Annotated in this window: 97 protein-coding genes, 1 tRNA gene and 2 pseudogenes (1 of these 100 only partly in view); 51 read left to right on the forward strand and 49 right to left on the reverse strand. The window is 52.3% G+C overall.

All coding sequences use genetic code 11. The features are described 5' to 3' along the window. On the reverse strand, window positions 1-18 hold the 5' end (the start) of the coding sequence (locus tag NNN64_RS00255; protein WP_271440076.1) for a YkgJ family cysteine cluster protein. The gene continues 237 nt to the left of window position 1, outside the view; 18 of the gene's 255 nt are visible here — the first part of the coding sequence; it begins with the start codon at window positions 16-18; its stop codon lies off the left edge, out of view. 235 nt (window positions 19-253) lie between these two features. Between NNN64_RS00255 and yeiP the strand changes: the two genes are divergently transcribed. After that, complete coding sequence (gene yeiP / locus NNN64_RS00260) at window positions 254-826, forward strand: elongation factor P-like protein YeiP (RefSeq protein ID WP_271440077.1); 573 nt, start codon at window positions 254-256, stop codon at window positions 824-826. 55 nt (window positions 827-881) lie between these two features. Here yeiP and torD read toward each other — a convergent pair whose 3' ends face one another. From torD to torC, 3 genes are read right to left on the reverse strand one after another with little or no spacing between them, the layout of a single operon-like run. Next, window positions 882-1,514 (reverse strand): molecular chaperone TorD, encoded by a 633-nt coding sequence (gene torD / locus NNN64_RS00265; RefSeq protein WP_271440078.1) that lies wholly within the window; start codon window positions 1,512-1,514, stop codon window positions 882-884. After that, window positions 1,504-4,002, reverse strand: coding sequence for a trimethylamine-N-oxide reductase TorA (gene torA, locus NNN64_RS00270; protein WP_271440079.1), 2,499 nt, complete (start codon window positions 4,000-4,002; stop codon window positions 1,504-1,506). Before torA ends, torD begins: the two co-directional genes overlap by 11 nt. 12 nt (window positions 4,003-4,014) lie before the next feature. Next, on the reverse strand, window positions 4,015-5,145 hold the full coding sequence (gene torC / locus NNN64_RS00275; protein WP_271440080.1) for a pentaheme c-type cytochrome TorC: 1,131 nt from the start codon (window positions 5,143-5,145) through the stop codon (window positions 4,015-4,017). A gap of 167 nt (window positions 5,146-5,312) precedes the next feature. Between torC and pdxR the strand changes: the two genes are divergently transcribed. Beyond that, on the forward strand, window positions 5,313-6,794 hold the full coding sequence (pdxR, locus tag NNN64_RS00280) for a MocR-like pyridoxine biosynthesis transcription factor PdxR (RefSeq protein ID WP_271440081.1): 1,482 nt from the start codon (window positions 5,313-5,315) through the stop codon (window positions 6,792-6,794). A gap of 71 nt (window positions 6,795-6,865) precedes the next feature. Here the strand turns inward: pdxR and uxuA are convergent, their stop codons facing one another. After that, window positions 6,866-8,056 (reverse strand): mannonate dehydratase, encoded by a 1,191-nt coding sequence (gene uxuA, locus NNN64_RS00285; protein ID WP_271440082.1) that lies wholly within the window; start codon window positions 8,054-8,056, stop codon window positions 6,866-6,868. A gap of 202 nt (window positions 8,057-8,258) precedes the next feature. Here uxuA and NNN64_RS00290 point away from each other — a divergent pair, with 202 nt between their 5' ends. The 9 genes from NNN64_RS00290 (at window position 8,259) to yejF (ending at window position 19,930) form a co-directional block, all read left to right on the forward strand. Then, on the forward strand, window positions 8,259-9,725 hold the full coding sequence (locus NNN64_RS00290; protein ID WP_271440083.1) for a mannitol dehydrogenase family protein: 1,467 nt from the start codon (window positions 8,259-8,261) through the stop codon (window positions 9,723-9,725). Between the two features lie 119 nt (window positions 9,726-9,844). Then, window positions 9,845-10,831 (forward strand): CobW family GTP-binding protein, encoded by a 987-nt coding sequence (locus NNN64_RS00295; RefSeq protein ID WP_271440084.1) that lies wholly within the window; start codon window positions 9,845-9,847, stop codon window positions 10,829-10,831. Between the two features lie 34 nt (window positions 10,832-10,865). After that, window positions 10,866-11,579 carry a phosphatase PAP2 family protein gene (locus NNN64_RS00300; RefSeq protein ID WP_271440085.1) on the forward strand — a complete coding sequence of 238 codons (714 nt, stop codon included), beginning with the start codon at window positions 10,866-10,868 and terminating at the stop codon, window positions 11,577-11,579. A 413-nt stretch (window positions 11,580-11,992) separates the two neighbouring features. Continuing rightward, a complete protein-coding gene (mepS, locus tag NNN64_RS00305; protein WP_121584825.1) occupies window positions 11,993-12,562 on the forward strand; it encodes a bifunctional murein DD-endopeptidase/murein LD-carboxypeptidase in 570 nt (189 codons plus the stop codon). 182 nt (window positions 12,563-12,744) lie between these two features. Then, on the forward strand, window positions 12,745-14,304 hold the full coding sequence (locus NNN64_RS00310) for a cyclic di-GMP phosphodiesterase (protein ID WP_271440086.1): 1,560 nt from the start codon (window positions 12,745-12,747) through the stop codon (window positions 14,302-14,304). A 100-nt stretch (window positions 14,305-14,404) separates the two neighbouring features. Beyond that, window positions 14,405-16,219 (forward strand): extracellular solute-binding protein, encoded by a 1,815-nt coding sequence (locus NNN64_RS00315; RefSeq protein WP_271440087.1) that lies wholly within the window; start codon window positions 14,405-14,407, stop codon window positions 16,217-16,219. Then, window positions 16,220-17,314: a microcin C ABC transporter permease YejB gene (locus tag NNN64_RS00320; RefSeq protein WP_040230596.1), complete on the forward strand. Its 1,095-nt coding sequence runs from the start codon at window positions 16,220-16,222 to the stop codon at window positions 17,312-17,314. Continuing rightward, window positions 17,314-18,339 (forward strand): ABC transporter permease, encoded by a 1,026-nt coding sequence (locus tag NNN64_RS00325; RefSeq protein ID WP_271440088.1) that lies wholly within the window; start codon window positions 17,314-17,316, stop codon window positions 18,337-18,339. The genes NNN64_RS00320 and NNN64_RS00325 overlap by 1 nt, the downstream gene beginning before the upstream one ends. 1 nt (window position 18,340) lies before the next feature. After that, window positions 18,341-19,930: a microcin C ABC transporter ATP-binding protein YejF gene (gene yejF, locus NNN64_RS00330; protein WP_271440089.1), complete on the forward strand. Its 1,590-nt coding sequence runs from the start codon at window positions 18,341-18,343 to the stop codon at window positions 19,928-19,930. 3 nt (window positions 19,931-19,933) lie between these two features. Here the strand turns inward: yejF and NNN64_RS00335 are convergent, their stop codons facing one another. From NNN64_RS00335 to rsuA, 3 genes are all read right to left on the reverse strand, one after another. Beyond that, window positions 19,934-20,278, reverse strand: a complete 345-nt coding sequence (locus tag NNN64_RS00335) for a YejG family protein (RefSeq protein WP_137384093.1) — start codon at window positions 20,276-20,278, stop codon at window positions 19,934-19,936. A gap of 333 nt (window positions 20,279-20,611) precedes the next feature. After that, the gene (locus tag NNN64_RS00340) at window positions 20,612-21,802 is read right to left on the reverse strand and encodes a Bcr/CflA family multidrug efflux MFS transporter (RefSeq protein WP_271440090.1); all 1,191 of its coding nucleotides are present in this window, start codon (window positions 21,800-21,802) and stop codon (window positions 20,612-20,614) included. Window positions 21,803-21,817: 15 nt separating this feature from the next. After that, the gene (rsuA, locus tag NNN64_RS00345) at window positions 21,818-22,525 is read right to left on the reverse strand and encodes a 16S rRNA pseudouridine(516) synthase RsuA (protein WP_137384095.1); all 708 of its coding nucleotides are present in this window, start codon (window positions 22,523-22,525) and stop codon (window positions 21,818-21,820) included. A gap of 151 nt (window positions 22,526-22,676) precedes the next feature. Here rsuA and NNN64_RS00350 point away from each other — a divergent pair, with 151 nt between their 5' ends. Together NNN64_RS00350 and rplY are read left to right on the forward strand one after the other, a co-directional pair. Continuing rightward, on the forward strand, window positions 22,677-24,437 hold the full coding sequence (locus NNN64_RS00350; RefSeq protein ID WP_271440091.1) for a DEAD/DEAH box helicase: 1,761 nt from the start codon (window positions 22,677-22,679) through the stop codon (window positions 24,435-24,437). 124 nt (window positions 24,438-24,561) lie between these two features. Then, window positions 24,562-24,846, forward strand: coding sequence for a 50S ribosomal protein L25 (gene rplY, locus NNN64_RS00355; protein ID WP_137384097.1), 285 nt, complete (start codon window positions 24,562-24,564; stop codon window positions 24,844-24,846). A gap of 121 nt (window positions 24,847-24,967) precedes the next feature. Here the strand turns inward: rplY and yejK are convergent, their stop codons facing one another. After that, window positions 24,968-25,975, reverse strand: a complete 1,008-nt coding sequence (yejK, locus tag NNN64_RS00360) for a nucleoid-associated protein YejK (RefSeq protein WP_271440092.1) — start codon at window positions 25,973-25,975, stop codon at window positions 24,968-24,970. Between the two features lie 134 nt (window positions 25,976-26,109). On the opposite strand from yejK, the gene NNN64_RS00365 reads away from it, so the two are divergent. From NNN64_RS00365 to narP, 4 genes are all read left to right on the forward strand, one after another. Next, window positions 26,110-26,337, forward strand: coding sequence for a YejL family protein (locus NNN64_RS00365; protein WP_003027506.1), 228 nt, complete (start codon window positions 26,110-26,112; stop codon window positions 26,335-26,337). Window positions 26,338-26,368: 31 nt separating this feature from the next. Then, window positions 26,369-28,129, forward strand: a complete 1,761-nt coding sequence (gene yejM, locus NNN64_RS00370) for an LPS biosynthesis-modulating metalloenzyme YejM (protein ID WP_271440093.1) — start codon at window positions 26,369-26,371, stop codon at window positions 28,127-28,129. Window positions 28,130-28,204: 75 nt separating this feature from the next. Beyond that, window positions 28,205-28,281 (forward strand) — tRNA-Pro (locus tag NNN64_RS00375). Between the two features lie 890 nt (window positions 28,282-29,171). Next, window positions 29,172-29,819 carry a nitrate/nitrite response regulator protein NarP gene (gene narP, locus NNN64_RS00380; RefSeq protein ID WP_271440094.1) on the forward strand — a complete coding sequence of 216 codons (648 nt, stop codon included), beginning with the start codon at window positions 29,172-29,174 and terminating at the stop codon, window positions 29,817-29,819. 95 nt (window positions 29,820-29,914) lie between these two features. Here the strand turns inward: narP and NNN64_RS00385 are convergent, their stop codons facing one another. The 15 genes from NNN64_RS00385 to napF all read right to left on the reverse strand — a co-directional run bounded on the left by NNN64_RS00385 (window position 29,915) and on the right by napF (window position 42,373). Next, the gene (locus NNN64_RS00385; RefSeq protein ID WP_271440095.1) at window positions 29,915-30,964 is read right to left on the reverse strand and encodes a cytochrome c-type biogenesis protein CcmH; all 1,050 of its coding nucleotides are present in this window, start codon (window positions 30,962-30,964) and stop codon (window positions 29,915-29,917) included. Continuing rightward, a complete protein-coding gene (gene dsbE, locus NNN64_RS00390; RefSeq protein ID WP_202038241.1) occupies window positions 30,961-31,518 on the reverse strand; it encodes a thiol:disulfide interchange protein DsbE in 558 nt (185 codons plus the stop codon). The genes NNN64_RS00385 and dsbE overlap by 4 nt, the downstream gene beginning before the upstream one ends. Continuing rightward, entirely contained in the window at window positions 31,515-33,470 is a 1,956-nt protein-coding gene (locus NNN64_RS00395) for a heme lyase CcmF/NrfE family subunit (protein ID WP_271440096.1), read from the reverse strand. The genes dsbE and NNN64_RS00395 overlap by 4 nt, the downstream gene beginning before the upstream one ends. Further along, window positions 33,467-33,946, reverse strand: a complete 480-nt coding sequence (gene ccmE, locus NNN64_RS00400; RefSeq protein WP_005129319.1) for a cytochrome c maturation protein CcmE — start codon at window positions 33,944-33,946, stop codon at window positions 33,467-33,469. The genes NNN64_RS00395 and ccmE overlap by 4 nt, the downstream gene beginning before the upstream one ends. Next, on the reverse strand, window positions 33,943-34,155 hold the full coding sequence (gene ccmD, locus NNN64_RS00405) for a heme exporter protein CcmD (protein WP_020996676.1): 213 nt from the start codon (window positions 34,153-34,155) through the stop codon (window positions 33,943-33,945). The genes ccmE and ccmD overlap by 4 nt, the downstream gene beginning before the upstream one ends. Then, complete coding sequence (locus NNN64_RS00410) at window positions 34,152-34,889, reverse strand: heme ABC transporter permease (protein ID WP_271440097.1); 738 nt, start codon at window positions 34,887-34,889, stop codon at window positions 34,152-34,154. The genes ccmD and NNN64_RS00410 overlap by 4 nt, the downstream gene beginning before the upstream one ends. 88 nt (window positions 34,890-34,977) lie before the next feature. Then, entirely contained in the window at window positions 34,978-35,637 is a 660-nt protein-coding gene (gene ccmB / locus NNN64_RS00415) for a heme exporter protein CcmB (protein ID WP_005129323.1), read from the reverse strand. Next, the gene (ccmA, locus tag NNN64_RS00420; protein ID WP_271440147.1) at window positions 35,634-36,251 is read right to left on the reverse strand and encodes a cytochrome c biogenesis heme-transporting ATPase CcmA; all 618 of its coding nucleotides are present in this window, start codon (window positions 36,249-36,251) and stop codon (window positions 35,634-35,636) included. Before ccmA ends, ccmB begins: the two co-directional genes overlap by 4 nt. Before the next feature lie 13 nt (window positions 36,252-36,264). Then, window positions 36,265-36,867, reverse strand: a complete 603-nt coding sequence (gene napC / locus NNN64_RS00425) for a cytochrome c-type protein NapC (RefSeq protein WP_271440098.1) — start codon at window positions 36,865-36,867, stop codon at window positions 36,265-36,267. A gap of 156 nt (window positions 36,868-37,023) precedes the next feature. Next, a complete protein-coding gene (napB, locus tag NNN64_RS00430; protein ID WP_048212558.1) occupies window positions 37,024-37,473 on the reverse strand; it encodes a nitrate reductase cytochrome c-type subunit in 450 nt (149 codons plus the stop codon). 132 nt (window positions 37,474-37,605) lie between these two features. After that, window positions 37,606-38,457, reverse strand: a complete 852-nt coding sequence (gene napH, locus NNN64_RS00435; protein WP_271440099.1) for a quinol dehydrogenase ferredoxin subunit NapH — start codon at window positions 38,455-38,457, stop codon at window positions 37,606-37,608. After that, window positions 38,444-39,139: a ferredoxin-type protein NapG gene (napG, locus tag NNN64_RS00440; protein ID WP_271440100.1), complete on the reverse strand. Its 696-nt coding sequence runs from the start codon at window positions 39,137-39,139 to the stop codon at window positions 38,444-38,446. The genes napH and napG overlap by 14 nt, the downstream gene beginning before the upstream one ends. A 6-nt stretch (window positions 39,140-39,145) precedes the next feature. Continuing rightward, complete coding sequence (gene napA / locus NNN64_RS00445; protein WP_271440101.1) at window positions 39,146-41,632, reverse strand: nitrate reductase catalytic subunit NapA; 2,487 nt, start codon at window positions 41,630-41,632, stop codon at window positions 39,146-39,148. Then, window positions 41,629-41,892, reverse strand: a complete 264-nt coding sequence (gene napD, locus NNN64_RS00450; protein ID WP_048211123.1) for a chaperone NapD — start codon at window positions 41,890-41,892, stop codon at window positions 41,629-41,631. The genes napA and napD overlap by 4 nt, the downstream gene beginning before the upstream one ends. Beyond that, the gene (gene napF / locus NNN64_RS00455; protein WP_202038234.1) at window positions 41,882-42,373 is read right to left on the reverse strand and encodes a ferredoxin-type protein NapF; all 492 of its coding nucleotides are present in this window, start codon (window positions 42,371-42,373) and stop codon (window positions 41,882-41,884) included. The genes napD and napF overlap by 11 nt, the downstream gene beginning before the upstream one ends. Before the next feature lie 413 nt (window positions 42,374-42,786). Here napF and eco point away from each other — a divergent pair, with 413 nt between their 5' ends. Then, the gene (gene eco, locus NNN64_RS00460) at window positions 42,787-43,284 is read left to right on the forward strand and encodes a serine protease inhibitor ecotin (protein WP_271440148.1); all 498 of its coding nucleotides are present in this window, start codon (window positions 42,787-42,789) and stop codon (window positions 43,282-43,284) included. A 97-nt stretch (window positions 43,285-43,381) separates the two neighbouring features. On the opposite strand, the gene mqo is transcribed toward eco, so the two are convergent. After that, on the reverse strand, window positions 43,382-45,043 hold the full coding sequence (mqo, locus tag NNN64_RS00465) for a malate dehydrogenase (quinone) (RefSeq protein WP_271440102.1): 1,662 nt from the start codon (window positions 45,041-45,043) through the stop codon (window positions 43,382-43,384). Between the two features lie 278 nt (window positions 45,044-45,321). Between mqo and NNN64_RS00470 the strand changes: the two genes are divergently transcribed. Next, window positions 45,322-46,569, forward strand: coding sequence for a SulP family inorganic anion transporter (locus NNN64_RS00470; protein ID WP_271440103.1), 1,248 nt, complete (start codon window positions 45,322-45,324; stop codon window positions 46,567-46,569). Here NNN64_RS00470 and mgtE read toward each other — a convergent pair. From mgtE to NNN64_RS00500, 6 genes are all read right to left on the reverse strand, one after another. Then, window positions 46,532-47,968 (reverse strand): magnesium transporter, encoded by a 1,437-nt coding sequence (gene mgtE / locus NNN64_RS00475; protein ID WP_137384114.1) that lies wholly within the window; start codon window positions 47,966-47,968, stop codon window positions 46,532-46,534. The two genes, NNN64_RS00470 and mgtE, sit on opposite strands and share 38 nt — an antisense overlap. A 105-nt stretch (window positions 47,969-48,073) precedes the next feature. Continuing rightward, a complete protein-coding gene (locus NNN64_RS00480) occupies window positions 48,074-49,717 on the reverse strand; it encodes a multidrug ABC transporter permease/ATP-binding protein (protein ID WP_271440104.1) in 1,644 nt (547 codons plus the stop codon). A gap of 75 nt (window positions 49,718-49,792) precedes the next feature. Further along, entirely contained in the window at window positions 49,793-50,443 is a 651-nt protein-coding gene (gene alkB, locus NNN64_RS00485) for a DNA oxidative demethylase AlkB (RefSeq protein WP_442870695.1), read from the reverse strand. Then, window positions 50,443-51,507: a bifunctional DNA-binding transcriptional regulator/O6-methylguanine-DNA methyltransferase Ada gene (ada, locus tag NNN64_RS00490; protein ID WP_271440105.1), complete on the reverse strand. Its 1,065-nt coding sequence runs from the start codon at window positions 51,505-51,507 to the stop codon at window positions 50,443-50,445. Before ada ends, alkB begins: the two co-directional genes overlap by 1 nt. A 79-nt stretch (window positions 51,508-51,586) precedes the next feature. Next, window positions 51,587-52,642 carry an FAD:protein FMN transferase ApbE gene (gene apbE / locus NNN64_RS00495; RefSeq protein WP_271440106.1) on the reverse strand — a complete coding sequence of 352 codons (1,056 nt, stop codon included), beginning with the start codon at window positions 52,640-52,642 and terminating at the stop codon, window positions 51,587-51,589. Window positions 52,643-52,757: 115 nt separating this feature from the next. Then, window positions 52,758-53,858 (reverse strand): porin OmpC, encoded by a 1,101-nt coding sequence (locus NNN64_RS00500; protein ID WP_271440107.1) that lies wholly within the window; start codon window positions 53,856-53,858, stop codon window positions 52,758-52,760. Between the two features lie 741 nt (window positions 53,859-54,599). Between NNN64_RS00500 and rcsD the strand changes: the two genes are divergently transcribed. Together rcsD and rcsB are read left to right on the forward strand one after the other, a co-directional pair. Continuing rightward, window positions 54,600-57,269, forward strand: a complete 2,670-nt coding sequence (rcsD, locus tag NNN64_RS00505; protein WP_271440108.1) for a phosphotransferase RcsD — start codon at window positions 54,600-54,602, stop codon at window positions 57,267-57,269. Window positions 57,270-57,285: 16 nt separating this feature from the next. Next, window positions 57,286-57,936 (forward strand): response regulator transcription factor RcsB, encoded by a 651-nt coding sequence (gene rcsB, locus NNN64_RS00510; RefSeq protein ID WP_003027592.1) that lies wholly within the window; start codon window positions 57,286-57,288, stop codon window positions 57,934-57,936. A 112-nt stretch (window positions 57,937-58,048) separates the two neighbouring features. Here the strand turns inward: rcsB and rcsC are convergent, their stop codons facing one another. Continuing rightward, window positions 58,049-60,895 carry a two-component system sensor histidine kinase RcsC gene (gene rcsC / locus NNN64_RS00515; protein WP_271440109.1) on the reverse strand — a complete coding sequence of 949 codons (2,847 nt, stop codon included), beginning with the start codon at window positions 60,893-60,895 and terminating at the stop codon, window positions 58,049-58,051. Between the two features lie 168 nt (window positions 60,896-61,063). Between rcsC and atoS the strand changes: the two genes are divergently transcribed. The 6 genes from atoS (at window position 61,064) to NNN64_RS00545 (ending at window position 68,326) form a co-directional block, all read left to right on the forward strand. Then, a complete protein-coding gene (gene atoS / locus NNN64_RS00520; RefSeq protein WP_271440110.1) occupies window positions 61,064-62,902 on the forward strand; it encodes a two-component system sensor histidine kinase AtoS in 1,839 nt (612 codons plus the stop codon). Continuing rightward, entirely contained in the window at window positions 62,899-64,284 is a 1,386-nt protein-coding gene (atoC, locus tag NNN64_RS00525; RefSeq protein ID WP_271440111.1) for an acetoacetate metabolism transcriptional regulator AtoC, read from the forward strand. Before atoS ends, atoC begins: the two co-directional genes overlap by 4 nt. 195 nt (window positions 64,285-64,479) lie before the next feature. Further along, entirely contained in the window at window positions 64,480-65,139 is a 660-nt protein-coding gene (gene atoD / locus NNN64_RS00530; protein WP_271440112.1) for an acetate CoA-transferase subunit alpha, read from the forward strand. Window positions 65,140-65,141: 2 nt separating this feature from the next. Further along, window positions 65,142-65,792 carry a 3-oxoacid CoA-transferase subunit B gene (locus tag NNN64_RS00535; RefSeq protein WP_048211108.1) on the forward strand — a complete coding sequence of 217 codons (651 nt, stop codon included), beginning with the start codon at window positions 65,142-65,144 and terminating at the stop codon, window positions 65,790-65,792. Beyond that, complete coding sequence (locus NNN64_RS00540) at window positions 65,789-67,111, forward strand: TIGR00366 family protein (RefSeq protein WP_271440113.1); 1,323 nt, start codon at window positions 65,789-65,791, stop codon at window positions 67,109-67,111. Before NNN64_RS00535 ends, NNN64_RS00540 begins: the two co-directional genes overlap by 4 nt. A 30-nt stretch (window positions 67,112-67,141) precedes the next feature. Continuing rightward, window positions 67,142-68,326 (forward strand): acetyl-CoA C-acetyltransferase, encoded by a 1,185-nt coding sequence (locus tag NNN64_RS00545; protein ID WP_271440114.1) that lies wholly within the window; start codon window positions 67,142-67,144, stop codon window positions 68,324-68,326. Window positions 68,327-68,369: 43 nt separating this feature from the next. Here the strand turns inward: NNN64_RS00545 and gyrA are convergent, their stop codons facing one another. Continuing rightward, window positions 68,370-71,006: a DNA topoisomerase (ATP-hydrolyzing) subunit A gene (gene gyrA, locus NNN64_RS00550; protein ID WP_271440115.1), complete on the reverse strand. Its 2,637-nt coding sequence runs from the start codon at window positions 71,004-71,006 to the stop codon at window positions 68,370-68,372. A 158-nt stretch (window positions 71,007-71,164) separates the two neighbouring features. On the opposite strand from gyrA, the gene ubiG reads away from it, so the two are divergent. From ubiG to yfaE, 8 genes are all read left to right on the forward strand, one after another. Beyond that, entirely contained in the window at window positions 71,165-71,893 is a 729-nt protein-coding gene (gene ubiG / locus NNN64_RS00555; protein ID WP_271440116.1) for a bifunctional 2-polyprenyl-6-hydroxyphenol methylase/3-demethylubiquinol 3-O-methyltransferase UbiG, read from the forward strand. A gap of 613 nt (window positions 71,894-72,506) precedes the next feature. Beyond that, the gene (locus NNN64_RS00560; protein ID WP_271440117.1) at window positions 72,507-73,214 is read left to right on the forward strand and encodes a fimbria/pilus periplasmic chaperone; all 708 of its coding nucleotides are present in this window, start codon (window positions 72,507-72,509) and stop codon (window positions 73,212-73,214) included. A gap of 25 nt (window positions 73,215-73,239) precedes the next feature. Next, window positions 73,240-73,734, forward strand: a complete 495-nt coding sequence (locus tag NNN64_RS00565) for a CS1 type fimbrial major subunit (protein ID WP_271440118.1) — start codon at window positions 73,240-73,242, stop codon at window positions 73,732-73,734. Window positions 73,735-73,813: 79 nt separating this feature from the next. Continuing rightward, window positions 73,814-76,507, forward strand: coding sequence for a TcfC E-set like domain-containing protein (locus tag NNN64_RS00570; protein ID WP_271440119.1), 2,694 nt, complete (start codon window positions 73,814-73,816; stop codon window positions 76,505-76,507). Beyond that, window positions 76,504-77,610: a CfaE/CblD family pilus tip adhesin gene (locus NNN64_RS00575; protein ID WP_271440120.1), complete on the forward strand. Its 1,107-nt coding sequence runs from the start codon at window positions 76,504-76,506 to the stop codon at window positions 77,608-77,610. Before NNN64_RS00570 ends, NNN64_RS00575 begins: the two co-directional genes overlap by 4 nt. A gap of 403 nt (window positions 77,611-78,013) precedes the next feature. Then, complete coding sequence (gene nrdA / locus NNN64_RS00580) at window positions 78,014-80,299, forward strand: class 1a ribonucleoside-diphosphate reductase subunit alpha (protein WP_271440121.1); 2,286 nt, start codon at window positions 78,014-78,016, stop codon at window positions 80,297-80,299. Between the two features lie 110 nt (window positions 80,300-80,409). Then, the gene (gene nrdB / locus NNN64_RS00585) at window positions 80,410-81,540 is read left to right on the forward strand and encodes a class Ia ribonucleoside-diphosphate reductase subunit beta (RefSeq protein ID WP_271440122.1); all 1,131 of its coding nucleotides are present in this window, start codon (window positions 80,410-80,412) and stop codon (window positions 81,538-81,540) included. Beyond that, entirely contained in the window at window positions 81,540-81,794 is a 255-nt protein-coding gene (gene yfaE / locus NNN64_RS00590) for a ferredoxin-like diferric-tyrosyl radical cofactor maintenance protein YfaE (RefSeq protein ID WP_135321220.1), read from the forward strand. Before nrdB ends, yfaE begins: the two co-directional genes overlap by 1 nt. Window positions 81,795-81,797: 3 nt before the next feature. Here the strand turns inward: yfaE and NNN64_RS00595 are convergent, their stop codons facing one another. Further along, a complete protein-coding gene (locus NNN64_RS00595) occupies window positions 81,798-82,988 on the reverse strand; it encodes an MFS transporter (RefSeq protein ID WP_333908958.1) in 1,191 nt (396 codons plus the stop codon). A gap of 217 nt (window positions 82,989-83,205) precedes the next feature. Between NNN64_RS00595 and NNN64_RS00600 the strand changes: the two genes are divergently transcribed. Next, entirely contained in the window at window positions 83,206-84,084 is an 879-nt protein-coding gene (locus tag NNN64_RS00600) for a LysR family transcriptional regulator (RefSeq protein WP_271440124.1), read from the forward strand. Between the two features lie 62 nt (window positions 84,085-84,146). Here the strand turns inward: NNN64_RS00600 and glpQ are convergent, their stop codons facing one another. Then, window positions 84,147-85,214, reverse strand: coding sequence for a glycerophosphodiester phosphodiesterase (glpQ, locus tag NNN64_RS00605; RefSeq protein WP_271440125.1), 1,068 nt, complete (start codon window positions 85,212-85,214; stop codon window positions 84,147-84,149). Between the two features lie 3 nt (window positions 85,215-85,217). Beyond that, window positions 85,218-86,576: a glycerol-3-phosphate transporter gene (gene glpT / locus NNN64_RS00610; protein ID WP_137384134.1), complete on the reverse strand. Its 1,359-nt coding sequence runs from the start codon at window positions 86,574-86,576 to the stop codon at window positions 85,218-85,220. Between the two features lie 272 nt (window positions 86,577-86,848). Between glpT and glpA the strand changes: the two genes are divergently transcribed. The 5 genes and pseudogenes from glpA to NNN64_RS00630 form a co-directional block, all read left to right on the forward strand. After that, window positions 86,849-88,477 carry an anaerobic glycerol-3-phosphate dehydrogenase subunit A gene (gene glpA / locus NNN64_RS00615; protein WP_048211097.1) on the forward strand — a complete coding sequence of 543 codons (1,629 nt, stop codon included), beginning with the start codon at window positions 86,849-86,851 and terminating at the stop codon, window positions 88,475-88,477. Continuing rightward, on the forward strand, window positions 88,467-89,726 hold the full coding sequence (gene glpB, locus NNN64_RS00620) for a glycerol-3-phosphate dehydrogenase subunit GlpB (RefSeq protein ID WP_271440126.1): 1,260 nt from the start codon (window positions 88,467-88,469) through the stop codon (window positions 89,724-89,726). The genes glpA and glpB overlap by 11 nt, the downstream gene beginning before the upstream one ends. Continuing rightward, the gene (gene glpC / locus NNN64_RS00625; protein WP_271440127.1) at window positions 89,723-90,913 is read left to right on the forward strand and encodes an anaerobic glycerol-3-phosphate dehydrogenase subunit GlpC; all 1,191 of its coding nucleotides are present in this window, start codon (window positions 89,723-89,725) and stop codon (window positions 90,911-90,913) included. The genes glpB and glpC overlap by 4 nt, the downstream gene beginning before the upstream one ends. Window positions 90,914-91,149: 236 nt before the next feature. Beyond that, window positions 91,150-91,203, forward strand: coding sequence for a hypothetical protein (locus tag NNN64_RS23260; RefSeq protein ID WP_411961637.1), 54 nt, complete (start codon window positions 91,150-91,152; stop codon window positions 91,201-91,203). Further along, window positions 91,194-91,568: pseudogene (locus tag NNN64_RS00630) on the forward strand (ISNCY family transposase); the annotation flags it as partial. The gene NNN64_RS23260 and the pseudogene NNN64_RS00630, both read left to right, overlap by 10 nt. Window positions 91,569-91,606: 38 nt before the next feature. Here the strand turns inward: NNN64_RS00630 and NNN64_RS00635 are convergent. Both NNN64_RS00635 and NNN64_RS00640 read right to left on the reverse strand, forming a co-directional pair. Further along, on the reverse strand, window positions 91,607-92,803 hold the full coding sequence (locus tag NNN64_RS00635) for a nicotinamide mononucleotide deamidase-related protein YfaY (protein ID WP_271440128.1): 1,197 nt from the start codon (window positions 92,801-92,803) through the stop codon (window positions 91,607-91,609). Between the two features lie 79 nt (window positions 92,804-92,882). Beyond that, the gene (locus NNN64_RS00640) at window positions 92,883-93,425 is read right to left on the reverse strand and encodes a YfaZ family protein (protein ID WP_048211092.1); all 543 of its coding nucleotides are present in this window, start codon (window positions 93,423-93,425) and stop codon (window positions 92,883-92,885) included. Window positions 93,426-93,742: 317 nt separating this feature from the next. Between NNN64_RS00640 and nudI the strand changes: the two genes are divergently transcribed. The 8 genes and pseudogenes from nudI to arnF all read left to right on the forward strand — a co-directional run bounded on the left by nudI (window position 93,743) and on the right by arnF (window position 101,836). Continuing rightward, window positions 93,743-94,168: a nucleoside triphosphatase NudI gene (gene nudI / locus NNN64_RS00645; protein ID WP_271440129.1), complete on the forward strand. Its 426-nt coding sequence runs from the start codon at window positions 93,743-93,745 to the stop codon at window positions 94,166-94,168. A 295-nt stretch (window positions 94,169-94,463) separates the two neighbouring features. Then, window positions 94,464-95,602, forward strand: a pseudogene (gene arnB, locus NNN64_RS00650) (UDP-4-amino-4-deoxy-L-arabinose aminotransferase). Between the two features lie 2 nt (window positions 95,603-95,604). Further along, on the forward strand, window positions 95,605-96,588 hold the full coding sequence (gene arnC / locus NNN64_RS00655) for an undecaprenyl-phosphate 4-deoxy-4-formamido-L-arabinose transferase (protein WP_005129419.1): 984 nt from the start codon (window positions 95,605-95,607) through the stop codon (window positions 96,586-96,588). After that, complete coding sequence (gene arnA / locus NNN64_RS00660; protein ID WP_271440130.1) at window positions 96,585-98,567, forward strand: bifunctional UDP-4-amino-4-deoxy-L-arabinose formyltransferase/UDP-glucuronic acid oxidase ArnA; 1,983 nt, start codon at window positions 96,585-96,587, stop codon at window positions 98,565-98,567. The genes arnC and arnA overlap by 4 nt, the downstream gene beginning before the upstream one ends. Then, complete coding sequence (gene arnD / locus NNN64_RS00665; RefSeq protein ID WP_271440131.1) at window positions 98,564-99,466, forward strand: 4-deoxy-4-formamido-L-arabinose-phosphoundecaprenol deformylase; 903 nt, start codon at window positions 98,564-98,566, stop codon at window positions 99,464-99,466. Before arnA ends, arnD begins: the two co-directional genes overlap by 4 nt. Beyond that, the gene (gene arnT, locus NNN64_RS00670) at window positions 99,463-101,118 is read left to right on the forward strand and encodes a lipid IV(A) 4-amino-4-deoxy-L-arabinosyltransferase (protein WP_271440149.1); all 1,656 of its coding nucleotides are present in this window, start codon (window positions 99,463-99,465) and stop codon (window positions 101,116-101,118) included. Before arnD ends, arnT begins: the two co-directional genes overlap by 4 nt. Next, window positions 101,115-101,450 (forward strand): 4-amino-4-deoxy-L-arabinose-phosphoundecaprenol flippase subunit ArnE, encoded by a 336-nt coding sequence (gene arnE, locus NNN64_RS00675; RefSeq protein ID WP_048211085.1) that lies wholly within the window; start codon window positions 101,115-101,117, stop codon window positions 101,448-101,450. Before arnT ends, arnE begins: the two co-directional genes overlap by 4 nt. Beyond that, window positions 101,450-101,836, forward strand: a complete 387-nt coding sequence (arnF, locus tag NNN64_RS00680; RefSeq protein ID WP_271440132.1) for a 4-amino-4-deoxy-L-arabinose-phosphoundecaprenol flippase subunit ArnF — start codon at window positions 101,450-101,452, stop codon at window positions 101,834-101,836. Before arnE ends, arnF begins: the two co-directional genes overlap by 1 nt. A 2-nt stretch (window positions 101,837-101,838) precedes the next feature. Here the strand turns inward: arnF and pmrD are convergent, their stop codons facing one another. From pmrD to NNN64_RS00725, 9 genes are all read right to left on the reverse strand, one after another. Beyond that, window positions 101,839-102,102 (reverse strand): signal transduction protein PmrD, encoded by a 264-nt coding sequence (pmrD, locus tag NNN64_RS00685; RefSeq protein ID WP_271440133.1) that lies wholly within the window; start codon window positions 102,100-102,102, stop codon window positions 101,839-101,841. A gap of 106 nt (window positions 102,103-102,208) precedes the next feature. Beyond that, window positions 102,209-103,639, reverse strand: a complete 1,431-nt coding sequence (gene menE / locus NNN64_RS00690; protein WP_271440134.1) for an o-succinylbenzoate--CoA ligase — start codon at window positions 103,637-103,639, stop codon at window positions 102,209-102,211. After that, complete coding sequence (gene menC, locus NNN64_RS00695; RefSeq protein ID WP_271440135.1) at window positions 103,636-104,598, reverse strand: o-succinylbenzoate synthase; 963 nt, start codon at window positions 104,596-104,598, stop codon at window positions 103,636-103,638. The genes menE and menC overlap by 4 nt, the downstream gene beginning before the upstream one ends. After that, window positions 104,598-105,455, reverse strand: coding sequence for a 1,4-dihydroxy-2-naphthoyl-CoA synthase (gene menB, locus NNN64_RS00700; RefSeq protein ID WP_137384147.1), 858 nt, complete (start codon window positions 105,453-105,455; stop codon window positions 104,598-104,600). Before menB ends, menC begins: the two co-directional genes overlap by 1 nt. Window positions 105,456-105,469: 14 nt before the next feature. Continuing rightward, a complete protein-coding gene (gene menH, locus NNN64_RS00705) occupies window positions 105,470-106,228 on the reverse strand; it encodes a 2-succinyl-6-hydroxy-2,4-cyclohexadiene-1-carboxylate synthase (RefSeq protein WP_271440136.1) in 759 nt (252 codons plus the stop codon). Further along, a complete protein-coding gene (gene menD / locus NNN64_RS00710; protein WP_271440137.1) occupies window positions 106,225-107,895 on the reverse strand; it encodes a 2-succinyl-5-enolpyruvyl-6-hydroxy-3-cyclohexene-1-carboxylic-acid synthase in 1,671 nt (556 codons plus the stop codon). The genes menH and menD overlap by 4 nt, the downstream gene beginning before the upstream one ends. An 87-nt stretch (window positions 107,896-107,982) precedes the next feature. Further along, window positions 107,983-109,281: an isochorismate synthase MenF gene (gene menF, locus NNN64_RS00715; protein ID WP_271440138.1), complete on the reverse strand. Its 1,299-nt coding sequence runs from the start codon at window positions 109,279-109,281 to the stop codon at window positions 107,983-107,985. A 94-nt stretch (window positions 109,282-109,375) separates the two neighbouring features. Next, on the reverse strand, window positions 109,376-109,681 hold the full coding sequence (elaB, locus tag NNN64_RS00720) for a stress response protein ElaB (RefSeq protein WP_137384151.1): 306 nt from the start codon (window positions 109,679-109,681) through the stop codon (window positions 109,376-109,378). 53 nt (window positions 109,682-109,734) lie between these two features. After that, complete coding sequence (locus NNN64_RS00725) at window positions 109,735-110,196, reverse strand: GNAT family N-acetyltransferase (protein ID WP_271440139.1); 462 nt, start codon at window positions 110,194-110,196, stop codon at window positions 109,735-109,737. A 67-nt stretch (window positions 110,197-110,263) separates the two neighbouring features. On the opposite strand from NNN64_RS00725, the gene rbn reads away from it, so the two are divergent. Both rbn and NNN64_RS00735 read left to right on the forward strand, forming a co-directional pair. Next, entirely contained in the window at window positions 110,264-111,181 is a 918-nt protein-coding gene (gene rbn / locus NNN64_RS00730; protein WP_271440140.1) for a ribonuclease BN, read from the forward strand. Between the two features lie 64 nt (window positions 111,182-111,245). Next, the gene (locus tag NNN64_RS00735; protein ID WP_271440141.1) at window positions 111,246-112,250 is read left to right on the forward strand and encodes a chemotaxis protein; all 1,005 of its coding nucleotides are present in this window, start codon (window positions 111,246-111,248) and stop codon (window positions 112,248-112,250) included. A 58-nt stretch (window positions 112,251-112,308) separates the two neighbouring features. Here NNN64_RS00735 and nuoN read toward each other — a convergent pair whose 3' ends face one another. Continuing rightward, window positions 112,309-113,766, reverse strand: coding sequence for an NADH-quinone oxidoreductase subunit NuoN (gene nuoN, locus NNN64_RS00740; RefSeq protein WP_003027689.1), 1,458 nt, complete (start codon window positions 113,764-113,766; stop codon window positions 112,309-112,311). Window positions 113,767-113,772: 6 nt separating this feature from the next. After that, window positions 113,773-115,302: an NADH-quinone oxidoreductase subunit M gene (gene nuoM / locus NNN64_RS00745; RefSeq protein ID WP_005129465.1), complete on the reverse strand. Its 1,530-nt coding sequence runs from the start codon at window positions 115,300-115,302 to the stop codon at window positions 113,773-113,775. Window positions 115,303-115,343 lie beyond the last annotated feature (41 nt).

Below are 115,343 nucleotides of genomic sequence, written 5' to 3' on the forward strand. Positions count from 1 at the left end.
ATCCGGACGGCATTCCATACAGTATTCTCTTTAGGGTAAACCATCGGATTGTTCAGGTAGCGAACAGTATACACAAATTCATTCGGCGTACCTCAAGATGGCATGCACACAGCCAACAACGAGGTAACCAGAAGGACGGAGTGTATACCACCTTTTTTGCACCAGCAAAAGTGTGAATTCCGCTTGCCTGAATGCCCCGGCGCGAGTAGTTTGACGCGATATTTTAGACACTCCTCACTACAGGATTTTTTCGATGCCAAGAGCGAACGAAATTAAAAAAGGTATGGTACTGAATTACAACGGCAAGCTGCTGATTGTAAAAGATATCGATATTCAATCACCGTCCGCACGTGGTGCAGCTACGCTGTACAAAATGCGTTTTTCTGATGTCCGTACTGGTCTGAAAGTTGAAGAGCGCTTCAAAGGCGACGATATCGTGGATACCGTCACCCTGAGCCGCCGCGGGGTTGATTTCTCCTACGTCGATGGCAACGAATATGTCTTTATGGATAAAGAAGACTATACCCCGTATACCTTTACCAAAGACCAGATTGAAGAAGAGCTGCTGTTCATCCCGGAAGGCGGGATGCCGGACATGCAGGTACTGACCTGGGACGGCCAATTACTGGCGCTTGAACTGCCGCAGACCGTAGATCTGGAAATCGTTGAAACCGCACCGGGTATTAAAGGTGCTTCAGCGAGTGCGCGCAACAAGCCAGCAACCCTGAGCACCGGCCTGGTGATCCAGGTTCCTGAGTATCTGAGTGCAGGTGAGAAAATCCGTATTCATATCGAAGAACGCCGCTATATGGGTCGCGCAGACTAATACCTCTGCCGCCCATTGACGATCAGGGACAGCACAGGCTGTCCCTTTGTCATTTTCAGCGTTGGCTACTGAGATAAAAATCATCCATCAACAGTGATTCCAGATACTGCTCATCTTCCCGTATAAAACCCACAATTACGCTAACCGCCCGCGCATAAAACCCTTCCTCATCACGCTGCTGGCAGCTATCACGAAACAAGGGAACCCAACACATAATGTGATGGTGTAAAAAGTAATATTGTGCAGATAGCGTTTCCTCTTTGGTCACCATCCTCGCCATCAATGCCAGCTGTATAGCGATATGATCGGAAGGCTCATTTTCCTGCGCAGCCAGTCCGTGTTCAACCAACAGTACATTCATTTGTCGACGTTCTTCAGCCGCCGTTGTATGGGGATAATGTCCCGCATACGGGGAAACACCACCAGGCGGTGCCAGCAGAAATAACGTTGCAAAATCTGCGGCCAGCTCCAGTTGTCGGCTTTCACGACGCAGAACCTGCGTCAGGCTACGTTCCAGTTTTTTAACATCCAGCGAAAGCCCGGGGATACCCGCCAGCGACGCAAGCCACTGTCGGGTATCCTCGCTTTCAAGACGAGCGAGTTGTTTCTGGTCCAGCTCACGAAACAGCAATTGTGAAAACCACTGATAGACCGCAGCGCGTTGCTGACAAATAAGGTTATGCTGCATTTCCCCCCTCCTCTTTCACTATCTCCGGCCCACCAAATCCCGTGACCGGTGGAACGTGTTGCTGATAGCGCTCAACATCCACCAGCACAGTATGCGCTGAAGGCCCTTGCGCCAGTTGAGACGTACCAATATCTGCGCTCAGGACATTTGGATCGCCATAGGTACATAGCGTCCCGGCTTTCCCACCTTCCAGTGGGGAATACCATGCCCCTTCATGAATGCGGATCACGCCGGGGGTAAAATCAGGGCTAATCACCACCCCCGCCAGCACCTGACCGCGCGCATTAAAGACCCGTGCAATATCCCCGGCTTTTAAACCCCGCGCGGCAGCATCTTGCTCGCTGATGTAAAGCGGTTCTCTTCCCGCTACCGCATACGTGCTGCGAAACGCATCACTTGAGCACAACTGGGAGTGCAGGCGTTTATCCGGGTGACAGGATTGCAGGTGCAGTGGATATTTGTCTTTCCTGCCCTGATGACTACGTTCAAACGGCTCCATCCACACCGGATGCCCAGGGCAATCGTCATACTGAAAACCGGCGATCGTTTTGCTGTAAATTTCAATCAGACCTGATGGTGTACCCAGAGGATTAAGATCGGGCTGATCGCGAAATTCGCCATGACGAACCCACGGTTGTCCCGCAGGATATTCAACATACCCTTCACCTTTCCAGAACGTGTCAAAGTCTGGCAACGTGACACCGAGCGAGGCACCCATTTTGACGCCTTCGTCATAGAGCGCTTGTACCCACTGCATTTCATCGCGGTTTTCCCGGTATACCGTCTCCTTGTCAAAACGTTTACAGAGTCCGGCAAACACGTCGAAATCATGCCGCGCTTCATATTGCGGTTTGACGACCTGATGCAGCGCCATCAGTCCCTTATTCGAGTGAGTGCCAAACTGCTCAATATCATTGCGTTCAAAGCGTGTAGTAACAGGCAGGACAATATCGGCAAAACGACAGGATGCGGTCCATTGGTGATCTAACACCACCACGGTCTCCAGTTTCTTCCACGCCTCGATCATTCGGTTGCGATCCTGCTGGGCGTGGAACGGGTTAGCCGCGCTGAAGATCGCCATTTTAATGTCAGGGTAGATTAACGTCTCACCGTTAAAGGCGATCTTTTTGCCCGGTTCCAGCAGGCAATCAACAATACGTGAGGTAGGGATATGCTCAGATACACCGCGAAAATCCGGTTTATACTTCGCTTCTGGCGGATTGTTAATGCTCCCCAGACCAGAAAGTACCGGTCCGGCTGACGTCACCGTCCCTCCGCCGTTATAGTGCCAGCCGAACCCCACACCGCCGCCCGGTAACCCAATTTGACCGACCATACTGGCCAGCACCACCAGCATCCAGGGATACTGTTCGCCGTGGTGCATACGCTGTACGCACCAGCCGCCCATAAACTGCGTCCGGCCTTTCACCAACAGCCGGGCAAAATCACGGATCTGATCCGCCGTCAGTCCACAGATTTCCGCAGCCCACTCGGCGTTTTTCGGTTGCTTGTCTGTTTCTCCCATCAGGTAGGGTAAAAACTGCTCGAAGCCGACGGTGTAGTCGTTAATGAATGCCGTGTCGTACAGTTTTTCTTCATACAGGGTATGTGCAAGTGCCAGCAGTAACGCAACATCGGTTTGTGGTCGTAACGCCAGCTGTTCACACCCCAGAAAATTTTGTGATTTGCTCCGCACCGGATCAACGCTGATGACGCGCATTTTGCCCTGGGCGACGGCCTCTTTGATCTGCTGCCAGTAGCCAAACGCGTCGTGATCGGGAACCAAAAATTCAATCTGCAAATTCTTAATGGGATCACAGCCCCACAGTACGATGGTATTGCTGTTCTCGATAACCAGCGGCAGCGAGGTTTGCTGTTCATAGACTTCAAGCGAACCAATTACATGCGGCAAGATAACCTGCGCTGCAGCCGCTGAGTAGTCGCCTACGGTCGTCACATAGCTACCATGCAAACCGAGCCCTCTGTCCATTGCACCGCCAGCCTTGTGGTATTTGCCCACCATTTGCCAATCCGCCAGCCCGGTAAAGACGCCGGATGAACCGTAGGTTTTTTGCACCCGCTCAAGCTCTTCATAAAACAGGTCCAGCGCCTGATCCCAGCTAACCCGCACAAAACGATTATCTCCCCGCTGGCTACGATCCGACTTCTCACGCTTGCGTAACCAGTCCAGTCGAACCATCGGATAGCGAACCCGTGAAGGATTGTAGACGATTTCACGGACCGCATTGAGCATATCGCACGGGTGTTTGTCATGTTTGAACGGTCGCGTTTCCGTCCACTCGCCGTTAACCACTTTGGCTTCAAAAGCACCATAATGTGAGCCGGATTGGATCCATTGTTCGGGGTTTTCCCCCGCCGCCCATACTTTTGATATCAGCGGATTAGGCGCCAGCGCACTGGCTGCGCCAACCGCCAGCATTCCGGTCAGAAAACGACGGCGTGACGGATTAAAGTCATGAATATCCATATCTTATCCTTATTATTTGTTGGGTTCAGACACATCACTGGCGTGGGTCTGGAGGTATTTCAACAACGTACGTTCTTCCACCGGATTGAGTCGATAATACGTCGACATCGCTTTCAGTCCGGCAATCCAGCCATTGGCGGTGTATCGGGTAGCTGGCGGCGTGCTGTGACAGGCGCTACACGTCGATTGCAGCATCTGATCCGAGTACTCCCACACCGGAGTAATGCTATCGATGAGTCCCTGCGCGGAGGTCCATGCGGTCACACTCACCTGCTGCCATTCCTGATGCGAACCAGGGTCAGTCTGGGTTTGCAGGACTTTCACGTTTTCCATCAGTGAAGCATCAAGGACTGCGGAGAATACGCGTTTGCCCATATACTGGGTGATCACCCGCCCACGCCCCTTGCTTTCACGCCAGCCCGTCACTTCCAACTGGACGTTGTTCCCCTCTTTTTGCAGCACCTTGACCTGGGTTGCCGGAAATAACAGCGCTTTCCCTGCTGGTGCCCCCGCCGTAGCTGTTAGTGTTTTTTCGCTTAACGAAAACAGCGTCGTCGCAGTTGATAGTTTTTCTCCCTGCTGTTGTAGCTGCTTGTAGCGATCGCGAAAGCCACTGCTCATGTCCGGTTTGTGGTGCGCGATCCCTTTGTGGCAGTCAATGCAGTTGCTGTCCTTCGCCGCTGCCGCCGTCATCTGCGCCGCGGCATTGGCGGATTGTTTTCCATGATCCATCGCTTCATAGCTGTGACACGATTTACAGGCTGCCGAATTGTTGGCGCTCATCCGCGCCCACTCTCGCTGGGCGAGCTCAGCCCGTTTGGCATTGAACTTTTCCGGGGTATCAATCGAAGGTGAGATAAAGGTGTGGTAGAGATCGTTTAAGGCTTCGGTTTTACGCACAAGCGTCGGGACCACTCCCGGGGGAATGTGGCAATCCTTACATTCCGCTCGCACACCAGAGGCATTACGAAAATGCACACTGGTTTTATACTCCTCTCCTGATGTGCGCATCGAGTGGCACGATAAACAAAACTCCGTAGTGCTGGTGTAATGGACTCCTTGCCATGTTCCCCAAATTACAATGGCCATTACGACTGCGCCACCTAACGCACACCAAAGCGCGTTCTTTTTTATCCACGACATACCTGCCTCCATTTTTTTAATAGCATCACGCTAAGGGATATTAAAAAGCAAAAATAGAGACAGCGATTTCAGATTATAGGAACAGCCTTAACTCTATGAGGCGTGTCAAAATAGCAATATGCTGAAACGTGTAATATGGCGTTATTGTTTAAACAAGGAATTTCCTCATGCTGACACTGTCTCTCAATAGGGAAAGTCGCACCCCGCTACAATTGCAGATCTTTCAATTTTACTTTCAGGCAATTCAGCAAGGCGATTTGCTTTGCGGGGATAAACTGCCCTCTATCCGCGAGCAGGCGCAGACGCTAAACGTGGCCAAAATCACGGTGGTGATGGCGTATGAAAAACTGATGGCGGCCGGTTTTATTAAGAGCAGGCAGGGTATCGGCTATGAAGTCACATTTACGGCACCTATGCGTAGTCCCCCGGTACACGTGCCATCTGCGGAAGGCTCACCGCCGATAAAGCCGAAGCCTGCCGGTGTTTCTACCGATGTTTACGCTGAAATGGGGCGTGAGTGCTATTGCCGGATGGGTGTCCCTGACCCCAATGCGTTTCCCTGGTCAAGCTGGCGTAAATGGAATAATGCCCCCAGCGTACTTAAAGAGCAGCTACTGACCCGATATCATTCACCAAACGGATTATTTTCATTACGTGAGCAAATTGTCAGATACCTTAATTTATCCCGCGGCATTAATACCAGTGCACAAAACATCATCATTACTGATGGAATTCAGGAAGGGTTATCACTGCTCAGTCAAATATTTATTATTCATCATACACTAAGCCAGAATAAAAAATGTCACGTGGTCGCCGAATCACCTTGTTATTCTGGCGCATGGCATCTGTTTAATTATTATGGTGCCGATATTACGTCTATTGCCGTGGATAATCACGGGCTGTGCACCGATAATTTACCCGAGGTTGAAACCCAGCTTTGTTATGTGACACCCGCTCATCAGTATCCAATGGGCAGTGTTCTGTCACTTGAACGACGTAAGTCATTACTCACGTGGGCACAGCGAGTGGGCGCCTGGATTATTGAAGACGATTACGACGCCGTATTTACGTATGGTGAGAATCCCCTTCCGGCACTGAAAGCCATGGATTACCACAACCGGGTTATCTACATGGGGACCTTCTCAAAAACGCTGGGACCGGGGGCACGTCTCGGTTACCTCGTTTGCCCTGATGAACTGCTGCCCGCCGTTCAAAATATGAAAGCGCTGAACAACAATGGTAGCCAGTGGTTATTGCAGCAGTTTTTAGCCGAGTTAATGCAAAACCAGGTGTTTTATACTCATCTCGGCAAGCTAGCCAGCAACTACGCAGCACGCCTCGCATTACTGCGTGATGGCTTATCAGCCCTGTTCCCTGAAGGAAAGATCGATGGTGCCTCGGCAGGGTTACATCTCTCATTACGCATTAACTGGTCGCCTGACGTCATCGCAAAACTACGCCAACGCTGCCTGCAGGCAGGGGTACGCTTTGATACATTACAGGAAATTGAAAACGGTTCAGAAACAGCCTGGAGGCAAAAAAATTCCGATGCGGTGATGTTCTTTGGTTTTGGCGGGTTGCAGGTGCCGCACCTCAGAAAGGTATTAAATGTACTGGAGCAGGAGATGTGTGCGTTATTACAGCAATAACAACGCACCTGAGTATTGCCGGGGGGCGGTACAAGCGCCATCCGGCAATTTATGGTCTCGTGTTGAACGAATTACAGCAGATCGCGAAACTGCGTTTTTTTCAGCGCCAGCTCCACGCCGCGAACTTCTGCCAGCCCTTTCAGGCGACCAATCGCGGAGTAGCCCGGATTCGTTTTCTTGTGCAGATCGTCAAGCATCTGATGTCCATGATCCGGGCGCATTGGGATCGGACGCAAATCACCCGCTTTCTTACGGCGTTGTTCTTCGCTCAAAATTGCTGCCACCACCGATACCATATCCACGTCACCCTGCAAGTGTGCGCCTTCGTGGAAGGTTTTCGGGTTTTCTTCACGGCAGGTTGAACGCAAGTGTGTGAAGTGAATACGATCGCCAAAGGTCTCAATCATTTTTACCAGATCGTTATCGGCGCGCACGCCGTACGAGCCGGTACACATGGTGAAACCATTATTGATGCTATCTACCGTTTCTTTCAGCCATTGCATATCTTCAATGGTCGACACGATACGTGGCAGACCGAGGATTGGCCGTGGCGGATCATCAGGATGCACTGCCAGACGTACGCCAACTTCCTCAGCAACAGGCACAATCGCCCGCAGGAATACAGCCATGTTATTGCGCAGATCGTCTTTGCTGATCCCATCATATTCCGCCAGGCGCGCGCGGAATTGATCCAGCGTATAACCTTCTTCGGCACCCGGCAGACCAGCAATAATGTTGCGGGTCAGCTTTTCAATGTCGGCAGCGGTCATTGCATTGAAATAATCCAGCGCCTGACGCTGCTCTTCAGCGGTGTAATCGGCTTCGGCCCCCGGACGTTGCAGAATGTGCAATTCAAAAGCCGCAAACGCAATCTGGTCGAAACGCAGCGCTTTGGACCCATCCGGTAGCTGATATTCAAGGTCGGTACGCGTCCAGTCCAGGATCGGCATGAAGTTGTAGCACACGGTATCAATGCCGCAGGTCGCCAGGTTACGAATACTTTGCTGGTAGTTTGCAATCCACGTCTGATATTGGCCGGACTGTGTTTTGATGTCTTCGTGGACAGGGATACTTTCCACCACCGACCAGGTCAGCCCTTTTTCGGCCAGAATCGCCTGGCGCTTTTGAATTTCTTCTACGGGCCACACTTCACCGTTTGGAATGTGGTGCAAGGCGGTCACAACACCCGTTGCGCCAGCCTGACGCACATCATCAAGCGATACTGGATCGTTTGGTCCGTACCAACGCCAGGTTTGTTCCATTGCTTCACCTCACAAGTTGTTATACCAAATTAAACGACTTTTATGACGACTACCATACAGGCATCCGGTACATGATCAACACATCGCCCATCATTGATTGATCCAGCTCACATTACCCGGATAAATGAGGCACACCAATTCAATTTGTTGTCATATAACTTTATACTGCCATTGTTAATTAATGGTTAATCAGGTGTATTTAATGAAGACTATTGCCTCAGCGTCTCTTGCGGAAAATGTCGTGATGCCTCAGTACGATCGCCAACAGCTAAAAACGCGGATCGTACATTTTGGTTTCGGTGCATTTCATCGTGCCCATCAGGCGTTATTGACCGACCGGGTGCTAAATTCGCAGGGCGGAGACTGGGGGATTTGTGAGATCAGCCTGTTCAGCGGCGACCAACTGATGAGTCAGCTACGCGAGCAGGATCATTTATTTACCGTGCTGGAAAAAGGTGCGGCCGGTAACCAGCCAATTATCGTCGGGGCCGTCAACGAGTGCCTGAATGCAAAACTGGATTCGCTGGCTGCTATTATTGAAAAATTTTGCGAGCCTCAGGTCGCGATTGTCTCGTTAACCATTACGGAAAAAGGCTACTGTATCGATCCTGCCACCGGGTCACTCGATATCACTAACCCGCGTATTATTCACGATCTGCAAGTACCGGATGAACCCCACTCTGCACCGGGTATTATTGTTGAGGCACTGCACCGCCGACGTCAACGTGGGCTGCAACCGTTTACTGTCCTCTCCTGTGATAACATCCCGGACAATGGTCATGTGGTAAAAAACGCCGTACTGGGAATGGCGGAGAAACGCTCGCCTGAGTTGGCTAACTGGATACAGGAGCACGTCAGTTTCCCGGGAACCATGGTAGACCGGATTGTCCCGGCAGCGACTGAAGAATCACTGGATGAAATTGCCCGCGAATTAGGCGTGGCAGACCCTTGCGCAATCAGTTGCGAGCCGTTTATTCAGTGGGTCATTGAGGACCATTTTGTCAGCGGCCGTCCGCAATGGGAAACTGCCGGTGTACAGATGGTTGATGATGTTTTGCCGTGGGAGCAAATGAAACTACGGATGCTGAACGGCAGCCATTCGTTTCTCGCTTACCTCGGTTATCTGGCGGGATTCCAGCATATCAGCGACTGTATGCAGGACCCCACATTTCGCGAAGCGGCTCACCGCCTGATGCTCAGCGAACAAGCCCCGACGCTGCGCATCACCAATGTTGATTTAGACCAGTATGCCGACAGCCTGCTGGAACGCTTTGCCAATCCGGCGCTAAAACATAAAACCTGGCAAATCGCGATGGATGGCAGCCAAAAATTACCCCAACGAATGCTGGACGGGATTCGCGTTCATTTAGCACGTCAAAGCGAGTGGCCGCTGCTGGCACTCGGCATTGCGGGCTGGATGCGCTACGTAAGCGGAATTGATGATTCAGGTGCAATTATTGATATTCGTGACCCGATGAGTGACAAAATCCGCACTATCGTCGAACAGAGTACGGAATCAGAACGCGTCAGCGCGCTGCTTTCACTGCATGAAATCTTCGACACAGACCTCGCACAGAACCCACAATTCGTCGATACCGTGGAACGAGCCTGGCAACGTATCGCCCAGTACGGTGCACATCAGGCTGTCATCGAGACGTTAAAAAGTTAACGATTTCTGCCATTAAACAGGACGAAGTTCGTCTTCGTCCTCTCTGCCCTTCTCTTTTCCCCCGTTTTTCGCCAGGATTGTTAAAAGCCATTACGGTAATTTATGATTCTGGAGTAAACGTGACTAAAACCAATCTCATCACGGGTTTTCTCGGCAGTGGCAAAACCACATCTATTCTTCATCTATTGGCCAACAAAGACCCCGCAGAGAAGTGGGCCGTTCTGGTCAATGAGTTTGGCGAAGTGGGTATCGACGGCGCACTGCTCGCTGATAGCGGCGCATTGCTCAAAGAGATCCCCGGTGGCTGTATGTGCTGCGTTAATGGTTTGCCCATGCAGGTTGGCCTCAATACGCTGTTACGTCAGGGAAAACCGGATCGGCTGCTGATTGAGCCCACCGGTCTCGGACATCCCAAACAGATTCTGGATTTACTGACCGCGCCGGTTTACGAACCGTGGATCGACTTGCGCGCAACGATTTGTATCCTTGATCCGCGCCTGTTGCTGGATGAAAAAAGCGTAGCGAATGAGAATTTCCGCGATCAGTTGGCATCTGCCGATATCATCGTTGCCAATAAATCCGATCGTGCCACGACAGAAAGCGAAATTGCGCTGCAAACCTGGTGGCAACACTACGGCGGCAACCGCCAGTTAGTTCACGCCGATCATGGGCAAATCGACGGACAATTACTGGATTTGCCCCGGCTGAATCTGACGGAGCTTCCTTCCAGCGCGGCACATACTCACCAGCATGCTGATAAAAAAGGGCTGGCAGCCCTAAGCCTGCCTGCGCAGCAACGCTGGCGTCGCAGTCTGAACAGCGGTCAGGGACATCAGGCCTGCGGCTGGATTTTTGACGCTGACACGGTGTTCGATACCATCGGCCTGTTGGAATGGTCACGTCTCGCCCCTGTTGGGCGTGTGAAGGGAGTGATGCGTATTAAAGAGGGGCTGGTGCGTATCAATCGTCAGGGTGAGGACTGGCATATTGAGACGCAAAACGTCGCTCCTCCTGATAGCCGTATTGAACTCATCTCCGATACCGAGACCGACTGGAATGCATTACAGAGTGCATTGTTGAGGCTTCGTTTAGACGTTGGCGCGTAAGGTTGCCTCCGTTTTATGGCAATGGTAAACGACGATGAAAACCCGATACCCACAAATACTCCTGCTTAATATTGCTGGTCTGGCGCTATTTCTGTCCTGGTACCTTCCACACGGGCATGGGTTCTGGTTTTCTCTTGATTCGGGCATCTTCCACTTCTTCAATCATAAGCTGGTTGAGAGCCCGCTCTTTCTGTGGATTGTCGCTGTCACCAATAACCGGGCATTTGACGGCTGTTCATTATTGGCGATGGGTACATTAATGCTGAGTTTTTGGCTAAAAGAAACGCAGGAAGGTCGTCGCCGTATTGTGGCAATTGGGCTGGTGATGCTGCTAACTGCGGTGATATTAAACCAGTTGGGCCAGGCGCTTATTCCGGTTAAGCGCGCCAGCCCCACTCTCACATTCGATAATATTAATCGCGTCAGCGAGCTGCTGCATATTTCAACAAAAGATGCGTCCAGAGACAGTTTTCCTGGCGATCACGGTATGATGCTGCTTATTTTTTCCGCATTTATGCTGCGTTATTTCGGAAAAGTCGCAGGAATCATCGGCCTTATTATCACTGTGGTTTTTGCCTTTCCACGCGTAATGATCGGCGCACATTGGCTCACAGATATCGTGGTAGGTTCAATGACCGTCGTATTGATTGGCTTGCCCTGGTGGTTAATGACGCCATTAAGCGATCGCCTGGTTATGCTGTTTGCCCATTATCTTCCCGGTAAAAACAAACAATTTTTAAACAAATAACGCAGAGTAATTAACATCATCAGGGATACTTCTGATTTCCTGATGATATCTGCCGGGAATTTATCATTCTGACTGTCATTCTCCTGTCATATTATTCCTGTTTAAAATGAATGAATTGCGTGTTTTTTACTCTATCTGTTCTTAATTTAGCCAATGCAGTTTATTCACTTTCTGTATCACTTTTTCTTATAAGAAATCACATAAAATCACTCGCAATGACCGGAGCGATCGGGTAACCTCAGACTCGTTTTGCCTCGCGGGATAATTATTCACTATAAGAATAAATTTGTGCGTTCTGCCACAGATTTGACCTTAAAGAATTGTCTCATCATGCGTTGGTAATTAGTCTCGTCACGTTTGGCATTTTTTATAACGATATTTATCGTTAAGGACTTCAAGGGAAAACAAACAAAATGGTCAAATCTCAACCGATTTTGAGATATATCTTGCGGGGGATTCCCGCGATAGCAGTTGCGGTTCTGCTTTCTGCATGTAGCACAACGAACACCGCGAAGAATATGCATTCTGAGACGCATGCTGTGGGTAATGGAGATAACTCTTCACTGCAAGCCTCTCAGGATGAATTTGAAAGTATGGTACGTAATATCGATGTTAAATCACGTATTATGGATCAATACGCTGACTGGAAAGGCGTGCGTTACCGCCTTGGCGGCAGCACTAAAAAAGGTATTGATTGTTCAAGCTTCGTACAGCGTACGTTCCGCGAGCAATTTGGTTTAGAGCTTCCGCGCTCAACCTACGAGCAACAGGAAACGGGCAAATCCGTTTCGCGCACTAATCTGCGCACAGGCGATCTGGTTCTGTTCCGTGCGGGTTCCACCGGCCGTCACGTCGGTATCTATATCGGCAATAACCAGTTTGTACATGCCTCGACCAGCAGTGGCGTTATCATTTCCAGCATGAACGAGCCTTACTGGAAAAAACGTTACAACGAAGCTCGCCGGGTCCTGAGCCGCAGTTAATTTCGTTTGGCAGCTATCCCTTGGCTATCCTGATGAGACTTATCAAAAGCACTGCTTCGGCAGTGCTTTTTGCGTTGCGCTATGTTTAAGAAAAATCTCACTATACGAATCAATCCAGGTTATAGTTTTACAGATCAAGCCGTTTAATAATAAGCAGATACCCCAGGTAAACATAAGGAACTATGTTCAGACGTCCTTCATCTTCCAGTCGAAATGTCCTTTTTACCTGTATTTTTACGGGGGTAGCCGTCGCGGTACTTGTCAGCACCCTGCAGTTTTTTGCCACCTGGCACAAACGAGATGTTAAGTACGAAACGCTTCTTTCCGATATCGAATATTACATCAGCAGTTACCTCTCAGACCTCAAAAGCACAACAGATGCCCTGCAACCGCTGGTCTCATACAATTGCCAACAAGTTGCCGCCAAGCTGACCGCCAGCGCAGCGTTTAACCTCAATGTACGCGCTTTTTTGTTGGTAAAAGAGGGTATTGCTTTCTGCTCCTCCGCAACTGGCGCGATGGATTCGCCTATTCTGTCGCTGATTCCGAAGCTGGATATCCACAAAGATGTCGATGTGGAATTGCTGTCCGGTACCCCGATGATGCCTGACAAACCGGCGATCATGATTTGGCACCGGAATCCTTCATTTAATAATAGTGGCGTGTTTTCCTCACTGAATATCAATCTGGCACCTTACCTGCTCTATACCGCCCGAGAAGATGATTTTGACGGTATTGCGATTATTGTCGGTGATACCGCTATCACGACATTTTCATCCCAACTGATAGACGTCTCCGCACTTCCGGATACCACCTGGCGTCAGACGACGCTGAAAGGGATCCCCATGAAGATTCGGCTATACGCACAAGAGTGGACGTACACTGACGTCTGGTATGCCGTCATGTTGGGATGTATGGCCGGGATCATGACTGGGTTGCTTTTGTGGTACTACATCTACGCCATTCGTTTACGCCCGGGAAAAGATATTCTCAACGCCATCAAACACGATCAGTTTTATGTGGTCTACCAACCGGTCGTTGAAATGGCGACGCTGGAAGTAAAAGGCGTAGAAGTATTGTTACGCTGGCGCCACCCGACAACAGGTGAGATCCCGCCAGATGCTTTTATTCACTACGCTGAATCACAACAAATGATTGTGCCGCTGACGCAGCATCTGTTCAAACTGGTGGCCCGTGATGCCCCTGCATTAAAAAAAGTGTTACCGCAAGGTGCAAAACTCGGGCTCAACATCGCGCCAACGCACCTGCATGGTGAGAGCTTTAAAGACGATATCCAGCACCTGAATGCCTCCCTGCCGCCACACCATTTTCAGGTTGTACTGGAAATCACCGAACGCGATATGCTCAATCAGCACGAGGCATCAAAGCTTTTTGAATGGCTACACTCTGCCGGATTCGAAATTGCCATTGATGATTTCGGCACTGGCCACAGCGCACTCATTTATCTGGAACGCTTCACCGTTGACTATCTGAAAATCGACCGAGGATTTATCAACGCCATTGGGACAGAAACGCTAACGTCTCCGGTACTGGATGCGGTGTTGACACTGTCTAAGCGTCTTAATATGCTGACGGTTGCTGAAGGGGTAGAAACGCCAGAGCAAGCCCGATGGCTACGCGATCGCGGGGTTCATTTCTTCCAGGGATACTGGATCAGCCGCCCATTAATGCTTGATGATTTTGTGCGTTGGATGGCGCAACCCGATAAGCCAACGTGGTGATCGCACCAGGCGATTTATATATTTTCACCCGCCACCCCAACCGCTATTTCTCAGGCAAGAGGCCTGTCGGGTTGTGGCAGGACAAGGAAACCTCTGTGATATGATTCCTCGCGTACTGCTTCTGTTTATCGCCCTTATCGGGTTTAGCGTTCATGCCCAATCCATCAAAGAAAGCTACGCCTTTGCCGTGTTGGGCGAACCCAAGTACGCATTTAATTTTAATCACTTTGATTATGTTAACCCTGCGGCCCCCAAAGGCGGGCAGCTCACCCTCTCCTCCATTGGTACCTTTGACAACTTCAACCGCTACTCGATGCGCGGCAACCCTGGCGCACGCACCGAAACTCTCTACGATACACTGTTTACCACCTCGGATGATGAACCCGGCAGCTACTACCCGCTCATCGCTGACAGAGCGCGTTACGCCGATGATTACTCATGGGTAGAAATCGCGATTAATCCGCGGGCCCGTTTCCACGATGGTTCCCCCATTACCGCACGCGATGTCGAATTCACCTTCCATAAATTTATGACCGAAGGCGTACCGCAGTTTCGTTTGGTCTACAAAGGAACAACGGTAAAGGCAATTGCCCCGTTAACAGTGCGAATTGAACTCGCCAAACCGGGCAAAGAGGATATGCTCAGCCTGTTTTCCTTACCCGTTATGCCCGAAAAGTACTGGAAAGATCACAAGCTCAGCGACCCCTTGTCATCTCCACCCCTTGCCAGCGGCCCTTATCGCATCAGTCAATGGAAAATGGGACAGTACATTGTTTATTCGCGCGTTAAAGATTATTGGGCGGCAAACCTGCCCGTCAATCGCGGGCGCTGGAACTTTGATACCATCCGCTACGATTACTATTTAGATGATAACGTCGCTTTTGAAGCGTTTAAGGCTGGAGCATTCGACCTGCGACTTGAAAACGATGCAAAAAATTGGGCAACCCGTTATACCGGTAAGAATTTCGCGAATCATTACATTGTCAAAGACGAACAAAAGAATGAGTCCGCACAGGACACACGATGGTTAGCCTTTAACATTCAACGTCCAATGTTTAGTGACCGACGAGTACGGGAAGCGATTACGCTGGCCTTCGATTTTGAATGGATGAATAAGGCCCTGTTTTATAATGCCTGGAGTCGGACAAACAGTTATTTCCAGAACACCGAGTATGCAGCCAGAAGTTATCCCGATGCGGATGAACTGGTGATCCTTGCGCCAATGAAAAAAGATCTGCCACCGGAAGTTTTCAGTCAAATCTATCAACCGCCGATGTCGAAAGGCGATGGCTACGATCGTGAAAACCTGTTGAAAGCCGATACGTTACTCCAACAGGCGGGATGGATACTGAAAGGGCAACAACGGATAAATAGCACCAGCGGTAAACCGCTGACCTTCGAGTTATTACTCCCGGCAGGCAGCAACAGCCAGTGGGTATTGCCATTCCAGCATAACCTACAGCGGTTAGGTATTACGATGAATATCCGCCAGGTCGATAACTCGCAAATCACTAACCGTTTGCGCAGCCGTGACTATGACATGATGCCCAGGCTCTATCGCGCAATGCCGTGGCCAAGCTCAGACCTGCAAATTCTCTGGGCCTCTGAATATATAGATTCCAGCTATAACGCGCCCGGTGTGCAAAGCCCGGTCATTGATAAACTGATTAGCCAGATCATTGCCGCACAAGGGAATAAAGCCAAACTGATCCCGTTGGGGCGGGCACTGGACCGGGTATTAACCTGGAACTACTACATGTTGCCGATGTGGTACATGGCAGAGGATCGTATAGCCTGGTGGGATAAGTTTTCGCATCCGGCTATCCGCCCGATTTATACCATTGGCATCGACAACTGGTGGTATGACGTCAACAAAGCGGCGAAACTTCCCGCAGCCAGAAGACAGGGAGAGTAAATGGGCGCTTATCTGATTCGACGTCTGCTGCTGGTGATCCCCACGCTCTGGGCCATCATTACTATCAACTTTTTTATCGTACAGATTGCACCTGGCGGTCCTGTTGAGCAGGCTGTCGCCGCCATTGAGTTCGGACAAAGCGGTGCGTTGCCCGGTGCGGGCAGTGAAGGTGTGCGTGCCAGCCACGCGCAAACCGGCGTTGGGAATATCAGCGACAGTAACTACCGTGGCGGCCGGGGCCTTGACCCGGAAGTGATTGCGGAAATAACCCGTCGCTACGGATTCGATAAACCCATCCATGAACGCTATTTCAAGATGCTCTGGGACTATATCCGTTTTGATTTTGGCGACAGTCTGTTTCGCAGCGCCTCTGTTCTTACGCTAATCAAAGACAGCCTGCCGGTGTCCGTGACTTTGGGGCTCTGGAGTACACTCATCATCTATCTGGTGTCGATTCCACTTGGTATCCGCAAAGCGGTTCACAACGGTAGTCGTTTTGACGTCTGGAGCAGTGCTTTCATTATTATCGGCTACGCCATCCCCGCATTCCTGTTCGCGATTTTGCTGATCGTCTTTTTTGCCGGGGGCAGTTATTACGACCTGTTCCCGCTACGTGGGCTAGTGTCCGCTAATTTTGACGCCCTGCCCTGGTATCAAAAAATTACCGATTATCTGTGGCACATTACCCTGCCGGTGCTGGCAACCGTGGTGGGTGGGTTCGCCGCGCTAACCATGCTGACTAAAAACTCATTTCTGGATGAGGTACGTAAGCAGTATGTCGTTACTGCGCGTGCCAAAGGCGTTAGTGAGAAAAATATTCTATGGAAGCATGTGTTCCGCAATGCCATGTTGTTGGTAATCGCAGGGTTTCCCGCCACATTTATCAGCATGTTTTTCACCGGCTCACTGCTGATTGAAGTGATGTTTTCACTTAATGGTCTGGGATTACTGGGATATGAATCTACCGTATCGCGCGACTACCCGGTGATGTTCGGCACACTCTACATCTTCACCCTGATCGGCCTGTTGCTCAATATCCTCAGTGATATCAGCTATACGTTGGTCGATCCTCGTATTGATTTCGAGGGACGCTAATGTCGCGATTAAGCCCCGTCAATCAGGCCCGCTGGGCGCGTTTTCGTCATAACCGCCGCGGCTACTGGTCATTATGGATTTTTTTGGTGTTGTTTGGCCTGAGCATATGTTCCGAGCTGATCGCGAATGATAAGCCGCTATTGGTTCGCTATGACGGCAGCTGGTATGTCCCTCTGGTTAAAAACTACAGTGAGAGCGATTTCGGCGGCCCATTAGCAACAAAGGCTGATTACCAGGATCCGTGGCTACAACACCGTCTGGAGAGCCAGGGTTGGATACTATGGGCCCCCATCCGGTTCGGCGCTACCAGCATCAACTTTGCCACCGATAAGCCCTTCCCCTCTCCGCCCTCGGCGCAAAACTGGCTGGGTACTGACGCAAATGGTGGTGACGTGTTGGCGCGTATCCTTTACGGCACCCGCATCTCAATTCTGTTTGGCTTGATGCTGACCCTGTGTTCCAGCGTCATGGGGGTGATGGCCGGCGCACTACAGGGATATTACGGCGGTAAGGTAGACCTGTGGGGACAACGGTTCATCGAAGTGTGGTCCGGTATGCCAACGCTGTTTCTGATTATTTTGCTCTCCAGCGTCGTTCAGCCTAACTTCTGGTGGCTATTAGCGATCACCGTGCTGTTTGGCTGGATGAGCCTGGTTGGCGTGGTACGTGCGGAATTTCTGCGCACCCGAAACTTTGATTACATTCGCGCAGCGCAAGCGCTCGGGGTTAGCGATCGCAGTATTATTTTGCGTCATATGTTGCCGAATGCGATGGTTGCCGCCCTGACCTTTTTACCGTTTATTTTATGCGCCTCAATCACCACGCTCACCTCGCTGGATTTTCTCGGGTTCGGATTACCGCTCGGCTCACCATCACTGGGAGAATTGCTGTTGCAGGGTAAAAATAACCTTCAGGCCCCGTGGCTTGGGATCACCGCGTTTGTCTCCGTTGCCCTCTTATTATCGCTACTGATTTTTATTGGTGAAGCGGTACGCGACGCATTTGATCCCAATAAGGCGATTTAAGATGACACAACCTCTGTTAGCCATTGAGAATTTATCCGTCGGTTTTCGTCAACAAGATACCGTACGCACTGTAGTCAACACACTCTCTTTGCGCCTTGATGCCGGGCAAACACTGGCGCTGGTGGGTGAATCTGGTTCAGGTAAAAGCGTCACCGCGCTTTCGGTGTTGCGTCTGTTGCCCACGCCGCCTGCGGTGTACCTCTCCGGTGATATCCGCTTTCACGGTGAATCATTACTTCACGCTAACGAGCAGACGCTTCGCGGTGTACGGGGAAATAAAATCGCCATGATTTTCCAGGAGCCAATGGTATCGTTAAATCCATTGCATAACCTTGAAAAACAGCTCTATGAAGTCCTGTCGTTGCATAGGGGAATGCGTCGGGAAGCCGCACGGGCAGAAATTCTGACCTGTCTGGATCGTGTAGGCATTCGCCATGCAGCAAAACGCCTTACAGATTATCCGCACCAGCTTTCCGGCGGCGAGCGCCAGCGCGTAATGATTGCTATGGCGTTGTTAACCCGCCCGGAGCTGTTGATTGCCGACGAACCCACAACCGCGCTGGATGTCTCTGTGCAGGCGCAAATTCTGCAACTACTGCGAGAATTGCAGCGTGAGCTGAACATGGGATTGCTGTTCATCACTCATAATCTCAGCATCGTAAGAAAGCTGGCCGATTCCATTGCCGTCATGCAGAACGGTCAATGCGTTGAACAAAACCGTGCCGAGCCATTGCTTGCTGCACCAACCCATACCTACACGCAGAAACTGTTAAATAGTGAACCCTCTGGCGATCCAGTCCCTTTACCCGCCGGACAACCGCCATTACTGGAAGTGAATGGGCTCAGCGTCGCCTTCCCTGTACGCAAGGGTATCCTCAAGCGCGTGGTGGATCATAACGTGGTGGTTAACAACGTCAGTTTTACCCTCAGGCCCGGTGAAACACTGGGGCTGGTGGGCGAATCAGGATCCGGGAAAAGTACCACCGGTCTGGCGCTGCTGCGATTAATCACATCACAAGGCAGTATTGTGTTCGATGGTCTGGCGCTGCATACCTTAAATCGTCGCCAACTGTTGCCAGTACGCCACCGCATTCAGGTTGTCTTTCAGGACCCCAACTCGTCACTGAATCCGCGTTTGAGCGTATTACAAATTATTGAAGAGGGATTGCGCGTTCACCAGCCAACGCTTTCCGCTGAACAGCGTGAAGCGCAGGTAAAAGCCGTGATGGCTGAAGTCGGACTCGATAGCGAAACGCGCCATCGTTATCCTGCAGAGTTTTCCGGTGGTCAACGCCAACGCATAGCCATTGCCAGGGCATTGATTCTCAAACCCTCGCTGATCATTCTGGATGAGCCGACATCCTCGCTCGACAGAACCGTGCAGGCGCAAATCCTCACGCTGTTAAAGTCCTTACAGGAAAAGCATCGTCTGGCCTATATCTTTATCAGCCATGATTTGCATGTCGTACGTGCGTTATGCCATCAGGTTATTGTGTTGCGGCAGGGAGAAGTCGTGGAACAGGGGCAATGCGAGCACGTATTTAACGCGCCACAACAGGCCTATACGCGTCAGCTGCTCGCGCTAAGCTGACGCTCAAAACGGATTGTTGTTTGAAAAAGGTTCTGCGATGGCCACGCCGAAATTTTTCAGCCTGCAGGTCGCGGCAAACTCATCCTGGCGATTCACAAACAGACACGGTTCCCCTTCACATTCCAGTACGGAACAAGGAACTTCAATATCGCTAAGCGCCTGGCTGAGTTTATGCATGACTGACCACGCACTGTCACCATCGGGACTGAGTAATTTTAACGCTACCAGACTATTTTCCGTACTTTGGCCATTTTGCGGAATCGGTTCAACTTTTGAGCCTGCGAAACCCACCGACCAACGATAGCACTGCGGCAGACGATGAACGATTGAGAGTTGTAATGTCATCACTTTCTTTCCCTGGAAGCACAGTCACTTCACAATTATTTTACATCAATATTAACACATCATTGACAATACGTCTTTAGACAGTTGGTAAACGTTTACACCCTGTCCTTAAGCCGCTTTCCGAACCCCGTATTTAAATTTATTCAATGGGTACGGCATGTTTCCGCGCTATATGTACGCGTTTCTGCGATCTAACTCAACCTTTTTAACTACAATGATGTGACTTTTTACATAAATTGATTTTACATAAAATAAACATTACTGGGGGGAATGATGGATTTGCGGTTGATATGCATCAACTCCGGAGGCGTTATAGCCCCCAGGTTGTGTATTAGATCACCGTTTTTTGCTGCGACTGGCGTAGAGATAGAAGAGAATTGAGCTGGTGGCGCAAAACGCAATCGACCAAATCATTGGCCAGGCTGAGTTAAAGGTCGCCAGTGACAAGAGCGCGCCAACAACAGCGCCGATACCAAAACGAAACGTCCCCGCCAACGATGAGGCTGTCCCGGCCATGTGCGGAAACTCATCCAGAATGACCGCCATCGCATTTGATGACACCATCGACACGCAACCTACAAACGCCGCAACACCGACAACCAGAGCCCAGAATCCAACGCCGAACAGTGCGCTGAATACCATCCAGCCCGCCATCACAAACTGGATCCACAGCCCGGTACGGAACATATTTAGTGCACCAACCCGACGAACAAAGCGACTGTTAATGATTGTCATCACAAACAGGAAAACGATGTTCAGTGCAAAGTAATAACCGAAGTGCTGTGGTGAAACATGGTTGATTTCAATGTAGACAAAGGGGCCTGCACTCAGGAAAGAAAACATCCCTGCAAAGCTAAACCCACTGGCCAGCATGTAACTCAGGACGCGCTTGTGGCGAAACAGCGAGGCAAAGTTGCCCAGAGTAGTACGCAAGCGAAACGGCTGACGGCGCTCAACGGGCAAGGTCTCTTTGATCAGCGTAAAGATCATCACCGAGGCCAGAATCGCCGCCACAGCGAGGATCCAGAAGATATAGTGCCAACTCAGCCATACCAGCACCCAACCACCCACAATAGGTGCCATCAGTGGTGCAATCGTCGTCACCAGCATGACAAATGACATCATGCGCGAGAATTCTTCCTTCGGATAGATGTCGCGCATCAGGGCATTGATGACCACGCTTGCCGCCGCAGCCGCCAGACCGTGGAAGAAACGCATAGTGATCAGCTGATCGATAGTTTGCGCCAGCGCACAAGCGACCGCTGCCGCCGCAAACACCAGGGTCCCTCCCAGTATCACCGGTTTACGCCCGATGCTGTCGGCCATCGGACCATAGATCAACTGCCCCACCGCGAACCCCAGAATATAGGTACTGAGGGTCATTTGCGCGCTGCCTGCCGGCACGCCAAATTGAGCAGAGATCACCGGCAGTGCCGGAAGATACATATCGATCGACAACGGCATCAACATGGCCAACAAGCCAAGGATAAAAACAATGGCAATTGAAGAGTTCTGCCGGGTGGTCACATTTAGCTCCTGATATTAACGCGGGGTTAAGTTAACGCTGGCGATTTCTTCTTCGGTCAATGGACGGTATTCACCGGGCTCCAGATCCTCATCAAGCTTGATGGCACCGATGCGTTCACGATGCAGTTCCACAACGTGATTCCCGACAGCGGCAAACATGCGTTTAACCTGATGATAGCGCCCTTCACTGATGGTCAAACGTACCTGAGTCGGCGTGATCACTTCCAGCACAGCCGGCTTCGTCAGATCTTTCTCGTTATGCAATTGCACACCACGGGCAAACTGCTCTGCGGTATCGTCTGCCACCGGTGATTCCAGCGTCACCCGATAAGTCTTCTCACAATGGTGACGCGGAGAGGTAATGCGATGCGACCACTGACCGTCGTCGGTCATTAACACCAGTCCGGTGGTGTCGATATCCAGACGTCCTGCCGCATGCAGTTTGTGCGCGACAGGTTCATCGAGAAAATAGAGCACTGTCGGGTGATCCGGATCATCCGTGGAGCAAACATAGCCCTGAGGCTTATTCAGCATAAAATAGCGTGGACCCGTCTGTTGAACCAGAGAATTGCCGTCATATTCAACGTCATGTTCTGGCAGCAGCTTAAAGGCGCTATTTCTGACGATTTCGCCGTCGACGGTAACACGGTTACCACGGATCTCACGCCCGGCAATAGCGCGGCTGACGCCGAGTTGCTGAGCGATAAATTTATCAAGTCGCATGAGTGTGATTTTGCCTGTAACAATACGGAAATCGGGCGTTATGCCCGAAAAGTGGAGCCGTTTTCCGCTCAGTATAACGAGCTAACAACTTCCCTCAAGGGAAAAAGATTCGTGGCATACTATACGCGAGACTGTTACATATTGTGAGCCCATGATTTTTACTCTTCGTCCTTACCAAAAAGAAGCCGTGGATGCCACGCTCAACCATTTTCGTCATCACCGCACGCCGGCAGTTATCGTCCTCCCCACAGGTGCAGGCAAAAGCCTGGTGATTGCTGAACTGGCGCGGGTTGCACGTGGGCGCGTATTGGTGCTGGCACATGTCAAAGAGCTGGTTGCGCAGAATCATGCCAAGTACTGCGCTCTGGGGTTGGAAGCCGATATCTTTGCCGCCGGGTTAAAGCGCAAAGAGAGCCACGGGAAAGTGGTTTTTGGCAGCGTTCAGTCGGTGGCACGGAATCTGGACGCCTTCCAGGGCGAATTTTCCCTGCTCATCGTCGATGAATGCCATCGCATTGGTGATGATGAAGAGAGTCAGTATCAACAGATCCTGACACACCTGACAAACGTAAATCCTCATCTACGCCTGCTCGGGCTCACCGCCACACCTTTTCGCCTGGGCAAAGGCTGGATTTATCATTTCCATTATCACGGTATGGTTCGCGGCGATGAAAAAGCGTTATTTCGCGACTGCATTTATGAATTGCCGCTGCGCTACATGATAAAGCACGGTTATCTGACGCCGCCGGAACGCCTCGATATGCCGGTCGTACAATATGATTTCAGTCGCCTGCAGGCGCAGAGTAATGGCCTGTTCAGTGAAGCAGACCTTAATCGGGAGCTGAAAAAACAACAACGAATAACACCGCATATCATCAGTCAGATTATTGAGTTTGCTCAGACGCGCAAAGGGGTAATGATTTTCGCCGCTACCGTTGAGCACGCCAAAGAGATTGTCGGCCTGCTCCCTGCTGATGATGCGGCGCTTATCACCGGAGAGACACCGGGATCGGAACGTGATGTATTAATCGAAGACTTCAAATCACAGCGCTTTCGCTATCTGGTTAACGTTGCGGTCTTAACCACCGGATTTGACGCCCCACATGTTGATCTGATAGCCATCCTGCGCCCAACCGAGTCGGTCAGCTTGTACCAACAAATCGTTGGACGCGGGTTGCGCCTGGCTCCGGGGAAAACGGACTGTCTGATCCTTGATTACGCCGGGAATCCGCACGATCTGTACGCCCCGGAAGTGGGTGCGCCCAAAGGGAAAAGTGACAACATTCCGGTGCAGGTATTCTGCCCTGCCTGCGGATTTGCTAACACGTTCTGGGGGAAAACAACCGCTGATGGCACACTGATCGAACACTTTGGCCGTCGCTGCCAGGGATGGTTTGAAGATGATGACGGTCATCGCGAGCAGTGCGATTTCCGCTTTCGTTTTAAAAACTGTCCGCAGTGTAATGCGGAAAATGATATTGCCGCTCGCCGCTGTCGCGAGTGCGATACGGTACTGGTCGATCCGGATGATATGCTGAAAGCCGCGCTCAGACTCAAAGATGCACTGGTTCTGCGCTGTAGCGGCATGGTGTTACAAAACGGCCAGGATGAAAAAGGTGAATGGCTGAAAATCACCTATTACGATGAAGATGGTGCCAACGTCAGCGAGCGTTTTCGCTTACACACGCCCGCGCAGCGAACGGCCTTTGAACAGCTGTTTATTCGCCCACATACCCGTACCCCCGGCGTGCCCTTACGCTGGATAACCGCCGCCGATATCCTCGCCCAACAGGCCCTGCTGCGACATCCTGATTTTGTGGTGGCACGCATGAAAGGCCAGTACTGGCAGGTACGTGAAAAGGTCTTCGACTATGAAGGTCGTTTCCGGCGGGCACATGAATTACGCGGTTAATCGTACTTTTGATTGATGTACCCGCCGTTTGAGTATAGAATCTCGCCCGCTTTTGCATACGCAAAGCAGATCACTTACCTGTTGCTGGGTCGCCTGTAGCAGGAATTATTAAAGAGAGATTTAAATGTTTACTATCAACGCTGAAGTACGTAAAGAGCAGGGTAAGGGTGCGAGCCGCCGCCTGCGTGCCGCTAACAAGTTCCCGGCAATCATCTACGGTGGCGCAGAAGCCCCGGTTGCTATCGAACTGGATCACGATGCAGTTATGAACATGCAAGCTAAAGCTGAATTTTACAGCGAAGTTCTGACCCTCGTTGTTGACGGTAAAGAAGTTAAAGTTAAAGCTCAGGCTGTACAGCGTCACCCGTTCAAGCCGAAGCTGTCTCACATCGACTTCGTTCGCGCGTAATCGCCAACAAGTTGAAGAAAAACCCCGCCCTGGCGGGGTTTTTTTATGGGCGTTGTTTATCGATGGCGACAAAACCAAAGGCCGGATAAGGCGATTAAGCCGCCATCCGGCATCAACGAGATTACTTTCCGCCTGATGTGCGACGCTGCAGTTGGTCACGCAGGTTCGGCGGCGTACCTTTAATGGTCAACGTGTCTGTCGCCGGGTCCCAGAAAATACGCTCGCCCAATAGCATGGCATCGAAGTTAATCGTCAATCCACCGCCGCTTCCGGCAAATTTCGTTAACTGACGCAGCGTACTGCGATCTGCCGGGAAGCTCTCTTCCAGCTCATACCCTTTATCCGCGGTAAATTCACTAAAGCTGACTTCACTGACGCCGGAAAGCTCTTTGGATAGCGACTCCAGCTCGATCTCTTCACCTGCCTGCAACTGCTCGTTACAGTAGCTGTAGACCTGCTGGCGCACGTTCTGACGCTCAGTCTTATCGAGCTGCGCCTCAGCGGTAAAGTCGTCCACGGCCTGCAGCAGGCCACGGTTTTGCGCTTTGGCATTCAGACCTTCGCTGGCACCGAGGAAATCCATAAAGAAATCGGCAACTTTACGCCCGACCCGCCCTTTCAGGAACGTCAGGTAGCGCGTGGACTCCGGGTTGGTTTCCCACTCGGTTAAATCAATACGCGCGACGATGTCCGCATGATTGATATCCAGATAGTGTGTCGGATTGATATCCAGATTTTCATTGACGCGCATGCTGCTTAAATTATTCAGCACCGCGACCAGAAGATACTCTACCGCCAGATAGCGATAATGGCAGAACAGTACGACACCACCGTCGGCAAAAGGATATTTCGCCAGTTCGTCGCGCAGACGTCCCGTCGCAGCACGACTAAAAGCCAGAAAATCCTCTTCACCCTGGCGCTGTAAGCGCAGCGTTTGCGCCAGCTCGCTCTCTTCGCTAAAGAGGCCATAGGCTTTATTCTTGGCGCTATACACCCGGTGCAACTCAGCCATCATCTCGACAACCGTCGCTGTCGGTTCCAGTAATGAATCGCGCAAGACCAGCTCAAGATTCTGCTCGTCACGTTTGATAAGCTGGTGCAGGGCAATCTGGTTGATATCCAGACTCATGATAAACTCTCCTTTTAGACCGGGCGGTATTCAACCACCTGCCGGGCAGTGACGCAATAGAAGATAAAAAAGCAGAAAAAAAACTGTCTCTACGGTAATATGTTGCCCTTTCATGAACAGACTGATTTCGATTTATGCCACAAATTTCCCGCTATAGTGACGAACACGTTGAACAATTACTGAATGAGATGCTCAACGTACTGGAAAAACATAAGGCACCAACCGATCTTTCCCTGATGGTTTTGGGAAATATGGTGACTAACCTTATCAATACAAGCATCGCACCGGCCCAGCGCCAGGCGATTGCGAACTCTTTTGCCCGCGCATTGCAGTCTTCGGTAAACGACGACCAAGCGCACTAAGAGCCTGCTCCGGGGAAACGAACAACAGTTTATGGTAACTCATCATCAGCGCTACCGTGAGAAAGTCTCCCAGATGGTTAGCTGGGGGCACTGGTTTGCCCTGTTCAACATGTTGTTGGCCATGGTACTCGGTAGCCGTTACCTGTTTGTCGCCGACTGGCCGACAACGCTTGCAGGACGTGTTTATTCTTACCTGAGCGTTGTCGGGCATTTTAGCTTCCTGGTGTTTGCCACCTATCTGCTAATCCTGTTTCCTCTGACGTTCATCGTCATGTCCCAGAGGCTGATGCGATTCTTATCAGCCATTCTGGCGACAGCAGGTATGACGCTGTTGTTGATTGACAGCGAAGTGTTCACACGCTTCCACCTGCATCTCAACCCCATAGTTTGGGAGCTGGTCATTAACCCTGACCAGAATGAAGCGGCCCGAGATTGGCAGTTGATGTTTATCAGCGTGCCAATCATTCTGCTAATCGAAATGCTGTTTGCAACCTGGAGCTGGCAGAAACTGCGCAGCCTGACGCGTCGCCGCCATTTTGCCAAACCGTTAGCAGCATTCTTTTTCGTTTCATTTATCGCCTCACATGTGGTGTATATCTGGGCTGATGCCAACTTCTATCGCCCGATTACCATGCAACGTGCAAACCTGCCACTTTCCTATCCTATGACCGCACGTAAGTTTCTGGAAAAACATGGTCTATTGGATGCACAAGAGTATCAGCGCCGCCTGATTGAACAGGGTAATCCGGAAGCGGTCTCCGTCCAGTATCCGCTCAGTGAGCTGCGTTACCGTGATATGGGAACGGGTCAGAATGTCCTGCTGATCACCGTTGACGGTCTGAATTACTCGCGCTTTGAACAGCAGATGCCTGCTCTGGCAGAATTTGCCGGGCAGAATATCTCCTTTACGCGTCACATGAGTTCGGGAAATACCGCAGACAACGGGATTTTTGGCCTGTTTTATGGCGTCTCGCCAAGCTACATGGACGGCATTTTATCGACCCGAACGCCTGCCGCGCTAATCTCTGCGCTGAATCAACAAGGTTATCAGTTGGGATTGTTCTCCTCTGATGGCTTCACTAGCCCACTGTATCGCCAGGCATTGCTGTCAGACTTTTCGATGCCAAACGTGCAAACGCAATCTGATCAACAAACTGCAAGCCAGTGGATTAACTGGCTGGGCCGCTATGCGCAAGATGATAACCGTTGGTTCTCATGGGTTTCCTTTAACGGAACGAACCTTGATGACAGCAACCAGAAGAATTTTGCCAAACGTTACGCCAGCGCGGCGCAAGATGTGGATGCAAACATCAACCGTATACTCAGCGCACTGCGTGATTCCGGGAAACTGAACAATACGGTGGTCATTATTACCGCAGGCCGGGGCGTGCCGCTGACGCAGGAAGAGAATAACTTCGCCTGGTCGCGTGGCCATCTACAGGTGCCTCTGGTTATTCACTGGCCGGGAACACCTGCGCAACGTATTAATAGCCTGACCGATCATACTGACCTGATGACAACACTGATGCAGCGCCTGCTCCACGTCAGTACCCCAGCAAGCGAGTACTCACAGGGACAGGATTTGTTTAATGCAACACGCCGCCATTACTGGGTCACGGCGGCTGACAGCAGCACAATGGCCATTACCACACCAGAGATGACGCTGGTGCTTAATAACAACGGTAATTACCAGACCTATAATTTACGCGGCGAGAAAATTAAAGATCAGAAACCGCAGCTGAGTTTGCTGCTGCAAGTGCTGACGGATGAGAAACGATTTATCGCTAACTGATTAATTATAAATCAGTTAGCAGTCCATCCTCTTGCATTCGTGGTGGAAAGCAGTAGTATTAGCAGCCATAAGTGTCGGCACGTAGCGCAGCCTGGTAGCGCACTGTCATGGGGTGTCAGGGGTCGGAGGTTCAAATCCTCTCGTGCCGACCAATTTTACCAGATAAATTAAGGGATTAACCGCATGGTTAATCCCTTTTTTATATCCTCTTCTGTGCCCGTACGCTCTTGCAGTTCTCAAGAATAGCCCCCCTCTTCTTTGCCTCATCAGTGCCCACACCATGACGTCTATCCTAAAAAAGACGTACAAAAAAGATACCAATATGACAAGCGCTAACTTGGCCAGTCTCCTCGGTATAAGACAAAACAGGAGGCTTTCAGCCCCCTCTTCTAATGAAATCAGAAAATGGTTACTTACTTTTCAAAACTTCCTTCAAATCCTCATTCAATGCGTCTAACCGGGTAAGTAAAGCATCATTGAATTTGTCCCTTTCCTCGTACACTCTTGCTTCAAGAATGAAACCCAATATCACCATCAGTCCAATCACGGCCAACACCCCAAAGAGTGCCCACACAGGAACAAACATATACCCTCACTAAACTAATCAGATTGATCAGAAGGAAACCAAGTTAGAGAGGAAATTTCAATCGAGGAAAATAGACACTTTTGGACAGTGCCCGGGTATACCCGGAAAAGTCTGAAGATTTTTATCTCACAAATATAAAATTATGACCGGAATGAGGTCTCTTACGGCAAAGCATGAAGAAAAGGACATCGGTTTCCTTCCTCAGCATCCTGACTCTTTTCGGGAGCGGGAGAGTTCATATTCTCGTATGTGCCCGCCCCAAAAACCAATCTTCATGATTGATTTTTAATGTCCACCATTCGCCATTTCCTGTTATTCGCCCCCTTTTCCACACAGGTTTTACTACTTACCCATGGACAAATTGGGGTAAAATTTATCCTCTCATCAGCACTTGGAATCTGGACGATTTATGTGCTGAAAACAATAATGATACTAATAAAAACTCAGGAGAAAAGTATGCCTGAAGCAACGCCTTTTCGGGTGCTGATTGTTGATGACCACCCACTCATGCGGCGAGGAATTAGTCAGTTATTGCAACTGGATAGCGCATTTGACGTAGTTGCCGAAGCCGGCGACGGTGCAAGCGCTATCGATCTGGCAAACCGTCTGGATCTTGATGTGATCCTGCTCGATCTCAATATGAAAGGCATGAGCGGACTGGACACCCTGAATGCGTTACGCCGGGATGGCGTTACTGCACAAATTATTATTCTGACCGTTTCGGATGCCGCCAGCGATGTGTACGCCCTGATTGATGCCGGCGCGGATGGCTATTTGCTTAAAGACAGCGATCCTGAAGTTCTGCTGGAAGCCATTCGCGCTGGTGCAAAAGGAGGTAAAGCCTTTAGCCAACGCGTCAGCGATTATCTACGGGAACGGGAACTGTTTGGCGCTGAGGAAGATCCGTTCAGCGTACTCACCGAACGCGAGCTGGATGTGTTACATGAGCTGGCTCAGGGATTATCGAATAAACAGATTGCATCTGTACTGAACATTTCCGAGCAAACGGTGAAAGTGCATATCCGCAACCTGCTGCGTAAACTGAACGTCCGCTCTCGCGTTGCCGCCACCATCCTGTTTTTACAAACACGCGGAATGCAGTAATCAATAAGATGCCGGATACGACGCCTCAGCGTCTTATCCGGCCTACAAGGCCCACACAGGCCCGAAAGCTGCGCGCCATCGGGCAATCTGAACGCTTATTTCTCCTGCGGTGCCAGCTGTTCCATCGCCTGTTTGATGCTGCGCTCAATTACCGTCCGACGGGTATCATTGGCGGGCAATAATTTCAGCATCATCTCCCACGCCGCAACCGCCTCACCGAAGCGCTGCTGTTCGAAAGCGTTAAAAGCGTACATGCTCAGTACACGCACATTCGCATGTTCGCTCCTGACCAATTGACGTAACAACTCCCCACCGCGACGGTTATCATCTGGATCGGAAGAACGGGTCAACGCTTCCGCATAACCCAGCGCAGCATCGCTGTTTTTAGGATCCAGTCGGTAGGCATTAGCATACGCTTCAGTTGCCGTACTGGCATTACCGAGAACCATGCCTACGCGCCCAAGCATAATCCAGCCTTCAACGTTTCCGGCATCGGTTTGCAGCCGGGTACGTAATCCCAGCGCCAGACGCGCCATATCCTCTTCATTCAGCGGCTCAGCCTTTGGATCTAACGCCCGCTCCAGCAACGCCGGAGCCTGTGCAGTCGCCTGCTGCCAGACCTTAACCTGCTTATAGCTACCGGTTTGGTAATAGCTCACCGCGCCCACCACCAGCGCCACGATAACGCCGGGTATAAAGAGCCCTAACCCACCGCGTTTACCGTCGGGGGTAATATCATCAGGAAATTCTTCCTGCTTCACTCGTACTCGACGGCGTGAGCGGGCAAAAATAATCCAGCCCCCTAAGCCAATTGCCACAACGGGCATCACCCACAGCAGCACAGTCAGCGGCGTCAACGGCGGATCGTAAGTCACGAAGTTGCCGTATCGCGCCACCATGTAATCGACAATTTCTTTCTGACTTTTCCCTTCCTGCATCAGTTCGTAAACCTTCTGACGCAGATCGGTGGCAATCATTGAGTTAGAGTCAGCAATGCTGTTGTTCTGACACTTTGGGCAGCGTAACTGTTCAGTAAGCTGACGGAACTGCTGTTCCTGTGCCTCATCTTTGAACTGCATCACGTCAATAGTGGCCAGCGCCGATCCCGAGATAACCAGCATCAGCAGGCCCAGAAAGAACCTCATTGCGCAGCCTCCTTACTGTATTTATCCCACAATGGTTTGAGCTCGCTCTCCCATACCCTGGCGTTTAAATCACCGGCATGGCGATAACGAATAATGCCTTTACCGTCGATAAGGAATGTTTCCGGCGCACCATACACGCCAAGATCCAGCCCGAGCATACCGTCACCGTCAAACAGACTTAAGGCATACGGATTGCCCAGTTCTTTCAGCCAGACGATGGCTTTTTGACGATCGTCTTTATAGTTCAACCCAACGACCCGCACGCCTTGTGCCGACAGCTGGTTCAGATACTGGTGCTCAGCACGACAGGTCGGACACCAGGTCGCCCACACGTTCAGCAGCACCGGCTTCCCCTGCGTCAACACATCAGCCTGGTAATGCTGGCCCGGATTTTCCAGCGACTCCAGACGGAACGTCGGCACCGGCTTACCGATTAACGCCGATTCCAGATTCGTCGGGTCGTCTCCCTGTGCGTTACGTGCCAGTTGCCACAGCAGCGCCGCTGCAATAATGAGAAAAATAATAAACGGAATTAACAATGCATTGCGCTTCATACAGCCTCCGGCGCGTTTTTTTGCGCAGCAGCACGAGGACGCGTGCGCTGGCGATAGCGTGGATCAAACAGGCAGAACAACCCGCCCAGCGCCATCAGCAACCCTCCAGCCCAAATCCAGCGAATAAACGGTTTATAGTACAGACGCACTGCCCACGCGCCGTTGTCCAGCTCTTCGCCTAATGCAGCGTACAAGTCACGCGTCAGTCCGCCATCGATCGCCGCTTCGGTCATCATTGAACTGGTGCTGTTGTAAAAGCGTTTTTCCGCATGCAGCGTCGCTTCCGGCTTGCCGTCGCGGGTAACACCAATCACGGCCACGCCCCCCCGATAGTTAGGTCCGGTAATATCTTTTACTTCGCGGAAGGTGAACTGATAATCATGAATAGCGACGCTATCGCCCGCCTTCATACGCACATCGCGTTCAACGCTGTAGTTCTGACTAAAGGCAATACCGACGATGGTGACAGCCAGCCCCACGTGACCTGAAACCATGCCCCAGTAGCTCGGCGTCAGCTTCGTGCCGCGCGAAATACGCAGGAACGCTTCGGACATCGCCAGCACAAATATCCAGCATGCCATTGCCATACCCACGACCGTCATGGCAGCGATACGGTCTTCAAACAGCCACGGCAGCAGCACGGACAGTACCAGCGTGGTAACAAACGCGACAATCAGTAGCGTTTTCAGCTTCCGCGGTCGGTCACGTCCCCAGCGTACCAGTGGCCCAATCCCCAGCAATAGCGCAAACGGTGCCATCAGCCAGGTAAACATGGTATTGAAGAATGGCTCGCCAATCGAAATACTGCCCAGCCCCAGCTGTTTGTGCACCAACGGCAACAGCGTGCCCAGGAGCACCACCAGCATGGCAGCAATCAGCAGCACGTTATTACCCAGCAACAGCGATTCACGCGACCACAGCGCGTTATTCACCCGCGAACGAACCTTGTGTCCACGTACCGCAAACAGCAGCAGGGAACCGCCGATAACCAGCACCATAAAGGCAAGAATGAACATCCCGCGCGACGGGTCAGAGGCGAAAGCGTGCACCGACACCAGTACACCCGAACGCACCAGGAACGTCCCGAGCAAGCAAAGCGAGAAGGCGCATATTGACAGCAGCAACGTCCAGGCTTTAAAGCTGGCGCGTTGTTCGGTCACTGACAGCGAGTGCATCAGCGCAGTCCCCACCAGCCACGGCATAAACGAAGCGTTCTCTACCGGGTCCCAGAACCACCAACCGCCCCAGCCCAGTTCGTAGTATGCCCACGCAGAGCCGAGCACAATACCCAGTGTCAAAAACACCCATGCCGCCAGCGTCCACGGACGGGAAAAACGGGCAAAGGTGCTATCCAGACGCCCGCTCATCAGTGCGGCAATGGCAAAAGCAAAAGCCACAGAGAAACCGACATAGCCCATATACAGCAATGGCGGATGGAAGATCAACCCCGGATCCTGCAACAGCGGATTAAGGTCACGCCCTTCTATCGGGAAGTCCGGCAGCGTGCGGGAAAACGGGTTGGAGGTAAACAGAATAAACAGCAGGAAGCCGACGCTGACCATGCCCATCACCGCCAGTACGCGGGCGACGATATCCAGAGGCATCCGCTGGCTGAAAAGCGCCACTGCGAACGTCCAGCCGCTCATCAGCAGCACCCACAGCAACAGTGAGCCTTCATGTGCACCCCATGTCGCGGCGACGCGGTACCAGACCGGAAGTTGCGTGTTGGAGTTGCTGGCGACATAGGTCACGGTAAAGTCATTGACCACAAATGCGTTTACCAGCACCAGAAACGCACCCATCACACAGATAAACAACACCCAGGCAAAGGGGCGCGCAGAGGCCATCATCCGGACATCGCCACGCGCAACACCCCACAGCGGATAAACCGACAGCAATAGTGCAACGCCGAGTGCCAGACACAGTAGCCCATTGCCAATTTCAGGCATCATGACGTTTTATCCTTATAAACACTTTCCGGGCGACGGTGGTTCTCCTGCATCGCTTTTTCAACTTCCGGCGGGGTGTAATTTTCATCATGTTTGGCAAGGACTTCTTTGGCCTGCACATGATTTCCCTGATCCAGTTCCCCCTGAACAACGACGCCCTGCCCTTCACGGAACAGATCCGGCAGGATACCTTCATAAGTCACATCCACCACGCCTTCGGCGTCATAGATGCTGAAGTTAACTTTCAGCGACTGCGGATCGCGCTTCACACTACCCGGCATAACCATTCCGCCAACGCGCAGGCGTTGACCGACTTCCGGCATCTGCTGAGTTTCGCGCTTGCCGTAGAGTATTTCTCCCGGCGTATAGAACAAATCGATATTGGAACGCAGCGCGTAGAGCACCAGCGTGATGGTCAATGCCAGGCCCGCCAGTACCGCACAGGCTATCCATAGCCGATTTTTACGTCGAATATTCACGCCGCCTCCCGTTGAACTTGCGCCGCACGCATGCGCGCTTCTCTCGCCCGCTGCTGCGCCACGCCGCGTAAGATTGCGCGATGCTGTAGTGCAGAATGCAGCACCAGCACCACCAGCGGAATTACGCTCATGGCCACGGCCAGCCAGACATATAAGGCGTAACCGCCCATCGCGAAAAAATCACTCCATGATGCAAATGCAGGGGTCATTGGCGGCCTCTTTTTAAGATCAGTTCACTCACCCACGGGCGGCGTTTTTCCATCAATAAAATCAGATTACGCATGCGCATCAGCGCCAGCGTGACAAACAGGAGTAGATAGCCGACGATCGCCAGGCGCAGTGGCGTACGCATCGCCGGATCAATACTTTGCTGCATGCGGGTCGACCCCTGGTGCAACGTGTTCCACCACTCGACCGAATAGTGGATAATCGGTAAGTTCACGACACCAATCAGTACCAGAATACCGGCTGCTCGTCCCGCCATGCGACGATCATCAAAGGCATGCCACAGCGCAATGGCGCCAACATAGAGAAACAACAGCACCAGCTCAGAAGTGAGTCGGGCATCCCAGACCCACCAGGTTCCCCACATCGGTTTTCCCCATGCAGAGCCCGTCACCAGTGCAATAAAGGTAAACACTGCGCCAACTGGCGCCATCGCTGCCAGCGCCAGATTGGCCATTTTCATTTGCCAGACCAGGCCGATAAATGCGGCAACCGCCATCGACGCGTAAATGCCCATCGACCAGATTGCCGCCGGGACGTGCAGATAGATGATGCGATAGCTTTGCCCCTGCTGATAATCCGCTGGCGCGAAGCCAAATCCCCAAACCCATCCTGTTACCAGAACCACTGCACTGGCAATCGCCAGCCATGGGATAAACCAGCCACAGATCTGATAGAGACGTGGGGGCATCGCCAGTTGATGAAGTGTTTTCCACATAGTTCAGTCACCAGACTCAATAAATTAGTAAATTTCCGTTTTACCGGAGGGCGGCTTCGCCTTGTCCGGCCTACAAGTCATATCTGCGCTATTGCACGCTGATACGTAACGCCGCCGCCGTCGCAAAGGGACTTAACGTGGCGCTTCCTACCAGTAGAGCTCCAAGAATCGCCATGTACCCTTCAACGGGTAAGTGCATCGAGGCGGCGTCCATCGCAGCGGTCGCAAAAATCAACAATGGAATGGTTAGCGGGAGTACCAGCACGCTCAACAGCACGCCACCGCGTTTTAACCCCACCGTCAGTCCCACGCCAGGTGCGCCGAGAAAACCCAGCGTCGGCGTTCCAAGCAGCAACGTCAGCGCCATAATTTGCCAACCATACATATCCATTCCCAGCAGCAATGCCACCAGCGGCGAGAGGATCAGCAGCGGCAAACCAGTTACAACCCAGTGCGCCATTACCTTCGCCAGCACCACGGCCGGTAGCGGCAATGGCAGCAGCATCAATTGTTCGAGGCTGCCATCCTGTAGGTCATCCCGAAATAAACGTTCCAGCGCCAGTAATGATGCCAGCAATGCGGCAACCCAGATAATGCCCGGTGCAATACGCGCCAGCAGCTGTGGCTCCGGCCCTATGCTGAGCGGGAACAGGGTTATGACGATCAGGAAAAACCATAACGGATTGGCGATCTCTGCACTATGACGGAACGCAACCCGCAGTTCTAAACGGAAGATTTGCCACATCATTGCGCGGCCCTCTCGCTGGTCAGCGCAATACGTCGCACTTTATCGGTCTCAACACCCAGAGGCTGGTGCGTGGTAAGGATCACAATGCCACCCTGCTCTGTATGCTGTGCCATGCGCTGAGTCAGTCGCTCAACGCCGTGCACATCAATTGCCGTAAAGGGTTCATCGAGGATCCACAGTCGCGCGCGGGTCAGCCAGAGGCGAGCCAGTGCCACGCGCCGCTGTTGTCCGGCAGAGAGTTGATTAACAGGAATATCTTCATATCCGGCGAGACCTGCCTGCGCCAGCGCCGCCAGACAATCGCCATCGTGATGAAAAAACCGCAGATTCTCCAACGCCGAAAGCCGGGTTTTTATCCCCGGCTGATGTCCGATCCACAGTAGTTCCTGATGGTAGCTGTCCCGCACCTGGTGCAGCGCTTTCCCTTGCCAGCAAACCTCTCCGGCGTCAGGACGAGCCAGCCCGGTAAGCAACCGCAGCAGGGTGGTTTTCCCCGCGCCATTACTCCCGGTAATTTGTACCCATTCCCCTGCATTGACGCGAAATGACAGATCGCTAAACAGTATTCTGTCATCTCGCTCGCAGAGCAGTTCTCTGGCCTCAAGCATCCTGATTATTTACATCCTGTTAAAAGCCCGGTTTGACTTCGCGCATATCAGGCAGTTTGTGTGCTATCCCTTTATGACAGTCAATACAGGTTTGCCCTTCTTTCACGGCCTGGTCATGCATTTTAGCCGCTACGCCTTTCTGGGCGGTTAAATCCATAAACTCGAAGTTGTGACAGTTCCGACACTCTTGCGAATTATTGTCTTTCATACGCCGCCATTCATTTTGCGCCATCGATAAACGGTGGTCTTCAAATTTTTGCGGTGTATCTATCAACCCCAGTGCTTTCGCGTACAGCTCCTTGCTGGCCTTGATTTTGCGGATCATTTTCGGGCCCCACTCATGAGGGACGTGGCAATCAGGGCAAGTCGCGCGCACACCGCTGCGGTTGTTGTAGTGTACGGTTTCCATATATTCCTGGTACACCGTATTGCGCATTTCGTGACAGCTAATGCAGAACTCTTCCGTATTGGCCTTTTCCATACCGGTATTAAAGCCGCCCCAGAAAATAATGCCGACCACAAAGCCGATTAACAACAGCGTGCCGAGCGCCAGACGGCTGGGGCGACGCCACCATTGCCAGACGCGCTTAATCCAGCCTGGTTTACGGTTAGAATTTTCCATAATGACCTCCCGAGCCTATTCCAGTAGGCGTAAATTGTTGCAGCCAGTTTGGACACGGACAGCGCGGAACAACCGGAGCGTACTTACAGTACGTGAGGACTGTGAGCACTGCCCTGGTCCGAAATGGCAAATAAAATAGCCTAATGGGACAGGCTCTCATTTCCCGTAACCTTTCGAGGGGGTAAAGGTATTTTCAACAATCGGTGCCGCATCAGCCTGCGGGACATGACACTGCAGGCAGAAGTAACGACGCGGAGCGACTTCAGCCAGTACCTTGCCGTTGCTGTCCATAAAGTGCGTCGGGCTGATACGCGGTGCACCGGTGGTGCGGTAGCTTTCAACACCGTGACACTGCAGGCAACGGTTGGTATTGGTCGTCACCTGGTAGCCGTCAACACTGTGCGGAACCATTGGTGGCTGATTCACATAATTCAGCGGCATACGCTCCTGCTCTTTCGGCATGCGAATCGCCCCTTCCTGTGTCCCTGAGACTTCCGGTGACTGGCTCAGATCCACTCCGTTTGCAGCCCAAACGGCCCCACTGACTACCAGGGCCAGCGCGGCTGTCCATTGACTCAGCGCTTTAATCAGGTCATGGCTTTTCATTGTTTAGCTCCCGAACTCCATCGCATTTACACTTCATCCTTTAAGCTGCCTCTTTGTTGGCTGCGCTCCGAAACCCCAGTCACATAGTTACTATGCTCCCGGGGATTTCCTCACTTGCCGCCGCGATGCATCTCAAATGATTTTGTGTATCGTTATTGTAAAAACATCCTCAGAACAGACATCCACACAGCGACCGCAGGCCATGCAATCGCGACTGGTCACCTGCACCGGGCTTTGCTCATCCAGCACCGGCGCACGTAGCACATGCGGTTCCGGGCAAACATGAAAACAATCCATACAGCGGTTACATCTCTTACGTTCTTTTGCCGATACGGTTAATGCACCTTTACTACCCAATACGCCATACAGCGCACCCAGGGGGCAGAGATGCCCGCACCAGCCATGCTCAACAACCAGTAAATCAAATAAAAACAGCGCGAGAATAAGCAGCGCCCCGCTGCCAAAGCCCATTACCAGGCTACGTCCCAGCAAAGAGACCGGATTTATCCATTCCCATAGCAGCGTCCCTGTCAGGGCAGAACCGACCAGGATAACCACCAGCAGGACGTACCGTATATAGCGCGGCAAAGTCGCAGACTGATTCAGGTCAAATCTTCTGCGCAGCCAGCTCGCCAAATCAGTAACCGGATTCATCGGGCAGACCCAACTACAAAACAATCGCTTACCGGCAAGGGCATACAGAACCGTAATAATGGCGGCCCCTGTTAACGCAACTGTTGCGGGCAGGTGCCCGCTGGCCAGGCTTTGCAGGGTGATCAGCGGATCGGTTAACGGAATGGTATCCAGCAACAGGCTGCTGCTGTAATTACCATGCAGCACCCACACGCCCAGCCACGGACCGCTGAGAAACATTGCCAGAACCAGGAACTGGCTCAGACGACGCAACACCAGCCAGCGATGGCTCCGCCACCAACCTTTTTTCGTTTGTGCTTCACGCCCCGCATCACGTTTACGATTTGCCATTGTTCCCCTCCAGCCAACCGAAGCGGTAATGGTGTCCCAACTCCCCTTTCGCCAGCGACAGCGGTAACACTTTTATTGCCGGCTGTTCCAGTACGCAGACTTTTTCGCATTTACCGCAGCCGGTACAGGCATCGCTATGCACGGTTGGAATAAACCGCGCATGCTTACCGGTACGCATGTTGCGGTCCAGCTCCAGGGTGATGGCCTCATCGATTTTCGGGCACTCGCGATAGCAAACGTCGCAACGCAATCCCTGATAGTTAAGGCAGTTCTCGTGATCCAACAACACCGCCAGCCCCATGCGTGAATCGTCAATAGACTCAATCTCCCTGTCCAACGCGCCGCTGGGGCAAACTTTGGCGCACGGAATGTCTTCACACATCTCGCAGGGGATGTCGCGAGCGACAAAATAGGGTGTTCCGGCCGCCAGCCCGGAGGCCAGCGTTGCCAGTTTCAGCGTGTCGTACGGGCAAGCCTGGACGCACTGACCACAGCGCACGCAGGCGCTGGCAAATGCGTCCTCACTCAGAGCCCCAGGCGGGCGCAACCGCACACCTTTTGCGCGTGCAGTTTGCTGTTGCAACCCCAGCGCCACGCCAACGACGGCCAGCCCGCCTGCTGCGCGAACCATATCGCGCAGGAAGCGGCGGCGGCCATTTTGGGGTTTTGCTGACCGGGACATAACGCGTTACACCTTCGCCAGTTTCACAGCGCACTTCTTGAAATCCGTCTCTTTAGAGAGCGGATCCGTCGCATCCAGCGTCAGGTTGTTCACCAACTGTGCGGCGTCGAAGAACGGCATGTACACCAGCCCCTGCGGCGGACGGTTGCGGCCGCGTGTTTCAACAATCGAAATCACTTCACCACGACGGGAAACCACTTTGACCTTGTCACCACGGCGCAGATCGCGCGCTTTCGCGTCCAGCGGATGGATAAACAGTACCGCTTCCGGGAACGCACGGTGCAGTTCCGGCACGCGGCGCGTCATGCTGCCAGTGTGCCAGTGTTCCAGTACGCGACCGGTGGAGAGCCACAGATCATATTCTTTATCCGGTGCTTCAGCCGCCGGTTCAAATGGCAGCGCGAAGATGACGGCTTTCCCATCCGGTTTGCCATAGAACTTGTAGCTTTCACCCGCCTTCACGTACGGATCGTTGCCTTCGCTGTAGCGCCACTGAGTCTCCTTACCGTCAACCACCGGCCAGCGTAACCCGCGCGCCTTGTGGTAATCATCGAACGGTGCGAGATCGTGTCCGTGTCCGCGACCAAACCAGGCATACTCTTCGAACAGCCCTTTTTGCAGGTAGAAACCGAGTTCGCGAGATTCATCGTTGAGTTGATCTTCAGCCAGTTCGCTGACCGGGAATTTCGTGACGGCTGGCGTGGCGAACAGCACGTCATACAACGTCTTACCGCGCAGCTCGGGTTTCTTAGCCAGCAGTTCCTCCGGCCAGACGTCTTCCGTTTTGAATCGGCGGGCGAACTGCACCATTTGCCACAGGTCAGATTTCGCTTCACCCGGTGCTTTAATCTGCTGGCGCCAGAACTGAGTACGGCGCTCGGCGTTACCGTAAGCCCCTTCTTTCTCTACCCACATCGCTGTTGGCAGGATCAGGTCGGCCGCCAGAGCACTGACCGTCGGGTACGGATCGGAAACGATGATAAAGTTGCGCGGATCGCGCCAGCCAGGCATACGCTCTTCGTTGATGTTCGGCCCAGCCTGCATGTTGTTGTTACACATCACCCAGTAGACATTGAGCTTGCCATCTTTCAGTGCACGATCCTGCGCCACAGCATGCAGGCCGATTTTCGCCGGAATGGTCCCCGCCGGAATGTTCCAGTGTTTTTCACAGATATCGCGGTGTTTCTCGTTCGTCACCACCATGTCCGCAGGCAGACGGTGAGAGAAGGTCCCGACTTCACGCGCGGTACCACAAGCGGAAGGCTGACCCGTCAGCGAGAATGGGCCGCAGCCTGGCTGAGAAATTTTACCGGTCAGCAGGTGCAGGTTATAGACCAGATTGTTAGCCCATACGCCACGGGTATGCTGGTTAAAGCCCATCGTCCAGTAGGAGATAACTTTCTTCTTCGGATCGGCATACAGCTGTGCCAGCTGTTCCAACTGATCTTTTGGCACGCCGGTCATTTCTGCGGTTTTATCCAGCGTATATTCCGCAACAAACGCTTTGTACTCTTCAAAGCTGATCGGTTCAGAGGCGTCAGAACCTGGGTTTTTCGCCGCTTTTTCCAGCGGATGGGTAGGACGTAAACCGTAGCCGATATCCGTCGCCCCTTTACGCAGGTTAACGTGCTTGCTAAAGAAGTCCTGGTTTATCGCATTGTTTTGAATGATATAGTTTGCGATGTAGTTGAGGATCACCAGGTCGCTTTGCGGCGTAAAGACGATGCCGTTATCCGCCAGCTCAAAGCTACGATGCTGGAAGGTAGAGAGAACGGCGACGTTAACGTTAGGATCGGACAGACGACGGTTGGTAATGCGTGACCACAGGATCGGGTGCATTTCCGCCATGTTTGCGCCCCACAGGACGAAAGCATCTGCATGTTCGATATCGTCATAGCAGCCCATCGGCTCATCCATACCAAAGGTACGCATAAAGCCCACAACGGCTGACGCCATGCAGTGACGCGCGTTCGGATCGATGTTATTCGAACGGAAACCGGCTTTGAACAGTTTTGCGGCAGCGTAGCCTTCCCAGATGGTCCACTGACCGGAGCCAAACATACCAACAACTTCTGGCCCTTTCTCTTTCAGAGACGCTTTAAACTTCTCTTCCATCACATCAAAGGCCTGGTCCCAGCTAATCGGGGTGAATTCGCCTTCTTTGTGATATTTGCCGTCTTTCATGCGCAGCATCGGCTGCGTTAAACGGTCTTTTCCGTACATGATTTTCGGCAAGAAATAACCTTTAATGCAGTTAAGCCCACGGTTAACCGGCGCATCAGGATCGCCCTGACATGCCACAACGCGGCCTTGCTGGGTTCCTACCAATACGCCACAACCCGTACCACAGAATCGGCACGGGGCTTTGTCCCATTTGATCGCTTCTTGCTGACCGACTACCGCACGGGCAACGCCCGGCACGCTTAACCCGGCAGCCGCCGCAGCGGCCGCAACGGCGTTAGCTTTCATAAAGCTACGACGACTGAGTTTCATGGTGTTTCCTCACCTTGCTCATCCTGCTGGTGATAAACCAGCGACACCGCCAGCACGCCCGCAACGTTGCGCACTGACTCAATTGTTTTCATTAGCGTTTCACTATGCTCAGCTTCTACCACCACAATCAGCTGACCGCTTTCCACATCGCTGAGAGCAACTTCGCAACCCGGAAACGAACGTAACTGCGTGGCGATATCGCTGATGTGCTGACTTTTGGCCTGAACGACCAGGCTGCAGACCTGCCAGTTAGTGTCCATGGTTGTACTCCGCATTAATGGCTGATACCGGACAGATAGCGACACACGCGCCGCATCCGTTACATGCCTGATTGTCGAGCTGTGGCTGATAAATACCGGACAGCGTGGGACGAAAGGTAATGGCCATGGGTTCACAGCTATCCTGACAGCGATGGCATTCAACGGACTGATGCGCGAGACAGTTGTCACCGATCGAAAAATTCAGATCCCATGCCCTGGTGTGGCGCGGAAGAAAAAGTGATTCGGGACAGGCCTCTGCGCAGGCGTAACAAAAGCTGCATTCGCCGTGTTTGAAATTTACGCTTGGATAACCGCCCTGGCCTCGCTGCAGGATGTCGGTTTCACACGCCTGGATGCAGGCGTCACAACGGAGGCAATTGGCCAGAAAGTGAGAGTCTTCCTTGCTCCACGGCGGACGAATCCCCGCGTTGGCTTTACGCCAACTGCCTGTCAACATGCCTCGACGGGATAAATCAACCATGACATTGTCCTTCCATAATGACGCTCTCCCTGAGCGGGTTGAACGACAATAAAAAACGCACTATTTATGAGTAGTTATTTTTAACCGTAAGATATTTCAGGATGTGTTAGAGGTGCATACCCCAATTGGGGTAAATGCTGTTGCCGGATCAAAAGAGTGTTGAGTTGGCGGGAAAAAATGCGCTTTTGTTCACATTTCAATGAGTTATATAGTAAATTATATAACGGAAACACTAAGCAGATAATAATCTCATTATTAAGATAATTCCTGGCATTTATCGCTACTCAAATTCCAAACCATTAATTAATACACTTAAAATATAAGTAAATTTAGATTAATAGACGATGTGAATATGCTAACCTGCACTGGATACGTTCGAAAGACAGAAGAAAGGAAACACTGTGAACAATAAGATGAAGACAATTGTCCCTGCCGCACTCCTCGCCGCCTTCGCCAGCACCTCTGCGTGGGCAACAACCACCGATGCCAGCGCTCAGCCGCTGGAAAAAGTCGCCCCTTATCCTAAAGCGGACAAGGGAATGAAGCGTCAGGTTATTCAGCTTACTCCAGAGAAAGATGAATCTACTCTGAAAGTAGAACTGCTGATCGGACAAACGCTGGAAGTTGATTGCAACAAACATCGTCTTGGTGGAGAACTGGACAGCAAAACGCTGGAAGGTTGGGGCTATGACTACTACGTATTCGACAAAGTCACTTCTCCGGTTTCAACCATGATGGCCTGCCCGGACGGCAAGAAAGAGAAGAAATTCATCACCGCGTATCTGGGTGATGACGGCATGCTGCGCTACAACAGCAAGCTGCCGATTGTGGTCTACACCCCGGAAAACGTGGAGGTGAAATACCGCATCTGGAAAGCAGAAGATAAGATTCAGGACGCCGTCGCGCGATAAGTGAGAATGTGCCGGATGGCGGCGTACCGCCTAATCCGGCCTACAGGCGCATGAAGTAGAAATAGGCCGGATAAGCGCAACGCGATCCGGCCTTTTTTTACAGCGCGATATCCGCTACGGCTTTCTGCTCAGGTTGCGGTTGTGCCTGAGGTTTTAGCTGTGGTTTTGGTGCTTCATCAGCGACCTGCGGTTTATCGTACTTCAGACCCAGTACTTCACTGGTGTATTGCAGCTCTTGCTCCGTAGCATCAACGTTGCCATTCAGCTTCGTGCCATAAGACGGAATAATCGTTTTCAGCTTCGCCTGCCATTGTGGGCTGGCAACTTTATCTTTAAACACTTTTTCCATCAGATGCAGCATGATCGGTGCCGCGGTTGATGCCCCCGGTGATGCGCCCAGTAGCGCAGCAATGGTTCCCTCTTTATCGCTGACCACTTCGGTTCCCAGACGCAGAACGCCGCCCTTCTCAGCATCGCTTTTGATGATCTGCACGCGCTGGCCCGCTTGCCACAAACGCCAGTCTTCTTTCTTCGCCTCTGGATAGTACTCCTGCAAAGCAGCAAAACGATCGTCATCGCTGAGCATGACCTGGCTTACCAGATATTTGACCAGATCGAAGTTATCCAGACCCACATTCACCATTGGCATAAAGTTGGACGTGGTAGTAGAACTGAGCAGATCCCACAAAGAGCCATTTTTCAGGAATTTGGTGGAGAAGGTCGCGAACGGCCCAAACAGCACCACGCGTTTACCATCCAGAATACGGGTGTCAATGTGCGGTACGGACATCGGCGGCGCGCCGACAGATGCCTGACCATACACTTTCGCCAGGTGACGATTGACCACATCAGGGTTTTCCGCCACCAGGAACTGACCACCAACCGGGAATCCGGCATAGCCTTTCGCTTCCGGGATATCGGTTTCCTGCAGCAGTTTCAGTGCTGCACCACCGGCACCAATAAAGACAAACTTCGCCTTAATGGCGTGTTCCGCTTCGTTGTTTTTCAGATCGGCAACCGTGACGGTCCAGCTATTATCCGCGTTACGCTTAAAGCCGCGAACTTCGGTGCTCAGTTGCAGCGCAAAATTAGGTTTTTTCTGCAACGATGCAATCAGCTGGCGCGTAATTTCGCCGTAGTTCACGTCAGTACCGATCTCAGTACGCGTTGCCGCAACTTTCTGTTTTGGATCGCGACCTTCCATAACCAGAGGCGCCCATTCTTTAATCTGCGCGTGATCTTCAGAATAGCGCATACCGCGGAACAGGGTGCTTTGCTGGAGTGCCGTGTAACGGGCACGCAGGAAATTCACGTTCTCGTCGCCCCAGACAAAGCTCATATGGGGAACCGTGGTAATAAACGAGCGGGGTTCATGCATCACGCCATTGTTGACCTGATACGCCCAGAACTGGCGGGAAATCTGGAAGGCTTCGTTAATTTCGACTGCCTTTTCAATACTGATGCTACCGTCAGCCTTTTTAGGCGTGTAGTTCAGTTCCATAAGTGCGGAGTGGCCTGTTCCGGCGTTGTTCCAGCCGTTTGAACTCTCCTGAGCAACGCCATCCAGTCGCTCTACCATGGTCATTGACCATTGCGGCTCCAGTTCCTGTAAATAGGTTCCCAGTGTGGCGCTCATGATGCCGCCGCCAATCAACAGTACATCCGTTTCCTGCTCTTCCGCCGCTTTCGCTTTTGCTGCCATCGAGACAACATTCAGCCCTACGGCCATGGTGAAGAGCATGGCAGTCACTTTTTTCATAATGTTAATGCCTTACTTTTAGTATCGCTTTTTGCTTTTAGTGCAGGTGAAAATCGAGCGGTAACAACGGTAACACTTAAGTAAAAATAATTAAATATTGTTTATAAATTATATTTAAATTTTAAAAATGTTATTAATACGTTGATTATTTATACGGTTATTGACAATCATTTCTGGAAACCTCCCCGTCAGACGGGTACTATGCTGCGCTTTGCTATTCACCGCACGGATGCCTGTCGGTCTGCTGTCATCAGGCCTTTTCTGACCTGAGAGTAACTATGTCTGCAACACACTCTTCCCCTGCCGCGGTGGCAGAACACACCACCCGCACCGTGTTACGCCAACCCCGCCTGTTGGTTCGTGAAACGCTGGCTGGTGTGGTAACCGCCCTGGCGCTGATCCCGGAAGTGATTTCGTTTTCAGTTATCGCCGGCGTGGACCCTAAAGTCAGCCTGATAGCCTCGGTCGTACTGTGCCTGGCGATGTCCTTTTTAGGTGGGCGTCCGGCAATGGTTACCGCCGCTGCAGGATCGGTTGCATTAGTCATTGGCCCGATGGTGCATCAACACGGCGTGCAATACATCCTGCCAGCGGTAGTACTGGCCGGGATTATTCAGATCCTGTTTGGTGTGTTAGGCATGGCACGTTTGATGCGGTTCATCCCCACGGCAGTGATGACCGGTTTTGTCAACGCACTGGGTATTTTGATTTTCTTTGCTCAGGTTCCGCACTTCTGGGGGAAAAGCCCGTTAATCTGGGGGCTGTTCGTCCTGACGCTGCTGATTGTGCTGTGGGTTCCGCGGTTTATTAAAGCAATCCCCGCGCCGCTTATCGCTATCGTGCTGCTGACCGTGTTCACTGTCACCAGCGGGCAACTGTTACCGACCGTCGGTGACGAAGGTTCAATGAGCGGCGGTCTGCCGGGCTTGACGCAGTTACTCGTACCACTCAACCTGCAAACGTTAGCCATTATCTGGCCCTGCGCACTGAGCATCGCTTTTGTTGGGTTGATGGAGTCATTGTTAACCGCCCGTCTGGTTGACGACCTGACGGTCACCCAGTCGAATAAAAACCGTGAAAGCACTGGACTGGGCGTAGCCAATATCCTGGCCGGTTTTTATGGCGGCATCGCCGGATGCGCGATGATCGGTCAAACGATTGTCAACGTTGAGATGGGGAAAGCGCGCAGCCGTGTTTCCACGTTCGCCGCCGGGCTGGTCTTGCTGTTGCTCGTCACCGCACTCAGCGAGGTGATGGCAAAGATACCGATGTCGGTACTGGCGGGAATTATGGTGATTGTGGCGGTGAAAACGTTTAGCTGGCACAGCATCCAACCCACGACGCTGGCCAACATGCCGGTCGCCGAAACGCTGGCAATGTTGGTTACCGTCGCCGCGACAGTCTCTACCGGCAACCTGGCAATTGGCGTGGTTGCCGGCGTGGTCACGATGTTGATACTGCCGCGCATCGTTACTGGGAAACGGGCGTCTACATCAAAAACAGCGTCGCCAGACCGAGAAAAATAAAGAATCCGCCGGTGTCGGTGATAGCGGTAATCATGACGCTGGAGCCGACCGCCGGATCGCGCCCCAGCTTGACCATCGTCATCGGGATGATAACGCCCATCAGCGCCGCCATCAGCAGATTGAGCATCATCGCCAGGGTCATCACGCCGCCCAGTGCCATATCATCGTACAGCCACCAGGTGATGCCGCCCATGATTCCGCCCCAGACAAGGCCGTTGATCAGCGCAACCCCCATCTCACGCAGGATCAGAAACGTCAGGTTGCCGGGCTGAATATTCTGTAACGCCAGCGCCCTGACGATCATGGTGATGGTCTGATTACCTGTATTACCACCAATCCCTGCCACAATGGGCATCAGCGAGGCCAGTGCCACCAGTTGTGAAATGGTGTGCTCGAAACCGTCGATTACCCGCGAGGCGATAAAGGCGGTACAGAGATTAATTGCCAGCCACGCCCAACGGGTTTTTACCGCTTTAGTGACCGGAGCGAATACGTCCTCTTCGGCACTTAAGCCCCCCATTCGACGCAGATCGGTATCGGTTTCTTCATAAACCACATCGACGATCTCATCGATGGTTAAGCGTCCCATCAGTTTGCCAGAGGGATCAACCACCGCAGCACTGACCAGGTTATCACGTTCAAACGTACGCGCAGCATTCTCGGCGATATCTTCCGGAGAAAATGTCAGCGGATCATCCTCCATCACTTCGCTGACTTTACGCTGCACGTCATTAAGCAGAATACAGGTTAGAGTCAGTTCGCCCACCAGGACTTTATTGCGATCGGTTACGAAGAGTTTATCGGTGTTCTCCGGCATTTTTCCCAGCCGCCGCAAGTACCGCTGCACCACTTCCAGCGTCACGTCCGGACGTACGGTGATGACTTCGAACTCCATGATCGCACCGACGCGATTCTTCTCGTAGTGCAGCACCTGACGTACGCGCGCCCGCTCTTCAGCAGGCAGTGATGCCAGCAGTCGACCGGTAAGGTTACGGGGTAAATGCTGTACCAGATAAATCTGTTCGTCGATGTCGAGATATTGCAGCGCATCCAGTAGCTCGCGGTCGCTCATCTCGTCGATCAGGTCATCCCACACATTTTCTGATGCTTCAAGCAGGACGTTGCCGCGTTTTTCACTTTCGACCAGTCGCCACAGGGCGTGACGCTCTTCGGAGGGCAGTGCTTCGAGGGTATCGGCCAGATCGGGTGGCGGCAGATGCGCCACCAGTGCCCCTACCTCAGCAATATCGTCGGCTAACGTACCGACGTCATATTGCTCAGCCAGGGTAAGCTTACCCAATAATGTTGAAATGATGGCTTTATCAGTGGTCAGTAGCCAGATAAGACGAGCACGTTCCTCGTCACGTAGCCTGGCGCTGTTTTTGTTTATTACGGACATCAATCATAAATCCATGATATGAAATATCATCAATCATGATGCCGAATTATGTAAATAACAATAAACGAGGCCGCCGGCTGGATAAAAAACCGGCGGCATGTGGGATCATGCTGTTCGAGCCACCGCATCACGCGAAGCCGCATCACGTTCATCGCCCAGCAGTTCACTCAATTGCCCATTACGCATTTCCAGCAAACGGTCTGCATGAATAAAGTAATGATCGTCATGGCTAATGGCAAAAATGGTTTTGCCCATCTCCTGCATCAGCGGCAACAATACCTGGTAGAATTCACGCCGGAAATGCGGATCCTGATCGGCGGCCCATTCATCCAGCAGAATAATGTCGCGCTCCTCCGCTAAGGCCAGCAACAGCGCCACTCGCTTTTTCTGCCCTTTCGACAGCTTCAGGTTGAGAATGCGCCCGTCGTTCAGCTCCAGCTTGTGCGCCATTTGCAGATGTTCCAGCCACTTCGCGACCAGAGCAGGAGAAGCGTCTCTGCCTTCGGGTCCTAACAATTTGTCAAACAGCCAGACGTCGGTAAACACTGCCGAGAACAGCTTACGGTAGTCCTCCGGTTTTTCGACAGCAACCGCCTTGCCATCCAGTAAAATCTCACCAGACTGCGGCTGGTACAACCCGGTCAGCAACATCGCCAGAGTGGATTTACCGCTGCCATTACCGCCAATCAGGAAGATCAGTTCACCACGACGAATGGTCAGATTCACTGGCCCAACGGAGAACGCATTATCCTGATAGTGGAAAACCACGTCACGCAACTCCAGCGTTTGCCAGTTCGGAAATGCGGTTGGCCGCGGGAATTCTGCCTTGAAGGGAACCAGGGAAAACTTATTCAGCTTATTGAACGCCACCTGTGCCGTCAGCAGCGTCGGCAGCGCGCCAACGGCGGAGAGCAATGGCGTGCGCAGGAATAGCAACGTCAGCGAATAGGTTGCCGCCACCGCGGTATCCGCCCAGCCCAGGCTGTTGGCCATCCAGAATACCAGGCCAATGGCGCCCAGCATCATGATGTTCGACCAGTTGACCGCGCTCAGGTGGAAGGTATCAGCACGAATAATATGGTGGCGGTATTCTTTGGCATCCGGGACGTACAGCTGGTTAAAGATATGCTCTGCACGCTCACGGTTGAGCGTCAGCTCTTTGCGCCCTTCCAGCACCGTCTGGTAGTCGTTGTACAGCTTGTCTTCGGTTTCACGCAGGGTAGCCATGTGTTTATACACCCGCGCCACCAGCACAAATCCGCCCCAGATGGTGATTGCCATCCAGATTGCCGTCACCAGCAGCATTTTCGTCGACAACATGGCCAGATACGCCGCCGACCCCACGGTCAAAATAATCCCCTGTACCAGCTCAGGCAGGCGCACAAAGGCAATGGTAATGTTACGGATATCGCTGGTTAAACCGGCCAGTAACGAGGCGCTACCGATTTGCTCGATACGCTCGACGTGAGTGTCCAGAATACGTTTGATAAATTCGCTACGCAGACGGTAGACAAAGTGGTGTCCCAGCGTGGTGAGCGCCAGCTGTGAACCGAGGGTGACGACCATCAGTAACATCAGCAGGCCAAGAAACTCCGGTAGCACCATCAGCGTGGTGTCGACCGTTTCAATCAGGCGCTGATTGATAAACGCAATCAGCCCAATCCCCAGCGCGGCACTGGCAAGGCTGAGCGCCATGACGCTGATAAATGGCCAGCGATACTGCCGCCAGACAAGAAGTAAAAGTTCCATGCAAACAACCCGGACAAGTAATAACAGCCCGCAGTTTAAACATCTCTTCGCTCACAGCAATAATAATTCTTATTTTTATTCTTTTTTACCTGCCTGGCGAAACGTCAGGTTGTAACGACAATCCCCCGTCAATGGATGATACCCAGTTTTGAGAGGCTGGACGCCGTGATAAAACAGCCGCGAGTTCCCCCCCCATACCACCACATCACCATGCTCCAGCAATACTCGCTTTAAGGGATCGTTGCGCCGTAAGCCACCAAACTGAAAAATTGCCGGCAGGCCCAGCGAAACAGAGACGATAGGCGCTCGCAGGTCAGGTTCATCTTTATCCTGATGTAAAGACAGTTTTGCCCCCGGCGTATAGCGATTAATAAGGCAAGCATCCGGTTGAAAATCAGGATAGCCTGCGGCCGTTGCCGCCCGTTGGCACAGCTCAGAAAAGACCTCGGGTAATGGCGGCCAGTGAGCGCCAGTTAATGGATCGACCGGTGAATAGAGGTAGCCATGTTGATCCGTTGTCCAGCCCAGATGGCCACAATTCGTCATGGCTACCGACATCGTATAGCCGCCTGGGGTGACCATCTGGCGAAACGGCGACTGCCTGGCTGTCGCCGCGATTGCCCGCAGTAAAGCGGGTGCGGATTCAAATGCAAAACGCCGCAAAATCACCGCACCTGACGCCAGCGGCTCGTGCCAGGGTTTCTCATCGGCAAAGAGATCGAGCATTATGTTTCCTCGCGGGTGGCTTCACGTTGCAACAGTTGCGCCTTGCGCGTTATTCCCCAACGATAGCCAGAAAGCGCGCCGTCGCCACGGATTACACGGTGACACGGGATCACAATGGCCAGTTTGTTCGCCGCGCAGGCGCTGGCTACGGCACGCACCGCCTTCGGCTTGCCGATAGTGCTGGCCAGTTGCTGATAACTCACCGTCTCACCACAAGGGATTGCCCGCAGCGCTTGCCATACCTGTTGCTGAAAGGCGGTTCCCTGAATATCCAGCGGCAGTGACAGTGCATTATTGCGCGTATTAATCACGGCGATCACCTCACGCACATGTTGTTGAAACTCCGCATTGGCGGGCTCGTCACGTGCTGTCGGAAACAGTTCATGCAATTCTGCTATCAGCGTAGCATCGTCGTCGCCCAGCAAGATCGCGCAGATCCCCCGTTCACTTTCCGCGACCAGGCAGCGACCCAGAGCGCAATCTGCGAGGGTATAGCGCACAGAAACATTACCGCCGCCTTGACGAAATTGCCTGGCGGTCATGCCTAACGCCTGATCCGCTTTGCGGTAATAGCTGCTGCTGTCGGGGAATCCGGCGTCAAGAATCGCCTGCGTGACCGGTGCGCCTTTTGCCAGCGCCTCACGCAGACGACGGGCACGCCATGACTGTTGCCAGGCCTTTGGGGTCATTCCGGTGGTTGCTTTGAACAGGCGATGCAGGTGAAACGGACTCATCGCAACATGCTGCGCAAGAGCTTCCAGTGTGAGGGGGGACTCCTGCTCCAGTAACTGACAGGCGTGGGCTATTTTGTTCAGCCGCTGCTGTTGTGCGCTGTCTTTGTCCGGCTGGCAGCGTTTGCAGGGGCGAAACCCTGCCGCCTGTGCCTGCTCTGCATCCGCGAAGAAACTGACATTTTTGCGCAGCGCATGTTTTGCCCGACAGGACGGCCGACAGAAAATGCCGGTAGTCTGAACAGCAAAAACAAACTGACCGTCAGCACCCGCGTCACGGTCCAGCACAGACTGCCAGCGTTCATCATCAGTTATGTGTAAGAGATTTGTCATGATGGACTCCTTTGTTAAGCATAGCGCTTAGCCTCAGTGTGTCCGCATTGCGGGTTATAAAAACCCGCAATCTTGCTTTTTAATTTTTTTCGCTGACCAGGAAGCTTTTAAATTGCGGCGACATCCAGGTTTTAAACCCGTCGCCTTCTTTAACAATCATATACACCGCCAACCCTTCGCGACGCACGACTTCTTTGGCCTTTTCCGGGCCGAGCACCATTAGCCCGGTATCCCACCCGTCAGCCTCCAGCGCCGTCGGTGCAATCACCGTCACTGAGACCAGATTGTGTTCAATAGGACGACCGGTTTGCGGATCGATGACATGGGACAGACGTTTTCCGTCCAGTTCGTAATAGTTGCGATAGCTACCGGAGGTGCTGATGCCATGTCCATTGATATCGACAATCGCCTGTACCGCGTTTTCACGATCGGTTGGTTTCTGTATTGCTACACGCCACGGTTGCCCCTCGGCATTCATTCCACGGCTGTTCAGAGCACCACCAACAGAAACCAGATAGCGGGCGATCCCTTCTTGTTCCATCAATCGCGCCAGATGGTCAGCCGCATACCCTTCCCCCACGGTGGAGAGATCAACATACAGCGCCGGCAGATCTTTCTGCAGGTAATTCTGGTGCGCCTCATTGACAACCTTCAGATGTGAAAGCCCGGTTTGCGCTTTTGCCGCATCAATTCTTGCCTGTGTAGGTGTATGCAGCGGTTGCTGCTGTGGACCAAAGCCCCACAGGTTCACCAACGGACCGACGGTGATGTCCATCGCACCGTCAGTTTTTGCGCCAATACGTAACGCCGATGTCACAATATCCGCCAGCGCATCATTCACCGGCCACGGTGACAGGCTTTTTGACAGGTTAAAACGCATCAGCGCAGAATCGTTCTTGTAGGTAGAAAGCAGTTGATCATCAGCATCGAGCTGCGTCTGGATCTTCGCCTGCAACTCCCCGGCGCGTTTGGCATCCACGCCAACCACACTGACCCGCCAGAAAGTGCCCATAGTTTTACCTTCCAGGACTGTCGCGGTTGAGGACGGGGTCTGGTTTGATTTCGGGGCCTCATCGCACCCGACAAAAAAGAGTGTTACAGCCAGGAGCGCTGCACGGCAAAAAATCATATCCATACGTGATTACCCTTATGAAAACGGGCGCAAGAGTACACCAAAAAAGAGTGTTTGTACGTCAGAAAAACGGCATTAAAAAAGGCCCCGTAGGGCCTTTGATAGAAATAAATGCAGATTAGAACTGGTAAACCAGACCCAGTGCTACGATATCATCGGTAGAGATACCTGCATTACGGGTAAAGTTGTTGTCATCCAGCAGGTTGATTTTGTAATCAACATAGGTGGACATGTTTTTGTTGAAGTAGTAGGTCGCGCCAACATCAACATATTTCAGGATATCCTGGTCGCCGTAGCCGCTGTCCAGATCTTTACCTTTGGACTGCAGGTAAGCCACAGACGGACGCAGACCGAAGTCGAACTGGTACTGAGCAACAGCTTCGAAGTTCTGCGCTTTGTTTGCCCAGCCCAGTTTGCCTGCACGCGTTGCGTTGTAGGTCTGGGTGTACTGTGCTGCCAGGTAGACGTTGTTCGCGTCGTATTTCAGACCGCCAGTGTAGGTTTCAGCACGATCGCCGGTACCGAAGTTCAGCTTGTTCTGCTCATCAGTACGTTTGGAGCTGGTAACTGCGGTACCCAGGGAGAAGCCTGCGCCGATATCATAAGTGATAGATCCGCCAACGCCGTCACCGTTCTGATTCAGTGCGTCACGACCGTTGCCAGTCACGCCGGTCATGCCTTCACCTTCCGGACTACCGTTTTTACCCTGGTACTGCAGGGCAAAGTTCAGACCATCAACCAGACCGAAGAAATCAGTGTTACGGTAGGTTGCAAAGCCGTTACCACGCTGCTGCATGAAGTTGTCAGAACCGTAGGTATCGCCGCCGAATTCCGGCAGGACGTCGGTCCAGGACGTGACGTCATAAACCACGCCGTAGTTACGACCATAGTCGAAAGAACCTGCATCAGCGAATTTCAGACCGGCAAACGCGACACGCGTCCAGGCGTTGTTTTCGTTTTCAGAGGAGTTACCCATGATCTGGTATTCCCACTGGCCGTAACCGGTCAGCTGGTCGTTTACCTGGGTTTCACCTTTGAAGCCGATACGCATATAGGTCTGATCGCCATCTTTAGTAGAGTCATCAGAGAAATAGTGCAGACCGTCGACTTTACCGTACAGATCTAATTTGTTGCCGTCTTTGTTGTAAATTTCAGCCGCATTTGCTGCGCCTGCTACCAGCAGAGCCGGTACCAGGAGGGACAGTACTTTAACTTTCATGTTATTAACCCTCTGTTATATGCCTTTATTGCTTTTTTATGCCACTGCTCACTGGCTAACCCTCATTAACCAGTCGGCAACTTCATTCTCCGCAAAAACACAGAATAATCCAACACGAATATGATACTAATACTTTAAAGATGTTTCATTTGTCTATGGAGATGTTTCAAAATATTAACAAAAGGGAACTTTTTTTAATTAAGAAAATGGGGCAAATAAGCACGAATAGTCAAGAATCATTATAAAATACCTATACATCAATCACTTGCACAAAACACAACCATAGCACTGAATGATAAAAAAAAATCTTCACTCGCAACTAAAATAGACTCGCTATCATCATTAACTTTATTTATTACCGTCATTCATTCATGAATGTCTGTTTACCCCTATTTCAACCGAATGCTCTGCGTTCGGTTTTTTTTTACCCTTCTTTACACAAACATCACTGTTCTGTGCTACCGATGAAAAACTATAACGACTATTAACTATCTCACCTGTTCACCATCGCTTATAAATCAGGCAAATAATTTCTTGTTATTTAATGCTAAATCTGTAGGTTTCATACCTATATTTGTACTGGTAGTGACCGGCTGTACACGTTTGCATTGCCTGCCTGGCAACGATACACAACAATAAAAAATGCAGCTCACCGGATGTTGCGTAAGTATGGCAATTCATACATTACCCTTTATACTGCCCCTTCATCTTTAGCGTCGTTTTAACAGGTCATAAACACGAATGAGTCAGTCTGACACAACGGCTTCTACCCGATTCTCCCTGCTTCCGGGAAGTATTACCCGTTTCTTCTTATTACTGATCGTGGTGCTGTTGGTGATGATGGGCGTGATGGTCCAGAGCGCGGTCAACACCTGGCTAAAAGATAAGAGCTATCAGATTGTCGATATCACCCACGCAATTCATAAAAGGGTGGATACCTGGCGATACGTGACCTGGCAAATCTATGACAATATTGCAGCAACAGCCAACTCATCGACTGCCGACGGGTTACAGGAAACCCGACTCAAGCAAGATGTCTACTATCTTGAAAAACCCCGTAGAAAGACTGAAGCACTGATTTTCGGCTCGCATGACAGTTCTACGCTGGAAATGACCCAACGTATCTCAACCTATCTGGATACACTGTGGGGCGCAGAGAATGTCCCATGGTCAATGTATTATCTGAATGGTCAGGACAATAGCCTGATTCTTATCTCAACGCTGCCGCTGAAAGATCTCACCTCCGGCTTTAAAGAATCGACAATTGGCAACATTGTCGATTCGCGCCGCGCTGAAATGTTACAACAGGCCAATGCGCTCGATGAGCGTGAAAGCTTCTCATCCCTTCGCCGGTTGGTCTGGCAAAACGGCCATTACTTCACGTTACGCACAACCTTTAATCAACCGGGACATCTGGCAACCGTGGTCGCGTTTGACCTGCCGATTAATGATTTGATCCCCCCGGGCATGCAGTTGGACAGCTTTCACCTGGAGCCTGATGCCACGTCTACGGCTGAACATCTCAGTGAAAAAGAGTCACCTGACAGCGTCAGCATCAACTTTAACAATAGCAAGATTGAGATCTCCTCAGCGCTAAATTCAACGGATATGCGACTGGTCTGGCAGGTTCCCTTTGGTTCATTACTGCTTGATACGCTGCAAAGTATTCTGCTGCCGCTGTTACTGAATATCGCTCTGCTGGCGCTGGCGCTGTTTGGCTATACCACTTTCCGCCACCTTCCTGCCCGCTCAAATGAAGTGGCGCCAAACCTTGTCGCAAATAATGAACTCCGGGTGCTTCGCGCAATCAATGAAGAAATTGTTTCGCTGCTGCCGCTGGGATTATTGGTACACGACCAGGAATCCAACCGCACGGTTATCAGCAATAAAATTGCCGACCATCTGCTGCCACATTTAAATCTGCAAAATATCACCAGTATGGCGGAACAGCATCAGGGGGTTATCCAGGCCACAATCAATAATGAATTGTATGAGATCAGGCTGTTCCGCAGCCAGATCTCAGCCCGCACGCAGATCTTTATCATTCGCGACCAGGATCGCGAAGTACTGGTCAATAAAAAGCTGAAACAAGCGCAGCGACTGTATGAGAAAAACCAACAGGCTCGCGCCGCCTTTATGCAAAACATTGGTAGCGCACTGAAAGATCCTGCCAAAACGCTGGCCATAAATGCTGCTGCACTCAATACGCCCGACAGCCAGAAACTGGCAAACCAGGCAGACGTGCTGGTACGTATGGTCGATGAGATTCAGTTGGCCAATCTTCTGGAAAGCGATGACTGGAAAAGTGAATCAACGCTGTTTTCCGTGCAGGCGTTAATTGACGACGTAGTACCTGAAGTACTGCCAGCCATCAAGCGTAAAGGGTTACAGCTGCTGATTAAAAATCACCTGAGCGCCAATGATGAGCGCCGCGGCGACCGCGATGCCCTGCGTCGTATTTTGCTGCTGCTCATCCAATATGCCGTGACCACGACGCAGATTGGCAAAATTACGCTGGATGTCGACCAGGATGAATCGGAGGCAGAGCGTCTGACCTTCCGTATTCTGGATACGGGGGAAGGCGTCGCGCTGAATGAAATTGATAATCTGCACTTCCCGTTCATCAATGACACGCAGAGCGATCGATATGGCAAAGCGAATCCACTCACGTTCTGGTTGTGCGATCAGCTAGCACGCAAATTGGGTGGACATCTGAATATTAAAGCGCGGGAAGAACTTGGAACGCGTTATATCGTCCATGTTAAGATGCCGCTACATGACCAACATGCTGATAATGAAGAACGGTTGTTGGATGATGTCTGCGTGATGGTTGACGTCACCTCGAATGACGTACGCAGCATTGTATTGCGTCAGCTGGAAAACTGGGGAGCAACCTGCATCACCCCCGATGAGCGACTGAATAGTCAAGAATATGATCTCTTTATCACTGATAATCCGTCTAATCTTACTGCCTCAGGCTTGCTTTTAAGCGATGATGAGTCTGGCGTGCGAAAAATTGGCCCCGGTCAGCTGCGCGTCAACTTTAATATGAGTAATGCTATGCAGGAAGCTGTCCTGGAGCTAATAGAAGAACAACTGGCGCAAGAAGAGATCCAGGAACTCCCCCTCGGCGGTGATGAAAACGCCGAACTTCATGCCAGTGGTTACTATGCACTCTTTGTAGACACAGTACCGGATGATGTTAAGAGGTTGTATACTGAGGCAGCAACCAGCGATTTCGCTGCGTTAGCCCAAACGGCCCATCGCCTGAAAGGCGTGTTTGCCATGCTTAATCTGGTACCCGGCAAGCAGTTATGTGAAGCGCTGGAACATCTTATTCAAGAGAAAGATGCTCCAGGTATAGAAAAGTACATCAGCGACATTGACGTTTACGTCAAGAGCTTGCTGTAGCAAGGTAGCCCAATACATGAACACTATGAACGTAATTATTGCCGATGACCATCCGATTGTACTGTTCGGTATTCGTAAATCACTTGAACAAATCGAGTGGGTGAACGTTGTCGGCGAATTTGAAGACTCCACTGCACTGATCAACAATTTGCCTAAATTAGATGCTCATGTGTTGATTACCGATCTCTCAATGCCGGGAGATAAATATGGTGATGGGATCACGTTAATTAAATATATCAAACGCCATTTCCCGAGCCTGTCGATCATCGTTTTGACCATGAACAACAACCCGGCCATCCTGAGCGCGGTACTGGATCTCGACATTGAAGGGATCGTGCTGAAACAAGGTGCGCCAACTGACCTGCCTAAGGCACTGGCGGCGCTGCAAAAAGGTAAGAAATTCACCCCGGAAAGTGTCTCTCGCCTGCTGGAAAAAATCAGCGCCAGCGGCTATGGCGACAAACGCCTGTCACCGAAAGAAAGTGAAGTTCTGCGCCTGTTTGCCGAAGGTTTCCTGGTGACTGAAATCGCTAAGAAGCTCAATCGCAGTATTAAAACCATCAGTAGCCAGAAAAAGTCTGCAATGATGAAGCTCGGCGTGGAAAACGATATCGCCCTGCTGAATTACCTGTCATCCGTGACGTTAAGCCCGTCAGACAAAGAGTAATTCGTTTTCATATCATCTGCCTGAAGGCACCGCGTTTATCTGGCCTACGAACAATACAGCGTTGTGTATGTTCTGTAGGCCGGATAAGGCAAACACCACTACCCAGCCTCTTTTATCCCCGCGTTTTTCTCACGCGTTCCGCATAGACGGTCAACGTCTGCTTCAGCACGTCTAACGTCACTGGCTTGGACAAACAGCTGTCCATTCCCGACTCCAGACAACGCTGCTTCTCTTCCGCCAGAGCATTGGCCGTCACACCAATAACCGGCAGCGTTAACCCCAGTTGGCGAATGCGTTGCGTCAAGCGATAACCATCCATATTCGGCATGTTGACGTCGCTCAGCACGATATCAATATGGTTTTTACTCAACACATTGAGCGCGTCCACACCGTCGTTGGCGGTTTTACACTGATACCCCAACGATCCTAGCTGATCGGCCAGTAAACGGCGGTTAATCGGATGATCGTCAACCACCAGAATCATCATGTCATCGTTTGTGGCTCCCACTTTGTCCGGAGCTGGCAGCGCGGTGGAAAGCGCTTCACTACCCAGTTCAACGCTGTAGATATGCGCCAGCAGCGCGGACAACTCGTGCGGTGATGCCACGCTGTGCACCCACTCTCCAGGCGTTCTTTCCAGTGGAATACCAATGTGGCGACGACAGAAAATCACCGTGGCTCGTCCCTTCCACGTCTGATCCAGCACATCATCAGCAATCAATACATCATTTGCATCAGGTTGCTGCCCCTCATAACGCAGCACCGTCATCCCGGTACGCGTGAGGCTGGATTCGATAAAGTGATAGAGTGACGCGTTTCGCACGGCCAGCCAGCAGCGAGTGCTGGCAAGACCATCCACACTCTTATTCTGTGGGTACTGGGCACCATACAGCGGTATCCGCAGCGTAAACTGGCTCCCCATCCCCGGTTCAGAATCGACGGAAATATCCCCGTCCATCATGCTGATCAGTTTCTCACAGATAGCCAGACCCAACCCGGTCCCCTGGAAATTACGCTGCACGCCCGTCCCCACCTGGAAGAAGGGATCGAACAGACGAACGACTTCTTTGGCCGGGATCCCCACGCCAGTATCACGCACACGAATGCTGAGGTAGTCGCCGCTGCACTGAACATGCAGCACAATACAGCCGGTATCAGTAAATTTAATCGCATTACTCAGCAGGTTAGAAATGACCTGCTGTAAGCGCATCGGATCGCCATTTAATGCCACAGGCACATCCGGTTCGATGAAACAGTACAATCCCAGTTGCTTGCGTACCACCAGCGGCAGATAGTTGGCCGTAATATGGCTCATCACTTCACGCGGTGAAAATTCGCGCGGTTCAATCTTCAACTGTTCGGATTCAATTTTCGAGAAATCAAGAATATCGCTGATAATCTTCAACAACAGGCTGGAGGAGTTATTCATCGCCGTCACCAGGCGATCCACTCCGCTGGGCAGTTCTTTCGTTTGCAGCAGGTCAAGGTTACCGATAATGCCATACAGCGGCGTGCGTAGCTCATGACTCACCGTCGCAAGGAACATTGATTTTGACTGGCTGGCCTGTTCCGCCGCCTGCGCCATCTCCTGTAACGACTCTTCCATTTTCACGCGAGCACTCACATCGACCAGGACGCATATCGCTACGTTCTCATTGCGATAACGTGAATGCACAAAGCTGATTTGCAGATTAGTATTATTGCTGGTCAACACATCGACGAAATTAACCTGCTGGCCGCAGATAATTTGCGTCAACCGTTGCCTGTCTTCATGCGTCAGCATGTTGAGATAGGTATGCGCCAGCTCGTTGCTCAGAATGTTAATGCCATCAATTGTGCGCAGAATACAAATACCGACCGGCGCAGAAGCCACGATTTTACGGTTAAACTGCTCATGCTCTTCCAGGCGTTGGGCATCGCTTTCCGCTGGAATAAAAATACGCCGCTCATACATGCGCGTCAGCATAAACAACGCAGCACCTACCAGCACATTCAGCAGAACCGCATTCAGGATCATCATGCGTATCCGCTCCAGCACCAGATCGACCGGCACGGAGTACACAATACTGAGCGAGGATGGCGGCAGGTTTTTCTTTAACACCAGATTGCGAAAACCCGGCGTGTAGCCAAACCACGAGCGCTCCTGCATCCAGCGCGGTTCAGACTTAATAGTGCCTTCAGGACCGGTGAGTGAAATCAGCGCATGACCATTTTCATCAAGGATGGTCACCCCCATCGGCAAACTGCCCGGCGTGAAGAAGTTCTCCATGCGAATCGGCTGTTCCACACCCAGCAACGCCTGCAGACGATTGGCAAGATAGACCGGCGTCAGCGCATAAAAATACCCCACCCCTGGACGTGGCCCCTGGCTTATCCAGAACAGGTTATTGCCGTTTTCTTCCTGCGGGGCATTGCGATACTTAATGATGCGCTCATGCAGCGCTTTCAGCGCCTCGTCACGTTCGACAGGCATATCCCGCAGACCAAAATTGGCCATACAGAGGTTATCACTGCCGATCAGGAACACGCGATTCAAATCATAAGCCGCTGAGAAATTGTCGCGCCAGTAGCGCATAAACCACGCCAATGACTCCAGCGAGCCACGCCAGGCATTACCCATCACCGCACAGTCGGAATCGGCAAACAGCGGTTCAAAATTCGGCACCACGGTTTTATCATCCCGTGCCCGCAATGACATCACGCCGTTTTCTGCCGTTAACCGGTTTTCAGCAATGTATTTCAGCTCTTTTATCACGTCAGAAGTACGCTGAATGTAGCGTTGGGCCTGATCGGAGCTGAGATTAAACTCCTGGCGGATCTCAGACTCTCGCTGGTGCAGCGCATTCACAATGTAGAACACCGAAACAAAAGCAATCAGACACCAGACCAGTAAGGCCAGCGCTCTGAACAGGTAGCGTGAGACTTTTAGAGTTGAATGAACGGAAGCAAGGTATTTCAAAGGGGCGAAGCTCCGCCTCAGGATATCAATAGAGTGTGGTTAAGGTAGCGGTAAATGTCCGGCGTCGCAATGCCCTCTCTTTACGGGAATATGATACACCGCTCTGACACCGTTGTCTTAACCCCTGATAATCGTCGTTTGCCTAAAAAACACTGCACGGATGTGAGAATGCGCAAGCTGAGATGGCTGACGCGTCGTTTATACCCGCGACGTTTACGCAACCAAATGATCATGATGGCCATTCTGATGGTCATTGTGCCGACGATTTCTATTGGTTATATCGTAGAAACCGAAGGTCGGTCAGCAGTCTTATCTGAAAAAGAGAAAAAACTGTCATCGGTGCTCACTCTGCTTAACGGTGCGCTGGGCGATAGCTTTAGCCACTACGCGGATTTACCGCGTGAAGCGCGCATTCGGGCGCTGAATCTTGAGTTGGGCCCCATCACCGAACGGATCACCCAGGCATTTCCTGGCATCGGCGCGGGGTATTACAACAAGGCACTGGATGCAATCATCACCTACGCCCCCTCTGCGTTGTATCAAAGTAATGTCGGTATCACCATCACTGACGATCACCCCGGACGTGAAGTGATGAGCAGCAACGCACCTGTGGTTTTTTCCGGACGACAGGTTCGTGGCGACATCCTCAACTCCATGATCCCCATCGAACGGCAGGGTGAAGTTATTGGCTATATCTGGGCGAATGAACTGACGGAAGATATCCGCCAGCAAGCCTGGAAAATGGACGTCAGGATCATTGCCGTGCTGGCTGCCGGACTCATCAGTAGCCTGCTGTTGATTGTGCTTTTCTCTCGCCGTCTCAGTGCGAATATCGACATTATCACCGACGGGCTCTCCACGCTGGCGCAAAAAACACCAGCCCGACTGCCTGAACTGCCCGGCGAACTGGGACAAATCAGCCGCAGCGTCAATGCGCTGGCACAAACGCTTCGGGAAACCAAAACCCTTAATGACCTGATTATTGAGAACGCAGCAGACGGCGTCATTGCCATCGACAGACAGGGCGATGTCACCACCATGAACCCGGCGGCAGAGCAAATCACTGGCTATCAGCTTCATGAACTGGTCGGGCAGCCCTATGCAACCCTCTTTGCCGATACTCAGTTCTCCAGCCCGGTACTGGATACACTGGAGCACGGCACCGAACATGTCGCCCAGGAGGTAAGTTTTCCTGGTCGCGACCGCACCATTGAAATAAGCGTCACCACCAGCCGGATCCATAACGCGCATGGCGAGCTAATCGGAGCTCTGGTGATCTTCTCTGATTTAACGGCCCGCAAAGAGACACAGCGCCGGCTGGCACAAACGGAAAGGCTCGCGACGCTCGGCGAGTTGATGGCTGGAGTGGCGCATGAGGTACGTAACCCGCTGACGGCAATCCGTGGCTATGTACAGATCATCCGCCAACAAACGTCTTTACCAGAACATCAGGAATATTTATCCGTTGTGCTGAACGAAATTGACTCAATCAATAAAGTCATCCAGCAACTGTTGGATTTCTCTCGCCCGCGACAAAGCCAGTGGCAGCAGGTACGGCTCAATGCGTTGATTGAAGAAACGCTGATCCTCGTGCAAACCGCAGGCCTACAGGCTCGAATCGCATTTACCACAGAATTAGATGCCAGCCTGCCCGCCATCGTCGCCGATCGCGAACTCCTCAAGCAGGTGATCCTTAATATTTTAATCAATGCGGTGCAGGCGATAGCCGCACGGGGCGAAATTCGAATCCGCACCTGGCAATATTCAGCCTCACAGCAGGCGATGATGATTGAAGATAATGGCAACGGTATCGATATTGCCATTCAGAAGAAAATATTCGACCCCTTCTTTACGACCAAAGCGTCAGGTACGGGTCTTGGACTGGCGCTAAGCCAGCGCATTATCAACGCGCATCAGGGGGATATCCACGTGACAAGTATGCCGGGCTGCGGCGCAACCTTCACCCTGATTTTACCTCTTAACCCGCAGGGAAATCCGTCAGAATGAAAACGACCTACCGTATTCTCATCGTTGATGACGAAGAAAATGTTCGCCGTATGCTTGCCACTGCGTTTTCCCTGCAAGGGCATGAGACGCACTGCGCCAGCGATGGAAAAGCCGCGCTGACTCTGTTTGCTGATACGCATCCTGACGTGGTACTGATGGACATCCGTATGCCAGAGATGGACGGTATTGATGCACTGAAAGTCATGCGCGCCCAGCAGCCGCGGATCCCCGTTATTCTGATGACGGCCTACGCCGAAGTGGAGACCGCAGTAGAAGCTCTCCGTAGTGGCGCCTTTGACTATGTGATTAAACCCTTTGATTTGGATGAGCTCAATCTGGTCATTCAGCGCGCACTACAGCTTCAGGCAATGAAGCAGGAGATCCGCAATCTACATCAGGCGCTAAGCACCAGCTGGCAGTGGGGGCATATCCTGACTAACAGCCCGGTGATGATGGATATTTGTAAAGACACGGCAAAAATCGCCCTCTCACAGGCGAACGCACTGATTAGCGGCGAAAGTGGCACAGGAAAAGAGCTGATTGCCCGCGCCATCCACTACAACAGCAGACGCGCCAACGGTCCCTTTATCAAAATCAACTGTGCGGCTTTACCGGAATCCTTACTGGAAAGCGAACTGTTTGGTCACGAAAAGGGGGCATTTACCGGTGCACAAACCCTACGCCAGGGACTGTTCGAACGCGCGCATAAGGGAACGCTTCTGCTCGACGAGATTGGTGAAATGCCGCTGGTTCTGCAGGCCAAACTGCTGCGTATTTTGCAGGAAAGAGAATTCGAGCGCATCGGCGGACACCAAACTATCCGCGTCGATATCCGTATTGTTGCCGCCACCAACCGCTGCCTGCAAACAATGGTGAAGGAAGGAACGTTCCGCGAAGACCTGTTTTATCGGCTTAACGTGATTCATCTGACCCTTCCCCCGTTACGCGAACGCCGCGAAGACATCGCCCTGTTAGCGAATCACTTTTTACAAAAATTTAGCTCAGAAAATCAGCGGGATATCATTGAGATCGATCCCACGGCGATGTCCATGCTTACCGCCTGGCCATGGCCAGGGAACATTCGTGAACTGTCTAACGTCATCGAACGCGCGGTGGTCATGAATACCGGTGCGGTGATTTTTGCCGAAGACCTGCCTGCGCAGTTCCGATCGCCTGTCAGTACCGTAACAGAGGTAAAAGCAGTTCAGACCGGAGAACGCAATCTGAAGGAAGAAATTAAGCGTGAGGAAAAACGCATCATCCTTGAGGTGCTCGACAATCAGGATGGCAACCGCACCCGCACCGCGCTAATGCTGGGGATCAGTCGGCGCGCTCTGATGTACAAATTGCAAGAGTATGGTATTGACCCGTCAGGCTCCTGATACCTAAATTTGCTATGCAGAATTTTGCACACTGCGCAAAAATCTGCATAGCAACTCCACATCCCCCTCGCCAGCCAATAAAAATAAATCATAAAATTCAAATAATTAAAAAATAATTTCGCTGTTTGTCATTCTGGCACCCGGCTTGCAATTCCCTGAGCGTACCCAAAATGGAGTATGCAAAAGGGAAACATAATGAAAACAAAACTGATTACTTTACAAGACGCAGCGAGCTTCTTTCGTGACGGCATGACCATCATGGTCGGCGGTTTTATGGGGGTTGGCACGCCACCTCGCCTTGTCGAAGCCTTACTTGAATCTGGCGTCAGGGATTTGACGTTAATTGCCAACGATACCGCATTTGTCGATACCGGTATCGGCCCCTTAATCGTCAATGGTCGCGTGAGCAAAGTGATTGCCTCGCACATTGGCACCAACCCTGAAACCGGTCGCCGCATGATTGCCGGTGAAATGGACGTACAACTGGTGCCGCAAGGCACTCTGATTGAGCAAATTCGCTGCGGTGGCGCAGGCCTTGGCGGTTTTCTCACGCCAACCGGTGTCGGCACCGTAGTGGAAGATGGCAAGCAGACCATGACGCTCGATGGCAGAGTCTGGTTGCTCGAACGTCCATTACGTGCCGATCTGGCGCTAATCCGCGCACACCGCGCTGACACGCTTGGCAACCTGACCTATCAACTTAGCGCCCGTAATTTTAACCCACTGATTGCCCTCGCCGCCGACATCACACTGGTTGAACCGGATGAAATGGTCGAGATCGGTGAACTCCAGCCAGACCATATCGTTACCCCCGGTGCCGTTATCGACCATATCGTCATTCCACAGGAGAGCTAATCATGGATGCTAAACAACGTATTGCGCGCCGTGTGGCGCTTGAGCTTCACGATGGGGATGTCGTCAACCTGGGGATTGGTCTGCCGACAATGGTTGCGAACTACCTGCCCGCTGACATTCATATCACATTGCAGTCAGAAAATGGTTTTCTCGGTCTGGGGCCAGTCACGACCGCGCATCCCGACCTGGTAAACGCCGGTGGGCAACCGTGCGGGATTTTACCAGGCGCGGCCATGTTTGATAGCGCCATGTCGTTTGCGTTAATTCGCGGGGGCCATGTCGATGCCTGCGTGCTCGGTGGGTTACAGGTCGATGAGCAGGCCAACCTCGCCAACTGGGTCGTTCCCGGCAAAATGGTTCCCGGCATGGGAGGGGCGATGGATCTGGTGACCGGCGCGCGCAAAGTGATTATCGCGATGGAGCATTGCGCAAAAGACGGCTCAGCGAAGATCCTCCGACATTGCACCATGCCGCTGACAGCACAACATGCGGTGCATATGCTGGTGACCGAACTCGCTGTTTTCCGCTTCATTGACGGAAAAATGTGGCTTACGGAAATCGCGGAAGGATGCGATATCGCCACGCTGCGTGAAAAAACCGAAGCGCAGTTTGATGTCGCCGCCGAGCTGATTATCCTGCGAGGTGATGCATGATCGGCCGCATTGCTCGTTTTATGACGCGCGTGGTCAGCCGCTGGCTGCCTGACCCGCTGATTTTCGCCATGCTGCTAACGCTGTTGACCTTCGGCATCGCGCTGTGGCTAACGCCACAAACACCCGTCAGCATGGTGAAATTCTGGGGTGATGGTTTTTGGAATCTGCTGGCTTTCGGCATGCAGATGGCGTTGATCATCGTCACAGGCCACGCGTTAGCCAGTTCGGGACCGGTGAAAAGTCTGCTGCGTACGGCGGCCTCTGCCGCCAAAACCCCCGCTCAGGGTGTCATGCTGGTGACGTTTTTCGGTTCAGTCGCCTGTGTCATCAACTGGGGTTTTGGTCTGGTAGTGGGGGCGATGTTTGCCCGTGAAGTCGCACGCCGGGTACCCGGCTCCGACTACCCCCTGCTGATTGCTTGTGCCTACATCGGTTTTCTCACCTGGGGGGGTGGCTTCTCCGGTTCAATGCCATTGCTGGCGGCAACACCAGGCAACCCGGTTGAACACGTCGCAGGGTTAATTCCGGTCGCAGACACGCTGTTTACCGGTTTCAACATCTTCATCACCGTGGCACTGATCGTCGTGATGCCGTTCATCACACGCATGATGACGCCAAAACCTTCTGATGTGGTAAGTATCGATCCGAAGCTGTTACTGGAAGAAGCTGATTTCCAGAAAAAACTGCCACCCGACGCCCCACCATCGGAAAAACTGGAAGAGAGCCGCATTCTGGCCCTGGTAATCGGGGCATTAGGGATTGCTTATCTGGCTATCTATTTCACTGAGAAAGGCTTCAACATCACCATCAACACCGTCAACCTGATGTTTATGATTGCCGGTCTGCTGCTGCATAAAACGCCTATGGCCTATATGCGTGCCGTTAGCGCAGCCGCGCGTAGCACCGCCGGCATCCTGGTGCAGTTCCCCTTCTACGCCGGTATTCAGTTGATGATGGAACACTCTGGCCTCGGTGGATTGATTACCGAGTTCTTCATCAACGTCGCCAACAAAGACACCTTCCCGCTGATGACCTTCTTCAGTTCAGCACTGATTAACTTTGCCGTGCCGTCTGGCGGTGGCCATTGGGTTATTCAGGGACCGTTCGTCATGCCAGCCGCTCAGGCCCTTGGTGCCGATCTCGGTAAGTCAGTAATGGCTATCGCCTATGGCGAGCAGTGGATGAATATGGCGCAGCCGTTCTGGGCGCTACCTGCATTGGCTATCGCCGGATTGGGGGTGCGCGACATCATGGGGTATTGCATCACCGCCCTGCTCTTCTCAGGCGTCATTTTTGTCATTGGATTGACCTTGTTCTGACAGCCATTACTTACATAAAGGAACAGAAAAATGAAAAACTGTGTCATTGTCAGCGCGGCACGTACCGCAATCGGTAGCTTTAATGGCGCACTGGCGACCACCAGCGCTATCGAGCTGGGATCAACCGTGATAAAAGCGGCAATTGAGCGCGCTCATCTTGATCCACAGCAGGTTGAAGAAGTGATTATGGGTAACGTGCTGCAGGCCGGTCTGGGACAGAATCCGGCGCGTCAGGCATTGCTAAGAAGCGGTCTTTCCGACACCGTTTGCGGATTCACCGTCAACAAAGTGTGTGGCTCCGGTCTCAAAAGTGTGGCGCTTGCGGCTCAGGCGATCGCCGCCGGACAGGCCCAGGCACTGGTCGCTGGTGGAATGGAAAACATGAGTCAGGCCCCCTACCTGTTAGATGCTAAAGCCCGCTGGGGATATCGCCTCGGTGACGGGCAATTGTCAGACGTCATTCTGCGTGATGGGCTGATCTGTGCTGAACATGGCTACCATATGGGGATTACCGCCGAGAACGTCGCTAAAGAGTACGGCATCAGCCGCGAAATGCAGGATGAACTGGCACTGTTATCACAGCAGAAAGCCATTGCCGCAATAGAGTCCGGCGCTTTTCAGGCCGAAATTGTCCCCGTCAGCGTACAATCACGTAAGAAAACCCTCATTTTTGAACGCGATGAGTTTCCCAAGGCTGACTCCACGGCGGAAGGTCTTGCCGCATTGCGTCCGGCCTTCGACAAAGCCGGCACTGTTACCGCTGGCAACGCCTCAGGGATTAACGACGGTGCTGCCGCGCTGGTGGTAATGGAAGAGTCGGCAGCGCTGGCTGCTGGGCTAAAGCCGCTGGCGAGAATCAAAGCCTGGGCCAGCGGCGGCGTCGCCCCGGCGATGATGGGCATGGGACCCGTTCCGGCCACACAAAAAGCGTTACAACTGAGCGGACTGCAGCTGTCGGATATCGATCTTATCGAAGCCAATGAAGCATTTGCCGCGCAGTTTCTTGCCGTGGGTAAAACACTGGGGTTTGATGCACAAAAGGTCAACGTTAACGGTGGTGCGATTGCGCTGGGCCACCCTATCGGTGCCAGCGGTGCGCGTATTCTGGTCACATTGCTGCACGCGTTACAGGCAAGGGATAAAACGCTCGGTCTGGCAACGCTGTGTATCGGCGGCGGCCAGGGTATAGCGATGATCGTGGAGCGGATGAACTAAAAAAAAGGGCCGGATTTCTCCGGCCCTTCTCATTACAACTTAATTACTCTTCTGCGTCATCTGCCGCATCATCGTCGCTCTCAGCTTCAGGAGCGATATCATCGTCCCCTTCCGCAGCACTACCGTCGATGGAGTCAAGTTCTTCATCATCAACCGGTTCAGCAACACGTTGCAGACCGACGACGTTTTCATCTTCCGCCGTGCGGATGAGGATCACGCCCTGGGTGTTACGCCCAACCACGCTGATTTCCGACACGCGAGTACGCACCAGCGTACCGGCATCGGTGATCATCATGATCTGGTCAGTATCTTCAACCTGTACCGCGCCGACAACAGAGCCGTTGCGCTCGGTAACCTTGATGGAAATAACGCCCTGCGTCGCACGAGACTTCGTCGGGTACTCTTCCGCCGCGGTACGCTTACCGTAGCCGTTTTGCGTCACGGTCAGGATGGCACCTTCACCGCGCGGAACAATCAGAGAAACGACTTTGTCTTCGCCTGCCAGCTTGATACCGCGTACGCCGGTCGCGGTACGACCCATCGCACGAACGGCATCTTCTTTGAAGCGCACCACTTTACCGGCAGCAGAGAACAGCATGACTTCATCAGAACCTGAGGTCAGATCGACGCCAATCAGCTCATCACCATCATTGAGGTTAACCGCAATGATACCGGCAGAACGCGGACGACTGAACTCGGTCAGCGCCGTTTTCTTCACCGTACCGCTGGCGGTCGCCATAAAGACGTTCACCCCCTCTTCGTACTCGCGTACTGGCAGGATAGCAGTGATACGTTCGTTGGCCTCAAGCGGCAGCAGGTTGACGATTGGACGTCCACGCGCACCACGGCTCGCTTCCGGTAGCTGATAAACTTTCATCCAGTACAAACGACCACGGCTTGAGAAGCAGAGGATCGTGTCGTGAGTGTTAGCCACCAGCAGGCGGTCGATAAAGTCTTCTTCTTTAATACGTGCTGCTGATTTACCTTTCCCGCCACGACGCTGTGCTTCGTAATCGGTTAACGGTTGATATTTCACGTAGCCCTGGTGAGACAAGGTTACGACAACATCTTCCTGGCTAATCAGATCTTCGATGTTGATGTCAGCGCTGTTCGCGGTGATTTCAGTACGACGTGCGTCGCCGAACTGCTCACGAATCAGCTCCATCTCCTCACGGATAACTTCCATCAGACGATCGGCACTGCCCAGAATGTGCAGCAGTTCAGCAATCTGCTCCAGCAGCTCTTTGTATTCGTCGAGCAGTTTTTCATGCTCAAGGCCGGTCAGTTTCTGCAAGCGCAGATCCAGAATCGCCTGGGCCTGCTGTTCAGTCAGGAAGTACTGACCATCACGCACGCCAAACTCAGGTTCCAGCCATTCAGGACGCGCAGCGTCATCACCCGCACGTTCCAGCATGGCAGAGACGTTACCCAGTTCCCAGGAACGAGCAACCAGTGCCGCTTTCGCTTCAGCTGGGGTCGGTGCACGACGGATCAGTTCGATGATCGGATCGATGTTGGCGAGAGCAATCGCCAGCGCTTCGAGGATGTGCGCACGGTCACGGGCTTTACGCAGTTCAAAAATAGTACGGCGGGTAACCACTTCACGACGGTGACGAACAAACGCAGCGATAATATCTTTCAGGTTCATGATCTTCGGCTGACCATGGTGCAGCGCAACCATGTTGATACCGAAAGAAACCTGCAGTTGGGTCTGGGAGTAGAGGTTATTCAGCACCACTTCCCCAACCGCGTCGCGTTTCACTTCAATCACGATGCGCATACCGTCTTTGTCAGACTCGTCACGCAGTGCGCTGATACCTTCAACGCGTTTGTCTTTTACCAGCTCGGCGATTTTCTCGATCAGGCGTGCTTTGTTCACCTGATACGGAATTTCATGCACGATGATGGTCTCACGGCCAGTTTTCGCGTCAGCTTCGACTTCTGCACGTGCGCGAATGTATACCTTGCCGCGACCGGTACGGTAAGCTTCTTCGATACCACGACGACCATTGATGATCGCTGCGGTCGGGAAGTCCGGACCCGGAATATGTTCCATCAGCCCTTCAATGCTGATGTCTTCATCGTCAATATATGCCAGACAGCCGTTGATCACTTCCGTCAGGTTGTGCGGCGGAATGTTGGTTGCCATACCTACCGCGATACCGGACGAACCGTTCACCAGCAGGTTAGGAATTTTGGTTGGCATGACGTCTGGAATGCGTTCGGTGCCGTCGTAGTTATCGACGAAATCAACCGTTTCTTTTTCCAGGTCAGCCATCAGCTCGTGGGCGATTTTCGACATACGGATTTCCGTATAACGCATCGCAGCTGCGGAGTCGCCATCGACAGAACCAAAGTTACCCTGACCATCCACCAGCATGTAACGCAAGGAGAATGGCTGCGCCATACGAACAATGGTGTCGTAAACGGCGGTATCACCATGAGGGTGGTATTTACCGATTACGTCACCAACGACACGGGCAGATTTTTTATAGGCTTTATTCCAGTCGTTGCCCAATACGTTCATGGCGTAAAGTACGCGACGGTGTACCGGCTTCAGGCCATCTCGGACGTCCGGCAGCGCACGGCCAACAATGACCGACATCGCATAATCCAGATAGGAGCTCTTCAGCTCTTCCTCAATGTTGACCGGTGTAATTTCTCTCGCAAGGTCGCTCATCTAACCGCTATCCCTCTACTGTATCCCGGATTCAAAGGTCGCAAATTATAACACACCCGTGCAGATTCAGGTAAATGGATTCCCCCAGACAGAGGCTTTATTCATCCCGTCAGGCTGATATACTCGTTTGCATTGCAAATTTAGGAGTAGAAGCCCCAATGAATGCCGAAAAACCGCCGGTAACTCACAACGTTGACCATGAAGAAATTGCCAAGTTTGAAGCAGTCGCGTCGCGCTGGTGGGATCTTGAGGGTGAATTTAAGCCTCTGCACCGCATAAACCCGCTGCGTCTGGGCTATATTGCCGAGCGGTCAGGTGGTCTGTTTGGTAAAAAGGTACTCGACGTCGGCTGCGGCGGCGGGATTCTGGCAGAAAGTATGGCGCGTGAAGGCGCAACGGTCACCGGCCTGGATATGGGGTTTGAACCCTTACAGGTGGCAAAACTGCATGCGCTGGAAAGCGGCATACATGTTGAGTATGTGCAAGAGACAGTCGAAGAACACGCCGAGAAATATGCGCACCAGTATGACGTCGTCACCTGTATGGAAATGCTGGAACACGTACCGGACCCGCAGTCGGTGGTCAGAGCCTGCGCCAAACTGGTCAAACCCGGCGGCGAAGTGTTTTTCTCCACGCTCAACCGTAACGGTAAGTCCTGGTTGATGGCCGTGGTCGGCGCGGAATATATTCTGCGCATGGTGCCTAAAGGTACGCACGATGTGAAAAAATTTATTAAGCCGGCTGAATTGTTACAGTGGGTTGACCAGACGGTGTTGAAGGAACGTCACATGACCGGTCTGCATTACAACCCCATCACCAACACCTTCAAACTGGGCCCCGGCGTGGATGTGAACTATATGGTGCATACCACGGCAAAATCCGAGTAGCGAGCATCGCCGGCCGGATAAACCGCTATCCGGCCGACATCCCGTGTGAATTCTGACGATTTGCCTGACGGTTTTCCAACTGCGTCTTTGCTGAGGTTATTTATCCCGTTAATTCACTACCGGGCGTCAATTTATAAATTTTCGCTTCATTATTTTCATCTCTTTTATTTCTGACTTTATTCACTGTGACAATTATTCAGCATCAGCAGTAGTAGAAATGGCTTGATCGTACATGGTTAAGCGTCGCCGCTAAAATCATCTCGCTGCTAAAACACCGCTTAAGCCTCTGAGATAGATTTTACTACAAGATATTTCTGGATATTTCTCACGTTCTGTCACCCCCCATTCCAAAACACGGGCACGGCCACATATCAATAAAAGCAGTAATTATAGTCAGCGCACAAATAAAAAATACATTCATATGGGATATTTATTTAAATTTACTTACGCCCCCATTAAGATAAACTAACTTTCACCATGATACTCAAAAATATAAATTCTTTAAATAACATATAGTGCCTTTGAAAACACATTCCCCAAGATAACCACCAGAATCGACACAGACTCTGACGCCCTACTGGATATTGAGCAGCGCTATTACAGGTGATACACAATGAAGAGTAAAACTATCTTGCACGTTGTTTTATTAGCGTGTTTCTCTCAGTTAAGCTATGCAAACATGTCTGTCTACCCTATGTCTGTCGACATGAACGAGCAGGGAGAAGGGAGCGTTCGCGTAATATCAAGAACCAACGAGATACAATACATTAAATCGACTGTACTTAGCGTCTCCGGAAGAAATACTCCACAGGAAAAAGAAACTGAAATTAATATTGGTGATCCGCATGCTATTGTCGTGATGCCGCCAAAATTCGCATTGCCGGCAGGTGCCAACAAAATGGTCCGTCTCGTGTCCATGGAACCGGTGCAAACCGAAACAACCTATCGGGTTAAGTTTGAAGCCGTCCCACAGCCTGACGACGAAGCGCTCAAAGACAATAACGTCAAAACTCAGCTGACGCTCAATCTTATCTGGGGCGTATTAGTCAGTATTCCACCAGCGCATCCACAGCTCAAAATGAGTTTGCAAACGGCGGGTCTGATTAAAAATGATGGTAACCAACGTTTTAAAATATTAAAGACCGGGTTGTGTAAGAAAGGACAGAAGGAGAAAGATTGTGTATGGCAGGAAGTTAACATCAATGTTTACCCTGGTTCCAGCTATACGCCTAAGAATATATTGAATTACGATCGCGTCGTTGTTCAATATTGGAACTGGATTGATAAGTCAAAAAATGAAAAAGACTTCGCAATCCATTAATTCTTCAATATATGGAAATAAATAGATGAAAGGTATGCTCTCCAAATCGTTAATTGCACTGGCAATGTTCTCCGTCATGGGCTCCGCAATGGCGGTGCAAAAAGATATTACCGTTACCGCGACCGTTGATGCCGCACTGGATATGACCCAATCTGACGGTTCCGCGCTGCCAAAAAACGTTGATATGCAGTACTTCCCAGGTACAGGTCTGGCTCCGGTCTCTCTGCAAACCAAAATTTGGGCAAACGACGTAACCACCGATGTAAAAATGCGCCTGGCAAATGACTTCAGCCTGGTCAATAATCTCGGCGGAGCCACCGTGCCAATGACCATTAAGTGGGGTGCCGACACAATCACCACCACAGATACCACGCTGACCGCGACTGACCTGTTCCCGAACGGCGACGACGCCATCCAGACCGGTTCTGTCGCCAAACCTCTGCTCATCTCTCAGGCAACCCAGGGCGTGCTGGCCACTGGCACCTATCAGGGCGTGCTGAGCATTTATCTGTATCAGTAATCGATGTAAATCATTAAGCATGATGAACCGAAGGGCCTCCTTCGGTTCATTTTTCAATACCAGGGACGGTGAATGAATAATGAAAAAATCAATTCTTGGGCTATTAATCTTTTCCATATTCAACACCACACAAGCCCGTACGAATAAAATCCCACCGGGTTTTGAAGCTATCGTATTAGGTCAACAGGAATATGTTGATGTTTATTTGGGTGGGCGTAACCTCGGGAAATTTTTCGCCACCGTTAACCTTGATACCGTAAAATTCAAAGAGCCACAAAAGCTCATCGCGGCAATGTCGTTAGGCGACGATCAAAACATCATTAAAACCGTCGACAGCAAACTACAGCACCCTCTGGCGCGTCACGGCGAATTGGCCTGCTCCGCTATTAATAACAGCGCGGGCTGCGGCTATCTGACCACCGATGATGTGGCGCTGATTTATAACGATGAGCAAAATACCGTAAACCTCTTTCTGAACAAGCAGTGGTATCCGGATGGCGGGAAACCATCGCTTTATCTGACCCCCAGCAATGATGACAATGTGACTAACGCCTTCATTCATCAACAAGATCTTAATATCGCCGTTCAGGACGACTTCAAATCGGCCTACCTGCAAGGAACCGGTGCGCTGGGCGTGAGCGAAAACAGCTACATTGGCGCTTACTGGAGCCTGAACGGTTACGAAAGCGACGGGGAAACCAATACTGACGCCGACATTAGCGAACTCTACTATCGCTATGATCTTTTAAGCCGCTTTTACGTTCAGGGCGGACGCATGGACAACCGCAGCCTGTTTAACCTCGACGGCGGCAACTTTAACTTCTATTTTCTGCCATTAAATACGCTGGATGGCGTGCGCGCAGGCTCCACGCTGAGCTATCTCAACCGCGATCAGGCTAATCAGGGGACACCCGTTAACGTCCTGCTTTCCCGCAGCTCCCGCGTAGATGCTTATCGCGATAATCAGTTACTTGGTTCGTTTTATCTGAATGGAGGCAACCAGTCCCTGGATACCTCCTCTTTCCCCTCGGGAAGCTATACCCTGCAGTTGAAAATTTATGAAAGCAATCAGCTCGCACGCACCGAGATCGTACCGTTTACCAAAACGGGCAACCTGAGCGACGGTCACATCCAGTGGTTTATTCAGGCAGGCAAGCTGGCGGATAGCACCTCCTCAACGAGAGATGAAAACACGAATGCCACTTCCGCGCAGGCCGGTATGCGTCTCCCGGTCACCGCGCAGAGCGAAATAATGCTCGGCGTTGCTTCAGTCGATAACAATTTCTCCAGTGAGATCAATGGCCGCATCACCCCTGCACTGGGCGCCTTCGGCAATCTGGATCTGCAAAGCGGTTTTTTTTATAACGACCAGGGTGGCCGCGGCAACATGCAGTTACTGAACTGGAATGCCGAAAACTGGCCATCTCTTAGCTTCTACCGTAAGGACACCAGCGGTGGACAGTGCTCCGGCGATCGTGACGCGGAAGATGACGATCTCAACTGCTTTGAAAGCATCAGTGCCGGCATCTCGCAGAACGTATATAGCTGGAACCTTGCGCTAAACTGGAACCGCACCCGCAACCATGCGGATTACCATACCCGGTGGGATAACAACAGCGACTTCGCCAGCAATTATCTTAGCCAGACCGACGCAAACACAACGTCCGATAGCGTTCAGCTTACCGCCACGCGCTCGTTTAACTTCACCAACTGGATCGTCAACACCAGTTTGGGCGTATTCACCCGTGACGATGGCGGCAGCAGCGGCAACGACCATGGCGGATATCTGATGTTCACCTTTAGTGAAATGCCGAGGATGGATGCCAACGCGCGCAGCCGCACCACCACGCTGAGCGCGGATTACCGTACCAGCAAAAATGCGGACGACCAGACTTCATGGAACCTTGCCCGGACCTGGTATGACGACAACGTCAACCACAAAGAAGTGGGCATCAGTCTTGGCGGTATCAACACCGACACGCTGGACAGCGGGATTAACGGACGCATTGACGGACTGTACGGCAACATGACCGCTAACCTGACCGACAGCTACGACCGACAGACCCGCGATCACTCAACGGCCTTTACCGGCAGCTACAGCTCCACGCTGGCTATCAGCCGTCATGGGGTACAAATTGGCCGTTCGGGCAACGGCGATCCCGCCGCCGCCGTGCTGGTGGCGGTGAAAAATGCCGACGAAGAGCCGACGGAACAGCTGTCCGTTGACGCGGCGGCAAACGGCAGCCGCGCCAGCCTGACGGGCAATGAATCGGTTCTGTTCCCCTATACCAGTTATGAGCTGGGCTACGTAGAGGTTAGCGACAGCGCGCGTAAGCACCAAAGCGGCACCACCAATTTGCTTACCGGCTCAGGAAAACAAAAGCTGATGTTATTGCCCGGCAAACTACGCTATCGCGAAGTATCCGCCACCTTTAACTACAACTATATCGGTCGTCTGAACCTACCGGAAGCCGCAAAGCATCTCCCGGTTATCGGCCTGAACAGTTCCATGTTGCTGTTAGCGGAAGATGGCGGTTTCACCCTGGAAATGCAGAGCGCATCGCGCGATCTGTATGTATTTGCCGGGCACGATTTCCTGAAATGCCCGCTGAAGGTGTTGAAAAAGCGCGCCAGCATTCGCTACGCCGGCGAGGTGACCTGCTCCGTCATTCCTTATAACCAGCTGCCGTCGCAGATTCAGGTGCAGGCACAATTGAAGCAGTCGCTGCGTAAGCAGGCCATGGAAACCGCGCAAAGGGAGAGCGTGCAATGAAATTCGCAAAATATTTAGGGCTATGCGCTCTTTTGATCGGCGTTTCTGGTTATTCGCAAGCGGCTGCAGTTTCCGGGCCCTTCTTTGCAGTCTCAACCTCGCAAGAGTATGAACTACCGTCGGGCGCCCCTGCCGATGCCTATCTCTGGAATCGCAATTATCCAGGGGAAGCAAGTTACGACGCGGGTTTTGCTGCATATTATTGCACTGATGACGCTATCCAGCAGACCTGTACACATCAGAGCAATGGTTCAACCATTTCAATGGTGTTGACGGAAAAACGCAGCCGGATGAAACACACGCTTAAAGTTAAGGCATACACTGAAGGCGCCCATTATAATCCGTCAACAGATACACTCACTGAGTGCGGTCCCAAAACAGCAATCAACTACTACAGTAGTTGGATGTGCGGGGGCATGAGGTCAAACACAAGGCTGCTCACTGTTTATATCGAAAAAAGCGAAATGAACTCCCTTCCCATTGGCGGCGTTTGGGAAGGACGGCTTAAGCTCGACTATGATGGGGTGAATGACGCGACCTACACCGCCGACATCACCCTGAAAGGCAAAGCCACCGGCAAACAGGATATCTACTTCCCGGAATTTAACGGCGCGAATCCGTTGGTGCAGTTAGACCTGCATCCCACCGGTTCCGTGACCGGCAATAGCTTTGCTGAAGACGTCACCACGCTGGATATGTGCCTGTACGATGGGTTTAACTCCAACAGCGACAGCATGACCTTGTCGTTCAGCGATGAGGGAAAAGGCGGCGCATCAAGGAAAAGCGGCTATTTCTCCATCTATAACACGGCGTCTGGCGGAACGGCCGAGGCTGAGCGCATCGATTACCGCCTGGAGATGTTCGATCCCCATAGCAAGGGCTGGATGTCAGTCAAAAATAGTGCTGCTTTCACCCTATCTTCAGGCGTAAACGGCACGGACCAGATTCGCCCGGTACGCCTTCCGTCGATTACCTATCCGGTACTCTGCGCCCCAGCGCCGCTGCGGTTGATCGTGGATAAATTCAGAGTGACGGATAAAACGGCCGGGTACTATAAAGGTACGTTGCACGTTGAGTTCAGCCCCAGCCTGAACAGTATTTAGCGACGGCCAACAAGCCGGGCGGCGGTGCCTCCCGGCGATGTATTGGGGCCTCGCCTCTGCGGAGGTTATGCCAGCAAACCCTGTGCCAGATCATAAGAACTTTCTTTGCCTTAGATGAAGAAATCAGCACTCGATCAAATTTTCTATTTTTTTTCTCAATTATTGACATCCCCGCCAGGCCTTATAAGACGCGCACTTAGCGATTCTTACCCTTTTGCAACCTCAATTTAACCTCAAAATCAACTCTTGTACTGAAAAGAATCCCTACTAGAATACTCACCATATAGCGTCTATTTTATCAAACAACCCCTACATATAGTATTTATCCACAGACTTAGTCACAACGTGGCACTGTGGATAATATGGGGGATATTTTTTCTTTCACGGACAGGTAAAAAACCACATGAATCAGAGTCTGCTGGTGACAAAGCGTGATGGTAGTACAGAGCGCATCAATCTCGACAAAATCCATCGAGTTCTGGATTGGGCGGCAGAAGGACTGAGTAACGTATCGATTTCACAGGTCGAGTTGCGCTCCCACATTCAGTTTTATGACGGTATCAAGACTTCCGATATCCATGAAACAATCATCAAAGCTGCTGCGGACCTGATCTCCCGCGACGCGCCGGATTATCAGTACCTGGCTGCTCGCCTGGCAATTTTCCACCTGCGTAAAAAAGCCTACGGCGAGTTTGAACCGCCTGCACTTTACGACCATGTTGTGAAAATGGTTGAAATGGGCAAATACGACAATCATCTGCTGGAAGACTACACGGAAGAAGAGTTCAAGCAGATGGACTCGTTCATCGAGCACGACCGTGATATGACCTTCTCTTATGCTGCGGTAAAGCAGTTAGAGGGCAAATATCTGGTGCAAAACCGTGTGACCGGTGAGATTTATGAAAGCGCGCAGTTCCTCTACATTCTGGTCGCGGCCTGCCTGTTCTCTAACTATCCGCGTGAAACGCGTCTGCAATATGTAAAACGTTTCTACGATGCCGTTTCAACGTTCAAAATTTCGCTGCCGACACCAATTATGTCCGGCGTGCGCACCCCTACCCGTCAGTTCAGTTCCTGTGTACTGATCGAGTGTGGCGACAGCCTGGATTCGATTAACGCCACGTCCAGCGCGATTGTAAAATACGTTTCTCAACGTGCTGGCATTGGTATCAACGCGGGTCGCATTCGTGCGCTGGGTAGCCCTATTCGCGGCGGTGAGGCGTTCCACACGGGCTGTATCCCATTCTACAAACACTTCCAGACAGCGGTGAAATCCTGCTCTCAGGGCGGCGTGCGCGGCGGTGCCGCTACGCTGTTCTACCCGATGTGGCATCTGGAAGTGGAAAGCCTGCTGGTGCTGAAAAACAACCGTGGCGTAGAAGGTAACCGCGTCCGTCATATGGACTACGGTGTGCAGATCAACAAGCTGATGTATACGCGCCTGCTGAAAGGCGGTGACATCACCCTGTTCAGCCCGTCCGATGTTCCAGGTCTGTACGACGCATTCTTCGCCGATCAGGACGAGTTCGAACGTCTGTACACCCAATATGAAAACGACGACAGCATCCGCAAACAGCGCGTGAAAGCGGTTGAGCTGTTCTCGTTGATGATGCAGGAACGTGCTTCTACTGGTCGTATCTACATTCAGAACGTTGACCACTGCAACACCCACAGCCCGTTTGATCCGGCTGTCGCACCGGTACGCCAGTCCAACCTGTGTCTGGAAATCGCACTGCCGACCAAACCGTTGACCGATGTGAACGACGAAAACGGTGAAATCGCACTGTGTACGTTATCCGCATTCAACCTTGGTGCTATCGACAGCCTGGATGAGCTGGAAGAACTGGCCGTACTGGCTGTGCGTGCTCTCGATGCGCTGCTGGATTACCAGGATTATCCAATTCCGGCCGCTAAACGTGGTGCCATGGGCCGTCGTACGCTGGGTATTGGCGTGATCAACTACGCCTACTGGCTGGCGAAAAACGGTAAGCGTTACTCTGACGGTAGCGCGAATAACCTGACCCACAAAACCTTTGAAGCCATTCAGTATTACCTGCTGAAAGCCTCAAACGAACTGGCAAAAGAGCAAGGCGCATGCCCGTGGTTCAACGAAACCACCTATGCGCAGGGTATTTTGCCGATCGATACCTATAAGAAAGATCTGGATGCCATTGCCAACGAGCCGTTGCACCTGGATTGGGAGCAACTGCGTGAGTCCATTAAGACCCACGGTCTGCGTAACTCCACGCTTTCTGCGCTGATGCCGTCGGAGACCTCTTCGCAGATCTCCAACGCCACTAACGGCATTGAACCGCCGCGCGGCTACGTGAGCATTAAAGCATCCAAAGATGGCATTCTGCGTCAGGTTGTGCCGGACTACGAACACCTGCACGACGCGTACGAACTGCTGTGGGAAATGCCGAACAATGACGGGTATCTGCAACTGGTAGGGATCATGCAGAAATTTATCGATCAGTCGATTTCTGCCAACACCAACTACGATCCGTCACGCTTCCCATCAGGAAAAGTGCCGATGCAGCAGTTACTGAAAGACCTGCTCACCGCCTACAAATTTGGTGTCAAAACGCTGTATTATCAGAACACCCGCGACGGTGCGGAAGATTCTCAGGACGATCTGGTGCCATCCATTCAGGATGATGGCTGCGAAAGCGGCGCATGTAAGATCTGATGAATGATGCCGGGTGGCGCTACGCTTACCCGGCCTACGATTGCACGGTTTGTAGGCCGGAAAGGTGCTTGCACCGCCTCCGGCGCACATCCCACAAAGGATTCACATCAATGGCATACACCACTTTTTCACAGACGAAAAATGACCAGCTTCTGGAACCGATGTTTTTCGGCCAGCCGGTGAACGTCGCCCGCTACGACCAGCAAAAATATGACATCTTCGAAAAACTGATCGAAAAACAACTCTCTTTCTTCTGGCGTCCGGAAGAAGTCGACGTTTCACGTGACCGCATTGATTTCCAGGCACTGCCGGAACATGAAAAACATATTTTTATCAGCAACCTGAAGTATCAGACGCTGCTGGACTCTATTCAGGGGCGTAGCCCGAACGTGGCACTTCTGCCGCTGATTTCTATCCCTGAGTTGGAAACCTGGGTGGAAACGTGGGCATTTTCCGAGACTATCCACTCCCGCTCTTATACCCATATCATCCGTAATATCGTTAACGATCCCGCGGTGGTGTTCGACGATATCGTCACCAACGAACAGATCCAGAAACGCGCGGAAGGTATTTCCAGCTACTACGATGAGTTGATCGAGATGACCAGCTACTGGCATCTGCTGGGCGAAGGCTCGCATACGGTCAATGGTAAAACGGTTGTCGTCAATCTGCGTGAACTGAAGAAAAAACTGTATCTGTGCCTGATGAGCGTTAACGCGCTGGAAGCTATTCGCTTCTACGTCAGCTTTGCCTGCTCTTTCGCTTTTGCGGAACGTGAACTGATGGAAGGCAATGCAAAAATCATTCGTCTGATTGCCCGTGATGAAGCCCTGCATCTGACCGGTACCCAGCATATGCTGAACCTGCTGCGCAGCGGTGTCGACGATCCAGAGATGGCCGAAATTGCCGAAGAGTGTAAACAAGAGTGCTATGACCTGTTTGTACAGGCCGCGCTACAGGAAAAAGAGTGGGCAGATTATCTGTTCCGTGACGGTTCGATGATCGGTCTGAACAAAGATATCCTGTGCCAGTACGTTGAGTACATCACCAATATCCGTATGCAGGCTGTTGGTCTTGATCTGCCATTCCAGACACGCTCTAACCCGATCCCGTGGATCAACACCTGGCTGGTATCCGATAACGTCCAGGTTGCGCCGCAGGAAGTGGAAGTCAGCTCTTATCTGGTCGGCCAAATCGACGCCGAAGTTGATACCGACGACCTGAGTAATTTCCAGCTCTGATGGGCCGCGTTACTCTGCGCATCTCTGGCACACAACTGCTGTGCCAGGATGAACATCCTTCCCTGCTCGCCGCGCTCGAATCGCACAACGTTGAAGTCGAGTATCAGTGCCGCGAAGGTTACTGCGGTTCCTGTCGTACCCGCCTGGTGGCGGGACAGGTTGACTGGATCGCAGAACCTCTGGCGTTTATTCAGCCGGGTGAGATATTGCCCTGCTGTTGCCGGGCAAAAGGGGATATTGAGATTGAAATGTAGCGCTTAATGGACTTCATGCGCGGAGACCAATACCACACCTCCGCGTCTTTTCATCTGCATGATATACAACGCCCCGGCCAGCACCACCAGCAAAGCCCCGACCAGGTAAATCGCCCGATACCCCACGCCTTCAACCATCATCCCCATGATGAACGCACCAATCGCCATTCCCGCGTCCATTGCATTGAAAAACAGCGAATTGGCAACACCGATTTTGTGCGGCTCCACCGAGCTAATAATTTGTGTCTGAAACACAGGCGTCACTGAGCCATAGCCGATACCAATTAATCCACCGGCCAGAATCATCATCATACTCCCGTTGGTGTAACCCAGCGCCACCAACCCAACGGTGAAGGCCAGTAAGCACGGGTAAACCACGTATTTCGGCCCTTTTTTATCACAGATATTGCCGGTAAAAGTTCGGCAGACCATCAGGCAAATAGCGTAGCAAAGCAGGAAATTACTGGCAGCGGCCATCAAATCCAATTCGCGGGCATACAATGCAAGGAAGGCTGAAACACCCGCATAGGAAAAGGTCATAAAGAATGTCACCATCGCGAAAGGCAGCGCAGCGCGGTCAAACATGGCGGCAAAGCCCAGCTTCGGTTTAGATCCATCAGCGTGACGAATCACTGGCGGTACGGCGACAATCAGTGACAGCACAATCCCCAGCGCCGCCACGGCCGTGCACAGCCAGAATGCGGCGGTGTATGCTTCCCAGCGCGCCATGTTCAGCCCGACCCATGGCCCAACCACCATCGCCAATCCCATGGCTAACGAGAAAAAACTGATGCCCTCCCCACGTCGGGAGGCCGGTATCAACCGCGCGGAAATCGTTCCTTTTACCGTGGTTATAACGCCAAACGTTACACCATGAAGCACCCGAATCAGCAGGAGTGATTCAATTGAATGGCAAACCGGATACAGCGCAGTGACCACCAAAAAGGCCAGAGAAGAGAGCATCAGAATCGTTTTATTCGAATATTTTCCCACCCACTGCCCGGCAAAAGGACGAACAAGAATGGCTGCGCCCAAAAAGAACGTGACTAATAAACCGGCCTTATCAGGAGTCGCATGCAGGCGATCCGAAATATAGATCGGAAGCAGGGTCAGCAGGACATAAAAAACAAAAAAGATAATAAAGCTGATAATTGTTATTGCCCAAAAATCCTTCGTCCACAGTTTTTCTTTCATTTTCGACAACCTGTTCAGACGGCGCACGCAGGCAACGCTCAGCTCAACTGAACCACGGACAGGTGCGTCAAAATGTGATTTATACCCGTCATACTTCACGTTGCTTACGTGTTGGCTACGCCAATTATTTTGGGTACTGAATGTAGAAAGCAAGTATAAACAGGCCTATGCTATTAGAGAAATTAATCATTTTAATTATATTAATTAGAGATAACTAATGACGCTAACACAGATCCACGCCCTGCTTGCCGTGCTTGAGTACGGTGGTTTCACCGAAGCCAGCAAGCGGCTCTATATGACCCAATCGGCAGTGAGTCAGGCTATTTCAGCGCTTGAAGAAGAGCTGGGCATCGATATTTTAATCCGTGAGCGTCGAAAAGATATTCAGCTAACGCCAGCAGGTTCCCGGCTTATCCCACACCTTCGTGAGATTATCGTGCAAACGCACGCGGTCAAAGAGATTGCCGAGCAGGAGAAGCAAAACCCAATTCGTACCCTGCATATTGGCTGTTTTCCCAGTGCCTGCGCCTGCATTTTACCCGGCATCATCCGCTACTTTGAGCATCAGCACCCTACTATCAAAATCATACCCTACGAAGAGAACAGCAACGAGATAGTGGATTCACTCCGCAATGGGAGCATTGATGCAGGCTTTGTACACTTCCCGGTCAGCAATATGTATTGCGTACCTGTCATTCGTGACAGATTCACCGTAGTGGTCCCCGAAAGCCACCCGCTGGCAGCCAACACCACCGTTTCGCTGGAAGAACTGATGGGAGAACCGCTGATTATCAGTAAAGGCCGCTATGAATTAAGCATCATGACATTGTTTAAAGAAAAAGGGATTGAGCCAGTTATTAAATACGAATTTAACCATCCGGATACCGCAATGAGTTTTATTCGCCAGGGGCTGGGGATTGCATTATTACCGGAACTCACGCTGAAGGCAGTTGGCGGGGAAATTTGCTCTGTAGCGCTGGAGCCAACGTTTTATCGACAAATATCGTTATTGGCAAAAGAGCCGCCGGTAGACGGCAGCCCTTTATTTCTACTGCAGGCATATATGGAATCGTTGACTGCTGACGGCCTCATCTAGCAATCTACTCACGCTTCACAAATAAGGCCTGCGAGAATACGTTCATCGCAGGCCTTCTGCCGTTACTCTTTATGCAGGAATTTTACCGCTTTGTCGGGGAAGTCGGTGAACAGCCCGTCAACGCCCGCCTTGTTGTACAACACGTCATACAGCTGGTTTACATCCGTTGCATAATCCGGCAGCTGATCGGCACGAACAGTATATGGATGCACCACCATCTTGTTCTGGTGCGCGTCCTGTACCATACCCGTTAATGAGATATTGCCCTTACTGGACTTCTCATCAACCAACATATGGTAGTCCGGCCCAATGCCATCCGCATACTCCGCCACCTGCTTCATGGCACCCGGTTTGAACATCCAGTCGTAGTTGTAATTTACCCAACTGCCGTCTGGTTTTTTCTCCTGAGTTTCATTCCAGTCAGTGTACGCAATCAACTGCACCAGATTGAGATCCATCCCCATCTTCGGTTCCAGTTCATTTTTGATGCGTTTTAACTCCGCAACATCAAAGCACTGCAGATAGACATTGTCTTGTTTACCGGTGTACCCGTACTTTTTCAGCACTTCCAGCGTCTTAGCGGCGATGTCCTTCCCTTCCTGGTGATGGAACCACGGCGCTTTCATTTCCGGGTAAATGCCGATGTTTTTGCCAGTTGAATGATTTAATCCCTGAACAAACTCAATTTCTTCTTCGAAAGTGTGCACACGGAAATCAGATTTACCCATCGGGAAACGCCCTGGATATGTCTGTACCTTTTTGCCATTTACGATATCGAAACCTTCGGTAAATTTCAGCGATTTGATCTCATCCAGCGTAAAGTCGATGGCATAGTAACGCCCATCTTTACGCGCACGATCCGGGAAGCGCTCAGCAACATCGGTTACGCGGTCAAGATAGTGGTCATGCAGGACAACCAGGTGATCATCCTTGGTCATCACCAAATCCTGCTCCAGAAAATCCGCACCCTGAGCATAAGCCATCGCTTTCGCAGGCAGCGTGTGCTCGGGTAAATATCCGCTGGCACCACGGTGTGCAATGACAATTTTATCTGCGGCAACCGCCGCACTGCTAACAACCATACCTGCCAGCATCAGCGCTACGCTGAGACTTTTCAATGTGGTTTTCATCCATTAGCCCCCGTTACGCTTCAGCATCATTTCTGCATGATGGCGTTTTTCACCAATCATGACGACCACCAGCAGAATCACCGCCAGTACGCTACCGCCAATCATCACCATGAAGCCGCCATCCCAGCCGAAGAAGTCAACGGTGTAACCTACAATGGCGCTCGCCGCTACAGAGCCGCCCAGGTAGCCGAACAGTCCAGTAAAGCCTGCCGCCGTCCCCGCCGCTTTTTTCGGTGCCAGTTCCAGCGCATGCAGACCGATCAACATGACCGGGCCGTAGATCAGGAAGCCGATGATAATCATACAAGCCATATCCACGTTCGGATTGCCTGCCGGGTTCATCCAGTAAACGACCGTCGCGATGGTGACCAGCGTCATAAAGAACACACCAGTGGCACCACGGTTACCGCGGAAGACTTTATCCGACATCCAGCCGCACAGCAGCGTACCTGGAATACCGGCATACTCGTACAGGAAGTAAGCCCAGGACGATTTATCCAGCGCAAAATGCTTCACTTCTTTCAGATAGGTCGGTGACCAGTCCAGGATACCGTAACGCAGCAGATAGACGAACACGTTGGCGATAGCGATATACCACAACAGTTTGTTCGGCAGTACGTATTGCATGAAGATCTGCTTCGCAGTCAGCTCTTCTTCCGCTTTTTCGTTGTAATCATCCGGATAGTCGTTCTTGTACTCTTCGATAGGCGGCAGGCCACAGGACTGCGGCGTATCACGCATCATCGCAAAGGCGAACAGCGCAACGACTATCGCACCAAAGGCAGGCATGTACAGCGCAGCTTTCCAGTCGTTAAACCAGGCCATACCCAACAGGAACAGCAGCGGAGGCAGACCGCCACCGACGTTATGCGCACAGTTCCAGACGGAAACGATGCCGCCACGCTCTTTCTGCGACCACCAGTGCACCATGGTACGGCCACACGGCGGCCACCCCATCCCCTGGAACCAACCGCAGAGGAACAGCAGCACAAACATGACTGCAATGCTGGATGTCGCCCACGGCACGAAGCCCATGAACAGCATCACCGCAGCAGCCAGAATCAGACCCGCTGGCAGGAAAACGCGCGGATTCGAGCGATCCGAGACGGACCCCATGATGAATTTCGAAAATCCGTATGCAATGGAGATACCGGACAACGCAAAGCCCAGATCGCCACGGGAGAAACCCTGTTCAACCAGATACGGCATGGCCAGAGCAAAGTTCTTACGTACCAGATAGTACGCGGCATAACCGAAAAAAATCCCCAGGAAAATCTGCCAGCGCAATCGACGATAAGTCGGATCGATCTCCGCTGCAGCTAAACGCGCTTTGTGTGGCGCAGGTTTAAAAATACTCAACATATATAGTAGCCTCCGTGGCCGTCTTTCATTCGAAGGAAACACTGCAGATTGCCGTAACAACCCTACCGCTCCCAGTGTGGCCGCGATGTTAAGGAAACATTCAGGGCAATAATGTGAATTACAGCACAGATTGTTACACATTTATGACAAATGTTCATAAAAGCGCACGGAATCACGTTTCATTTTCGAATTATGAGCGATTATGCGCGAAATCAAACAATCCATGTTTTTTATGTGGCTAAATGATAAAAAACGAACTGTGAGGAAAAACAATGAAAACTCGCGACTCGCAAACAAGTGACGTGATAATCATTGGTGGAGGAGCAACAGGTGCAGGGATCGCACGCGACTGTGCCCTGCGCGGATTGCGCGTCATCTTAGTAGAACGCCACGATATCGCGACAGGCGCGACGGGCCGTAACCACGGTCTGCTGCACAGCGGAGCACGTTACGCTGTTACTGATGCTGAATCTGCCCGCGAATGCATTAGCGAAAACCAAATTCTGAAACGTATCGCCCGCCATTGTGTTGAGCCGACGGACGGTCTGTTTATTACGCTGCCAGAAGATGAACTCTCTTTCCAGGCAACCTTTATTCGTGCCTGTGAAGACGCGGGCATCCGCGCAGAAGCGATTGATCCACAGCAGGCGCGTATTATCGAACCTTCGGTAAACCCGCAACTGATTGGCGCAGTGAAAGTACCAGACGGTACCGTTGATCCTTTCCGCTTAACCGCCGCCAACATGCTGGATGCACGAGAGCACGGTGCGATTATCTTAACGGCCCATGAAGTGACGGGGCTGATTCGTGAAGGTGCGACCGTGTGCGGGGTGAACGTACGCAACCATCTGACAGGCGAGATGCAGTCTCTGCATGCGCCGGTGGTCGTTAATGCCGCCGGGATCTGGGGTCAGCGCATTGCAGAATATGCGGATCTGAGCATCCGTATGTTCCCTGCGAAAGGTTCTCTGTTGATCATGGACCATCGCATAAACCAGCATGTTATCAACCGCTGCCGTAAGCCATCTGACGCCGATATTCTGGTCCCTGGCGATACCATTTCGCTGATCGGTACAACCTCACAGCACATTGATTACGACGATATCGACAGCAACCGCGTCACCGCAGAAGAGGTGGATATTCTGCTGCGTGAAGGTGAGAAGTTGGCGCCAATTATGGCGAAAACTCGCATCCTGCGTGCTTACTCCGGTGTGCGTCCGCTGGTGGCAAGCGACGACGATCCGACCGGCCGTAACGTCAGCCGCGGTATTGTGTTATTCGATCACGCCACGCGCGACGGACTGGACGGATTTATCACCATTACCGGTGGCAAACTGATGACCTACCGCCTGATGGCGGAATGGGCCACCGACGCAGTGTGCCGTAAACTGGGCAATTCTCGCCCTTGTACGACCGCAGAGACAGCACTGCCAGGCTCGCAGGAATCGACCGAACACACGCTTAAACGCGTTATCTCTTTGCCAGCACCACTGCGCGGCTCAGCGGTCTACCGCCATGGCGACCGCACCCCGGCATGGCTTAGCGAAGGCCGTCAACACCGCAGCCTGGTCTGTGAATGTGAAGCCGTCACCGCAGGTGAAGTGCAATATGCCGTTGAAAATTTAACCGTCAACAGTTTGCTCGACTTACGTCGTCGCACCCGCGTCGGGATGGGGACGTGTCAGGGCGAATTGTGTGCCTGCCGCGCTGCAGGTTTGCTACAACGTTTTAATGTCACCACCGCCGCACAATCTATCACCCAGCTTTCTGAGTTCCTCAACGAACGCTGGAAAGGCGTGCAGCCTATCGCGTGGGGAGATGCACTGCGCGAAAGCGAGTTCACCCGCTGGGTTTATCAGGGGTTATGCGGTCTGGAAAAGGAGCACCAGGATGAAATTTGATACCGTCATTATCGGCGGCGGTCTCGCCGGGCTGATGTGTGGCCTGCAACTGCAAAAAAGCGGGTTGCGCTGCACGATTGTTACCCGCGGCCAAAGCGCTCTGCACTTTTCCTCCGGCTCACTGGATTTGCTCAGCAACCTGCCAGATGGTCAACCGGTAACCGACATTGAAGCGGGGCTGAATGCACTGCGTACTCAAGCTCCGGGTCATCCTTATAGCACCATCGGAACGCAGACTGTACTGGCGCTGGCGCAGCAGGCGCAGAATCTGTTGGAAGAGTGCGGAACACATTTGCACGGTAAGGTTCATCAGGCTCATCAACGTGTAACACCGTTGGGAACCCTGCGTTCAACCTGGCTTAGTTCGGCGGAAGTGCCGGTCTGGCCGTTATCAGCACAACGCATCTGTGTGGTGGGAATTAGCGGCTTACTGGATTTCCAGGCGCACCTGGCCGCGGCCTCACTGCGCCAGCGTAACCTCAGCGTCGAAACGGCTGAAATCGATTTGCCAGAACTGGATGTCCTGCGTGATAACCCAACCGAGTTTCGTGCCGTCAACATTGCACGTCTGTTAGATAACGAAGATAAATGGTCGCTGCTCTATGACGCCCTGCTGCCAATCGCAAAAACCTGCGACATGATAATTATGCCAGCCTGTTTCGGTCTGGCTGACGATCGGCTCTGGAAGTGGCTCAACGACCGCCTGCCCTGCTCACTGATGTTATTACCCACTTTACCGCCATCAGTGTTGGGCATGCGCCTGCATAACAAATTGCAGCGCCAATTTGTACGCCAGGGTGGGGTGTGGATGCCTGGCGATGAAGTGAAAAAAATCACCTGTCAGGATGGTGTTGTCAGCGAAATCTGGACCCGCAACCATGCCGATATTCCATTGCGTCCACGCTTCGCCGTGCTCGCCAGCGGTAGCTTCTTTAGCAGCGGGCTGGTTGCCACGCGTGAGGCCGTTCATGAGCCGATTCTCGGTCTGGATGTACAACAAACCGCCACACGCGCGCAATGGTATCGGCGTGACGTTTTTGATCCGCAGCCGTGGCAACAGTTTGGCGTAACCACCGATGCTGAACTGCGTCCATCGCTTGCAGGAAAAACAGTAGAGAATATGTTTGCCATCGGCTCGGTACTTGGCGGTTTTGACCCTATCGCCCAGGGTTGCGGAGGCGGAGTGTGCGCAGTGAGCGCTTTACACGCCGCTCATCATATTGCGAAACGTGCAGGAGGCCAGCAATGAGCGACACACGTTTTGAAAGTTGTATCAAATGCACAGTGTGCACCACAGCCTGCCCGGTAAGCCGTGTCAACCCTGGTTACCCTGGCCCTAAACAAGCCGGCCCTGACGGTGAACGTCTGCGTTTGAAAGATGGCGCGTTATACGACGATGCGCTGAAATATTGCATCAACTGCAAACGCTGTGAAGTGGCCTGCCCTTCGGATGTCAAAATTGGCGATATCATTCAACGCGCTCGTGCCAAATACGACACGACGCGTCCATCGATACGTAACTTTGTCTTAAGCCATACCGATTTGATGGGCAGTGTTTCTACGCCGTTCGCACCCATCGTGAACACCGCTACATCATTGAAACCGGTGCGCCAGCTTCTTGATTATGCACTAAAAATCGATCATCGCCGTACGCTGCCGAAGTACTCATTCGGTACCTTCCGTCGCTGGTATCGCAGCATAGCCGCGCAACAGGCGCAGTATCAGGATCAGGTCGCGTTTTTCCACGGTTGTTTTGTGAACTACAACCATCCGCAACTCGGTAAAGATCTGATAAAAGTGCTGAATGCGATGGGTACCGGCGTACAACTGCTGAGTAAAGAGAAATGCTGTGGTGTACCACTGATCGCCAACGGTTTCACCGATAAAGCACGTAAGCAGGCGGTAAGTAATGTGGCTTCACTGCGAGAAGCGATTGACGGAAAAGGCATCCCGGTTATTGCCACCTCTTCAACCTGTACCTTTGCGCTACGCGATGAATACCCTGAAGTGCTGGATGTCGACAACTCAGGTCTGCGCGAACATATTGAACTGGCTACACGCTGGCTGTGGCGCAAGCTGGACGAAGGGAAAACGTTGCCGCTGAAAACGTTGCCGCTAAAAGTGGTCTATCACACACCCTGTCATATGGAGAAAATGGGCTGGACACTCTATACGCTGGAACTGCTGCGACAAATTCCCGGACTTGAACTGACTGTGCTGGATTCACAGTGCTGCGGGATCGCCGGAACTTACGGATTCAAAAAAGAAAACTATCCGACGTCACAATCAATCGGCGCACCGTTATTCCGCCAGATTGAAGAAAGCGGCGCGGATATCGTCGTGACCGACTGCGAAACGTGTAAATGGCAGATTGAGATGTCAACAAGTCTTCGCTGCGAACACCCTATCACCCTGCTTGCCAAAGCGTTGGGTTAAACCTGTTGCCCGGTGTCATTTGCTACCGGGCATTTTTTTGCGTAGCCCGTTCCGCTTAATTGAATACGTTGCAGTCGGGCGTATTTATCTCTGATTCACCCACGCAAAGACCCCATTTTCCGCATGCAGCGCATTATAAAAGTGGATACCGTCACGCCATCTTCTCTTTCCGGTGACGGACTACCATGGCTAAATCCACTACATCTACACCGCATGATGCCGTTTTTAAAAAGATAATGTCTTACCCTGAGATGGCTCGGGATTATCTGGATATACAGATCGCGATTTGATGGGATTAGTGGACCGCCTGGTCTCGCTATTAGTTACAAGCACCGCTAATGACAGCCAGCTACAAACGCTATTTAATTACCTGCTACGGTACGGTGACGTTTCTCACGTCAGCGAATTTATCCATGAAGTTGCCGAACGTTCCCCCCGCCACAAGGAGAGGTTGATGACAATCGCAGAGAGGCTAAAACAAGAAGGTCACCACAATGGGCTACAACAAGGGATACAACAAGGATTAGCGCAAGGAGTACAGAAAGGTACGCAAGAAGAAGCCTTACGTATCGCGCGCATGATGCTGGTAAATGGAATTGATCGTGATTTGGTTCGGTTAATTACTGGGCTATTGCCTGACGATGTCACAGAATGAGTCAGATCGGGAAGGTTTTTCGCCTTCCCAATCAATCATTAAATCGTGAGCGATTCAACCACTTCTATCCAGCCGTGTTCCCCGGCAATATCCTGACCATTTAGCCAACGCCGCAGCATATTAAGCGCCATCATTGCGCAAACTTCCTGACGAATAGCCAAACTGTAGCGATTTGCATTGAGTCGCACCCGCAAGGCATGCGTACCGTCAGGTGTTGCCAGCGCGAAGTTAATATGTTCGTTTTCGAAACCCGATACCGCCAGCGCCAGTTCGGCATAATGGTTGCCGCGTCGTTCGGTTATCCAGTGCGCCGTTTGTGCCAGCGTTTCTTCCTGAGATGGCACCACCTCGCTCGCTAACAGCGGGGCACTGGCGCGAGACAGCTGCAGAGCAATTAAGCCTCCGGTAAATTGCTCGCTCAGCGTCAGACTGTACTGGCGCTCCTGGAGCTTACGGGTAATTTGCGCAGGTAACCCTTCGGTACCTTCAAAAATCATGTTCTGGCCGGCAACGCGTTTCACCTCTGGCCATAGCGCCAGCATCGCTTCACGTTGGGAATCGGGCCCGGTTAACTTCAGCTCGATAATCGGCATCGACGAGCGATACCCCATTGTCACCCCGGGTGGTAAAACCAGAGAGTCCAGGCTCTGCGCCAGATCGCTTTCAGAACGACCAAAAGTCGTTAAGCGCAGGCATAGCGGGGGCTGAGAAAGAGAAAAACGCTCACGCAGGCGCGGCAGGATCTCATGTTCAACCATAACTTTAAATTCTGACGGCACACCCGGCGTAAAAAACATCAGGCAGCGATTAAGCTTCACGGCGAACCCGCAGGCCGTTCCGACCGGATTATTAATAAACTCCGCGCTGGCCGGAAGTTCAGCCTGTTTGCGATTGCTCGGTGCCATCACACGTCCCCGCTCACGGAAAAAACGCGTCATTTCGGCCAGCCACGCTTCATGCAGAACCAGCCCTTCACCTTTTGCGGTTGCCGCCGCCAGTGCGCTCAAATCATCGCTAGTCGGCCCTAAGCCACCATTGACGATCAGCACATCAGCATGTTCGCTACGCTCACGCAGAATAGCGACCAAATCATTCAGATTGTCGCCTACCGTATTGCGGCGTGTTAACGGTAATCCCTGATTAAAGAAAAAATCGGCCAGCCAGGCGGCATTGGTGTCGACGATTTGTCCGTGCAACACTTCATCCCCGGTGGATAGCATCTCCACGTTTAACATCGTGTTCTCCTGCTTTTATGATGAAAACACTATAACGCAAGGAGGGGGGAAGGCGCGACTGAACGCCGCGCCTGGTAGATTAGAAACTGGCGTTAACCCCGATGTATGGGCCGTCAGCAATCGCGTTATCGCGGTTGCCATCTTTACCCGCCAGATTCAGGTAACGGTAACCTGCTTCAATGCTCAGCGGACGCATAATCGTCAGGCGCGCACCAGCATTTGCTTCTTCGTAGCTGTCGATCCCGCTGGAGAGTGAGTCCGGGGAGTAGTAGTATTCGCCAAACAGACGGAAACTGTCGCCAATCGGCCACTGTAAACCACCACCGACAGCTGCCGCGTAGCCTTCATCACCGTCTTTCGGGTTGGTATAGATACCTTTCCCACCGACTGTTGCCAGCAACGGACCCAGAGGGATATTCAGACCAAGGCCAAGCCCTGCAACATCACCGTCGTCATCGTTATGCATCCAGTTGCCGCTAACAGCCAGTCCGGTGGACTCAGTACCCATACCAAAACCGAGGTTAGTGTAATCTTCGCCAGCCTGACCGCTAATGCTAATCGCATTCGCCGACGCAGAAACAAACAGCATTCCGGCAAAACCCAGTAATAAACTTTTTTTCATTTTCTATCCTTTCCAGCAAGAATCAAAACATAGCCCCAAAACCGCTGGATTGTACTGCCAGATGGCGAGGAATCAATGAGCTAAAAAAGCGATGCAATGACATATTGTAACTAAATACTACCCGCAATGTTTCAGTAAGGTTAAGTTCTTACCTGAAATTGACGGTGAAAGGCACCTGATTGCCGTTTTCAACAGACAACCTTCTTTCCCCCGGCAAAGCAGGCTTAAACAGCAATGAAGCGTTTTTTCTGTCGCCTGCAAAAGGTAAGATATGTTAACGATGGACTCCTCCGCCCTCTCCTACAAGGAACAGACTTATGCGTCAAAGAACGATTGTTTGCCCACTCATTCAAAATGAAGGCTGTTATTTACTGTGCAAAATGGCCGACGATCGCGGCGTTTTCCCTGGTCAGTGGGCGTTGTCTGGCGGCGGCGTTGAGCCAGGAGAGCGTATCGAAGAAGCCTTACGTCGGGAAATCAGGGAAGAACTGGGAGAACACCTCGAGTTATCGCAGATTACCCCCTGGACCTTCAGTGACGATATTCGAACCAAAACCTATGCTGATGGTAGCCAGGAAGAGATTTACATGATTTATCTCATCTTCGATTGTGTTTCCGCTAACCGTGAAGTGAAGATTAACGAAGAGTTCCAGGACTTCGCCTGGGTTAAACCGGAAGATCTCGCCCAATACGATTTAAACATCGCCACACGTAAAACGTTAACATTGAAAGGGTTATTGTAAGCTTAAATGGTGATAGCAGTAGGATATTGATCCTTCAGATCATGGCATTGCACTCATCATTCAGCAGCAGGGCTGCAATGCCATAGCCACGACAAAACACTCGTAAAAATCATTTATTTTCAGACAAATAAAATAATCTCCTCCACATCCCCCTTTATATCTCCAACCTTAAACTCTTAAGGATAAATTAACCTTCAGTCTTTAACCTTTGTGGCCTGATGAAATAATTAACGATGCCCCTGTTTATCACTAAAAATAAAACCGCGGTGGCGTTAAATGGCTTGAAGGAATAATGATGTCTGACTTTTTGCCTTTCTCCCGTCCGGCAATGGGTGATGAAGAACTTGCCGCAGTTAAGGCGGTTCTGGATTCAGGGTGGATAACCACGGGTCCTAAAAATCAGCAGTTGGAAGACGCTTTCTGCCAGCTCACAGGAAACCAAAACGCCGTTGCCGTCTGTTCTGCGACGGCAGGTATGCACATTACGCTAATGGCGCTGGGTGTGGGTGAAGGCGATGAAGTGATCACCCCGTCGATGACGTGGGTATCTACACTCAACATGATTGTCCTGCTGGGTGCCACACCGGTTATGATCGATGTCGACCGCGATACGCTGATGGTGACCCCCGAACACATTGAAGCCGCTATCACACCACGAACCAAAGCTATTATTCCCGTGCATTATGCCGGGGCCCCGGCCGATCTTGATGCCATTTACGCCATCGGTGAACGCTACGGAATCCCTGTTATTGAAGATGCAGCGCACGCCGTCGGAACGTTATACAAGGGGCGCCATGTTGGTGCTCGTGGTACCGCAATCTTTTCCTTTCACGCGATCAAAAATGTGACCTGTGCAGAGGGTGGGTTAATTGTTACTGACGACAGCCAGCTCGCTCAACGGCTTCGCAGCCTGAAATTCCACGGCCTGGGTGTAGATGCTTATGACCGTCAAACCTATGGTCGCGCGCCGCAGGCTGAAGTTCTCGTGCCGGGATACAAGTACAACCTGACTGACATCAACGCCGCCATCGCCCTGGTGCAGTTGAACAAGCTGGATCGTCTGAACGCGCGCCGGGCGCAAATTGCGCAGCAGTATCAACAAGCGCTGGCCGATACGCCGTTTCAACCGCTCACCCTGCCTCAGTGGTCGCATGTGCACGCCTGGCATTTGTTCATCATTCGCGTGGATGAAGCCCGTTGTGGGTGAGCAGAGATGCTCTGATGGAAGCACTAAAGGCCAGAAATATTGGCACAGGCCTGCATTTTCGCGCGGCCCACACGCAGAAATATTATCGCGAACGTTTCACCGATCTTTCTCTGCCTAATACCGAATGGAATAGCGCTCGCATTTGTTCACTGCCGCTATTTCCCGACATGACCGACGATGACATACAACGCGTCATTACGGCACTTCGCCAGATTGCAGGACAATAAGCATGTTTGAAGCCTCACCGATTAGTAAAGTCTCGGTGGTCATTCCCGTTTTTAACGAACAGGAAAGCCTGCCAGAATTAATCAGGCGCACCAGCGCCGCCTGCGAAAAACTGGATACTGAATATGAAATCCTGCTCATTGATGACGGTAGCAGTGACAATTCAGCTCAACTGATGATGGACGCCTCCCAGGCACCGAACAGCCATATTGTCTCTATTCTGTTGAATCGAAACTATGGGCAACACTCGGCGATTATGGCCGGTTTCAGCCACGTCACTGGCGACTTGATCATCACGTTGGATGCTGATTTACAAAACCCGCCCGAGGAGATCCCACGGCTGGTTGCCACGGCAAAAGAAGGCTTCGATGTCGTCGGAACGGTGCGTCAGAACCGCCAGGACAGCCGCTTTCGTAAGACCGCCTCACGGATGATCAATCATCTGATTCAGCGCACGACCGGTAAAGCCATGGGCGATTACGGCTGCATGCTGCGCGCCTATCGCCGTCACATCGTCGATGCCATGTTGCATTGCCAGGAGCGCAGCACCTTTATTCCAATCCTGGCTAACATCTTTGCCCGCCGCGCCACGGAAATCCCGGTACACCATGCCGAGCGTGAATTTGGCGACTCTAAATACAGTTTCATGCGTCTGATAAACCTGATGTATGACCTGGTAACCTGCCTGACCACCACGCCATTGCGTATGTTGAGCCTGCTGGGCAGCATCATTGCCGCCACAGGTTTTACCCTGTCGGTCCTGCTTGTTGTTCTTCGCCTGACGCTCGGCCCGCAGTGGGCGGCAGAAGGTGTGTTTATGCTGTTTGCCGTGCTGTTTACCTTTATCGGCGCGCAATTCATTGGCATGGGATTACTCGGCGAATATATCGGTCGCATCTATAACGATGTCCGCGCACGCCCTCGCTATTTTGTTCAACACGTTATCCGTCCACAAACCACGCAGTCAACTGAGGAAAACCGCGCATGAAAGCCGTCGTATTTGCCTATCACGATATGGGATGTCAGGGGGTTCAGGCCCTGTTGGATGCGGGTTATGACATCGCTGCTATTTTTACGCATGCCGATAACCCAGGTGAAAAAGCGTTTTTTGGCTCAGTTTCCCGCCTCGCTGCCAGCGCAGGAATTCCGGTGTACGCTCCTGACGAGGTCAATCATCCGCTGTGGATCGAGCGGATCGGCCAACTCGCCCCTGATGTGATCTTCTCATTCTACTATCGCCATTTACTCAGCGATGAGATCCTGCGTATTGCGCCTGCGGGAGCCTTTAATCTGCACGGCTCATTGCTGCCCAAATATCGTGGCCGTGCACCGCTGAACTGGGTATTAGTCAATGGCGAAACCGAAACAGGTGTGACGCTTCACCGCATGGTCAAGCGCGCAGATGCCGGTGCCATCGTCGCCCAGCAACGCATTACCATTTCCCCCGATGACGTGGCGTTAACCCTACACCATAAATTATGCCAGTCTGCCCGCGAGGTACTGGCGCAGGCGCTGCCAGCCATCAAAGCCGGTGATTTTCAGGAATACCCACAACAGGAAGCCGACGCCACCTGTTTTGGTCGCCGCACGCCGGAAGACAGTTTCCTCGACTGGAACAAACCCTGCGCACAACTGCATAACATGGTTCGCGCCGTGTCCGATCCATGGCCTGGTGCATTTAGCTATGCCGGTACACAAAAATTCACCATCTGGTCATCACGCCAGAGTGCAAATACATCTGCGGCGCTGCCGGGAACGGTTATCTCCGTATCACCATTGCTGATTGCCTGTGCCGATGGCGCACTCGAAATCATTACCGGGCAAGCGGGTGATGGCATTACCATGCAGGGCTCACAGCTGGCACAAGTTTTGGGTCTGGTTGCAGGTTCTCGCCTCAATAGCCAGCCCGTTTCCGCCAGCAAACGCCGCACCCGCGTTTTGATCCTTGGCGTTAACGGTTTCATTGGCAACCACCTGACCGAACGCCTGCTGCGCGAAGATAACTACGAAATCTACGGGCTTGATATTGGCAGCGATGCGATTGAGCGTTTTCTGCAACACCCACGATTCCATTTTGTGGAAGGTGATATCAGCATTCACTCCGAATGGATTGAATATCATGTGAAAAAATGCGACGTCGTGCTGCCACTGGTCGCCATTGCCACGCCGATTGAGTATACCCGCAACCCGCTGCGCGTCTTCGAACTCGATTTTGAAGAAAACCTGAAAATTATTCGTTACTGTGTTAAGTACCGCAAACGCATCATTTTCCCGTCAACGTCTGAAGTCTACGGTATGTGTACCGATAAAGACTTCGATGAAGACAGCTCCAACCTAATCGTCGGCCCGGTTAATAAACCGCGCTGGATCTACTCGGTCTCTAAACAACTGCTGGATCGCGTCATTTGGGCATACGGTGAAAAAGAAGGATTACGTTTCACCTTATTCCGTCCGTTTAACTGGATGGGACCGCGTCTGGATAGCCTGAACGCCGCACGTATCGGCAGTTCACGCGCCATTACCCAACTGATCCTGAATCTGGTGGAAGGCTCTCCCATCAAGCTGATTGAAGGCGGCAAGCAGAAGCGCTGCTTTACCGACATTCGTGACGGTATCGAAGCCCTGTTCCGCATCATTGAAAACGACGGCGGGCGTTGTGACGGCGAGATCATCAATATCGGTAATCCGGATAATGAAGCAAGTATTCAGGAACTGGCTGAAATGCTCCTTTCCTGCTTCGAAAAACATCCATTGCGCCAACACTTCCCGCCGTTTGCTGGTTTCCGTGACGTTGAGAGTAGCAGCTACTATGGCAAAGGCTACCAGGACGTTGAGCACCGCAAACCCAGTATTCGTAACGCCAAACGTTGCCTGAACTGGGAACCAACAATCGAGATGCAAGAGACGGTTGAAGAGACGCTGGACTTCTTCTTACGCAGTGTGGATATCACGGAACACACATCATGACCAAAGTGGGCTTGCGCATAGATGTCGATACATTCAGGGGGACACGCGAAGGCGTGCCCCGCCTGCTGGAGACATTGAACCGGCATAACGTTCGGGCAAGTTTCTTTTTTAGCGTCGGGCCCGACAACATGGGACGCCATCTCTGGCGTCTGGTGAAGCCGCAATTTTTGTGGAAGATGCTGCGCTCAAACGCAGCCTCACTCTACGGGTGGGATATTTTACTGGCCGGCACCGCCTGGCCTGGAAAAGAAATTGGCCTGGCCAATGCGGCCATCATTTCGCAAGCTGCCCGGTATCACGAAACAGGCTTACACGCCTGGGATCATCATGCCTGGCAATCACGAAGTGGCAACTGGAACGATAAACAGCTGATTGATGATATTTCGCGAGGCATTAATGCGCTCGAAACGATCATCGGCCAACCCGTCACCTGTTCTGCCGTCGCTGGCTGGCGTGCCGACTCGCGCGTCGTCGAAGCGAAAGAAACATTCCATCTGCGCTATAACAGCGATTGCAGGGGAACATCGTTATTCCGTCCTGTACTTGAAACAGGAGAAATGGGTACGCCACAAATTCCGGTCACGCTACCGACATGGGATGAGGTTGTTGGTCAAGAGGTACAGGCAGCGGACTTCAACGACTATATTCTCTCCCGTATTCAGCGGGACAAAGGCACCCCGGTCTACACGATTCACGCAGAGGTGGAAGGCATTGCTTTTCAACAGAAATTTGACGATCTGCTCATTCGTGCCGCCGACGCAGGAATTACGTTTTGTCCACTGGGCGAACTGTTACCAGACGATATCAGTACACTGCCAACGGGCCAGATCGTTCGTAGCAAAATACCCGGCAGAGAGGGATGGCTCGGCTGCCAGCAACCCGCGAGTGTGACACCATGAAATCCGCACGTTACGCCCTGGCATTTGTCGCATTTATTGCACTGTATTTTATTTTACCCATCAATAGCCGCCTGCTCTGGCAGCCCGACGAAACGCGCTATGCTGAAATCAGTCGGGAAATGCTGACGTCTGGCGACTGGATCGTCCCACATTTTTTAGGGCTACGCTATTTTGAAAAACCCATCGCGGGATACTGGTTAAACAGCATCGGGCAATGGTTGTTTGGTGCAAACAACTTTGGCGTCAGGGCGGGGGCTATTTTTGCAACCCTACTGACTGCACTTCTGGTCGCCTGGCTGGCAATGCGGCTATGGCGTGACAAACGCACGGCCATACTCTCTGCCGTCATCTTTCTAACGTTTTTCTCTGTTTACAGTATAGGAACCTATGCGGTACTTGATCCCATTATCGCGCTGTGGCTAATGGCGGGCATGTGCTGTTTTTGGGAGGGAATGCAGGCCACCACCAGAACAGGTAAAATTGTCGCCTTTTTGCTGTTAGGACTCACCTGCGGCATGGGCGTGATGACCAAAGGCTTTCTCGCGCTCGCTGTCCCCGTCCTCAGCGTGCTGCCATGGGTTTTCGTGCAAAGGCGCTGGAAAGAGATCTTTATTTACGGTCTGTTGTCGATTATCAGCTGTATTGCCATTGTCCTGCCGTGGGGGATGGCGATTGCACAACGCGAATCTGACTTCTGGCACTACTTTTTCTGGATTGAGCATATTCAGCGTTTTGCGCAGGATGATGCCCAGCATAAAGCGCCATTCTGGTACTACATACCGGTTTTCGTGGCAGGTGCCTTACCCTGGCTCGGGCTACTACCGGGCGCATTGCGTACCGGCTGGCGTGAACGGGATGTACCACGTAGCGCCTTATACCTGCTGAGCTGGATTATTATGCCGATCCTGTTTTTCAGTATCGCAAAAGGGAAGTTGCCAACCTATATTCTTTCCTGCTTCGCACCGCTGGCGATCCTTACCGCGCGGTTTGGCTTGCAGGCTGCTGAAAAAGGTTCTGCAGCCCTGCGCGTCAACAGTTGGATCAATATTCTGTTCGGTGTTATTGGTATTGTCGCCACATTTATCGTGTCCACGCTCGGACCGTTGAAGACACCGGTCTGGTCGCATATCGAAACGTATAAAGTGTTTTGCTCATGGGGTATCTTTATCACCTGGACGCTGTTTGGCTGGTATACGCTTAACAACAGTGAAAAAAACTGGAAATTAGCAGCACTCTGCCCGCTGGGGCTGGCGCTGTTGTTCGGCTTCTCAGTACCTGACCGGGTAATGGAATCCAAACAGCCACAGTTTTTTGTTGAGATGACCAAAGAGTCGCTGGAGTCAAGCCGTTATATTTTCACCGACAGTGTTGGCGTTGCTGCTGGCCTGGCCTGGAGCCTGAAACGCGATGACATCAACATGTACGGGCAAACAGGTGAGTTAAAATACGGCCTTAATTATCCGGATGCCCAGGGACGCTTCGTCAGTCGGGATGATTTTGCCGGCTGGTTGGCGCAACATCGTCAGGAAGGGATCATTACGCTCGTGCTATCAATTTCGAAGGATGAGGATATTAATCAGCTTGCCATTCCTCCCGCTGACTATATCGACAATCAGGGGCGCATGGTCTTGATTCAGTACAGGCCTAAATGATCTGGCTAACCTTAGTCTTTGCCAGCCTGCTCAGCGTCTGTGGACAATTGTGCCAGAAGCAGGCCACCCGCCCGGTACCCGCCCACGCGCGAACACGCTATATCGCGCAGTGGATTGGTCTGGCGCTGGCCTGCCTGGGACTGGCCATGCTGCTCTGGCTGGCAGTATTGCAGAATATTCCCGTCGGTATCGCCTACCCGATGCTAAGCCTGAACTTTGTATGGGTCACGCTGGCAGCATGGAAAATCTGGCGCGAACCCGTCACAACGCGTCACTGGCTGGGCGTTGGGCTACTCATCACCGGCATCTTTATTCTTGGGAGCGCGGTGTAATGGGCATCTTTTGGGGGCTGTGTAGCGTGATTATTACGTCGGTTGCTCAGCTAAGTCTGGGTTACGCGATGGATAATCTGCCACCCATGCTGCAACCGCTGGCGTTTATCTCCGCCGTTTTTTCAACCAGCAGCAGCGCATTCGCCTTGTATGGCGGGCTGGTAGGTTATTTACTGTCAGTGATGTGCTGGCATAAAGCCCTGCATCAGCTCGCGCTGAGCAAAGCCTATGCCTTGCTCAGCCTCAGCTATGTGCTGGTGTGGATCGCATCAATGATTTTACCAGGCTGGCAAGGAACCTTCTCAGTAAAAGCCCTGGTGGGTGTGCTGTGTATTATGGCGGGATTAATGACCATATTCTTACCTGCCCGCCAACAGACGCCCTGAGATCAATTATCGTCAGACAGTTGTCGCAGACGCTCCCATTCTTCGCAGAGATACTGTCTGGCATCAATGATTTTAATCACTCGCGATGTGTCACGGTTAATACAATACTGGGCATCTTTTAGCGGTGACAGCAGATCGCCGACTTTTACACGCTCGCAGGCTTGCGCTTCAGCCAGCATTTTCAACGAACCACCGGTATCACAAAGTACAATATAGAGCCTCCCTGCTTTTTGGTTACAGCAAGACTTCTTCACATGCCATTCCATAGCGCACCTTTTGCTAATGATTTTCACAATAGGTTACACTTTAGCAGATAAACCAAAGGACAATGGCCAGGGAATGGCAATTATGCGAGATAAATTTAATGTTTTCTTAAGCTTTACCGCGGATACGGACCCACTCCAGCAGCGCCCGGCGAGAAATCTTAATACCACCGCTTTTCAATTCTGCGGGTAAGGTTAGCCAACGAACGGGTTGCTGGAAACGTGCCAGCTTATCTTTCACCCATTCTGCCAGATCAATACTTCCGACTTCGGCATCGTACTCCACAACCGCAACGGGGCGATGACCAAACTCTTCATCTTCGATTGGCACAATAAAAGCTTGCAGAACATGGGGATGCGATATAATAACGCGCTCCACCTCTTCCGGCTGGATCCCTTCTCCGCCACTAAAAAACAGGTTGTCCATCCGCCCGACAATGGTTAACTTGCCATCATGCACGATGCCGCGATCGCGGGTGGCAAACCAGCCTTGCGCATTAACCAGCGGATAAAGCTGTCCGTTACGCCAGTAACCTTGCGCCATGCTGGCGGCACGAAGCCAGACTTCATCATCAACAATCCTGACTTCTCTGCCCGGTAGTGCAGAGCCGACATCTGCCTTACCATCGGCCTCTTTCGCACAAACCGTGGAGGCAAATTCTGTTAACCCGTAACCGCACCAGCAGCGAATACCCTGCTCACGCGCTTGTTCAGTCAATTCAACAGGAATCGCTGCACCGCCCAGTAACACGGCCTTTAGCGATATCGGTGTGTTATTGACCAACAGTCGCCAAAGCTGCGTGGGAACCAGCGAAGCATGGGTACAACCAGCCAGCATCTGCTCTAACGGTTGCTTATCGCGCACGGTCATACGCGCCCCGGCAAACAACCAGCGCCACATTATCCCCTGACCGGAAACGTGAAATAACGGTAGCGAGAGCAGCCAGTCATCGTCTTCGCCAAATGGCATCAGTGACAGCACCCCCTGCGCACTCGCCAAATGCGCCTGACAAGTATGTACCGCCGCTTTAGGCAGTCCGGTTGAGCCGGAGGTTAACGTCATTGTGCTCAAGCGCTGAGGCAACCAGACGGCAGCATGCTCGCCAGACTGTTCCAACATCCGCAGCGGTGTCAGGCCCGGAAGCGGACTTTCGCCTTCCAGATCCAGCGCAAAACGCAGCGTCAGATCCGGAATTAACACATCCAGCAACGACTGTGGCAACTGCGGGTTCACAGGTAAAATTCGTGCCCCGCACTGCAACAATGCCAGCCAGGCCAGCAGCGGACGGGGATGATTCCAGGCGCGGAGCAATATGCCATCGCCCTCTTCCACCCCTTGAGCCGCAAAGCCGCTTGCCAGACGATCGACTCGTGCACAGAGTTCGCCCCAGCTTAACACCTCATCGTTGAGGCGTAAGGCTGGCGCGTCCGCACGAGCCTGTCGCCAGTGACGCCACGGCCAGTCAGTAAAATCAGGCGTATCGGACAATCGCTCCAGGCCCGATGCGCTTGCGCCATCGGGCATTTCCCACTGGGTCATAGCAATCGTTCCAGCGCATCTATCTCAATGCACGGCAACGTACTGCCCGGCCAGGTGCGCACCTGCTGGCACTGCATCAGGCTGAGCGTATCCAGACCAGGGATAGTCTGTGGCGTCAACCAGGCAGCAATGCGCGCCAGCTGGGTTAAGCCCAGGCTCGATTCGATAGAGGAGCTGATCACGGCGGTGAGACCGAGCGCGTGTGCGGCTGCAACCTGCTCACGAACCTTGTCGAGGCTACCCGTCAGCGTAGGCTTGATGACGACAGCCTTCACGCCCTCTTCGGCCATAAAGGTGAAATCGGCTTCACGCAGACTTTCATCCCAGGCAATGGCAATCCCTGTTTCACGTGAGAACGCGCGGGAATCATCACGGGTTTTACACGGCTCTTCGAGGAAGGCAATGCGCCCGCGATACTCAGGATTGACATATTTCGCAAACTGCTGGGCTTTCAGCGGCGTCCAGGCACGATTGGCATCAAGCCGCAGGTGCAGTTCCGGGATCGCCTCCAGCAACAGGTTGACGACCATACCGTCGCGAACAGCTTCATACAGACCGACTTTTACCTTCGCAACTTTCTCGCCAGGCATGTCTGCCAATTGCAGCACCAGATCGTCAGGATCACCTGTACACAACGGCGCAGCACGATAGTCCGCCGCCTCAGGCAACGTACCCGCAAGCTCGGCCAGCGCACAGCTAACACCAAATGCAACGGCAGGCAGCTGTGGCAAGGATGAATCCCCCTGCAGCCAACCGTTGACCCAGGCCAGCAGCGCAGTTTGCGCCTCTTCCCAGGTTTCCTGGCTGAAGCCCGGTAGTGGAGAGATCTCTCCCCACCCTTCGCGCTCGCCGTCACGAAGACAAACGTACAGCCCGTCACGCGTTTTTAACCGCCTGTCACGCAAAATCACCCCCGCGTCCATGGGGATCTGCCAACGGTATACCTGCGCGCTACGCATTACGGATTCCGTTTGAATTTGCTGAAGTCAGGCTGGCGTTTCTGGTTAAAGGCGTTACGGCCTTCCTGACCTTCTTCAGTCATGTAGAACAGCATGGTCGCGTTACCGGCCAGTTCCTGCAGACCCGCCTGACCATCGCAGTCGGCATTCAGTGCAGCTTTCAGACAACGCAGCGCCATCGGGCTGTTTTGCAGCATTTCACGACACCAGCGCACCGTCTCTTTTTCCAGATCGACCAGTGGAACCACGGTATTGACCAGGCCCATATCCAGCGCCTGTTTTGCATCGTATTGACGGCACAGGAACCAGATTTCACGTGCTTTTTTCTGACCGACGATACGCGCCATGTAGGACGCACCCCATCCTCCGTCGAAGGAACCGACTTTCGGGCCAGTCTGACCAAAGATGGCGTTTTCAGCCGCAATAGTCAGATCGCACATCATGTGCAGCACATGGCCACCACCGATGGAATACCCTGCCACCATCGCGACAACCGGTTTCGGACACGTGCGGATTTGGCGCTGGAAGTCCAGCACGTTCAGATGATGCACGCCGGAGTCATCCTGGTATCCGCCGTAATCGCCACGTACTTTCTGATCGCCACCCGCGCAGAACGCTTTATCGCCCGCACCGGTCAGAATAATCACGCCAATATTGTCATCATAGCGAGCATCCGCCAGCGCCTGAATCATCTCTTTGACGGTGACAGGACGGAAAGCATTGCGTACCTGCGGACGATTAATGGTGATTTTTGCGATACCGTCGGTGGATTTCTCATAGCGAATGTCGGTGTAGCCTTCAGAGCAGTCGAGCCATTCTACCGGTGCGTAAAGCATTGTTTCATCAGGATAGATCATAAAATGTCCTATAGTCAGCGACGCAGAATCTGAGCCAGACAGTCCACCACGCCAGCGGGATTGTCCCGATGCGCGTTGTGTCCGGCGTTACGAATCACATGGTTCGGTACGGATATTTCCGCCGCCAGAGCGCGGAATTTATCGTCACGTTCACCACATAAATAATAAAACGGAAATGTGCGCGTTTTTAGTTGCACACGTAAATCAGGTTGTACGGCCAGCGAGGTGGCTTCCAGCATTGCCGCCAACGTTTCACCCTTATTCTGGCAGCGTAAAGCGACCAGCGCCTCTCTTTCGGTCGCATCCAGCGAAGCGAAAACTGGTTGCTGGTACCAGTCATTAAACACATCGTGCAACGACTCACGGCGAAAACGTGCGGCCCAACGTCCATCTGAAAGACGACGCTGAACGCGCTCATCTTCGTGTTGTAAGCCAGGGTGCCCACCTTCAACAACCAGACCGCAGAGTCCCGGCATCCCCTGACAGGCCGCCATCATTGCGACTCTGCCGCCAAGAGAGTATCCCACCAGCCAGTAGTTAAGTATGTTGTAACTAAGTAGAGTATTACGCAGCAAAACGCTGACATCATCGAACCCGCTCACGCTGATGTCAGCGGAGCCACCGTGTCCCGGCAGATCGATGTATAGCCGCGAATAATCCTGAAACGCTTCGCCGACCGCCTGCCATTCCCGGCGATCACCGGAAAATCCGTGCAGGAAAACCAGCCAGGGGAAATCCACCTGACCCGTGTTCGCCTGCGCGTGCAGGATCATAGATGACTGACCTGCGCCAGCAGTTGCTGCAGGGTTTGCGCCCCGTCAGTTTCATTCACTACCAGCTCAATCACCGTTGCCACCGGAGTACGCCAGGCGTTCGTCAGCGCGCTCTCCAGTTGCGCCCAGTTCTCCGGGCGGTGATATTTGAGGTCAAACATAGCCGCGGCATGCTCAAAATGGACGTTCTGCGGCATCAGGTAGAACCGTTCACGTTCGCCTGGCGGGGTTGGCAGCAGGGAGAAAATCTGTCCGCCGTTATTATTAACCACTATCAGAACAAACGGTGCAGAAACCTGGCGCAATAACGCCAGCGCATTCAGGTCATACAGCGCGGATAAATCGCCAACAATAGCCAGCGTCGATTTCGCGCTGGCACGCTGTACGCCAGCCGCCGTTGATAGCAGACCGTCAATGCCGCTCGCACCGCGATTGCTGTAAACCGGGAAACCTGCCGGAAGCTGAGACAGTGCATCAATCAACCGTACAACCAGGCTGTTTCCTACGAACAACTGTCCCTGCTCTGGCAGATACTCGCGAATACGGTGCGCCAGCTGTGCTTCGCCAAACGTGTCACGGCGGGCTTCTACCGCCTGCCATGCCTGTTGCGCCAGCCGCGGGATCTCCACACACCAGGGCTGGCGTTTCTCTGCCGGATGCAGCTCCAGCCAGTCGCCTACTTTTGCCACCAGCCGGCGTCCACGATGATGAGCAGGATCCAGACGTCCTTCGATATTGTCGACAATCCAGAATTCCTGTGGGTCGCAATTGGCCTGCCATTGCAGCAACCGTTTACCGGTCAGACTACTGCCGAGCTGCACCACAATCTGCGCCTGCTCTAATTCTGCTACCGCTTTCGCGTTCCCCAGCCACAGATCGGCGCAGGGCAACGGCTGTCCGGTTTGCGACAGCACATCACCAATGAGTGGCCAACCTAATGTCTGTGCCCAGAGCGCAACTTTCTTGCCCTCTTCGGCGCTCATGCGCCCGGCAAGTACCACCCCACGTTTTTGCCGCCAAAAAAACCAGTCGCGCTGTTTATCACTTTCCAGTCGACGCGCTTCGCGCAACCAGGGTTTATCATCCTGCCACCAGTCACCAAGACGCTGCTGCCAGGCCAGACCCGTTTCGTCCATCTCGCCATACAAGGGTTCTGCAAACGGACAGTTAATATGAACCGCCCCGCTATGCAGCGCGGCTAAGGCATTATCGATAGTAGACACCAGCCAGCTTGCCGGAATGTCCTGCGTCGGGCGTGGTAAAGAGAGCGTTTGCGACGGATGCGACGCAAACATGCCGGCCTGACGAATCGCCTGGTTAGCGCCACAGTCAATAAGCTCAGGCGGTCTGTCAGCGGTGAGTAAAATCAGTTTTTCACCGGTCAGTCCGGCTTCAATCAGCGCCGGATACAAATTCGCTACCGCCGTACCAGAGGTGACAATAACGGCAACAGGTTGCCTGCTGACTTTCGCCAGACCTAAGGCGAGATGTCCCAGTCCGCGCTCGTCAAAATGCGTATGATGGATAAAAGCGGGATTTTCCGCTGCCGCTAAAGTCAACGGCGTCGAACGAGAGCCAGGGGCAATGCAAACATGCCTGACGCCGTGGCGAGTGAGTGCTTCCAGAATGACCGCCGCCCAGCGTCGGTTAAATGCGCTTACTGACATGAGATTGTCCGGTATCAATATTGCGACACAGTATAAAGAATCGAATAAATGGATTTTTGATATGAGTCGGGAATATACACGAAATCATTATCCTTCCATCTGTAATAAAGTACGTAACCCTGCCGCTTTATTATCTATTTCTTGCCATTCTTGCTCAGGATCTGAACCGCGCACGATCCCCGCCCCGGCATACAGGCGTACGACGTTTGCGCTAATTTTCGCTGAACGTAATGACACGCAAAACTCACTCTGACGCAATGAAAGATAACCCGCGGAACCGGCATACCACTCGCGTTCAAAGGGTTCATTATGTTGGATAAATTCACGCGCCAGCTCGCGCGGAATACCCGCTACGGCTGCAGTAGGCTGTAGTTGTACCAGGCAAAGCGTATCGTCCGCCTGATTGAGCGCAGTCCAGATACAGCGGCGCAGATGCTGTACTTTGCGCAGTCTGAGTACCTGCGGCGGCAGGACATCGAGGGTTTGCGTACAGTTTTGCAGCCGTTGGCAAATATCTTCCACCACCAACATGTTCTCACGCTGATTTTTATCGTCCTTCATCAGCCATTCACCAAGCTGCCAGGCGCGATGATCGTCAGGGTGATTGGCGACTGTTCCGGCCAGCGCCTCAGTGCGCAGTGCCGTGTCACGCCGTCTATACAGACGTTCAGGGGAAGAGCCAAGAAAAGCAGATTCGGCGGAAAACGCCATATAGAAGTGGTAACAGTTGAGATTTAAACGACGACTGGAGGCCATAACAGCCGCGGCATTAACTGGCTGAGAAAACTGTAAATCGGTCGCACGCGCCAGCACCACTTTGTCGAGTTCTTCCTCAGCAATGGTCTGCGTGGCAAGCTCAATAAGGCGAACCCAACCGTCTTTATCCGGCCAGTGCTGTTCTCCCGTCAAAATCAAACGCAATGCGGGAAGCGGTTTTACCTGCGCAAGTGTTGAAATAAATGCAGCGGCCTGCGCGGCATCTTCACGCAACGACACGTCGCTATACAGGTGGAGTCGTAAGGTCGCGACCCCGACGCAGCGTCGCCATTCCAGTCGCGGCAGCAATAAATTACCGCGCTGCGGCTCAAACGCATTCAGGCCCCAGACACGCAGTTCGGGGTGATTATCATGTTGGCGTAAAAACCGTTGGGCGGATTCCAGTGAGGTGAATGTCGCAACGGCGCCCAGCACAGCCGCTTCTTCATCGCCGTTACGTTGCTGCCAGTAAAACTGAGGCCAGACGGGCTGGCTGGCCAGCCATCCTAAAGCGTCAAAAGCATCGTTCAGTGGGAAAGGTATGTCGTAAATACGAATGCCAGGTGCTGCCGGTATCTCTTGCGACAAAATGCGCATCAGACTTTCCAGCGCAGTAGTGATTGAATGCACGCGGACCTCTCCCTGTTAAAAACCTCTCATTATACGGGGTACTGAGCAGAAAAAGCAGTACCCCCGTATAGGGAGTGCGATGACAGCGCTATATTTATCGCCGTGCCAGCAATAATCCCATCACTAAACCAACTGTCGCCCCCACGCCGATCCCACGCCAGGGTTTTTCGTGTACATAGTCATCTGCCCGGCAAACAGCCTGCTTTGCACGATAATAGTAACTGTCAGAGGCGTGACTAACGCGGTTTCTCACCTCTTCTAACGCCTGCTCAGCCCGCGCTTTCAACTCAAGGTATTTCTGGTCGGCAGGATCGCCGGAAGAACGTAGCACTTCTGCCAACGTTTCGCTCAACAATTCCAAATCGTCATCAATACGTGATTCGTAAGAATGAAAAGACATTATATTCTCCCTTTCTATTGACGTACCCGCTAACTATAGACGACAGGGGCTGTTTACGCTTGATGACCCTCACGCGCCATGCCGATGTGTGGAATACCATCTTCGTCATAGATCTCCGTGACTGGAACAAAACCAAATTTTGCATAAAACGATTGCAGATGCGCCTGGGCCCCCAGGTATAACGCCTTATGCGGCCAATGCTGCGTACAGGAGGTCAGCGTTTGCGTCATTAACTGCTGTCCCAATTTTTCGCCGCGTAGCGCTTCGCTGACAATCACCCGGCCAATCACTACCGGCTCCAGATCATCGTCACTTTTCAGAATCCTCGCATACGCCACCAGTTCATCATTATGCCATCCCAGAATGTGACGGTTCTCGCCGATTAAGTCGTCGCCATCCACGTCCTGATACGGACATTGCTGCTCAACAACAAATACCGCGCAGCGAAGCTGAAGAATGGCATACAGCTCCTGAACACTCAGCTTTGCATGATGGAGATCTTGCCAGTGGATCATTGTCTGCCCCTTTGTTGTGATAACCTGAACACCCTGCCTCATTAATGGCGAAAAGTGTAACGTAAAGATGGAATTACTATTTTTAGGTACGTCTGCGGGAGTTCCCACACGTTCTCGCAATGTAACGGCAATATTACTGAATCTGCAACACCCTACTCAGGCAGGTTTGTGGCTTTTTGATTGCGGCGAAGGGACGCAGCATCAAATGCTTAGCACCCCGTTCAACCCGGGCAAACTTGATCGTATTTTTATCAGTCATCTGCATGGCGATCACCTTTTTGGTTTGCCGGGGTTGCTGTGCAGCCGTTCAATGGCGGGAAACGTCCAGCCATTGACGCTTTATGGCCCGAAAGGGTTACGAGAATTTACCGAAACAGCCTTGCGACTAAGCGGCTCCTGGACCGATTACCCGCTGGATATTGTAGAAATCACCGCCGGTGAGATTGTGGATGACGGCCTGCGCAAAGTGACCGCGTTTCAACTGGAACATCCGCTGGAGTGCTACGGTTTTCGTGTTGAAGAACACGACAAACCCGGTGCGCTTGATGCCAACGCGCTCAAAGCGGCAGGCGTTAAACCAGGCCCTTGTTTTCAGGATCTCAAAGCGGGAAAAACTATCGTGCTGGAAGACGGGCGCACCATTAGCGGGGCCGATTTTCTCGCCCCGGCGATTAAGGGAAAGTCCGTCGCCATTTTCGGTGATACCGGACCCTGTGCGAGCGCTATCGAACTGGCAAAAGGGGTGGACGTGATGGTACATGAAACCACGCTGGATTCGTCCATGGAGGAGAAAGCCAACAGCCGCGGGCATAGCTCCACCCGTCAGGCCGCACAACTGGCGCGGGACGCTGGTGTGGGCAGACTCATCATGACCCACGTCAGCTCACGCTACGATGCAAAGGGCTGCCAGCGGTTACTTGAAGAGTGCAGAGCGCTGTTCCCGGCAACGGAACTGGCTCACGATTTCGCCATTTTCACCGTTTAACGCTTTATTTTTCCGCCTCAATGCCGATAACAGTGGAAAGGCTGGCTTTCACACTGAGGACAGGATGAACAATTTCCAGAAAGATATTGATGACAGGACCAATCTAACCTTGTCTAACCGCTTTGAGCTGCTGCTGTTTCGCCTCGGCAAATCGGTTGAAGAGCAGAAATCAGAGCTGTTTGGCATCAACGTTTTCAAACTCCGTGAAATCGTTCCGATGCCGACATTTACACGCCCTGCCGGCATGAAGGCTCCGCTGTTAGGCATGGTGAATATCCGGGACCAAGTGATTCCGGTGATCGACCTGCCTGCTGTCGCCGGATGTAAACCCGAAACCGGGCTTAATATCCTGTTGATCACAGAGTACGCCCGCAGCGTACAGGCATTTGCGGTGGAGTCAGTAGAGAACATTATGCGCCTCGACTGGCAGCAGGTGCACACTGCGGAGAAAGCCGTCAATGGTCGGTACATCACCAGTATTGCTTGTCTGGACGACGACAAAGAAACCAACAATTTGGCGTTGGTGCTTGATGTCGAACAGATCCTGTATGACATTGTGCCGTCCAACCACGATTTACGTGCAACCGACCTGAAAACCAGCAAATTCAATATCACGCCGGGTGCGGTGGCCATTGTTGCGGAAGACTCCAAAGTTGCGAGGGCGATGCTGGAGAAAGGACTGAACGCGATGGAAATTCCGCATCTGATGCATGTCACCGGCAAAGATGCCTGGGACAAAATTCAGCAACTCTCCGAAGAGGCACAAGCGGAGGGTAAGCCTGTCAGCGAGAAAATCGCCCTGGTGCTTACCGATCTGGAAATGCCAGAGATGGACGGTTTCACACTGACCCGTAAGATTAAAACCGACGAGCGTCTGAAGAAGATCCCGGTTGTCATCCACTCTTCACTGTCCGGTAGCGCCAACGAAGATCACGTTCGCCGGGTTAAGGCCGATGGCTATGTGGCAAAATTCGAGGTCAACGAATTATCTTCTGTGATTCAGGAAGTGATGGAGCGCGCAGCAAAAGATGTTAGTGGTCCTTTGGTGAGCCGTCAGCTTTCCGCCTGATAGCCCTGACCCCATAAAAAAACCCGCCGAGGCGGGTTTTTTCGTTTCAGCGTATCGCTTACATCAGCGGCGTCGCCAGCTGCACGATGCTGATCAGCGGTTGTGGGTAGATACCCAGCACCAGCACCAGCAGTGCAGAGATCAGCACCACGATACCGCCCGCGCTGTACTGCCAGTTAGACGGTGCATCGCGGTTCAGTTGCTGCGGTGCGCTCAGATACAGGCTCACAGCAACGCGCAGGTAGTAGTACAAACCAATCGCGGAGCCGACCACCACAGCGGCAACCAGCCACCACAGGTTAGCCTGCACACCGACGGCCAGTACGTAGAACTTACCGATAAAGCCCAGCGTCATCGGGATACCCGCCAGAGACAGCATCATCACCGTCATCACTGCCGCGAGGATCGGACGATGCCAGAACAGACCACGGTAGGAGAACAGAGAATCTGCATCCGGGCCGCGGTACGGGCTGGACATCAGGCTGACCACACCGAACGCGCCGAGGCTACTGAACAGATAACCAGCCAGATACACGCCTACTGCTTCCATTGACATCTCGCCGCTCTGCAGGGCAATCAGTGCCACCAGCAGGTAACCGAGGTGAGAGATGGAAGAGTAACCGAGCAGACGTTTGATATTGGTCTGGCTCAGCGCCATCAGGTTACCGAAGATGATGGAAGCAAAGGCAATCACGCCCAGCACGATACGTACCGCTTCACTGTCGCCAACCGGCGCATACAGGAACAGACGCATCACCACGCCGAAGATAGCGATTTTGCTCGCCGTCGCCAGGAAGGTGGAAACCGGGGCCGGAGCACCCTGGTATACGTCTGGCGTCCACAGGTGGAACGGAACCAGCGAGAGTTTAAAGCCGAGGCCCACGATCATCAGACCGAAGCCCGCCAGCAGCAGCGGCTCATGCAGCATGCCGTCACCGAGGCTCTTACCAAGTGCAACGAACGACAGGTTGCCGGACTGTGCGTACACCAGCGCCATACCAAACAGCAGGAAGGAAGACGCTGCGGCAGACAGGATGGTGTACTTGATACTGGCTTCCAGTGAACGCTTCTGACGGAAGGCATAACCGACCAGGCCAAACAGCGGCAAAGAGATCAGTTCGATACCGAGGAAAAGCGCCGCCAGATGGTTAGCATTGGCGAGCAGAATTCCACCCAGCGCGGCAATCAGCACCAGCAGGTAGAACTCTTCCCGGTTGTCGTCGTAGCCTTCCAGCCACGGGTAAGCGAAGGTACAGGTAGCAAGACTCGCCAGCAGTACCAGCCCGGTGTAGAGCATGGCGAAACCGTCGACCCGCATCAGCGGGGTGACGTCCATGGCGCCCGCCTGGCCAACAAACCAGAGCGAAACCAGCGCGGCGTTAAGCCCAATGACCGACAGCGTGGCATTGAGGAAGTGATTGCGTCGCCACGCAATGGAGAGCATCACAACCACCACCGTCAAGCCGACGATCAGCAGCGGTAGCAGCGCAATCAGGTGTTGTGGAGTTATTGTCATGGCGATTTACGGCCTTGTAGTAGTAACGGAATTAACAAACCACTGCTGGATGTTGCTCATCGCAGAATGCGAGGTATCCAGAATCGGCTGCGGATAGAAGCCAAGCAGTACCAGAAGCACGACCAGCAACAGGATGATAAACAGCTCACGCAGCGACATCCCTGGCAGTTCAACACTGGCAATCTGGCTTTTCGCCTTACCAAAGTAAGCGCGATGCAGCATCGCCAGCGAGTACACAGAAGCAAACACCAGACCAAAGGTTGAGATCACCGTAATGACCGGAACCACCTGGTAGCTGCCGAACAGAATCATGAATTCGCCAACAAAGTTACCTGTACCCGGCATACCCAGCGTACAAACGGCGAAGAACATGGACAGTGCAGGCAACCATTTCATTTTGCCCCACAGGCCGCCCATCATACGCATATCACGCGTGTGCAGACGTTCGTACAACTGTCCACACAGAATGAACAGACCGGCTGCGGACAGACCGTGAGCGATCATCTGGATAACCGCACCCTGGTACGCCAGCTGGCTGCCGGTGTAGATAGCAATCAGTACGAAGCCCATGTGCGATACGGAGGTGTAGGCAATCAGACGTTTGATATCGTACTGATTAAAGGCCATCCACGCGCCGTAGAAGATACCGATAACGCCCAGCCACATTGCGATAGGTGCAAACTCAGCCGACGCGTTCGGGAACAGCGGCAGAGAGAAGCGCAGCAGGCCGTAAGCCGCGGTTTTCAGCAAAATCCCCGCCAGGTCAACGGAACCTGCGGTCGGTGCCTGGGAGTGCGCATCTGGCAACCAGCCATGCAGCGGAACCACCGGCATTTTCACCGCAAACGCGATGAAGAAGCCCAGCATCAGCAGATATTCCACACCGTGGGACATCGGGGTATTCAGCAGTTCTTCATAGTTGAAGGTCCACACACCGGTCGCTTTATAGTGCACAAACACCAGCGCCAGGATGGCAATCAACATCACCAGACCACTCGCCTGGGTATAAATGAAGAACTTGGTCGCCGCCGTGATACGCGTTTTACCGTCAGAGGCTTTATGCCCCCACAACGCGATCAGGAAGTACATCGGCACCAGCATCATTTCCCAGAAGAAGAAGAACAGGAACATGTCGATGGCAAGGAACACGCCGATAACGCCGCCCAGAATCCACATCAGGTTCAGGTGGAAGAAGCCCTGGTATTTTTCGATTTCATTCCAGGAGCACAGTACCGCCAGAACACCGAGCAGACCGGTCAGCACTACCATCAGCAGCGATAAACCGTCGATTGCTAAGTGAATAGAGATGCCGAAACGCGGGATCCACGGCAGGATAAACTCAGACTGCCACTGCGGAATGCCAGCGGATTGCGTCAGTGAATAGCCACCCTGCAACCACAGTTGCAGGCCAAGCGCCAGCGTCAGTCCCATGGTAATCAGCGCTATCCAGCGCGGCACCTTCACGCCAAAGCGTTCGGTCTGCCAGCACAGGAAGCCACCGATAAAGGGGATTAATATCAACCAGGGTAATAACATAGCTAAGTATGTCCCTTATATTTACTCCTGCTCAGGCTGTC

This window comes from Citrobacter sp. Igbk 14, assembly GCF_028069825.1.
Lineage (GTDB): Bacteria > Pseudomonadota > Gammaproteobacteria > Enterobacterales > Enterobacteriaceae > Citrobacter.

Coding starts and splice junctions, on each gene's coding strand:
- yeiP (WP_271440077.1), top strand. CDS start 254: ATGCCAAGAGCGAACGAAATTAAAAAAGGTATGGTACTGAATTACAAC.
- torD (WP_271440078.1), bottom strand. CDS start 1,514: ATGCAGCATAACCTTATTTGTCAGCAACGCGCTGCGGTCTATCAGTGG.
- torA (WP_271440079.1), bottom strand. CDS start 4,002: ATGGATATTCATGACTTTAATCCGTCACGCCGTCGTTTTCTGACCGGA.
- torC (WP_271440080.1), bottom strand. CDS start 5,145: ATGTCGTGGATAAAAAAGAACGCGCTTTGGTGTGCGTTAGGTGGCGCA.
- pdxR (WP_271440081.1), top strand. CDS start 5,313: ATGCTGACACTGTCTCTCAATAGGGAAAGTCGCACCCCGCTACAATTG.
- uxuA (WP_271440082.1), bottom strand. CDS start 8,056: ATGGAACAAACCTGGCGTTGGTACGGACCAAACGATCCAGTATCGCTT.
- NNN64_RS00290 (WP_271440083.1), top strand. CDS start 8,259: ATGAAGACTATTGCCTCAGCGTCTCTTGCGGAAAATGTCGTGATGCCT.
- NNN64_RS00300 (WP_271440085.1), top strand. CDS start 10,866: ATGAAAACCCGATACCCACAAATACTCCTGCTTAATATTGCTGGTCTG.
- mepS (WP_121584825.1), top strand. CDS start 11,993: ATGGTCAAATCTCAACCGATTTTGAGATATATCTTGCGGGGGATTCCC.
- NNN64_RS00310 (WP_271440086.1), top strand. CDS start 12,745: ATGTTCAGACGTCCTTCATCTTCCAGTCGAAATGTCCTTTTTACCTGT.
- NNN64_RS00315 (WP_271440087.1), top strand. CDS start 14,405: ATGATTCCTCGCGTACTGCTTCTGTTTATCGCCCTTATCGGGTTTAGC.
- NNN64_RS00320 (WP_040230596.1), top strand. CDS start 16,220: ATGGGCGCTTATCTGATTCGACGTCTGCTGCTGGTGATCCCCACGCTC.
- NNN64_RS00325 (WP_271440088.1), top strand. CDS start 17,314: ATGTCGCGATTAAGCCCCGTCAATCAGGCCCGCTGGGCGCGTTTTCGT.
- yejF (WP_271440089.1), top strand. CDS start 18,341: ATGACACAACCTCTGTTAGCCATTGAGAATTTATCCGTCGGTTTTCGT.
- rsuA (WP_137384095.1), bottom strand. CDS start 22,525: ATGCGACTTGATAAATTTATCGCTCAGCAACTCGGCGTCAGCCGCGCT.
- NNN64_RS00350 (WP_271440091.1), top strand. CDS start 22,677: ATGATTTTTACTCTTCGTCCTTACCAAAAAGAAGCCGTGGATGCCACG.
- rplY (WP_137384097.1), top strand. CDS start 24,562: ATGTTTACTATCAACGCTGAAGTACGTAAAGAGCAGGGTAAGGGTGCG.
- yejK (WP_271440092.1), bottom strand. CDS start 25,975: ATGAGTCTGGATATCAACCAGATTGCCCTGCACCAGCTTATCAAACGT.
- NNN64_RS00365 (WP_003027506.1), top strand. CDS start 26,110: ATGCCACAAATTTCCCGCTATAGTGACGAACACGTTGAACAATTACTG.
- yejM (WP_271440093.1), top strand. CDS start 26,369: ATGGTAACTCATCATCAGCGCTACCGTGAGAAAGTCTCCCAGATGGTT.
- narP (WP_271440094.1), top strand. CDS start 29,172: ATGCCTGAAGCAACGCCTTTTCGGGTGCTGATTGTTGATGACCACCCA.
- NNN64_RS00385 (WP_271440095.1), bottom strand. CDS start 30,964: ATGAGGTTCTTTCTGGGCCTGCTGATGCTGGTTATCTCGGGATCGGCG.
- dsbE (WP_202038241.1), bottom strand. CDS start 31,518: ATGAAGCGCAATGCATTGTTAATTCCGTTTATTATTTTTCTCATTATT.
- NNN64_RS00395 (WP_271440096.1), bottom strand. CDS start 33,470: ATGATGCCTGAAATTGGCAATGGGCTACTGTGTCTGGCACTCGGCGTT.
- ccmD (WP_020996676.1), bottom strand. CDS start 34,155: ATGACCCCTGCATTTGCATCATGGAGTGATTTTTTCGCGATGGGCGGT.
- NNN64_RS00410 (WP_271440097.1), bottom strand. CDS start 34,889: ATGTGGAAAACACTTCATCAACTGGCGATGCCCCCACGTCTCTATCAG.
- ccmB (WP_005129323.1), bottom strand. CDS start 35,637: ATGATGTGGCAAATCTTCCGTTTAGAACTGCGGGTTGCGTTCCGTCAT.
- napC (WP_271440098.1), bottom strand. CDS start 36,867: ATGGAAAATTCTAACCGTAAACCAGGCTGGATTAAGCGCGTCTGGCAA.
- napB (WP_048212558.1), bottom strand. CDS start 37,473: ATGAAAAGCCATGACCTGATTAAAGCGCTGAGTCAATGGACAGCCGCG.
- napH (WP_271440099.1), bottom strand. CDS start 38,457: ATGGCAAATCGTAAACGTGATGCGGGGCGTGAAGCACAAACGAAAAAA.
- napG (WP_271440100.1), bottom strand. CDS start 39,139: ATGTCCCGGTCAGCAAAACCCCAAAATGGCCGCCGCCGCTTCCTGCGC.
- napA (WP_271440101.1), bottom strand. CDS start 41,632: ATGAAACTCAGTCGTCGTAGCTTTATGAAAGCTAACGCCGTTGCGGCC.
- napD (WP_048211123.1), bottom strand. CDS start 41,892: ATGGACACTAACTGGCAGGTCTGCAGCCTGGTCGTTCAGGCCAAAAGT.
- napF (WP_202038234.1), bottom strand. CDS start 42,373: ATGGTTGATTTATCCCGTCGAGGCATGTTGACAGGCAGTTGGCGTAAA.
- eco (WP_271440148.1), top strand. CDS start 42,787: ATGAAGACAATTGTCCCTGCCGCACTCCTCGCCGCCTTCGCCAGCACC.
- mqo (WP_271440102.1), bottom strand. CDS start 45,043: ATGAAAAAAGTGACTGCCATGCTCTTCACCATGGCCGTAGGGCTGAAT.
- NNN64_RS00470 (WP_271440103.1), top strand. CDS start 45,322: ATGTCTGCAACACACTCTTCCCCTGCCGCGGTGGCAGAACACACCACC.
- mgtE (WP_137384114.1), bottom strand. CDS start 47,968: ATGTCCGTAATAAACAAAAACAGCGCCAGGCTACGTGACGAGGAACGT.
- NNN64_RS00480 (WP_271440104.1), bottom strand. CDS start 49,717: ATGGAACTTTTACTTCTTGTCTGGCGGCAGTATCGCTGGCCATTTATC.
- alkB (WP_442870695.1), bottom strand. CDS start 50,443: ATGCTCGATCTCTTTGCCGATGAGAAACCCTGGCACGAGCCGCTGGCG.
- ada (WP_271440105.1), bottom strand. CDS start 51,507: ATGACAAATCTCTTACACATAACTGATGATGAACGCTGGCAGTCTGTG.
- apbE (WP_271440106.1), bottom strand. CDS start 52,642: ATGGATATGATTTTTTGCCGTGCAGCGCTCCTGGCTGTAACACTCTTT.
- NNN64_RS00500 (WP_271440107.1), bottom strand. CDS start 53,858: ATGAAAGTTAAAGTACTGTCCCTCCTGGTACCGGCTCTGCTGGTAGCA.
- rcsD (WP_271440108.1), top strand. CDS start 54,600: ATGAGTCAGTCTGACACAACGGCTTCTACCCGATTCTCCCTGCTTCCG.
- rcsB (WP_003027592.1), top strand. CDS start 57,286: ATGAACACTATGAACGTAATTATTGCCGATGACCATCCGATTGTACTG.
- atoS (WP_271440110.1), top strand. CDS start 61,064: ATGCGCAAGCTGAGATGGCTGACGCGTCGTTTATACCCGCGACGTTTA.
- atoC (WP_271440111.1), top strand. CDS start 62,899: ATGAAAACGACCTACCGTATTCTCATCGTTGATGACGAAGAAAATGTT.
- atoD (WP_271440112.1), top strand. CDS start 64,480: ATGAAAACAAAACTGATTACTTTACAAGACGCAGCGAGCTTCTTTCGT.
- NNN64_RS00535 (WP_048211108.1), top strand. CDS start 65,142: ATGGATGCTAAACAACGTATTGCGCGCCGTGTGGCGCTTGAGCTTCAC.
- NNN64_RS00540 (WP_271440113.1), top strand. CDS start 65,789: ATGATCGGCCGCATTGCTCGTTTTATGACGCGCGTGGTCAGCCGCTGG.
- NNN64_RS00545 (WP_271440114.1), top strand. CDS start 67,142: ATGAAAAACTGTGTCATTGTCAGCGCGGCACGTACCGCAATCGGTAGC.
- gyrA (WP_271440115.1), bottom strand. CDS start 71,006: ATGAGCGACCTTGCGAGAGAAATTACACCGGTCAACATTGAGGAAGAG.
- ubiG (WP_271440116.1), top strand. CDS start 71,165: ATGAATGCCGAAAAACCGCCGGTAACTCACAACGTTGACCATGAAGAA.
- NNN64_RS00560 (WP_271440117.1), top strand. CDS start 72,507: ATGAAGAGTAAAACTATCTTGCACGTTGTTTTATTAGCGTGTTTCTCT.
- NNN64_RS00565 (WP_271440118.1), top strand. CDS start 73,240: ATGAAAGGTATGCTCTCCAAATCGTTAATTGCACTGGCAATGTTCTCC.
- NNN64_RS00570 (WP_271440119.1), top strand. CDS start 73,814: ATGAAAAAATCAATTCTTGGGCTATTAATCTTTTCCATATTCAACACC.
- NNN64_RS00575 (WP_271440120.1), top strand. CDS start 76,504: ATGAAATTCGCAAAATATTTAGGGCTATGCGCTCTTTTGATCGGCGTT.
- nrdA (WP_271440121.1), top strand. CDS start 78,014: ATGAATCAGAGTCTGCTGGTGACAAAGCGTGATGGTAGTACAGAGCGC.
- nrdB (WP_271440122.1), top strand. CDS start 80,410: ATGGCATACACCACTTTTTCACAGACGAAAAATGACCAGCTTCTGGAA.
- yfaE (WP_135321220.1), top strand. CDS start 81,540: ATGGGCCGCGTTACTCTGCGCATCTCTGGCACACAACTGCTGTGCCAG.
- NNN64_RS00595 (WP_333908958.1), bottom strand. CDS start 82,988: ATGAAAGAAAAACTGTGGACGAAGGATTTTTGGGCAATAACAATTATC.
- NNN64_RS00600 (WP_271440124.1), top strand. CDS start 83,206: ATGACGCTAACACAGATCCACGCCCTGCTTGCCGTGCTTGAGTACGGT.
- glpQ (WP_271440125.1), bottom strand. CDS start 85,214: ATGAAAACCACATTGAAAAGTCTCAGCGTAGCGCTGATGCTGGCAGGT.
- glpT (WP_137384134.1), bottom strand. CDS start 86,576: ATGTTGAGTATTTTTAAACCTGCGCCACACAAAGCGCGTTTAGCTGCA.
- glpA (WP_048211097.1), top strand. CDS start 86,849: ATGAAAACTCGCGACTCGCAAACAAGTGACGTGATAATCATTGGTGGA.
- glpB (WP_271440126.1), top strand. CDS start 88,467: ATGAAATTTGATACCGTCATTATCGGCGGCGGTCTCGCCGGGCTGATG.
- glpC (WP_271440127.1), top strand. CDS start 89,723: ATGAGCGACACACGTTTTGAAAGTTGTATCAAATGCACAGTGTGCACC.
- NNN64_RS00635 (WP_271440128.1), bottom strand. CDS start 92,803: ATGTTAAACGTGGAGATGCTATCCACCGGGGATGAAGTGTTGCACGGA.
- NNN64_RS00640 (WP_048211092.1), bottom strand. CDS start 93,425: ATGAAAAAAAGTTTATTACTGGGTTTTGCCGGAATGCTGTTTGTTTCT.
- nudI (WP_271440129.1), top strand. CDS start 93,743: ATGCGTCAAAGAACGATTGTTTGCCCACTCATTCAAAATGAAGGCTGT.
- arnC (WP_005129419.1), top strand. CDS start 95,605: ATGTTTGAAGCCTCACCGATTAGTAAAGTCTCGGTGGTCATTCCCGTT.
- arnA (WP_271440130.1), top strand. CDS start 96,585: ATGAAAGCCGTCGTATTTGCCTATCACGATATGGGATGTCAGGGGGTT.
- arnD (WP_271440131.1), top strand. CDS start 98,564: ATGACCAAAGTGGGCTTGCGCATAGATGTCGATACATTCAGGGGGACA.
- arnT (WP_271440149.1), top strand. CDS start 99,463: ATGAAATCCGCACGTTACGCCCTGGCATTTGTCGCATTTATTGCACTG.
- arnE (WP_048211085.1), top strand. CDS start 101,115: ATGATCTGGCTAACCTTAGTCTTTGCCAGCCTGCTCAGCGTCTGTGGA.
- arnF (WP_271440132.1), top strand. CDS start 101,450: ATGGGCATCTTTTGGGGGCTGTGTAGCGTGATTATTACGTCGGTTGCT.
- pmrD (WP_271440133.1), bottom strand. CDS start 102,102: ATGGAATGGCATGTGAAGAAGTCTTGCTGTAACCAAAAAGCAGGGAGG.
- menE (WP_271440134.1), bottom strand. CDS start 103,639: ATGACCCAGTGGGAAATGCCCGATGGCGCAAGCGCATCGGGCCTGGAG.
- menC (WP_271440135.1), bottom strand. CDS start 104,598: ATGCGTAGCGCGCAGGTATACCGTTGGCAGATCCCCATGGACGCGGGG.
- menB (WP_137384147.1), bottom strand. CDS start 105,455: ATGATCTATCCTGATGAAACAATGCTTTACGCACCGGTAGAATGGCTC.
- menH (WP_271440136.1), bottom strand. CDS start 106,228: ATGATCCTGCACGCGCAGGCGAACACGGGTCAGGTGGATTTCCCCTGG.
- menD (WP_271440137.1), bottom strand. CDS start 107,895: ATGTCAGTAAGCGCATTTAACCGACGCTGGGCGGCGGTCATTCTGGAA.
- elaB (WP_137384151.1), bottom strand. CDS start 109,681: ATGTCTTTTCATTCTTACGAATCACGTATTGATGACGATTTGGAATTG.
- NNN64_RS00725 (WP_271440139.1), bottom strand. CDS start 110,196: ATGATCCACTGGCAAGATCTCCATCATGCAAAGCTGAGTGTTCAGGAG.
- rbn (WP_271440140.1), top strand. CDS start 110,264: ATGGAATTACTATTTTTAGGTACGTCTGCGGGAGTTCCCACACGTTCT.
- NNN64_RS00735 (WP_271440141.1), top strand. CDS start 111,246: ATGAACAATTTCCAGAAAGATATTGATGACAGGACCAATCTAACCTTG.
- nuoN (WP_003027689.1), bottom strand. CDS start 113,766: ATGACAATAACTCCACAACACCTGATTGCGCTGCTACCGCTGCTGATC.
- nuoM (WP_005129465.1), bottom strand. CDS start 115,302: ATGTTATTACCCTGGTTGATATTAATCCCCTTTATCGGTGGCTTCCTG.